The sequence below is a fragment of the Photobacterium sp. HL06 genome, assembly GCF_059552575.1.
Map to the genome: position 1 here is coordinate 2190643 of NZ_CM183915.1, position 114310 is coordinate 2304952.

The following is a 114310-nucleotide window of genomic DNA, read 5'->3' on the forward strand; positions in this document are numbered from 1 at the left end:
TACATGAGTATAAATTTGCGTTGTCTTTATATCCGAGTGCCCGAGCAGTTCTTGAATATTTCTCAAATCTGTGCCGTTTTCTAATAGCCTAGTTGCAAAAGAGTGCCTAAACGTATGGCATCCTGCTTTCTTAATAATATTGGCTTGATGAATCGCTTTCATAACATGCCTTTGTACCATTCTATCTGTTATATGGTGACGCATTGTTTTATCAGAACGAGGATCGACACTGAGCCTAGATGCGGGAAACAGGTACTGCCAACCATAGCCTTTCGCCTGCGTTGGAAACTTCTTGGCAAGAGCATAAGGCATATAGACTTCACCAAATCCATGTTCCAAATCCCGATCATGCTGCATATTAACAATAGCTAGTTGTTGTTTGATAGGAGCATGCAGTGAGCGAGGGAGGAGTGTTTTTCGATCTCGGTTTCCTTTCCCGTTTCTGACGGTGACAGAACTTGTAGTTAGATCAATATCAGCAACACGTAATCGTAGAGTTTCGTTAATCCTTAATCCGCTACCATACATCAGTTGTGCAACAAGTTTTGATGGTAGTGGTAGTTGCTTGATAACGGTAATTGCCTCTTGGTGAGTAAATACCTCTGGTATTTTGGGCCCTTTCTTTGCTCTCTTAAATTTCAAGGATTCAGTGTTTTGCTTCAGGAGCTCTCGGCACAGGAAAACTAACGCATTGAGTGCTGTTTTCTGTGTATTGGGCGAGACATTATGATTATTAACTAAATACTCAAGAAAACGACTGATATCTTTTGATGAAATATCATGACGTGACTGATATCCACAATACTGAATGAAGCGTTTGATCCAGTGTATGTAGGTTTTTTCAGTGGAGTAGGAAAGCCCACGCATTCGTATGAATGAAGTTAGCTCAGCAATAAAGTTACTGTTAATCTCTGAAATATGCTGCGGAATGTCTTTCATGTGCTGGTTATCCATACAGTATTTATAGCTAAGGCTAAACAACAAATTAGCTCTGTTCAATATTATCTCAAATTTGTTCGCTGATTTTTTACTATGAATCACATTGGTATGAAAAGTAGGGGTGTATCAATTGCATACGGAGATGAGTTGATTGGGGGATATGCGATCAAAAGGTGTGTATTTTGGAGTGTGTTTAGTATGGTTATTAAGCTAAGTTACTTAATTTAAAGTGTTTTAATGGCTAAACTTGTCAGCATGGATTGTGACGGAAATATATGAATGAGATTTATGAAATTGTTTCGTTGAATATAATGTTATGCCGCTCTTTTAGTTGGTAACAGCCCTCAGGCTTTATCGCACAGTTACATAATGTCTCAGGCCATTCGTTCACCGCAAGGCTGTCCAGGAAGTGCGGGGAAATGCAGGTTTTTTCGTTCTTTACTGCCTTAGGCATTGGCAATGAACCACCGCATTAAACGTCGTTACTCTACAGGGAATGTATTGTCGTTTCCTTTGCCCATCAGTTTGGTGCAGCAGCCCAAGCAAGTCTGCATCAGGATGTCATGCATGTAGGTTTGGCTCAAAGTCGCTGAAAATCAGTGCTTAGATTGGCTTTTTAAGTTGCTGAAGTTCAGGTACTGCTTGTCGCACTTGGATAGTTGAGCGGCCAAGTAGGGGACGGATTGATGGTTAAGGCAGCATAACAAACCACACCATGTCGACCCGTTACATTCGGCATTTTTGGTATGACTTTGCTGTGGTGTAAACGGTATTCAATTTCGGCACCTGCGTTACGGGCGCATGTGCTCAGCGTTAACTGCTTTTATTTTAGTTTTGAGGGATTAAATGGAATTTATTATTACCGAGAATCCAAGTGGTAAGGATATCGATGATATATACCAAGGTTTAAAGAAGCATAACATCCCATATATAGGTGATATTCCAGAAAATGAAATGGCTTGTTTTACCTATGCTAGTGATGGTTCCAAACTTGGCGGCGTAATTGGACGCACATGGGGTAGTTGGTTACTGATTAAGCACTTGTGGGTGGATGAAGCATTACACAAACAGGGTGTTGGTTCACAGTTACTAACAACATTTGAAAATCATGCAAAGAGCTTGGGCTGTAAGCATTCATTGGTAGACACTTTAAGTTTTCAAGCTCGACCGTTTTACGAAAAGCATGGTTACCAATGTCAAATGACGCTTGATGATTACCCGGTTGAAGGACAGCTACATTTTATGACCAAAGAGCTGAGTTAGATCAAGCAGTTAACAAGGCCATCAAGGTGACGCGTTACACTCGGCAGTTTTGGTTTGAAGTTCTGCTGGCTTGGTGAGTTCTGTGGGGCGCACCTTATGGCTGGCGTTATGGCGCTAGGTGCAAAGACAACGTGGCATTCGGTTTATGGTCGGCGGGTCGTGCTTAGCAGCTACGAAGTCGATCTTCTCAGGCGATATACCTGAACGCTTGTCTTGTAACGCGAACTGGTAGATTGACTGGTTCTGTTCGCAGCACGCTCGATTTTTATTCCGAGCTTGCTACTTCTCCAACGTTCAGCTCATCATCATGTAAATTTTTCCCGTTAACTTCATTGTATGTGGTTATTGCGGCTGTGCTCTGTGACGCTGATTCGCGCTTTGAGAAAAGAGCTGTTCGAGTTCAATTAAACTCTGATTTAGGACGTAATTCAGCAGGTTAACTGGCGTTCACTTTAACTAATTTCCAAAATGGTTATGATATTCGTTCAGAGCCGGACATCCTTAAGCGGTAGAGTGCGTGGCGATTGATGCTGTTGCCTTGAGTGCGCCATAACAAAGGTATCAAGGTGACGCATTACACTCGGCATTTTTGGTATGGAGTTCAGTGGGCTTGGTTGGTTCATCGTGGCGCACCTTATCCCAGGCGTTAAATGCTTCAATTATTTCGTTACGTGAGGGGGAATGCAATGCTACATGATTTCTATATTGATAAAGTTGAATTGGATTTCCAGAGTGAACGAGCGATCCTTTTTTGTACTTTTGAGGACAAAGAAACAAAGAAGACAGTTATATTTGAAGGGTTCCTTGCAGCAAAACTGGATGACATCATGATTGGCAATATCATCTTGGATGTTGAGGAACTTGATGTTGAGTCATTTTTCAAAATAGAAGAAAAATACTTACTTAGTAAATTAAAATGGGGTTGGCCTATGATGACAGCCGTAAACATAGACGATCTGAAATCTCAATTAGTGAGTAACTCTTATAAAGTGTGGACTATATTTGCTACCTGTGGGATGAATGGATATTTAATTGCTAAGTCTTCTCGTATTCTACAATGAGAACGCATTTAACAACACGCCCTGAGGTGGACGGTCAAGTCCCATAGACCACATTTTATTCACCTTATTTCGATGCTAAGTAGCCGATTATTGGTGACTTTTTCTCTGCTAGCATCGTGATGTACTTTGCTTCGTCGTAAAGGGTGTTTTCTTGCCAACATCGGAACAAAATGCGGCCCCATTTGTAAGCCAATGCACGTACCGCAGCATTGTGATGTTTGCCTCGTTCTATCTGTATTTGATAGTACGCTTTGGCCCATGCCGATGAACGGATACTTTGACCAGCCCATTCAACGAATGTCTGCCTGAGGAAGGTTGGGCATTGGAAGCGCCAGCGGACAATGCATGATTTTCCTGACCGTTGGGTCACGGGTGCAACACCGACATGGCAGAGCATTTCGGTGGCATTGGCATATTTATCTTTGTTGGTACCGAGGGCCGCCAATAGCCTTGCTGTGTTAATTTCTCCTGCACCTGGCAGTGACTTGAACAACTTATAATCGGTCATACTGCGTGTGAGTACTTTAATGCGTTGCTCAAACAGTTCGATGGAGGTAAGCAGGTTGCGAAGCTCACCAATCAGTGACGCTAAAAGCAACCGGCAGGGACGAATAACCGCCTGGTCATCAGTGAGTGGCACCAATGACTTTATGGCATCCACACGGTCTTTATTGACTTGCGGATAGCGAGAATTATGGTTTTCAAAAAAGCGGAACAGTACATCACGGCGAGTTGTTTTTGCCTTGGCTGGTTCAGGCCATTTAGTCAGAAAGTCACAGAAAATGATCGTGCCGATATCATCGAATAGCTCAAGTGGTTGAGGGTAATATCGCTTTAATACTGTTCTGATTTTGTTGGTTATTTTCACTCTTTGATTGACTTGCCGGCGTCTAAACTCGACAAGATCAGTCAGCTCTCTGACCTGTGGTGATTCTGGTTTAAGCACATTGAAATGATCGCCATGACGCTGGATTAAATCGAGGATCAATTTTGCATCAGTCGGATCGTCTTTAGCTCCCGATGGTGAGAAAGTATCACGATAGCGTTTTACCTGCTGGGGTGGGATTGGTACCTGGCAGACAAACTTGTATTGGCAGAGCTGGTTAAGCAATCTCACATTGCCACTTTCATAGGCAATGACGAGTGTTTTTTCCTCAAAATGTTGGTGAAGTTGGTGCAGCCAATCATGGATATGTTCAGGCTTAGAGCTGATGACATCATTGATACATTTGTCGCCGTCATAGTAGCAGACATCATGCTTTTTATCGGCCCAATCAAGGCCAATGAGGATGTACGAATCTGTGAGCTGAGAAACTAACATAATCACCTCGAGTTGCTACATTAAAAGTGGTGATGTGCATGCTGACTGACGTGTGAAGGCATTATAGTGTTCAGACTGAAAGTGCCCTGAGTATTCATCGACAGTGAGCAGCTGGCCTGCGCGGAAGGATTGTTATAGTCATCAAGTGACGGGCAATCTTATTCGTCACAGGCCAGTGCATATCCCTTCTTTATATGGTCTACAAGGAAAGGACTGTCCAACTATAATGCAATCAAGGTGATGCGTTACACTCGGCAGTTTTGGTTTGGAGTTCAGTGTGCTTGGCTGGTTCAGAGGGGCACACCTTATCGCAGGCGTTAGCTGCAAAGGAGGATTATGAAGGCTGTTTTCCACAAAACAGATGGTGATTACTTAGAAGCCGAAATTGAAGTTGATGGTTGCATTTTATATGTAATGGATGATTTCGGTGGTGATAGGTATACCCCTGGTGAAATTATAGATATTGAGTTAATAGCAAGCCTTCTCTACGAAGATGAAGAATGGGAATCAATGTTTACTGGTAATCCAGATAAATTGAGGTTTCTAGAGCATCAGAAAGGTTGGTGTTATCGAGCATACGGAGTAATTACAGCAATAGAGCCTGATGTCAAAGTGGATATTGGCATCACCGAGTTAGATGCGCCTATTGAAACGAATGATAAACGGGTCATTGGGGAGAGCATTGCCTTCACAATTACAAGGCTTGATGCGTTCAGCAGCTAACAAGGCCATCAAGTATGACGCTTTACACTCGGCAGTTTTGGTTTGAAGTTCAGTTGGCTTGGTGAGTTCGGTGGGGCGCACCTTATGGCTGGCGTTATGGCGCAAATTGCCTTCATTGGATGTATTCTCGTTGTTTACTACTGTGCGGCGCTGTGCTATTTGATAGTTTGTTTTTGAACTTGTGATTTGTTGGTTGCTTGTTTCTTGGATTTTAATTCATTGGCACTTTGAGAATATTTATGAAGTTATGATGTTAGATTTGGGTAAATACGTCATGGAAATTGAATTGCTAAAAACAGTCGGTCTCGGTATGCCAATAATTTTATTATTAATGGTAATTTATGTATATTCGTTACTTGGTATTGCGAAAATATTTACAGGTTTTGTTAAAGTTATTATTGGTATGATGCTATATGTGGTATTTTCTGTAGTGGTTGCATCCCCCATGATATATCTCATAAGGATTAATCAACCAGCTATACAAGATTCAAATTATACTTTGTTTGCTGTAATGTTGAGCTATTTTTTCATAATGGCACCTGCTATTTATTATCTTATAAAGGTAAAGAAAAAAGAGTTGCAACGTGCTGGTTACTTCCTATCGTTGAAATAATCAGTTTATAGGGTTTGAATACTGGCGCCATAACAACACGCCCTGAGGTGGACGGTCAAGTCCCATAGACCACATTTTATTCACCTTATTTCGATGCTAAGTAGCCGATTATTGGTGACTTTTTCTCTGCTAGCATCGTGATGTACTTTGCTTCGTCGTAAAGGGTGTTTTCTTGCCAACATCGGAACAAAATGCGGCCCCATTTGTAAGCCAATGCACGTACCGCAGCATTGTGATGTTTGCCTCGTTCTATCTGTATTTGATAGTACGCTTTGGCCCATGCCGATGAACGGATACTTTGACCAGCCCATTCAACGAATGTCTGCCTGAGGAAGGTTGGGCATTGGAAGCGCCAGCGGACAATGCATGATTTTCCTGACCGTTGGGTCACGGGTGCAACACCGACATGGCAGAGCATTTCGGTGGCATTGGCATATTTATCTTTGTTGGTACCGAGGGCCGCCAATAGCCTTGCTGTGTTAATTTCTCCTGCACCTGGCAGTGACTTGAACAACTTATAATCGGTCATACTGCGTGTGAGTACTTTAATGCGTTGCTCAAACAGTTCGATGGAGGTAAGCAGGTTGCGAAGCTCACCAATCAGTGACGCTAAAAGCAACCGGCAGGGACGAATAACCGCCTGGTCATCAGTGAGTGGCACCAATGACTTTATGGCATCCACACGGTCTTTATTGACTTGCGGATAGCGAGAATTATGGTTTTCAAAAAAGCGGAACAGTACATCACGGCGAGTTGTTTTTGCCTTGGCTGGTTCAGGCCATTTAGTCAGAAAGTCACAGAAAATGATCGTGCCGATATCATCGAATAGCTCAAGTGGTTGAGGGTAATATCGCTTTAATACTGTTCTGATTTTGTTGGTTATTTTCACTCTTTGATTGACTTGCCGGCGTCTAAACTCGACAAGATCAGTCAGCTCTCTGACCTGTGGTGATTCTGGTTTAAGCACATTGAAATGATCGCCATGACGCTGGATTAAATCGAGGATCAATTTTGCATCAGTCGGATCGTCTTTAGCTCCCGATGGTGAGAAAGTATCACGATAGCGTTTTACCTGCTGGGGTGGGATTGGTACCTGGCAGACAAACTTGTATTGGCAGAGCTGGTTAAGCAATCTCACATTGCCACTTTCATAGGCAATGACGAGTGTTTTTTCCTCAAAATGTTGGTGAAGTTGGTGCAGCCAATCATGGATATGTTCAGGCTTAGAGCTGATGACATCATTGATACATTTGTCGCCGTCATAGTAGCAGACATCATGCTTTTTATCGGCCCAATCAAGGCCAATGAGGATGTACGAATCTGTGAGCTGAGAAACTAACATAATCACCTCGAGTTGCTACATTAAAAGTGGTGATGTGCATGCTGACTGACGTGTGAAGGCATTATAGTGTTCAGACTGAAAGTGCCCTGAGTATTCATCGACAGTGAGCAGCTGGCCTGCGCGGAAGGATTGTTATAGTCATCAAGTGACGGGCAATCTTATTCGTCACAGGCCAGTGCATATCCCTTCTTTATATGGTCTACAAGGAAAGGACTGTCCAACTATAAAGCAATCAAGGTGACCCGTTACACTCGGCGGTTTTGGTTTGAAGTCGGGTGTGCTTTGTTAGTTTAGTGCGGGGCACCTTATTGCAGGCGTTATGGCCCAGGAGCCCAGGCAACGTGGTGATCTTTTGTCACGCTGTCGGACAAGCTTAGCCATGAATAAACCGTCTTATTCAGTCGATATATCTTATTGCTTTGCTGTAAAAAGAACTGTGAATTTTATTGGCATCTGCTGTTGCACGCATGATTAGGATTTTGTGCATGCATTTGTTATTTTATGTATACAGGTTTAAAAGTCATAGCTTAATTATTTTTAATACTCCCATAGCTGATAAAGAATTGTTTTATATCTTCATGGTTTTGATTTTGTGAATTGACTCCTGAAGTTATAAATCAAAATCAGTTCGATATTCAAAGATAGGTTAAGATATTTAGCCGCTAGATAGTTAATTCTATAGGCAGTATAGCGTCCGTAATGGATTGTATTAAAATGATTTATCATAACATTACAAAGTATTTCACTTGGTGTTTTTTGTCAAGTTCGGTGCTCATGTTAATTATATGGATGCACTTTATCGCAGTAGCTATGGCTATAAGTTTAATCTATTGAAAGGATTCAATAATGGGTATATTTGATACTATTTTTGGAAATAAAGAAAAGTTAACAGATGATGAATCTCATTTCATTCGTATAGCATCGGAAAGAATACTATCAGATGTATCCTATGAAAAGTTGTTACATGGTGATGAAATTTTATCAACAAATGGTTTTCAGTCGTATGTATTTGGGATGGGGATGGCTGTAATTCAATCATATGAGACAATGAATGAAAGCAAAGATAAGCGAACTGAAGCTATAGATATCATCTTAAAATCAACGTTATCAGACTCATATTACGATGCTCGTAAGGCACTAATTGACTATAAGTTAATCGATGAAAAAGCATTTACTGATGGATTTAACCATATGGATAAGGTGTTTAGTTGAGCTATGGCCATAACAAAAACATCAAGGTGACGCTTTACACTCGGCATTTTTGGTATGAAGCTGGTGCGCTTGGTGAGTTCAACGTAGCGCACCTTATGTTCGGCGTTACAACCACTAAGGCATTATCCTGCTCAGTGGTTATAAAATTAGTAAAACCGTTTTACGTCGCGGTAAAAATTTTCGTGTGAACCTAAAGCCATGAGTTCTAGAATAACTGTTCCATCCTCATAGCTGTACCCAAGTAGGGTAAGCTGCTTTACCATTTTGAACTTATGAACACGAAGAAATGACAGATCACCTTTTTTCTGTTCACCGAGAAGAGGATCTTCCATCAATGCTTTAATTGCATTATCCAGATCCTTCTTTTGGTTAGCATGCAGCTTTTTAACTGCCTTTTTGAATGTTGGTGTTTGAAGAACTTGTGTAATCTTAGCCAAAGTCGTAACTCTCAAATTTACCAGCATCTTTCTCAGCTTTAGCGATAATTGCTTGCTTAACGAATTCATACGGTAAATCAGGGTTATCTTCCATCATTTCACCGATTTTAGCCCAATGTTCAATTTGTTTTGGGGTGGTTCGGTTGAGTGCTTTAGCCATGATGGCGGCTTTATCAACAAGATCTTGATCTAAACGAACGCTTGAGGTGCTCATAGAATATCTCCTTTCTGTATAGTTAGATTGTAGCAATGCGCTACAGATGAGGCAAGTTGCATCGAGGTTGTAACAAGGCAATCAAGGTGATGCGTTACACTCGGCGGTTTTGGTATGGAGTTCGGTGCGCTTGGCTGGTTCAGTGGGGCACACCTTATTGCGGGCGTTATGGCGCTAACGTGTACAGCAACGTGGAGTTCGCGTTATCAATGTTGGGTCGTGCTTAGCAGCTACGAAGTCGATCATCTCAGGCGATATACCTGAACGCTTGTTGTGTATAACGAACTGGGAGATTGATTGGTTTTGTCCGCAGCACGCTCGATTGTTGTTCCGGGCTAGCTACTTTTCCAAAGTTCTGCTCATCACTTGTTGTTTTGCCAGTTAACTTCATAGTATGCGGTTATTACGCCGTATGCCTGTGACACTGGTTCATGCTTTGAGAAAAGAGCTATTCAAGTTCAATTAACCTCTGTTTTACGATGTAATTCAGCATGTTAAATGGTATTCACTTTAACTATTTTCCAAAATGGTTATCATCTTCGTTCAAGAGCAGGACATCCTGAAGCGGTAGCGTGCATGATGATTGGATCGGATGCCTTGAGTGCGCCATAACAAAGGTATCAAGGTGACGCGTTACACTCGGCATTTTTGGTATGGAGTTCAGTGGGCTTGGTGGGTTCATCGTAGCGCACCTTATCCCAGGCGTTACCCGACTTGGTTGAGTTCTTTTTGTGTACTTAACTCCGCAGTCGCTGTGTGTTGGTCAATTCCAGGTAAATTCGTATGCAGTAAGAGTCGTTCCTCGGTCATAGCGGCTTCTTGTTTTTAAACGTCTCAACGACTTGCGTGATTGTTTGCTGATAACCGCGCCAACTTCTGTATTTGGTTTTAACCATGGTTCGGCTGTGGCGGTTGTGACTAGGTGTTTAAAATGTTCTTAAACTTCTCAGCTATTGTCGCGCCATCATCGAGGAATGCCGCTTTCAATATTGTGGTCGGTTCGTTGGTAGGGAAGTGGTTATATTTTGGTGGTTGCCGAAAGAAATATAATTGTGGGCGTTGTTCGCGGCTTGAGTTTGGGCAGCCTTTTAATCAATATTGGCGAGCGATTCTGGTTCATCTTTTCTAGGTAAACCATAGTGCTAACTTTATCGTAGCCGCTATTTTGTGGGTAAACGCGCAGTAATTTTCGTGGTTATAGTTTTGAATTTGTCAGCCTTGAGTGGGGTGTTTGTCGCGCTTAATCAGCGCAGTTTTTAATTGCACTTCATCATGGCAGGCAAGCTGCTTAACCCAAGTCAAACGGCCGGGTAACAAGGGCATTAAGGTGACGCTTAACGCTCGGCGGTTTTGGTTTGAAGTGTATTTGGTTTTGTAAGTTCAGCGTTGGCGCACCTTATGCCAAGGCGTTATATTTTTAATGAGGTTTTATGGCACGACTTGAAAAGCTAGACTTCGGTATTATCGAGTCAATTTGTAAAATTTTGGGTGAAACCTCAAACGGGTTCACTGGTTCAGAAATTGGTAAGCTTTTATACGAGGCTGGAATCGATGATATTGACCCTACGAACACAAAATGGAGGCGGCTTAATTCTGCAATTGCTAACAGGCAAGAGCAAGACGGTTGCGCCAATAATGTCATTTACTTTATACAAATAGCCATGACCCCAGCGCGCCACTTCGAGCATCTTGAGTGGTTTAATGATACACGTTATAAGCTTAATCAAGTATTGAGTTTTGCTGGTTATATTTTAGGTGACAATGGCAAAGTTTCTCACACGTCAAAAGCTTCGACAATTAGCGAAGCAGCAGCTCGTGCTAGTAAACTAAAAGAACACCTAGTGTCTCGGAATGTTCATCCTGATGTCCTCTATTACTGTAGAGAAGAATTACTAGTAGATAATTATTTTCATGCTGTGTTTGAAGCTACAAAAAGCGTAGCAGATAAAATTCGAAATAAAACTGGCTTAACATCTGATGGTGCCAATTTAGTGAATGAAGCCTTTTCATTCAAAAGTGTTCCTCATCTAGCCTTAAATACTCTTCAAACCGAAAGTGAAAAGAGTGAACAAAAAGGTTTTATCAACCTGCTAGTTGGTTTGTTTGGGACATTCCGTAATACAACAGCCCATGCGCCTAAAGTCACGTGGAAGATCGATGAACTTGATGCACTAGATATCTTATCAATGGTCTCACTAGTTCATAGGCGATTGGACAAAGCTACTGAAGCAAGAAAGCTCTACGAAAACAAAATATAACAAAGCAATCAAGGTGATGCGTTACACTCGGCGGTTTTGGTATGAAGTTCGGTGTGTTTTGTTGGTTCAACGTGGCACACCTTATTGCAGGCGTTATGCCGCTCTTTTAAGTTGGTAACAGCCCTCAGGCTTTATCGCACAGTTACATAATGTCTCCGGCCATTCGTTTGCCGTAAGGCTGTCCAGTTAGTTCGGGGAAATGCAGGTTGATGTGTTTTTTGCTGCCTTTGGCATAGGCAATGAACCACCGCATTAAACGTCGTTACTCTGTAGTGAATGGGCTGCCGTTTCCTTTGCCCATCAGTTTGGTACAGCAGCCCAAGCAAGTCTTCATCAGGATGTTATGCAAGTTGGTCTGGCTCAACGTCGCTGATGGTCAATCGTAAAATTGACTCTTAAAGTTGCTGTAGTTCTTATACTTCTGATCGCACTTGGATAGTTGAGCGGCCAAGTAGGGGCGGATTTATATTTTAGGCAGCATAACAAACCACACCATGTCGACCCGTTACATTCGGCATTTTTGGTATGACTTTGCATTGGTGTAACGGTATTCAATTTCGGCATCTGCGTTACGGGCGCATGTGCTCAGCGTTAGTTGCCAACCGACTACAATCAGTCGGCTGGGAATTTTTGCTTCTGGTGAAGGACTCGCATTACACGAATGATTGAACCTTCAACCCAGTAGGACACGATCATTGAGATCTCTGGAATAATGAGTAATCTCCCGCGAATTCCATCGCGCTGAACACCCATCAACGGTTGCTCTAACAAGTTCTCTACTTTTGCTTCAATGATTTCGTCAGTTTTTTCAGCTGCTTCAGGATTAAAATCATAAAGAAACTCAAAGATCTTCTCGCGATCATTTAGAGATTCTTCTTCCCATAAAATCATTGTTGGCCTCGGTTACGAATCTTCGCTTTACGCTCGGCCATTCGTGCTTTTGCCGAGTCATTATCAATAAATGAAGCTTTTCCTGAGTCAAATTTCTCAAATGCTAGGTTTACTTGTTCAGTTAGCCAAGCGTCATGAGATAATGCTTTACGTTGTTGTTCTGCCATTTGTTCTGTAAGTTCGCGACAAGCATCGCTTAGTGTACGACCTTGGCTTTCAGCCATTTGCTGGGCTAAACGTTTTATTTCGTCATCAACACGAAATTGAATTCTTGTATCCATGAGTAGCTCCTAATTTTGCGTGTGTACAAATGTTAGCACTGGCGTTGAGGAAGGGCAACTAACAAAAACATCAAGGTGACGCGTTACACTCGGCGGTTTTGGTATGGAGTTCGGTGCGCTTGGTAGGTTAGTCGTGGCGCACCTTATGTTCGGCGTTATGCCGCTCTTTTAGTTGGTAACAGCCCTCAGGCTTTATCGCACAGTTACATAATGTCTCAGGCCATTCGTTCACCGCAAGGCTGTCCAGGAAGTGCGGGGAAATGCAGGTTTTTTCGTTCTTTACTGCCTTAGGCATTGGCAATGAACCACCGCATTAAACGTCGTTACTCTACAGGGAATGTATTGTCGTTTCCTTTGCCCATCAGTTTGGTGCAGCAGCCCAAGCAAGTCTGCATCAGGATGTCATGCATGTAGGTTTGGCTCAAAGTCGCTGAAAATCAGTGCTTAGATTGGCTTTTTAAGTTGCTGAAGTTCAGGTACTGCTTGTCGCACTTGGATAGTTGAGCGGCCAAGTAGGGGACGGATTGATGGTTAAGGCAGCATAACAAACCACACCATGTCGACCCGTTACATTCGGCATTTTTGGTATGACTTTGCTGTGGTGTAAACGGTATTCAATTTCGGCACCTGCGTTACGGGCGCATGTGCTCAGCGTTATGCACCTTAGAGCCAAGTTCTTCAATGGTAGAAGGTTCATCGTTCAATACCACGATTTCTCTGGCTATTCGTTCAGCGAAAGGCTGCCTGAAAGTTAAGAGAACAGCAGGTTGTCGTTTTCTTTGTTGCCTTTTACCCTGGCAATTCAGCAGTGAGTTTTCATTGTTACATTGCTTTGAAAGGGTTATTGCTTGTCTTAACCAATAGTTCGGTGCAGCAGCCAATCCAGTCCGTATCAGGCTGTCATGCAAGTTGGTTTGGCTCAAGTCGTTGAAAGTGAATCGGAATTATCAGAGTATGAATTTGTTGTCTGTATGTCGCAGATTCACAATACGTGGAAAGACTTTCGGCCAAGTATGATCGTATTAATGGATGGAGTTGCATAACAAAGGTATCAAGGTGACGCGTTTGACTCGGCGGTTTTGGTTTGGAGTTCAGCTGATTTGGTGAGTTGGTCGTGGCGCACCTTATCCCAGGCGTTATGCATATAGGGAACAAAATGACATATCACGTAAAAATAGAAAGAATCCCGTATGAAGAACCATATCATTTACAGCTCCTGTGGGATATTTCCAATGGTATGCAGAGTACAAGATTCGAGCTTTATAATAATGCCACCGATCTGCTTCAGATAGCACAAGGTTTAGAGAGCTTTCCTCGTCACTCAAGTGATGTGTTTTTATATGAAATTGGCTCTGAAAGAGAAGAAGATAACTTTGCGCACTATTTTCGATTGAGAGCTTTCATGATAAGTCCTCGTGGGCAAACTGCTCTTCATGTGAGGTTTTGTAATAATTCGCCTTTACCGTATAAACATATCTCAGAGTTTTGTATCCAAGCAGAACCAAGCGATATTAATCGGTTAGGGTGTTTGTTTAAGGAGTTTGCCAAATTACAAAGTGATTTTCTTGCATGGAGTGAAAAAGAGGATTTCATTGGTGACAAATACGAATATGCATAACAAGGCCATCAAGTGTGACGCTTTACACTCGGCAGTTTTGGTTTGAAGTTCAGCTGGCTTGGTGAGTTCATCATGGCGCACCTTATGGCTGGCGTTATGTTTTAAGGAGAGTTATGAGGCATTTTCTGATAGTTTCATTCATAATGTTTTTTGTATCTGCGTGCTCATCAAGACAGGATGAATGTAATACAGTAAATAATTGTGCTGGTAAAGTCGTTAATAGGATTCAGCAAAATTTGATGCTAGAACAAGATTATTATGGCAAGAAAGCGGTTGTTAACCTCTCTTTAGACAATAATTCTAATCTTGAGTATGTTGAAGTAGTAGAAAACAATGGTGGGCCAAATTTCGAGAAAGCAATCATTAAAGCTGTTTCATCTACATTTCCATATGAGCAGCTGTTAAATTTGCCAGAAAGTGAGTACGCCGAATTTAGGGAAATAAAATTAACAATAACTCCCTTGAAGTAATGATGTATGTTTCAACGATGGTTGCTTTGAATGTTGGTGTAACTCAGTAGAAAGAAAACATAACAACACGCCCTGAGGTGGACGGTCAAGTCCCATAGACCACATTTTATTCACCTTATTTCGATGCTAAGTAGCCGATTATTGGTGACTTTTTCTCTGCTAGCATCGTGATGTACTTTGCTTCGTCGTAAAGGGTGTTTTCTTGCCAACATCGGAACAAAATGCGGCCCCATTTGTAAGCCAATGCACGTACCGCAGCATTGTGATGTTTGCCTCGTTCTATCTGTATTTGATAGTACGCTTTGGCCCATGCCGATGAACGGATACTTTGACCAGCCCATTCAACGAATGTCTGCCTGAGGAAGGTTGGGCATTGGAAGCGCCAGCGGACAATGCATGATTTTCCTGACCGTTGGGTCACGGGTGCAACACCGACATGGCAGAGCATTTCGGTGGCATTGGCATATTTATCTTTGTTGGTACCGAGGGCCGCCAATAGCCTTGCTGTGTTAATTTCTCCTGCACCTGGCAGTGACTTGAACAACTTATAATCGGTCATACTGCGTGTGAGTACTTTAATGCGTTGCTCAAACAGTTCGATGGAGGTAAGCAGGTTGCGAAGCTCACCAATCAGTGACGCTAAAAGCAACCGGCAGGGACGAATAACCGCCTGGTCATCAGTGAGTGGCACCAATGACTTTATGGCATCCACACGGTCTTTATTGACTTGCGGATAGCGAGAATTATGGTTTTCAAAAAAGCGGAACAGTACATCACGGCGAGTTGTTTTTGCCTTGGCTGGTTCAGGCCATTTAGTCAGAAAGTCACAGAAAATGATCGTGCCGATATCATCGAATAGCTCAAGTGGTTGAGGGTAATATCGCTTTAATACTGTTCTGATTTTGTTGGTTATTTTCACTCTTTGATTGACTTGCCGGCGTCTAAACTCGACAAGATCAGTCAGCTCTCTGACCTGTGGTGATTCTGGTTTAAGCACATTGAAATGATCGCCATGACGCTGGATTAAATCGAGGATCAATTTTGCATCAGTCGGATCGTCTTTAGCTCCCGATGGTGAGAAAGTATCACGATAGCGTTTTACCTGCTGGGGTGGGATTGGTACCTGGCAGACAAACTTGTATTGGCAGAGCTGGTTAAGCAATCTCACATTGCCACTTTCATAGGCAATGACGAGTGTTTTTTCCTCAAAATGTTGGTGAAGTTGGTGCAGCCAATCATGGATATGTTCAGGCTTAGAGCTGATGACATCATTGATACATTTGTCGCCGTCATAGTAGCAGACATCATGCTTTTTATCGGCCCAATCAAGGCCAATGAGGATGTACGAATCTGTGAGCTGAGAAACTAACATAATCACCTCGAGTTGCTACATTAAAAGTGGTGATGTGCATGCTGACTGACGTGTGAAGGCATTATAGTGTTCAGACTGAAAGTGCCCTGAGTATTCATCGACAGTGAGCAGCTGGCCTGCGCGGAAGGATTGTTATAGTCATCAAGTGACGGGCAATCTTATTCGTCACAGGCCAGTGCATATCCCTTCTTTATATGGTCTACAAGGAAAGGACTGTCCAACTATAATGCAATCAAGGTGATGCGTTTTACTCGGCGGTTTTGGTATAGAATTCGGTGCGCTTTGTTGGTTCAACGTGGCACACCTTATTGCGGGCGTTATGTGCTAAGGAACAATAATGATCGAAAATACAGTGAGATATATTTACTCGCTTCTTCTAGAACAGAAGTATGTTGAACTAGCACAATTTACTGGTGGTGTTCATTTTAGCGCAAATGAGATACAGGAAATCATAACTGAATATGGCTATCGGCCAGTATCATATCCAGATACTATTCCACTAGATGTTATTGAAATTGAAGGATGTTTACCAAAAGAGTGGAGTGTAGTCGCTCCAATTTTTACTATTGAAGAAGGTCTGTCAGATTTAAGTATCGAACTTACTTTAACTGAAAGTGAATCAGGTCTCTGCAAGGCTGAACTTGATAATATACGAGTTAGATAGAATCTCGCACATAACAAAGGCATCAAGGTGACTTGTTACACTCGGCAGTTTTGGTTTGGAGTTTGGTGTACTTGGTTAGTTGGTCGTGGCGCACCTTATGCCCGGCGTTAGAATGCATTTGGAGGCAGTCGTCATGGCATTAGATATTCACAGCGGATGGGATGTTGCCCATCATCATATTCATGAAGGTCTCATCCATCTGGGACAAGCTTACAAGCATAACCGCTACGTTTCACAAAAATATAAGAACTATAAAAATAATCATCATTGGAATGAATGTTTAGGTTCTTCAATGGAAGTTAGACAACACTTTATAAATGAAAATAAATTAAGCATTAAAGCTGCAATACTATTTCAAGCTGGTATTGAGGCATGGATATGTTGGGCGTATACAAAAGACCAATTCTCTGGTTTAAAAATACCTAGGCAGTTTAATAAAAAATGGGAAACAGCATTTTCTCATCTTGGAAGTGATTATGATTTTTCTGATTATGCTGACTTCTACAAAACAGTTAGAAACCCAATTGTTCATCCATCAACTCAAGCTGATGTTGAAAAAGTGGCAAGTGTATGGTGTAAGCCAGTTTATGACGGGATGAAATCTGGTTGGTCAGCTATGGCTGCTTTAAGTGCTTTATTGGGGCTGCCATTCGATCGGGATTCTTGGGGAATAATGTGTGAAATAAATGGTGTGCTTGATTCTGAATGTTTTAGCAAACTGAGCGATCTCCAGTCTTTAGAAAGGACCATGTTACATAGGCATCTTTCAGGTGCAAGAGGTGAGCTCGGGGGTGAGTGAAATGCATTCTAACAAAAGTATCAAGGTGACGCGTTACACTCGGCATTTTTGGTATGGAGTTCAGTGGATTTGGTGAGTTCACCGTGGCGCACCTTATCCTAGGCGTTAGGGCTCCGTATGGTGAAAAAATTAGCGTTATTTAAATAACTTAGGTAAGAGATTTAATGAGTGAATTTTTATCGAAAGATACCGCTTCATTGGTCAATGGTATTGCAAATTTAGCGTTGATAGGAAGTTTGATTGTAGGTGCAGCCTCGACTGCTCTTATTGTTTGGACTGGAAATATTAAGGAATCATACTTAGTTCAGGAGGTTTCAGAAGCAAATTTGACAGCAGAGATGGCGAAAGAAAATGCAGCAGTAGCAAATAATGAATCTATAAGAAATAAAGAAAAAGTTGAACAACTCAAAATCGAAGCGACTAATGCAAAAAATGAACTTGCCAAAACACAAGTTCGCCTGGCTAAAATGCAAGAAATTCGTCGTGTACCTCAAACTACAGTTGAGAAAATATGTCATTTTTTAGAGTCAAGTACTCTGGTTAACGATAACAAATTAAACTTACGTGTTGCCTCAGTTGCTGATGCTGAATCACAAATGTATGCAATGGATTTTTTGAGTCTTTTAAAAGCATGTAATGTTAATGTTTATCCAACGCCAAATGGTAATTTGCCAAACAAAATTGTTCAAGTTGAGCCAAGTAAATATGGTTTAATGTTTGCGGTCAAAAATATAGAAAACTCAAATCCTTTTATTTCCTTTCATACATTTCTTGATTCTGTAGGGATAAAAAGTGAGCTATATATTGATGAGTCGTTAAGAAATGGAGCCGCAGAGCTACATGTTTTAAAGAAACCAAGTAGTTAGAGCCCTAACAAGGCAATCAAGGTGATGCGTTATACTCGGCGGTTTTGGTGCGGAGTTCGGTGTGCTTTGTTGGTTCGGTGGGGCACACCTTATTGCAGGCGTTAGGCCCCAGTTTAAATTCAGTAGGTAGTAATGGATAGAAATAAAATACAGAAATATATTAATAATTACCGTCGACAACTGACACGCTATCTGCGTCCGGGATTTGGTCTATTGTGCAACGTGTACCCTGCTAAAAACGGTGCGATCTTAGAGTTCGTCATTGGAAATGAGTTGGTTAACGATGATATATACCACCCTGAACGCAAGAGTGTTGGAGATGCTTTAGGTCAAATTGAGCAAAGAGCATTTGGTGGTAATTTAAGTGGGTTTACCTTTAGTGGAACCAACACTATTTTAGAAAATAACCGGTTAATTTACATTAAAGACTCAACTTCTAAAGAGTGGGGTGATGCAGCAGTCAAAAAAGATGTTAACGCGGTCTTACCTAATTCCTCAGGGAGGAAATAGGTATGAAGTTTGGTGGAGTTGAGGGAACACCTGAAGAAATAAAGAACCACTTTGAAAATAATGGGTTAAACCCACTCGATTTTTTCGAGAAGCCTGAAGATAAACTTTCAAAGGTTTGGGTGGTTGTTCCTAGTGTGATTTTTGTACTCTGTTTTGGAGCATTAAACTTTGTACACGAAATTAGTGATAAATCGAAGTCATTTATCTTCCTCACTGGCCTGTGCGCTTGTGTTTGGACTGCTGTAAGTGTCCATATTCGTTTTAAGAGTGGCTGGGGAGCAGGTTCTATCATATTTATAGGTTTGTTGGTTATGTTGGTTGCTCTAGGGATCTTACAGCCAGCGCAGTTGCTAGATTACATTAAAGCGGCGAAGTAGTGGCCTAACAACACGCCCTGAGGTGGACGGTCAAGTCCCATAGACCACATTTTATTCACCTTATTTCGATGCTAAGTAGCCGATTATTGGTGACTTTTTCTCTGCTAGCATCGTGATGTACTTTGCTTCGTCGTAAAGGGTGTTTTCTTGCCAACATCGGAACAAAATGCGGCCCCATTTGTAAGCCAATGCACGTACCGCAGCATTGTGATGTTTGCCTCGTTCTATCTGTATTTGATAGTACGCTTTGGCCCATGCCGATGAACGGATACTTTGACCAGCCCATTCAACGAATGTCTGCCTGAGGAAGGTTGGGCATTGGAAGCGCCAGCGGACAATGCATGATTTTCCTGACCGTTGGGTCACGGGTGCAACACCGACATGGCAGAGCATTTCGGTGGCATTGGCATATTTATCTTTGTTGGTACCGAGGGCCGCCAATAGCCTTGCTGTGTTAATTTCTCCTGCACCTGGCAGTGACTTGAACAACTTATAATCGGTCATACTGCGTGTGAGTACTTTAATGCGTTGCTCAAACAGTTCGATGGAGGTAAGCAGGTTGCGAAGCTCACCAATCAGTGACGCTAAAAGCAACCGGCAGGGACGAATAACCGCCTGGTCATCAGTGAGTGGCACCAATGACTTTATGGCATCCACACGGTCTTTATTGACTTGCGGATAGCGAGAATTATGGTTTTCAAAAAAGCGGAACAGTACATCACGGCGAGTTGTTTTTGCCTTGGCTGGTTCAGGCCATTTAGTCAGAAAGTCACAGAAAATGATCGTGCCGATATCATCGAATAGCTCAAGTGGTTGAGGGTAATATCGCTTTAATACTGTTCTGATTTTGTTGGTTATTTTCACTCTTTGATTGACTTGCCGGCGTCTAAACTCGACAAGATCAGTCAGCTCTCTGACCTGTGGTGATTCTGGTTTAAGCACATTGAAATGATCGCCATGACGCTGGATTAAATCGAGGATCAATTTTGCATCAGTCGGATCGTCTTTAGCTCCCGATGGTGAGAAAGTATCACGATAGCGTTTTACCTGCTGGGGTGGGATTGGTACCTGGCAGACAAACTTGTATTGGCAGAGCTGGTTAAGCAATCTCACATTGCCACTTTCATAGGCAATGACGAGTGTTTTTTCCTCAAAATGTTGGTGAAGTTGGTGCAGCCAATCATGGATATGTTCAGGCTTAGAGCTGATGACATCATTGATACATTTGTCGCCGTCATAGTAGCAGACATCATGCTTTTTATCGGCCCAATCAAGGCCAATGAGGATGTACGAATCTGTGAGCTGAGAAACTAACATAATCACCTCGAGTTGCTACATTAAAAGTGGTGATGTGCATGCTGACTGACGTGTGAAGGCATTATAGTGTTCAGACTGAAAGTGCCCTGAGTATTCATCGACAGTGAGCAGCTGGCCTGCGCGGAAGGATTGTTATAGTCATCAAGTGACGGGCAATCTTATTCGTCACAGGCCAGTGCATATCCCTTCTTTATATGGTCTACAAGGAAAGGACTGTCCAACTATAAAGGCATCAAGGTGACGCTTTACACTCGGCAGTTTTGGTTTGAAGTGTAATTGGTTTTGTAAGTACAGCGTTGGCGCACCTTATGCCAAGCGTTAAGCGGCTTTTATGAGTTCGGAGATAACAATGAGTGAAGCTAATAATTTTTTAAGTACCGCACGAGATTGCTCATTGTGGCTGCACAAAGCAAATGCTCTGTTCACGAGCGGGGAGTGTCTATACAAGCAATCAGGTGAACTTCTCATTGAGTTAGGTGAGGTCGCTGATACCCATGATGGACATAATGATAGACTCCAATGTTCATTAGACCTAATGATGTCTGCAAAGCTGTTATATGGGTATGCGCTTGAAACTCTTCTAAAGGGAATTCTTCTTCAAACTAAACCTGAACGTGTCGAATTTGATATTAAAGCTGATGGTATTGGTAATGTGCTTGAGGCCAAAATAACCCAAATTGGTGTGCCAATGAGTAAAGGTCATGATTTAGGAGTACTTGCAAAAGAAGTAGGGCTACTTGAGAGGCTTTCAGATCCAAAACAAGCTAAGCAAACGTTGCAGCATTTGACTGAGTGTGTCCAGTGGCGTTCACGATATCCAGCGCCACAAGACTCAAAGAAAAACCGTGCCTTAACCTCTCAGCAGATGACTGATTATATGCTGTTTAAGTTTCGTGACTTTTATATGCCAATATACAATGAAGCCTTGAACATTCTTGACGAAAGTATCTATTAATCAGCCGCTTAACAAAGGCATCAAGGTGACACGTTACACTCGGCAGTTTTGGTATGAAGTTCAGTGCGCTTGGTAAGTTTGGTGTTGGTGCACCTTATGCCAGGCGTTATATTTTCAAGGAGAGTTATGAAGTATCTTCATTATTATGACGAAAGACTGACGAGGATTCACGATTTCTCATACCTTAAGTTTATTTTCATCATATACGCGTTGATGTGTACATGGTCACGTCTAACTCATGATCTGATGTTGTCACTTTCAACAACAATCGATCATTATGTGGGAAGTGATTTGAGAATCATTTATTCCTATGGTGAATTATGGCAAGAAATTGATTACTTGGGGTTGATAGTAATAGCACCAGTGTTAGAAACTATTCTCTTTCAAGGGATCGTTCAGAATATAACGCGTAAATTTACGAAAGGTATTTTGTTCTCCCTGCTTGTGACGACTACCCTGTTTGCTTTAATTCATATACCCAATAATTTGGCAAATGCAGTTAATGCACTTGGATTAGGTTTTGCTTTTGCAATTACGTATGAATACTTTAGGGTACGAAAGGGACATTGGATTGCAACAGTAGTCACTATAATTTTACACGCATTTTGGAACTCAACTCTTGCATATTCATTCTTTCCAGAAAAGCTGATGAGCTAATGTGAGAAATAAAAATATAACAATGCAATCAAGGTGATGCATTACACTCGGCGGTTTTGGTATGGGGTTCGGTGCGCTTTGTTGGTTCAGTGGGGCACACCTTATTGCGGGCGTTAGGCATCTTGAAAAGCTACTTTTTGATCTGGTCGTGACTGCATCGCTCAAGAACGGGAAATCTCCAGCCAATCGTTCATCGCATGGCTGTCCATAAAATACGGTGAACCGCAGGTTGTTTCGTTCATTGCTGCCTTTGGGCACGTCACTAAAGCATCGCGCTATTCATCGTTACCTCGCAGTGAAAGGCTTGTCGGTGCCTCAGCCAATCAGTCCGGTGATACAGCCTCAAGAAGCATCTCAGTAGGTTGTCATGCAAATATATTTGGTTCAAGATGTTGAAAGTAATCATAAAGAAGTAAGATTTTAGATTGCTGTATCCCACGATTAGTGACAGGATGCGTTGAGAGTTCGTCGGCCAAGTTGGGCTTTCACACGTGGAAATGCCTAACAAAAACATCAAGGTGACGCGTTACACTCGGCGGTTTTGGTATGGAGTTCGGTGCGCTTGGAAGGTTAGTCGTGGCGCACCTTATGTTCGGCGTTATACATTCTCTAGTTGGGGTTTAGATGATTGAGATCGAATTCAGTATTTGGATGGCTACAAAAGAGAAGTGGGTTCATTTAACTAAAATCATCAAATTTCCAGTTGTGCCTCGTGTTGGAGAGTATGTGAAGTTCCAATCCAAATCGTTAGGTGACTACTTTGCTTGGAAAGTAACCGAAGTAACATATAGGGAAAGCGGTACGATAGAGGTTTGGACTGAGTTGCTCGACAATGTTGATAACCGCATGTACTCGTTCGAGGAAGATGCAGAATTGCAAGAGTACCTAACGGCCTATAAATCGGAAGGTTGGGAAGCTCTTCAGGGGGTTAAAGTCAATACACACTGGCTTGGTAAAAATGTATAACAAACGCATCAAACATCGCCCCCTTCGGGGGCTGGACTCGCAAAATACGCTCGCCGTTTATGCGAAACGTTATGGCTCTTAACGATCTGTAGTTATCATGGCTTGGTTCACCAATAGCGGCAGTTTCATCAATATCTTATCAGTCGCAATGCAGTGAAAATCGTTCAGCGATTATTGCGGTTTGCAGTCTGGCGCTGACAAATTTCATTGCCAATTCTGTTTCGAATATCCCGAATTCTCTGGCCGCAATTTGTCATTATGTGATGATGGTTTTTACGCAGGTTGCGGTTAGCTGCTTGGTGGTTACTAGGTTCTTTTTCCTCAGTGGCTTTTGGTTGCTCAAGTCCGAGTGCCGCAACAAAGCATTGGCATCTGGTTGGCGGTTAGTTTCTCGTTTACTAAGTCGCTTTAAGATTTATTACCAATGAAATTCCGATGTTGTTGCCGCTACCTTGCATGATGAAGAGCAAGCCCTCAGAATGCTGGGAGTTAAGCGAAAAAAAGCAAGTAAATCAAAAGGTTTTGCGCCATAACAAGGCAATCAAGGTGATGCGTTACACTCGGCGGTTTTGGTACGGAGTTCGGTGCGCTTTGCTGGCTCAGTGGGGCACACCTTATTGCAGGCGTTATGTTTCCTTTGATTTCTACGTATAACATCTTCGATTTAAGGTATGAGTATAGGGGAGGTATCTTGGGAAGTGGGGTGGATGAAAAGCTAAGTGTATGTGATGAATGCGGTAGTTGTTTTGTACTGTCGAAATCGTCAATGAAGTCGCTATGCCCCGAGTGTGCACATTATTTATACGGATATGACAGCTGCTTACATATTTTTGAAAAAGGGCAATGTTCTATCTGTAAATGGAATGGTGCAACATCTCCATATATAGAGAAACTTAGGGCTTTAGAAAGCAAGCAAAATGAGTAAACATAAAGCGGTGATATGTTTTCTGGAGAGTTGTGTGGAACATTAAAATTAATTGAGGTCTTCTTCACAAATACCGTAGCTATGAAATGATAAATGGCTGAGTCTCTTCTTGATGGGGAGCGTTTTGATTCTTGTTACGAGCTTGAGAACACTGAATAGTAAAGTTGCATGTTGTTCAGGGATAAATATCAGAAGAAGAAAGCTATAAGCACTATAAAATTAGTTTTAATGAAATCGAGAGGTTTGAGCTTGATCAGTAAGTTACACAGCGGAAACATAACAAGGCCATCAAGGTGATGCGTTACACTCGGCGGTTTTGGTATGGAGTTCGGTGGACTTTGCTGATTCGGTGGGGCACACCTTATGGCTGGCGTTATGCCGCTCTTTTAGTTGGTAACAGCCCTCAGGCTTTATCACACAGATACATAATTTCTCCGGCCATTCGCTCATCGCAAGGCTGTCCAGACAGTCCGGGGAAATGCAGGTTGTTTCGTTTTTTGCTGCCTTAGGCTTTGGCAATGAACCACCGCATTAAACGTCGTTACTCTGCAGAAAACGAATTGTCGTTTCCTTTGGTTATCAAAATGGTGTCGCAGCCCAAGCCAGACTTCATCAGGGTGACATGCAAGTTGGTATGGCTCAAAGTCGCTGGAAGTCAGTGCTAAAATTGACTTTCTAAGTTGCTGTAGTTTAAATGATTTTTGTCGCACTGGATAATTGAGCGGCCAAGTAGGGGACGGATTAATGGATAAGGCAGCATAACAAACCACACCATGTCGACCCGTTACACTCGGCATTTTTGGTATGACTTTGCCTTGGTGTAAACGGTATTCAATTTCGGCATCTGCGTTACGGGCGCATGTGCTCAGCGTTACACCTAAAGGAGAGATATGAAACTTCCTCAATTTAAATATCATCCATTTCCATTAAAAACAGGTGCCATAGAAACATCCGAGAATGAATGTGAATGCTGTGGAAAGCAAACTGGATACATTTATACAGGGCCAGTTTACTCTGAAGAAGAACTGGATGATTGTATTTGTCCTTGGTGTATTGCCGATGGTTCTGCAAGCAAAAAATTTGATGCTGAATTTACTGATCCTGATGGTATAGGTGATTATGGTTCATGGGATAGTGTGTCTGAGGATGTTGTTCTTGAGGTTTCTACGAGAACTCCAGGCTTTTGTGGCTGGCAACAAGAACGGTGGTGGACACATTGCCATGACGCAGGTGAGTTTTTAGGTGCTGCCGGAACAAGCCAAGTACTGGAAATTGGTGGTGAGCTTATTGATGCCTTAAAAGCTGACACTCGATTAGAAGGTGCTGAGTGGGACAATTTCTGTTCATCTTTATCACAAGATGGTTCTCCTACAGCATATATATTTCGCTGTACCAAATGTGGAGTATATGGCGGGTATGTCGACTGTGATTAAGGTGTAACAAGGCCATCAAGGTGATGCGTTACACTCGGCATTTTTGGTTTGAAGTGCGGTGCGCTTTGCTAGTTCAGTGGGGCACACCTTATGGCTGGCGTTAGGCATGCTGAAGAGCGATCCTGTTTTTATTGGTTATTTCTTCGCTCAAGAACGGTGCCACAAAGGTCATTCGTCCATCGCAAGGCTGTCCATAAAGTATGGCGAAATCCAGGTTGTGTTTTTCGTTGTTGCCTTTAAATCCGGCAATGAACCATCGCATTATTCAACGTTACAATGAAATGAATGGATTGTTGGTTGCTTTGCCTATCAGTCCGGTGATGCAGCCCTAAAAAACACGTCATCAGGTTGTCATGCAAATGTATTTGGTTCAAAGCGTTGATAGTTCATGGGAAAATAGAATTTCGAGGTTGTTGTGTCCCATGTTTGAAGATGGGGTGCGTTGAGAGTTCACCTCCCAAGTTAGGACAGCGCACATGGAAATGCCTAACAAAGGCATCAAGGTGACTTGTTACACTCGGCAGTTTTGGTATGGAGTTTGGTGCACTTGGTGGGTTAGTCGTGGCGCACCTTATGCCCGGCGTTATGGCGCAAGGGCGAACAGGCAACATGGCGGTCGTTTGCTGTTCAGTGAGTCAAGCTTAGCAGCTACTGAGTCGTTCCTTTTAGGCGATATATCTGAACGCTTTCCGGTATAACGAACTGTGGCATTGATTGGTCTTGTTCGCAGCACGCTTGATTTTACAGCAGCATACGCTGTTGGATACTCCAGAAACTTCATCGAAAGGTAACTATCAATTTTGGCTTTGGGTTATCAAACTTCAATTCTTAGCAATTTTCTCCGTTAACTCTGATTTCTACCTGATAGTAAAGAGCTGTTCTTTCTCAAATTAATCATAAATTTGTTAAACAAATCATAAAGTAACGATTACTATCCTGCATGGATTCGGGTTGTTGCGTATGATATTCAGCTATTAAGCAGGAAACCCTGTAGCGGTAGCGTGCATGATGGCTGGGTAGGGTACTTTAAGCGCGCCATAACAAGGCCATCAAGTGTGACGCATTACACTCGGCAGTTTTGGTTTGAAGTTCAGTTGGCTTGGTGAGTTCTGTGGGGCGCACCTTATGGCTGGCGTTATATTGCTAGAGAACTATCTATGGAACCAATAGAAGCATACTCACTATACATTCTTGGTAAGCTTTCAAGCGAAAAAATAGTTATGTTGGCTAATTCGTGGCTAGAGAAAGGATTGTTTACCGACTCGCTAAATGACCTCTGTTGGGAAGATTCTCCGATCATGGCTGATGTTGGGCCAATGTTCGAGAAGGCTATCGAAGAGTTGAACATCAACAGAATGAGCCGTTTTGAAGCGGCGAATAAACTAATAGAATTAACTCTTACTCGTATCATCAATTCAGAGATTGAGCCTGATGTTGGTGCAACATTTTTGTATTATGACGTGCATCATGAAATAAATGATGAGTATCCTGACAAAGAGTTTATGGGTGATAGCTTGGGGTTGGAGCATGTTTTTTGCTGGCTTAGAGAAATTTGGGATTGCAGAGATGGTTCAATGATTCTTTATCATACAGATTTACCTAGGAATGATGCAGAAGCTAAATTTAACGAGCATTTAATTGAAGAAGCTCAAAAATGGTTGGCAACCGCAATATAACAACACGCCCTGAGGTGGACGGTCAAGTCCCATAGACCACATTTTATTCACCTTATTTCGATGCTAAGTAGCCGATTATTGGTGACTTTTTCTCTGCTAGCATCGTGATGTACTTTGCTTCGTCGTAAAGGGTGTTTTCTTGCCAACATCGGAACAAAATGCGGCCCCATTTGTAAGCCAATGCACGTACCGCAGCATTGTGATGTTTGCCTCGTTCTATCTGTATTTGATAGTACGCTTTGGCCCATGCCGATGAACGGATACTTTGACCAGCCCATTCAACGAATGTCTGCCTGAGGAAGGTTGGGCATTGGAAGCGCCAGCGGACAATGCATGATTTTCCTGACCGTTGGGTCACGGGTGCAACACCGACATGGCAGAGCATTTCGGTGGCATTGGCATATTTATCTTTGTTGGTACCGAGGGCCGCCAATAGCCTTGCTGTGTTAATTTCTCCTGCACCTGGCAGTGACTTGAACAACTTATAATCGGTCATACTGCGTGTGAGTACTTTAATGCGTTGCTCAAACAGTTCGATGGAGGTAAGCAGGTTGCGAAGCTCACCAATCAGTGACGCTAAAAGCAACCGGCAGGGACGAATAACCGCCTGGTCATCAGTGAGTGGCACCAATGACTTTATGGCATCCACACGGTCTTTATTGACTTGCGGATAGCGAGAATTATGGTTTTCAAAAAAGCGGAACAGTACATCACGGCGAGTTGTTTTTGCCTTGGCTGGTTCAGGCCATTTAGTCAGAAAGTCACAGAAAATGATCGTGCCGATATCATCGAATAGCTCAAGTGGTTGAGGGTAATATCGCTTTAATACTGTTCTGATTTTGTTGGTTATTTTCACTCTTTGATTGACTTGCCGGCGTCTAAACTCGACAAGATCAGTCAGCTCTCTGACCTGTGGTGATTCTGGTTTAAGCACATTGAAATGATCGCCATGACGCTGGATTAAATCGAGGATCAATTTTGCATCAGTCGGATCGTCTTTAGCTCCCGATGGTGAGAAAGTATCACGATAGCGTTTTACCTGCTGGGGTGGGATTGGTACCTGGCAGACAAACTTGTATTGGCAGAGCTGGTTAAGCAATCTCACATTGCCACTTTCATAGGCAATGACGAGTGTTTTTTCCTCAAAATGTTGGTGAAGTTGGTGCAGCCAATCATGGATATGTTCAGGCTTAGAGCTGATGACATCATTGATACATTTGTCGCCGTCATAGTAGCAGACATCATGCTTTTTATCGGCCCAATCAAGGCCAATGAGGATGTACGAATCTGTGAGCTGAGAAACTAACATAATCACCTCGAGTTGCTACATTAAAAGTGGTGATGTGCATGCTGACTGACGTGTGAAGGCATTATAGTGTTCAGACTGAAAGTGCCCTGAGTATTCATCGACAGTGAGCAGCTGGCCTGCGCGGAAGGATTGTTATAGTCATCAAGTGACGGGCAATCTTATTCGTCACAGGCCAGTGCATATCCCTTCTTTATATGGTCTACAAGGAAAGGACTGTCCAACTATAAAAACATCAAGGTGACGCGTTACACTCGGCGGTTTTGGTATGAAGTTCGGTGCGCTTTGCTTGTTTAGTGGGGCACACCTTATTGCAGGCGTTACCTGCGCTTAATTTGCTCCTGTGCATGTTCTTGTACAAGTCTAAATATTGAGTTAAACTTGTGCAATAGCGTGTACAACTTAAATTGAGGTTAATTATGCGTATTGTTTCTTTTACTGAAGCAAGGAATGGTCTGAAATCAGTGCTAGATGGTGTCGTTAACGATGCTGATTGCACTGTTATCACTCGCCGAGATTCCGAAGATGCGGTTGTTATGTCAATGGATTATTACAACAGTCTTATGGAAACCGTTCATTTACTTAAATCACCGGCAAATGCTGCTCACTTAAACAAATCAATTGAGCAGTTTAAAGCGGGCAAGGTAACGGAACGAGATATCATCGATGAGTAGAATGTTGGCTTGGACTGATGCAGCTTGGGATGATTACTTGTACTGGCAAAGTCAGGATAAGAAAACTCTCAAGCGCATTAACAAATTAATCGTAGATACAAAACGTTCACCTTTTGAAGGGATTGGTAAACCTGAAGCCCTGAAAGAGAATTTATCTGGCTTCTGGTCTCGACGTATAGACGAATCTAATCGTCTTGTTTATGCCGTTGACGATATTCACATCACCATCATTTCTTGCCGCTATCACTATCAAGCATAATACTCTCGAATCCGCCGCACAGGTAACAACATCAAGGTGACGCTTTACACTCGGCGGTTTTGGTATGGAGTTCGGTGTTCTTTGCTAGTTCAGTGGGGCGCACCTTATGTTCGGCGTTAGGCATGCTGAAGAGCGATCCTGTTTTTATTGGTTATTTCTTCGCTCAAGAACGGTGCCACAAAGGTCATTCGTCCATCGCAAGGCTGTCCATAAAGTATGGCGAAATCCAGGTTGTGTTTTTCGTTGTTGCCTTTAAATCCGGCAATGAACCATCGCATTATTCAACGTTACAATGAAATGAATGGATTGTTGGTTGCTTTGCCTATCAGTCCGGTGATGCAGCCCTAAAAAACACGTCATCAGGTTGTCATGCAAATGTATTTGGTTCAAAGCGTTGATAGTTCATGGGAAAATAGAATTTCGAGGTTGTTGTGTCCCATGTTTGAAGATGGGGTGCGTTGAGAGTTCACCTCCCAAGTTAGGACAGCGCACATGGAAATGCCTAACAAAGGCATCAAGGTGACTTGTTACACTCGGCAGTTTTGGTATGGAGTTTGGTGCACTTGGTGGGTTAGTCGTGGCGCACCTTATGCCCGGCGTTATGGCGCAAGGGCGAACAGGCAACATGGCGGTCGTTTGCTGTTCAGTGAGTCAAGCTTAGCAGCTACTGAGTCGTTCCTTTTAGGCGATATATCTGAACGCTTTCCGGTATAACGAACTGTGGCATTGATTGGTCTTGTTCGCAGCACGCTTGATTTTACAGCAGCATACGCTGTTGGATACTCCAGAAACTTCATCGAAAGGTAACTATCAATTTTGGCTTTGGGTTATCAAACTTCAATTCTTAGCAATTTTCTCCGTTAACTCTGATTTCTACCTGATAGTAAAGAGCTGTTCTTTCTCAAATTAATCATAAATTTGTTAAACAAATCATAAAGTAACGATTACTATCCTGCATGGATTCGGGTTGTTGCGTATGATATTCAGCTATTAAGCAGGAAACCCTGTAGCGGTAGCGTGCATGATGGCTGGGTAGGGTACTTTAAGCGCGCCATAACAAGGCCATCAAGTGTGACGCATTACACTCGGCAGTTTTGGTTTGAAGTTCAGTTGGCTTGGTGAGTTCTGTGGGGCGCACCTTATGGCTGGCGTTATGCACCTAGAGCAAAGTATCTTTGTGCTTGAAAATTCACCGCTTGATACCAAGATGCCTTCAACCATTCGTTTATCGCAAGGCTGCCGTTTGGCATCGTAGATAAGCTAGTTGAAGGTTTCGCTGTTGTCTTTGAGAGCGAACCGTCAGGCTCTCGTTTAACACCCTTTTTGTTCCGTGGTTTCAGGAATTGGCGATCCCTCTAGCTTTCAGCTTCAGCGTAGGGCAGCCAATTCAGTTTGGTATCAGGCAGGTAAGAAAGCTTGGTTGGCTCAAAGTCGCTGGAAGTTATCAGAGTACTTAAGGCTCGAGTTCGTTGTTGTTTCAGCGAAAAGACAATACATGCGGACAGGCTTGCGCCCAAGTAGGGATAGTATTCAAGGATGGAGTTGCATAACAAAAGTCACCATGTCGACCCGTTACACTCGGCATTTTTGGTATGACTTGGCTTGGGTGTATACGGTATTCAATTTCGGCACCTGCGTTACGGGCGCATGTGCCTAGGCGTTAGGTTTCAGAGTTGCTACATCATATTCCACTTAAGTGCGAATTGCCTCGAAAAAGTGTAAGTTGGATCTTGGTGCATAATTGTAAGCTGCTAGTGTTCTCTATTTTAAGGAGAACCTTTCGATGGCTTCATGCAAAATAAATTTAGCATCGGTACAAAAAGATATTGATGACAATCTGAAGTTGATGAATTTACCAACAACAAAAACAGTAGCGGGTTCAGCTGCTCTCGCCTGGGCTATGATCGATAGAATTGATAAAGCCATGGCCATCTCTGGAGGTGTTGCTCAACCTATCAAAATGTCGGTTGTTGCGCGTACTGGTACAGTTGGGGCTGGTTTATATGCTTCATTTTGGGCCGGCGCTGTAATAGGTAGCACTGCTAGGGCTATATACAAAAATACTGATTGCACACATAGTCAAGTGATGGCATTTGCAAAAGGCAGTGGTGTGACTGGAAATTGGCTTCAAACAACTTATGCTAGGTACCCGGAGTTACTAAATGGCTGATAAGCTTAAGCTGGTTGCTGTATCAATTCTTGTCGTCGTTATCATCTTATTGTTATCAAATGTATTTGGCAGCAATGCTATTTTTCTAGCAATCATTACGTTATCAATATTTGAAACCTTAAGGCGAATTTATATAAGGCTTAAAAATAGCAAAGATAAACCTTAATAGAACAGACGCTACTGTATTTAATCAGTAGTGTCTGTAATCACACGATAGAAACCTAACAAAAACATCAAGTTGACGCGTTACGCTCGGCGGTTTTGGTATGGAGTCCGGTGCACTTGGTGGGGTAGTCGTGGCGCAACTTATGTTCAGCGTTATGTTTGTTAAGGAATCGGCATGATCAGAAGGATGTTGTTAGTTTTATTGATGGTTATGTCTGGATTCAATTTTTACCTTGATACTTCAAGTACGCATGTAAAGTTTGAAAATTTATATGTATTTGTTGTTATCTCTGTGATTTCTGTTTCACCGGCACTGCTATTTTACTTAGTAGCACAGAAAACACACTTTCAAGTTAAGAGGTTAAATCCTTACAAACTATCAGCTGATCTCATTTTATCAATTAGCTTAGGCTTGTATGCTCTGGTTTTATTCGTATTAGAACGCCCTGAATATTATCAAGGGGCTTCTCATTTATACGTTGTTACATGGCCTGTACTGATTGGGATAATGGCAGTGGTTTTGTATGTTGGTTGTCTCCTTATACAAGCCATTGTAAGACTTTGGGGCAAAAACATAACAACACGCCCTGAGGTGGACGGTCAAGTCCCATAGACCACATTTTATTCACCTTATTTCGATGCTAAGTAGCCGATTATTGGTGACTTTTTCTCTGCTAGCATCGTGATGTACTTTGCTTCGTCGTAAAGGGTGTTTTCTTGCCAACATCGGAACAAAATGCGGCCCCATTTGTAAGCCAATGCACGTACCGCAGCATTGTGATGTTTGCCTCGTTCTATCTGTATTTGATAGTACGCTTTGGCCCATGCCGATGAACGGATACTTTGACCAGCCCATTCAACGAATGTCTGCCTGAGGAAGGTTGGGCATTGGAAGCGCCAGCGGACAATGCATGATTTTCCTGACCGTTGGGTCACGGGTGCAACACCGACATGGCAGAGCATTTCGGTGGCATTGGCATATTTATCTTTGTTGGTACCGAGGGCCGCCAATAGCCTTGCTGTGTTAATTTCTCCTGCACCTGGCAGTGACTTGAACAACTTATAATCGGTCATACTGCGTGTGAGTACTTTAATGCGTTGCTCAAACAGTTCGATGGAGGTAAGCAGGTTGCGAAGCTCACCAATCAGTGACGCTAAAAGCAACCGGCAGGGACGAATAACCGCCTGGTCATCAGTGAGTGGCACCAATGACTTTATGGCATCCACACGGTCTTTATTGACTTGCGGATAGCGAGAATTATGGTTTTCAAAAAAGCGGAACAGTACATCACGGCGAGTTGTTTTTGCCTTGGCTGGTTCAGGCCATTTAGTCAGAAAGTCACAGAAAATGATCGTGCCGATATCATCGAATAGCTCAAGTGGTTGAGGGTAATATCGCTTTAATACTGTTCTGATTTTGTTGGTTATTTTCACTCTTTGATTGACTTGCCGGCGTCTAAACTCGACAAGATCAGTCAGCTCTCTGACCTGTGGTGATTCTGGTTTAAGCACATTGAAATGATCGCCATGACGCTGGATTAAATCGAGGATCAATTTTGCATCAGTCGGATCGTCTTTAGCTCCCGATGGTGAGAAAGTATCACGATAGCGTTTTACCTGCTGGGGTGGGATTGGTACCTGGCAGACAAACTTGTATTGGCAGAGCTGGTTAAGCAATCTCACATTGCCACTTTCATAGGCAATGACGAGTGTTTTTTCCTCAAAATGTTGGTGAAGTTGGTGCAGCCAATCATGGATATGTTCAGGCTTAGAGCTGATGACATCATTGATACATTTGTCGCCGTCATAGTAGCAGACATCATGCTTTTTATCGGCCCAATCAAGGCCAATGAGGATGTACGAATCTGTGAGCTGAGAAACTAACATAATCACCTCGAGTTGCTACATTAAAAGTGGTGATGTGCATGCTGACTGACGTGTGAAGGCATTATAGTGTTCAGACTGAAAGTGCCCTGAGTATTCATCGACAGTGAGCAGCTGGCCTGCGCGGAAGGATTGTTATAGTCATCAAGTGACGGGCAATCTTATTCGTCACAGGCCAGTGCATATCCCTTCTTTATATGGTCTACAAGGAAAGGACTGTCCAACTATAAAAACATCAAGATGACGCGTTTCACTCGGCGGTTTTGGTTTGGAGTTCAGTAGTCTTGGCGAGCGTAGCGTAAGCGCACCTTATACCAAGCGTTATGAATAGTCAGTAGTTCATCAAATTCAAAGAGCTTAAAAGGAAGTTTCATGCTCAGAAAAATACTTGGTTCAATTTCGATATACCAAGGGTTACCCAATAATATCTATTTCATATCTCTTGCTCGTATGATCTTGGGATTAGGAAATTTCATTATTCCTTTTATGGTGCTATTGCTTACTCAAAAGTTGGGTTATTCAGCAACAATAGCAGGCTCATTGGCAATGGGTGTAACAGGCTTATACCTCCTCGGTAATCTTTGTGGAGGTAAACTGGCCGATAGCTTGGGTCACAAACACGTCATGGTTGGCGGAGAACTAATTGGTGCTCTAATTCTTCTATTGTGTGGATTTAATGCTAATGATCCCGTTATTGTTCCGGTCTTATTATTTACTGCGTATTTCTTCTTTGGAGCTGCACTACCTGCAAGTAATGCATTGGTAGCTGACCTATCGACGCCAAAAAATCGGGATGCTGTAATGTCATTGAGTTATTTAGCTTTCAATTTGGGCTCAGCAATAGGTCCTATTTTAGCTGGATATTTATTCTGGGATCATACAGTTTGGATTTTTTGGGGAAATGGTTTTGCAGCGATGGTTGGAATACTAGTCGTGATGTTCTGTGTAAGTTCAAAACACGAAAATTCACCAAGTAATGACTTAGCTCACTCTGAGTTGGAGAAATCTGTTAATGGGTCCGTTTGGTCTGTGTTGAAAGAACGTCCTAGGCTTCTAACTTTCACTTTACTGTGTGCGTTGCTCTGGTTCTCGTTAAATCAAATGACAATGGCCAGTCCTTTATATTTGAATCATATCTTTGGTGCTCATGGCCCAGTCTTGTTTGGTCAACTTATGACGTATGCATGTATATTGGTTGTGATAATCACCCCAATACTCATGAGAATTACTACAAAAAAGACAGAAATAGTGAGCCTTGTGTATGCTGGCATTTTGTTCATAGTCGGGTATTTATTAGTTATGTTAAGTCCGACTGTACCAGTACAGTTTTTTGCGTGGTTTTTCTTGTCTGCAGGTGAAGTGCTTCTTTTAACTAAAGAAGGTGTATATTTGGCCAATCAATCTCCTAGTAGCCATCGGGGCAGGATTCAAGGTGTGTTAACTACGACGAGAAATGTAGTTGTCATGCCTAGTTTTGTGTTGATCGGTTTTTCAATTGACAACTATGGTTATCAGAATACTTGGTTGTTAGTCGTAGTAGTTACTTTATTTTCAGTGCTAGGCTTTCTGAACATGAATCATCATCAGAAAAAAGCTTTACAAGTAATAGAAGTGAGCTAACTCCGCGTGCCACTATTCATAACAAACGACTATGGCGTCAATAGATAATTTCAAACTGTTTTCGCATCCCATAAAACGCCATCTCTTAGCATCGAATTTAAGATGATAACCATCTTCCTGACGCAGGCGATGATGGCAACTTTTTTCGGTTTTCCCTCAGCGAGGAGCCGTTGATAGGTGCTCTTGAATACAGGGTTACATTGCATGGCAGACATCATTGCCATGTATAAAACAGTCCTGACCTGGGCTCGACCACCTTGTATTTTCCTGAGCCCTTTATAGCGACCACTTTCCCTACTCATGGGTGCGACACCGACGAGGGCGGCGGCTTGCTTGTTGGTGATATACCCGAGCTCGGGAAGGTTGCTAATGATAGAAGCGGCGGCAATTTTTCCGATACCGGGCATGCTTAATTATATGGTCCGCCTCACTCTCAAGCCCCTACGCTTGAAGTAGGCACTTTGAAAGAGGTAAACCATATGTCTTCCTTACATATTCTTGGTATAGATCTCGGTAAACACTGCTTCCATCTTGTCGGTCATGATAGTACTGGCAGAGAATTCTTACGTAAAAAGTTCAACCGAAGCCAACTTATTTTATTCCTTTCTAAGCTATGCCCCACAACGATAGCCTTTGAGGCTTGCGGTGGCGCTCACTGGCTCGCGCGTAAGTGTTTAGAGTTTAATCACCAAGTAAAACTGCTCCCACCGCAATACGTAAAGCCTTATGTAAAAGGTAATAAGAATGACTTTATTGATGCTTCGGCCATTGCTGAAGCAGCCTGCCGCCCTTCAATGCGGTTTGTTGCAGTTAAATCTGAAGAGGCCCAAGTCATCGCCTCTATCCATCGGGTACGAGATGGGTATATCAAGGAGCGTACAGCTTGCATGTCTCGTATTGGCGCGATGTTGTTGGAATTTGGGCTGAGCCTGCCTACCGGTCATGCCAAAATGAAATCATTGTTCCAATGGCTGGCAGATCAAAAACAACCTCTTCCAAGCCTTTTCACTCGCGAACTCCAAGAGCTTCACGCGCATTATTCTTACCTGAGTGAACAAATTAAACAGCAGGACAAAAAGCTCAGCCAGTTCATTGAACACAACGAATTAGCACAACTACTTAAAACTGTCCCAGGGATAGGTGACATGACAGCAAGCCTATGTTTGGCTGACATCAGTTCACCGGCTAATTTCACTAATGGACGGGATATGGCTGCCTGGATTGGGCTTGTACCACGACAATACTCGACGGGTGGGAAATCCAAATTGCTAGGTATCAGCAAGCGAGGGAATAAGCGACTCAGGACTTTGTTTATACATGGGGCAAGAGCTGTTTTATCTAAACCGGATAAAACAGGAAAAGCCTTTGGGCAGTGGCTTATTGACTTAAGAGCCAGGAAACCTTTTAACATCGCCGTTGTTGCGTTGGCCAACAAGCTAGCTAGGATAGCCTGGGCGGTCATGTACAACCGCCAGGCTTTTCGTATGACGACGGGATAACCGAATTTGCAATGACGATTATGATGACAAAAACGATCAATCGGCCAGATTAAGAACCTGATACAGAGACAGCATATAAATGCTTTACGCTTTTTAAGGATAATCTGGCGCGGATATCATCGTGGAGCTGGGATGCGGGAGCACCCAAACGTGACTCCGAATACATTAGCGCAAACCAACCCCGTCATCAAAAATTGTAGTTGCAATAACGGGGCGGACCATACATTGTAGTATGTCATTTTTGGCCTGATATTCAGGGCAGCTTTCAATCAGCGCTACAACTTTCTTTTCGGTTTTTTCGATCTGGTTTTTGAATGCTGTCAGGATGGGCTTGATGGTCATAGCCAGTTGTTTGGGCATGATTTGGAGCCGATTTTTTTCCATGGTTTGCATCGAGAGAAGCTGATTTCTTCGACTAACTAGATCCGCCATAAGCCGCATGGATTCAGGCTTTAGCCTGGTTAGTGCCGGTTTTATAGCTTCGGCATAATGGGCAATGAGCTTGGCATCGAGCTTATCCGTTTTAGCCCGCTGGCCGATGGCGCCGGCAAAGCGTTTTACATGAACGGGATTGGCTATCACGTAAGGAATATTAGCGTCGGCACAGGCTATAATGAAGGGCATTTCTAACCGGCCAGTGGCTTCAATCACGACACGTTGCGGCGAGTGCTGCTTAATAGTTTTGATGGCCTGTTTGATGCCTTTATCGTCGTTAGAAACCGAGAAGAAGATATCGAGTGGTCGGATATAAATATCGAGTTGAGATTTTCCGGTATCGACCCCGACGTTAATATTTTGATTCGTTGCAGTATTCATAATAAGCTAACTCTTGCTTGCGTAATGCGGGTTCGAGACCCAGTAGACTATTCGAGTATGGTGCTTGGAGTCCTATGCAGCGTTCACGTTTGTTATCGGTCTCTCGACAGAGGAGCCTTCAATCAATCGAACTGCTGTATAGAAAGCTTTAGTTGCAGCTAAAGCCTGGGTCTCACTTTACCCTGAAGTTGGTTTTATTATCCATACAAACAATCAAGGTGATGCATTACACTCGGCATTTTTGGTTTGAAGTTCAGTGTGCTTGGTTCGTTCAGCGTGGCACACCTTATTGTAGGCGTTATGCGCCAATAATAAATTTGAGGGGTTTATCTCTGAATGTTAACAACAGAAATTGAAACAGAGCGACTAACACTAAGGGCTTTAGCAGAAGGTGATGCAAAAGAATTGTTTGATATATTCTCAGACCATGAGGTCATGAAATATTGGAATACTGAACCTTGGAGTTCTATTGATGAGGCTAGGTCATTTATAGCCAGTAGTACAGAAGCTATGGATAGCAATACAAACATAACACTAGGCATTTACCTAAAGAGTACGGGACAGCTTCTAGGTAAGATAATGTTATTTAACTATCACAAAAAATCAAAACGCGCCGAAATAGGTTTCGGTGTAAGCCGTAAGTTCTGGGGACAAGGTATTGTACTTGAGGCCGGAAATGCACTAGTCGATCACGCATTTAATGTTCTACATTTACGTAGAATTGAAGCTGAGATAGATCCAGATAATATTTCTTCAAGTAAAGCATTGGAGCGATTAGGGTTTGTAAAAGAAGGTTATCTGAGGCAGCGTTGGGAAGTTAATGGCGTTGTATCAGATTCTGCTATTTATGGTTTACTAGCTTAATGTTTGGCAAGCGCATAACAAGGCGCTCAAACTGATCTCAAACACGTGGCACTTTTGCTTCGCAAAGTTTAGGCCACGGCTTTCGGCAGCTTAGCGCAGCGTTATGGCTCTTTCTTGCCTGTAGTCATAATGGTTTAAGCCACCGAAAGTGGCTATTGCATCAATATCTTGTCAGTGTAATGCAGTGAGAGTCGTCCTGTGATTATTGCGGTTTGCGGCCTCGCGTAAACAAAGTTCATTGCCCATTTGGCGAAGTAATTCTCCAAGTTCATTGGCCGCAATTGGTTATCACGTGGTGATGGGTTTTACGCAGGTTGCGGTTAACGGCTTGGTGGGCACAAGGTTCTTTATCTCCTTCGGCTTTTGGTTACCTAAGTCCGAGTGCCGCAACAAAGGTTGGGGGATCTGGTGCGTGTTAGGTTCCGTGTTTACAAAGTCGCTTTCATATTCATTGCCAATGAGCTTTTGTTTTTGCTGCCACGACCTTGCATGATGAAGAGCAAGGCATCAGAATGCTGGGAGTTAAGCGGAAAACACAAGTAAAACAGTAGCTTTGAGCCATACAAAACAATCAAGGTGATGCGTTTTACTCGGCGGTTTTGGTATGGAGTTCGGTGCGCTTGGCTAGTTCAGAGTTGGCACACCTTATTGTGGGCGTTAGGGCTCACGACTCGATAAACAATGAAATAAAGGAGTTAGGCAAGTGGAACCAAGAATTAGCATCATCACTTTGGGTGTATCCGATCTTGAAAAGTCTTATGAATTCTATACATCATTAGGTTTCCCGACATCGCGAAAGCCTGATTCCGGTATCATTTTTTTCAAAACAGGCGGTGTTTGCTTAGCCTTATATCCTTTCGATGAGTTGGCAAAAGATGTATCTCCTGGTTTCAAACCTAATCGCCCTGAGTTTTCAGGAATCACGTTGGCACATAATACAAAAGAGAAATCCGAAGTAGATGCAATCTTACAACTTGCAGAAAAGTCGGGTGGTAAAGTAGAGAAGTCAGCCCAGGACGTTTTCTGGGGAGGTTACAGCGGTTATTTCTCCGATCCAGATGGTTATTTATGGGAAGTGGCTTATGGCGATTGCTGGGAGTTCAACGAAGATGGGAGCTTAGTCATCGATTAAAGCCCTAACAAAGGCATCAAGGGTGACGCGTTACACTCGGCGGTTTTGGTTTGGAGTTCGGTGTGCTTGGTGAGTTCATCGTGGCGCACCTTATGCCCGGCGTTAAGCATTAAAAGGAATCTCTCAAAATGAAGTATTATTCAAATGAGTTTGATGAAGCATTAGATAGTGTTGACCATTATCAGATCTATCCAGAAATGAAACCTTGGGTTGGTTGCGAATATGCTGCGTCTACAATAAAGATTTTAGTTATTGGCGAAAGCCACTATTTGGATGTTGGCAGTACGTATCACCATGACCCTCAAGAATGGTATAGTGGTGTAACAGTATCAGATAAAAAAGATAGTGGATGGATTAAGACTCGAAATATCATTTCAAATGGTATTGAGACCAAATGGAAGTCTAAGTCAAAAACGATATATCGGAACATAGAGAAAGCACTTTTTGAAAGTAATGCAAATTGTTGCGAGCAATCTACGGCATTCAGTACTATAGCATTTCTCAATTACTTTCAGCGTCCTGCAGAACACACGGGTAAGTCAATTAAAGTATCTCAGCTTGATTCAGATGTTAGTAAAAGTGTTGTGGGTCAAGTGGTTAAATCTATCTCACCTGAAATAATCATCTTTACAAGTTCATTGGCGTGGCGTCATGCAAAACGTAGTGATCTGGTAAAAGAATTTGATGAGCAATCTATAAAGTATACACGTACGCCTCATCCAGGGATGCCATGGTGGAACCGAGTTTCTAAAGCTTATGGTAACCGTACTGGTAAACAGCATTTTGTTCATTTTGTAAATGCAGCGGTGAAAACAAATGCTTAACAAAGGCATCAAGGTGACGCGTTACACTCGGCGGTTTTGGTTTGGAGTTTAATGGGCTTGGTGAGTTAGTCGTGGCGCACCTTATGCCCGGCGTTAGGGCTCACGACTCGATAAACAATGAAATAAAGGAGTTAGGCAAGTGGAACCAAGAATTAGCATCATCACTTTGGGTGTATCCGATCTTGAAAAGTCTTATGAATTCTATACATCATTAGGTTTCCCGACATCGCGAAAGCCTGATTCCGGTATCATTTTTTTCAAAACAGGCGGTGTTTGCTTAGCCTTATATCCTTTCGATGAGTTGGCAAAAGATGTATCTCCTGGTTTCAAACCTAATCGCCCTGAGTTTTCAGGAATCACGTTGGCACATAATACAAAAGAGAAATCCGAAGTAGATGCAATCTTACAACTTGCAGAAAAGTCGGGTGGTAAAGTAGAGAAGTCAGCCCAGGACGTTTTCTGGGGAGGTTACAGCGGTTATTTCTCCGATCCAGATGGTTATTTATGGGAAGTGGCTTATGGCGATTGCTGGGAGTTCAACGAAGATGGGAGCTTAGTCATCGATTAAAGCCCTAACAAAGGCATCAAGGGTGACGCGTTACACTCGGCGGTTTTGGTTTGGAGTTCGGTGTGCTTGGTGAGTTCATCGTGGCGCACCTTATGCCCGGCGTTATGCCAATGGAGAAGAAATGAACTATTTAGAACAATTTGAGCAAGCTATTGTTAGCTCTACGGAACTGGGTATATCACCTAAGGTTGGTCAACAGTTTCCAATTAATCGCAACAATGTAGATTTCTTTCGAGACCTTGCTGATAACCAACTGATTCACATGTTGACAGATATCTTTGGACAAGGTGATTGGGGTAATAATTGCATGAATGTTGCTGCTAAATTATTTGAAATTCTCCAGCACTTTAATATTCCATGTGAGTTAACTTATGGAGACGTGCATATAGGTAAAACTCAAGAGTATGATGTTTCAAAATCTGAGTTAATAAACGAATGGGAAAATGTATCTGACAAAAGATCTTTAGCAATTCATGTGTGGGTTACAGTCGGAAAAGACTATATTATTGACCCAACGATTTCTTCTCGCATTCATAAGTATTATGATAAAAATTGCCCTCAAAATCATGTACTGTGGGGAGAGGCTGAGCCTTTGAAAGACCAATTGGGTATAGCTCATATTCCTTTACTAGTTGGTAAAAACTATTTAGAACGAATCGCTGATATTCCTTTAGAGTACAGGTCGTTGGAACAATTGGCCTAACAACACGCCCTGAGGTGGACGGTCAAGTCCCATAGACCACATTTTATTCACCTTATTTCGATGCTAAGTAGCCGATTATTGGTGACTTTTTCTCTGCTAGCATCGTGATGTACTTTGCTTCGTCGTAAAGGGTGTTTTCTTGCCAACATCGGAACAAAATGCGGCCCCATTTGTAAGCCAATGCACGTACCGCAGCATTGTGATGTTTGCCTCGTTCTATCTGTATTTGATAGTACGCTTTGGCCCATGCCGATGAACGGATACTTTGACCAGCCCATTCAACGAATGTCTGCCTGAGGAAGGTTGGGCATTGGAAGCGCCAGCGGACAATGCATGATTTTCCTGACCGTTGGGTCACGGGTGCAACACCGACATGGCAGAGCATTTCGGTGGCATTGGCATATTTATCTTTGTTGGTACCGAGGGCCGCCAATAGCCTTGCTGTGTTAATTTCTCCTGCACCTGGCAGTGACTTGAACAACTTATAATCGGTCATACTGCGTGTGAGTACTTTAATGCGTTGCTCAAACAGTTCGATGGAGGTAAGCAGGTTGCGAAGCTCACCAATCAGTGACGCTAAAAGCAACCGGCAGGGACGAATAACCGCCTGGTCATCAGTGAGTGGCACCAATGACTTTATGGCATCCACACGGTCTTTATTGACTTGCGGATAGCGAGAATTATGGTTTTCAAAAAAGCGGAACAGTACATCACGGCGAGTTGTTTTTGCCTTGGCTGGTTCAGGCCATTTAGTCAGAAAGTCACAGAAAATGATCGTGCCGATATCATCGAATAGCTCAAGTGGTTGAGGGTAATATCGCTTTAATACTGTTCTGATTTTGTTGGTTATTTTCACTCTTTGATTGACTTGCCGGCGTCTAAACTCGACAAGATCAGTCAGCTCTCTGACCTGTGGTGATTCTGGTTTAAGCACATTGAAATGATCGCCATGACGCTGGATTAAATCGAGGATCAATTTTGCATCAGTCGGATCGTCTTTAGCTCCCGATGGTGAGAAAGTATCACGATAGCGTTTTACGTAAGCGTCGAATTAAACCCACATTCCCACATCACTAGATCTCGTTCATAGTTTTCTCAACAACAAAGGAGGAACTATGAACCAACCTGAAAAACGACAATATTGGACGAGCGTCATTGAAAAACAAACAGCAAGCGGACTTTCTATTCCTGCTTTTTGCAAGGTGAACGACCTTAGCTATCCGACTTTTCATTACTGGCTGAAGAAGCTAACAGAACAAAACGACGAATCGCAACACGCGCACACCATTGTGATTAATGATGATATAGGCACTGATACTGTCGCTTTGCATTTCCCTAATGGTATTAAGGCGGAGCTGCCTGCGAACCTAACCCAGACACAAATCAAAACCTGGTTGCAGGTACTGCAATGATCCCCAGCGGCGCTATTTATCTCGTCTCGGGCGTTACAGATATGCGCAAGTCTATCGATGGCCTCTCAATCATTGTCGCTGATGTACTGGAAATGGATCCGCTCAGTGAAGCCTGGTTCATTTTCTGTAATCGTGGTCGTGACAAACTCAAAATCTTATTCTGGGATACCAACGGGTTCTGGCTCTACTATCGTCGCTTGGAAAAGGGGCGATTTAAATGGCCAAAACCGAATTACGCTGGCCATATTCAACTCTCCCGACAGCAACTTAACTGGTTGTTATCAGGCTTAACCATTGAAAACCCCAAGGCACACCAACCGATAATCGGCAAACAAGTGAGGTGATCGTCACTGATCGCCTCATTGCTGTTGAGTGATCTTTTAAAGCTGGCATTCTATCGTCATCAACTGAAATAAGTGTGACGAAAAATGACTGAACTTCCTGATGATGTAGAACAACTGAAAGCCATGTTGCTACAGCTTCAGCAAGAAAAACAAGCGCAGGCTGAAGAAATCATTGAGCTAAAAAGCACCGTTCAACTGCTCACGGAACAACTCAACCTTAGCAAATCCAAACGCTTTGCATCTCAAAGTGAGAAGTACCCCAAAGGCACCTTCAATGAGGCGGAGCAACAAAACAACCCAGCTCCCAAGCACCACAAAAAGGGCAGAAAACCCCTGCCGGATACACTAGAGCGAGAAACGCGCGTTCATACCCTGAATGCACCGCACTGTGACTGTTGCGGTGGTGCTATGCATGAAAGTGGTAGCGAGACTTCAGAAGAGCTGAAAATCATTCCACAGAAAGTCAGTGTGATCAGTCATCAGCGGACAAAATATGCCTGTCGAACATGTGAGAAAACAGCGTTACAAAGCCAGATAATCACCGCGCCTAAACCCGCCAGTATGATACCGAGAAGTATCGCTAGCCCGGAAACCCTGGCCGCAGTGGCAACCGCCAAATATGTGGATGCACTGCCACTCTATCGTCAGGTCGATATTCTTAAACGTGCCGATATCGATATTAGCCGAGGAACACTCGCTAACTGGTGCGTACAGCTCGGTGCCAAAGTGAATGTGTTGGTCGATGCGATGAAACAGCATCTCCTGGATGAATCACTTGTCTGCGCCGACGAAACCACCGTACAGGTACTTGATGAGCCAGATCGAGCAGCGACAAGCAAATCGTATATGTGGGTTTATCGCAGTGGCGAGTTCGCATCAAATCCAGTGGTTATCTATGACTACCAACCGAGTCGAGCTCAAACTTGTCCAAAAGGCTTTCTTGGTGATTACTCTGGCTACTTATTATGTGATGGCTATAAAGCTTACGAAGGGCTAAAGCAAGTCACCTTGGCAGGCTGTATGGCCCATGCCAGACGCAAGTTCACAGATGCCCAAAAGGCACAACCGAAAGGGAAATCAGGGCGTGCTGAAAAAGCCCTAGGGTACATCGGCAAACTGTACGGCGTGGAGAGTCAGAGCAAAACACAGGGCGCAGATAAGCGTCATCAACATAGACAAGAAAAGGCCAAACCGATATTGGCTGAGTTCCATACTTGGCTGAAAGAGAGCCAAGAAAAAGTGCTACCAAAAAGTCTGATAGGCAAAGCCATCAACTACACGCTTAACCAATGGGATAAGCTGACCACTTACCTTGAAGATGGCAATATTAGCATCGACAACAATGTGACAGAGCGAGATATCAGGCCGTTCACCACTGGCCGGAAAAACTGGTTGTTCTCAAAATCAGTTGCTGGCGCAGAGGCGAGTGCGAATTTATATAGCATCGTGATGACATGCAGAGCCAACGACATCAATCCTTACTACTACTTCTTGCAGCTGTTCCGAGTACTGCCAACGAGAGTACCTGGCGCAGACCTATCAGATCTACTGCCGTGGAATGTTGACTTTAGCGAGGCCGAATAAGGCCTCACTGGTTAACTGCGCGCTTACGGATTAAATCGAGGATCAATTTTGCATCAGTCGGATCGTCTTTAGCTCCCGATGGTGAGAAAGTATCACGATAGCGTTTTACCTGCTGGGGTGGGATTGGTACCTGGCAGACAAACTTGTATTGGCAGAGCTGGTTAAGCAATCTCACATTGCCACTTTCATAGGCAATGACGAGTGTTTTTTCCTCAAAATGTTGGTGAAGTTGGTGCAGCCAATCATGGATATGTTCAGGCTTAGAGCTGATGACATCATTGATACATTTGTCGCCGTCATAGTAGCAGACATCATGCTTTTTATCGGCCCAATCAAGGCCAATGAGGATGTACGAATCTGTGAGCTGAGAAACTAACATAATCACCTCGAGTTGCTACATTAAAAGTGGTGATGTGCATGCTGACTGACGTGTGAAGGCATTATAGTGTTCAGACTGAAAGTGCCCTGAGTATTCATCGACAGTGAGCAGCTGGCCTGCGCGGAAGGATTGTTATAGTCATCAAGTGACGGGCAATCTTATTCGTCACAGGCCAGTGCATATCCCTTCTTTATATGGTCTACAAGGAAAGGACTGTCCAACTATAAAACATCAAGGTGACGCGTTACACTCGGCGGTTTTGGTATGAAGTTCGGTGCACTTTGTCAGTTTGGTGGGGCGCACCTTATGTTCGGCGTTAGCTGCAAAAAGCCAAATTAACTTCGTGTGTTTGGTGATGGTTGTAATGGACGCGATGTATGTAGGTAAAAATGAAAATACAGAGTTATGATTTTTCAGATCAAGTTGTTGATTCATTTACCTATGAGTCAAAAAAGAAAATTCTGAGTATAGGCTTTGATGCGTACTGTTATAGAGGCCAATGGATTGAGCAACCATGCAAAGTGATTGTCAGCGAGTGGTCTGCTGCTCAAAGTAGAACCTGTGGTACGAGTAACTTTGAAGATTTGGAAAATAATTTAGGGATACCAAGCTTGTTGCTAAGCGTACAAGAAACTCAGGATTCGCTGCTTATGATAGTTAATACACTTGATGATCGATACATTGAGTTATTGTTTATTGATGCTTCTGTAAGGGTCAATGCAGGAGTGTGACATTTAAGCAGCAGCTAACAAACGACTATGGCGTCAATAGATAATTTCAAACTGTTTTCGCATCCCATAAAACGCCATCTCTTAGCATCGAATTTAAGATGATAACCATCTTCCTGACGCAGGCGATGATGGCAACTTTTTTCGGTTTTCCCTCAGCGAGGAGCCGTTGATAGGTGCTCTTGAATACAGGGTTACATTGCATGGCAGACATCATTGCCATGTATAAAACAGTCCTGACCTGGGCTCGACCACCTTGTATTTTCCTGAGCCCTTTATAGCGACCACTTTCCCTACTCATGGGTGCGACACCGACGAGGGCGGCGGCTTGCTTGTTGGTGATATACCCGAGCTCGGGAAGGTTGCTAATGATAGAAGCGGCGGCAATTTTTCCGATACCGGGCATGCTTTGTAGTATGTCATTTTTGGCCTGATATTCAGGGCAGCTTTCAATCAGCGCTACAACTTTCTTTTCGGTTTTTTCGATCTGGTTTTTGAATGCTGTCAGGATGGGCTTGATGGTCATAGCCAGTTGTTTGGGCATGATTTGGAGCCGATTTTTTTCCATGGTTTGCATCGAGAGAAGCTGATTTCTTCGACTAACTAGATCCGCCATAAGCCGCATGGATTCAGGCTTTAGCCTGGTTAGTGCCGGTTTTATAGCTTCGGCATAATGGGCAATGAGCTTGGCATCGAGCTTATCCGTTTTAGCCCGCTGGCCGATGGCGCCGGCAAAGCGTTTTACATGAACGGGATTGGCTATCACGTAAGGAATATTAGCGTCGGCACAGGCTATAATGAAGGGCATTTCTAACCGGCCAGTGGCTTCAATCACGACACGTTGCGGCGAGTGCTGCTTAATAGTTTTGATGGCCTGTTTGATGCCTTTATCGTCGTTAGAAACCGAGAAGAAGATATCGAGTGGTCGGATATAAATATCGAGTTGAGATTTTCCGGTATCGACCCCGACGTTAATATTTTGATTCGTTGCAGTATTCATAATAAGCTAACTCTTGCTTGCGTAATGCGGGTTCGAGACCCAGTAGACTATTCGAGTATGGTGCTTGGAGTCCTATGCAGCGTTCACGTTTGTTATCGGTCTCTCGACAGAGGAGCCTTCAATCAATCGAACTGCTGTATAGAAAGCTTTAGTTGCAGCTAAAGCCTGGGTCTCACTTTACCCTGAAGTTGGTTTTATTATCCATACAAGCAATCAAGGTGACCCGTTACACTCGGCGGTTTTGGTATGAAGTTGGGTGTGCTTTGTTAGTTCAGTGCGGGGCACCTTATTGCAGGCGTTATGTTCTATTCACTATCTTGACATATTAAAGCTAGCCTCAAGTAACTCAGAGAAATACCTTGATTAACAATTTGGAGATAAACATGGATTGGTTACAAAGCCTGATTAAAGCTTTTTCTGAGCTGAGAGAGCAAGCTTCAGATCAAGTTTTACATACCGCTACCAACTTTAGGCAGCGAACTTTTTCTAAGGCTAGAGTTCGAGCTAAAGCATTTTTAAACTTGTCAGAACGTGATTTTTCATTTTCAGTGGATGCATCAAAACTTGTTTCTTCAACGGTAGCTACGATCAGTCTTGCCAAATTGAAAGAAGGGATCTTGGCTCTTGAGTCTCATATATCAGCTTTGGAAGCCCGTATTTCATATCTCGTCATCTATGCTGCACTTTTGGCATCATCGATTTTACTTTTCAGATTGATTGATATGAAGGACTTTTCAGTAGTAGTAGCAGCTATAGGCATACCATTAGTAGCATGTGACCGTGTATTTCTATCAAACAGAATATACGTACTAAAGGATCTACTAAAGTACCTTGAGGCAGAAGTATCGAAGAGAAACGTTGATTGAAGAACATAACAAAAACATCAAGTTGACGCGTTTTACTCGGCGGTTTTGGTATGAGGTTCGGCGCGTTTGGTGAGTTCAGTGTGGCGCAACTTATGTTCGGCGTTAGCTGTCCTAATTTAATTCTGGAGTAACAATAGCCATGGAAACAATTGGATGTTTACTTAAGAAGTACGCAACGGGAAAAGTGGTGTTGGTATTATTTATATTAACAACCTTGGTATATTTGACAATGCTTCTTTATACCATTCCAGTTGTCGTTTCTTTTGCGCCCGATATGGTGCTCTTTGACTTATCCCCTGGAGGATATTCGCTAGATTACGCGGTTTCATTACTTGAAGCACTAGGCTCTGATGGTAGAGCTGAATATCTGGCAACTCAACTACCATTGGATTTCATATATCCAGGGTTATTTGCTGTCACTTGTTCACTGTTGTTAACTTGGTTATATCAAAAAGTACCTACTGACGTACCTAAAGTTCAGAATCTTTCGATTGTTCCTATATCTGTAGGGCTATTTGACTATAGTGAAAATATTTTAATTATATCAATGATTAAATCATTTCCAGATGTATCAGAAATAGTGGTTATGTTATCAAGTGTATTTACGATATTGAAAAGCGGCTTTACTATTGTTTTCTTTGTTCTTTTTTTGGGAGGTGTAGTTCGATTCTTGATAGCAAAGCACTACGAAGTATGAACAAAATCAGCTTTATCATAATCGGGCCAGCTAACAAACGACTATGGCGTCAATAGATAATTTCAAACTGTTTTCGCATCCCATAAAACGCCATCTCTTAGCATCGAATTTAAGATGATAACCATCTTCCTGACGCAGGCGATGATGGCAACTTTTTTCGGTTTTCCCTCAGCGAGGAGCCGTTGATAGGTGCTCTTGAATACAGGGTTACATTGCATGGCAGACATCATTGCCATGTATAAAACAGTCCTGACCTGGGCTCGACCACCTTGTATTTTCCTGAGCCCTTTATAGCGACCACTTTCCCTACTCATGGGTGCGACACCGACGAGGGCGGCGGCTTGCTTGTTGGTGATATACCCGAGCTCGGGAAGGTTGCTAATGATAGAAGCGGCGGCAATTTTTCCGATACCGGGCATGCTTTGTAGTATGTCATTTTTGGCCTGATATTCAGGGCAGCTTTCAATCAGCGCTACAACTTTCTTTTCGGTTTTTTCGATCTGGTTTTTGAATGCTGTCAGGATGGGCTTGATGGTCATAGCCAGTTGTTTGGGCATGATTTGGAGCCGATTTTTTTCCATGGTTTGCATCGAGAGAAGCTGATTTCTTCGACTAACTAGATCCGCCATAAGCCGCATGGATTCAGGCTTTAGCCTGGTTAGTGCCGGTTTTATAGCTTCGGCATAATGGGCAATGAGCTTGGCATCGAGCTTATCCGTTTTAGCCCGCTGGCCGATGGCGCCGGCAAAGCGTTTTACATGAACGGGATTGGCTATCACGTAAGGAATATTAGCGTCGGCACAGGCTATAATGAAGGGCATTTCTAACCGGCCAGTGGCTTCAATCACGACACGTTGCGGCGAGTGCTGCTTAATAGTTTTGATGGCCTGTTTGATGCCTTTATCGTCGTTAGAAACCGAGAAGAAGATATCGAGTGGTCGGATATAAATATCGAGTTGAGATTTTCCGGTATCGACCCCGACGTTAATATTTTGATTCGTTGCAGTATTCATAATAAGCTAACTCTTGCTTGCGTAATGCGGGTTCGAGACCCAGTAGACTATTCGAGTATGGTGCTTGGAGTCCTATGCAGCGTTCACGTTTGTTATCGGTCTCTCGACAGAGGAGCCTTCAATCAATCGAACTGCTGTATAGAAAGCTTTAGTTGCAGCTAAAGCCTGGGTCTCACTTTACCCTGAAGTTGGTTTTATTATCCATACAAGGCAATCAAGGTGACCCGTTACACTCGGCGGTTTTGGTATGGAGTTCGGTGAGCTTGGTAGGTGAGTCGTGGGGCACCTTATTGCAGGCGTTACAACCACTAAGGCATTCTCCTGCTCAGTGGTTATAAAATTAGTAGAACCGTTTTACGTCGCGGTAAAAATTTTCGTGTGAGCCTAAAGCCATGAGTTCGAGAATAACTGTTCCATCCTCATAGCTGTACCCAAGTAGGGTAAGTTGCTTTACCATTTTGAACTTATGAACACGAAGAAATGACAGATCACCTTTTTTCTGTTCACCGAGAAGAGGATCTTCCATCAATGCTTTAATTGCATTATCCAGATCCTTCTTTTGGTTAGCATGCAGCTTTTTAACTGCCTTTTTGAATGTTGGTGTTTGAAGTACTTGTGTAATCTTAGCCAAAGTCGTAACTCTCTAATTTACCAGCATCTTTCTCAGCTTTAGCTATAATTGCTTGCTTAACGAACTCATACGGTAAATCAGGGTTATCTTCCATCATTTCACCGATCTTAGCCCAATGTTCAATTTGTTTTGGGGTAGTTCGGTTAAGTGCTTTAGCCATGATGGCGGCTTTATCAACAAGATCTTGATCTAAACGAACGCTTGAGGTGCTCATAGAATATCTCCTTTCTGTATAGTTAGATTGTAGCAATGCGCCACAGATGAGGCAAGTTGCATCGAGGTTGTAACAAAGGCATCAAGGTGACGCGTTACACTCGGCAGTTTTGGTATGAAGTGTATTTGGTTTTGTTAGTTCAGCGTTGGCGCACCTTATGCCCGGCGTTATCTGCTGTCTAAATCGGAGGGATTGTGGTAAGAAAAAGTTGGAAATTAGAAGATGCTCAAGCTATTGCTGATGAGTTTCCGTATACGTTTTACAAGCCTTCAAAAGAAGTGATTTTAAAGCTTCGCCCTGAAAATCAGGCTAAGCTAATTTTTGAGTTTGACTCTCAGGATCCGGAAGCCCCAAGGGCCGAAAGAATGTGGGTAGAAATCACTAGCGTAACTGAATATGGCTTTTCTGGTTATTTAGACAATTACCCTGAATATATCCAAGACCTTAAGTACAAAGATCCAGTCAATTTTCAGGCATGCCATATCATCGATACAGACATCGATGACCCAGTTCCGTCAATTACAGACAAGTATATTAAGCGCTGCTTCGTTACAAATAATATTCTCCATGAAGGAAAGCCTGTTGGTTACCTGTACAGGGAGGAACCGGATTATGACGATGATAGTGGTTGGCGAATTACAACTGGCACGGAAACAGATGAGTATATGGATGACCCGAAAAATACCTCATATGTGTCTTTAGGTGCTGTATTACGTGAAGATGATAGTTTTATTGCACTTCTTGAATATAAAGCTGGAGTCGCTTTCGCCAAGGATACAAACGGTAATTTTATCGAACTGGATTAAGCAGATAAAAACATCAAGGTGACGCGTTACACTCGGCGGTTTTGGTTTGGAGTTCGGTGTGCTTTATTGGTTCATCGTAGCGCACCTTATGTTCGGCGTTATGCACCTTAGAGCCAAGTTCTTCAATGGTAGAAGGTTCATCGTTCAATACCACGATTTCTCTGGCTATTCGTTCAGCGAAAGGCTGCCTGAAAGTTAAGAGAACAGCAGGTTGTCGTTTTCTTTGTTGCCTTTTACCCTGGCAATTCAGCAGTGAGTTTTCATTGTTACATTGCTTTGAAAGGGTTATTGCTTGTCTTAACCAATAGTTCGGTGCAGCAGCCAATCCAGTCCGTATCAGGCTGTCATGCAAGTTGGTTTGGCTCAAGTCGTTGAAAGTGAATCGGAATTATCAGAGTATGAATTTGTTGTCTGTATGTCGCAGATTCACAATACGTGGAAAGACTTTCGGCCAAGTATGATCGTATTAATGGATGGAGTTGCATAACAACACGCCCTGAGGTGGACGGTCAAGTCCCATAGACCACATTTTATTCACCTTATTTCGATGCTAAGTAGCCGATTATTGGTGACTTTTTCTCTGCTAGCATCGTGATGTACTTTGCTTCGTCGTAAAGGGTGTTTTCTTGCCAACATCGGAACAAAATGCGGCCCCATTTGTAAGCCAATGCACGTACCGCAGCATTGTGATGTTTGCCTCGTTCTATCTGTATTTGATAGTACGCTTTGGCCCATGCCGATGAACGGATACTTTGACCAGCCCATTCAACGAATGTCTGCCTGAGGAAGGTTGGGCATTGGAAGCGCCAGCGGACAATGCATGATTTTCCTGACCGTTGGGTCACGGGTGCAACACCGACATGGCAGAGCATTTCGGTGGCATTGGCATATTTATCTTTGTTGGTACCGAGGGCCGCCAATAGCCTTGCTGTGTTAATTTCTCCTGCACCTGGCAGTGACTTGAACAACTTATAATCGGTCATACTGCGTGTGAGTACTTTAATGCGTTGCTCAAACAGTTCGATGGAGGTAAGCAGGTTGCGAAGCTCACCAATCAGTGACGCTAAAAGCAACCGGCAGGGACGAATAACCGCCTGGTCATCAGTGAGTGGCACCAATGACTTTATGGCATCCACACGGTCTTTATTGACTTGCGGATAGCGAGAATTATGGTTTTCAAAAAAGCGGAACAGTACATCACGGCGAGTTGTTTTTGCCTTGGCTGGTTCAGGCCATTTAGTCAGAAAGTCACAGAAAATGATCGTGCCGATATCATCGAATAGCTCAAGTGGTTGAGGGTAATATCGCTTTAATACTGTTCTGATTTTGTTGGTTATTTTCACTCTTTGATTGACTTGCCGGCGTCTAAACTCGACAAGATCAGTCAGCTCTCTGACCTGTGGTGATTCTGGTTTAAGCACATTGAAATGATCGCCATGACGCTGGATTAAATCGAGGATCAATTTTGCATCAGTCGGATCGTCTTTAGCTCCCGATGGTGAGAAAGTATCACGATAGCGTTTTACCTGCTGGGGTGGGATTGGTACCTGGCAGACAAACTTGTATTGGCAGAGCTGGTTAAGCAATCTCACATTGCCACTTTCATAGGCAATGACGAGTGTTTTTTCCTCAAAATGTTGGTGAAGTTGGTGCAGCCAATCATGGATATGTTCAGGCTTAGAGCTGATGACATCATTGATACATTTGTCGCCGTCATAGTAGCAGACATCATGCTTTTTATCGGCCCAATCAAGGCCAATGAGGATGTACGAATCTGTGAGCTGAGAAACTAACATAATCACCTCGAGTTGCTACATTAAAAGTGGTGATGTGCATGCTGACTGACGTGTGAAGGCATTATAGTGTTCAGACTGAAAGTGCCCTGAGTATTCATCGACAGTGAGCAGCTGGCCTGCGCGGAAGGATTGTTATAGTCATCAAGTGACGGGCAATCTTATTCGTCACAGGCCAGTGCATATCCCTTCTTTATATGGTCTACAAGGAAAGGACTGTCCAACTATAAAGCCATCAAAACGACCCTCAACGCTCGGCATTCTAGGTATGAATTGGCTTTAGTGTTTGCGGTGGTCAATTAAATATTGTCGTAATGCGTTGCTGGCGTTTTATGGCAAGCGTTATGTGCCAATTAAATATCAGTCAGGCATTTATATATAAATATTAAGGTGATTTATGGGGAATTCTTGCTACCACTATACGAGTCTTGAGGCTCTTTTTAACATTGTAACCAATAAGTCATTACATTTTGGTAGCTTTGGTATGATGAATGATCCCCTTGAAACAAAGATTGACGATGAACTCTTACATCAATTATATGAAGAAGAATTTTGTGAATCAGAGCTTCACTCTAAGTTTTATTTTAAACGTAATAATACTGATGAATTTCAATATAGATCTTTTGGTTTCTCAACATCTAAATTTGGAGATGACTTGAGTAAATGGAGATCCTATACCCAAAAAGGATTGGGTGTTTGTATTGAATTTGATAAAGAAGAATTGGAAAAACAATTATTCAAATTGCTACGACATGATATGTCTGTTTCATATGAATGTGTATACACCAAAGATGAAAAATATGATTTACTCAAAAACTATGTAAAATCCGTAAGAGATAATGGGTGGTATAGAGCAATGAATCAATTTCACCCTGACTTTATGGAACATGCTCATTATAGTTCAAGGTATATTACAGCGCTTCAAGAAATGACTATTCAGATTAAACACAAATCATTTGAAGCTGAGTCCGAAATCCGTTTTTTTATTCTCCAAGATAACTACAATGGAAAAATAAAAATTAAACCTTGTGCAACAGGTCTTACGCGCTATGTTAATGTCCCGATTACTTCTGAATGTATAAAATCTATTAGAACAGGACCTTTAGTTGATAAACGAAATAACTTCATGATTCAAGAGTTGTTTTTATCCGGAATGGGTAAAATAATCAAAGTATCAGAAACTAGCTCACCATATGTGTAAAGGCACATAACAAAGGCATCAAGGTGACGCGTTACACTCGGCGGTTTTGGTATGGAGTTCGGTGTGCTTGGTGAGTTCACCGTGGCGCACCTTATGCCAGGCGTTATAGCGCACTGACTGCTGAAAGCTCAATCCTTTCTAAGTTCATACGGAATTCGGAACGATTCACTCGCTAAGGCAGATGACGCGCAGTATCATATACAGCAAAATAAATCATAGAAGTAGTAAGTTATGTCGTTTCCACCTTGTCCAAATTGTCAATCTGAGTTCGTATATCAAGATCAAAACCACCTAGTGTGCCCAGAATGTGCTCACGAATGGAATCCATCAGAAGTTGACGCTGAAGACATCGTTACGGTTAAAGATGCTAACGGAACATTGCTTTCTGAGGGTGATAAGGTCACCTTAGCTAAGGATCTAAAAGTAAAAGGCAGCTCTCTTGTACTGAAAATTGGTACAAAAGCGGTCATTCGACGAATTGTCGATGGTAAGGATCACCAACTAGACTGCAAAGTTGATGGGGCTGGCGAAATGATGGTGACAGCTCAGTTTGTGAAAAAAGCCTGAGTAACCTTCAACTCTGCGCTATAACAAACGACTATGGCGTCAATAGATAATTTCAAACTGTTTTCGCATCCCATAAAACGCCATCTCTTAGCATCGAATTTAAGATGATAACCATCTTCCTGACGCAGGCGATGATGGCAACTTTTTTCGGTTTTCCCTCAGCGAGGAGCCGTTGATAGGTGCTCTTGAATACAGGGTTACATTGCATGGCAGACATCATTGCCATGTATAAAACAGTCCTGACCTGGGCTCGACCACCTTGTATTTTCCTGAGCCCTTTATAGCGACCACTTTCCCTACTCATGGGTGCGACACCGACGAGGGCGGCGGCTTGCTTGTTGGTGATATACCCGAGCTCGGGAAGGTTGCTAATGATAGAAGCGGCGGCAATTTTTCCGATACCGGGCATGCTTTGTAGTATGTCATTTTTGGCCTGATATTCAGGGCAGCTTTCAATCAGCGCTACAACTTTCTTTTCGGTTTTTTCGATCTGGTTTTTGAATGCTGTCAGGATGGGCTTGATGGTCATAGCCAGTTGTTTGGGCATGATTTGGAGCCGATTTTTTTCCATGGTTTGCATCGAGAGAAGCTGATTTCTTCGACTAACTAGATCCGCCATAAGCCGCATGGATTCAGGCTTTAGCCTGGTTAGTGCCGGTTTTATAGCTTCGGCATAATGGGCAATGAGCTTGGCATCGAGCTTATCCGTTTTAGCCCGCTGGCCGATGGCGCCGGCAAAGCGTTTTACATGAACGGGATTGGCTATCACGTAAGGAATATTAGCGTCGGCACAGGCTATAATGAAGGGCATTTCTAACCGGCCAGTGGCTTCAATCACGACACGTTGCGGCGAGTGCTGCTTAATAGTTTTGATGGCCTGTTTGATGCCTTTATCGTCGTTAGAAACCGAGAAGAAGATATCGAGTGGTCGGATATAAATATCGAGTTGAGATTTTCCGGTATCGACCCCGACGTTAATATTTTGATTCGTTGCAGTATTCATAATAAGCTAACTCTTGCTTGCGTAATGCGGGTTCGAGACCCAGTAGACTATTCGAGTATGGTGCTTGGAGTCCTATGCAGCGTTCACGTTTGTTATCGGTCTCTCGACAGAGGAGCCTTCAATCAATCGAACTGCTGTATAGAAAGCTTTAGTTGCAGCTAAAGCCTGGGTCTCACTTTACCCTGAAGTTGGTTTTATTATCCATACAATGCAATCAAGGTGATGCGTTACACTCGGCGGTTTTGGTACGGAGTTCGGTGTGCTTTGTTAGTTCAGTGGGGCACACCTTATTGCAGGCGTTATGCCGCTCTTTTAGTTGGTAACAGCCCTCAGGCTTTATCGCAAAGTTACATAATGTCTCCGGCCATTCGTTCACCGCAAGGCTGTCCAATTAGTCTGGAGAAATGCAGGTTGTTTCGTTCTTTGCTGCCTTACACATTGGCAATGAACCACTGCATTAAACGCCGTTATTCTGCAGTGAATGTGGTGCCGTTTCCTTTGCCCATCAGTTTGGTGCAGCAGCCCAAGTAAGTCTCCATCAGGATGTCATGCAAGTTGGCCAGGCTCAAAGTTGCTGGAAGTTAGTGTTTAAATTGACTTTCTAAGTTGCTGTAGTTCTGATATTTCTTGCCGCACTTGGATAGTTGAGCGGTCAAGTAGGGGATGGATTTATGGTCAAGGCAGCATAACAAACCACACCATGTCGACCCGTTACATTCGGCATTTTTGGTATGACTTTACTTTGGTGTATACGGTATTCAATTTCAGCATCTGTGTTACGGACGCATGTGCTCAGCGTTAGCCGCAAAAGGCGATCCATCAATCGCCAATGCTAGCTCGTACATCTGCAATTGTTATAAATAGTTTGTTTTCAGCATCTTGAAATGCAGTGAAACCATATTTTTCGTAGAAGTGTTCGGCACCGTCTTTAGCGTCAACGATAACGAGAGGGAAGGCTACAGTTTCACTGGCCATCAGCAATTTTTTAAGTGCATCAATCAGTAACCATTCACCATAGCCATTACCTTTGTATCGTTGGTCAACTGCAAGTCGGGCGATCAAGCCGCCAGAGCTGGCATTTTGATGTTTCTTCTGTAGTTTTGTTGGTAATGATGTTAAATCAATAGGTGTCATGGTTAATGTGTAATAGCCAATGACGTGTTCGGTACAGTTTGCATCTTCAAGCACAAAAGTACGGGTATTGTCTTTCTTGGCCTGTTGACTTGCCATGATTTTTAAATAATTGTTTAGAGCATCAATACCACAATCAAAGCGATGACGGTCGTGTTTAACTTTGTCTAATTGTACCGTCTTCATTATTGCGTTTTGTCCTTGTAACGAGCAGCTGCCTGTTGCAGACGCGCATAAGGTTTAGCTGGTTCATCAAGAGCATCCATGAGCATCATGGCGTCACGTTGGCTTAGCTTAAGTGCTCGTTCACGCTCCATAATCTGTTTCGCTTTTTCAACAGCGGCACTAAGAACAAATGAGTTAATACTAGACATGCCAGCGATAGCAGCGGCTTGTGATAGTAATTCTTGAGTATCAATGTCTACACGGGCAGTGATACGTGGTAATGCAGCGGCCATACAAACCTCCATTTAGTGTCAAAGTGGCACATGAAGAGTATGGCATGGATGTTTGAGTTTGGCAATTGTTGTGTCATTTTGGCACGCGGCTAACAAGGCCATCAAGTTGACGCGTTACACTCGGCAGTTTTGGTATGGAGTTCGGTGCGCTTGGTCGGTTCGCCGTGGCGCAACTTATGGCAGGCGTTTAAACCTACGAATCAGTTCTGCGCATGGCATTTTTGTAGACTTCGCTTCGTTCACGCTTGCCAACAGCAAGAACTGTTACAGTGATGACACCATCGTTCACTTCATACACTAATCGATAGCCAGATTGTCGAAGTTTGATTTTGTACATGTTGTCGGCTCCAGATAATTTTGAAGCCGGTATATGTGGATTTTCTAATCGCTCAATTAGCTTCTTTTTGAATTGTTCGCGAACAGTTGCACCAAGCTTTTTCCATTCTTTTAAGGCGGATTTCTTGAAGTCTAACTTATAGGTCATTGATATCTACCGTGATGCTTGGTTCATCTTGACGTTCTTTCGCAATAGCGAGCAGTTCTAGGTCTTCTAAGCGATCCATCAGCAACTCGTAGGCTTCTGCTGGTACACAGTAGAATGCTGGTTCATTTCTGTTTAATACAGCAACGGGTTCACCATAAGCACTTGATACTACTTTCATTGGGTTAGCTTTAAGCTCTGTAATGCTAGCTGCAACATCTGCAAGGATACGTGCGGTCATCTTAAAGGTCTCTTAATCGGTCTTGTATTAGGTCATTATAGTTTGTCGTGTTGAGTTTTTCTATCAGTAAAATTGCTGATTTCCTTATGTAAAATGCAAGGTTTAACAAGGCAATCAAGGTGATGCGTTACACTCGGCAGTTTTGGTATGAAGTTCGGTGCGCTTTGCTGGTTCTGTGGGGCACACCTTATTGCAGGCGTTAGCTGCAACCAATAAACGGACGTATGTGATAGTCATCCAAAGATATTGTAATTGATATTTTGAGCGGTGCGATTTAGAGCTCAGTTGCTCTCGAAGACAGATATCTTCACACTTCGGTTTGATGTCATCAATGTATTCTGAAGGATATTTGTTCTAGATAGGGATGCAAAATGAGTAAAAGTACATGTCCGGCTATTGTTAACATGACTTTCGATAAAGAAAGTCAAGACGCAATTAATGCAATAAATGAGATGAATCAAACTGTTAAAGAAGGGTGGGTGGCAATTGTTATTGGTCAACTTGCATTGATTTTTGGTGGGTTGGCTGTAAAAACGCAGGGGCCTTCAAATTTTATAGAGAAAAGTTTTGCATTTAAAACTGTATCAAGTGATATAAGCCAAACATCATATAGTATCTACTCAGCAAATTGGGAGTACTTTTTTAAGTCATTGTCATCTTTAGATAGGTATGCAAATAATCAAATAAGCACTATTGCAGGCCTTCAGATGATGAGAAGTAAAATTAGCCCTAAAGAAAGGTTGTTTTGGAAATCTGTACATTATGGGTGCAAAATAAAATGAAGTTTAACTATTTGGTAATTGTTTCGTTTGTTGCAGTGTGCTCTTCATTTAGTTATGCAAGTGTAGATGATAACCTTGGCTTCGGTTCAGCTCTTCTTCAACAAAAGTTCGTTGATTATGAAAGTAAACATTCAGAGTGTATTTCTAAAAGTCAGGCTGAGGTTCTCTCAGAGTCAGTGATAGGTAAATTGAAAAAGTTACCTAGCGTTTCGGCAGAAGGGTTAGGTTATTTGAATCAAAGTGCTATTAGAGAGTGCTCTCAGCCCGAATACGGTGAATTAATGAGAATGCTGTTGGTGCTGGAAGTTTCAAATGCAACTGCTAATAAACCAAATCATATTTCAAAACAAATCCTTACTATGAAGAAACTTATGTTTTCAGTAGTAGACCTAAATGTTGAGAAAAATTATCATGACTTACCAAAGAGTATTAAGCATGAATTACGCTCGATTGAATCGCTAAAACAACCATTTAACCTGATCGATGCTTATGAAAGAGCCTGGAATTAACACCTGAAAACTCCAGCAGCTAACAAACGACTATGGCGTCAATAGATAATTTCAAACTGTTTTCGCATCCCATAAAACGCCATCTCTTAGCATCGAATTTAAGATGATAACCATCTTCCTGACGCAGGCGATGATGGCAACTTTTTTCGGTTTTCCCTCAGCGAGGAGCCGTTGATAGGTGCTCTTGAATACAGGGTTACATTGCATGGCAGACATCATTGCCATGTATAAAACAGTCCTGACCTGGGCTCGACCACCTTGTATTTTCCTGAGCCCTTTATAGCGACCACTTTCCCTACTCATGGGTGCGACACCGACGAGGGCGGCGGCTTGCTTGTTGGTGATATACCCGAGCTCGGGAAGGTTGCTAATGATAGAAGCGGCGGCAATTTTTCCGATACCGGGCATGCTTAATTATATGGTCCGCCTCACTCTCAAGCCCCTACGCTTGAAGTAGGCACTTTGAAAGAGGTAAACCATATGTCTTCCTTACATATTCTTGGTATAGATCTCGGTAAACACTGCTTCCATCTTGTCGGTCATGATAGTACTGGCAGAGAATTCTTACGTAAAAAGTTCAACCGAAGCCAACTTATTTTATTCCTTTCTAAGCTATGCCCCACAACGATAGCCTTTGAGGCTTGCGGTGGCGCTCACTGGCTCGCGCGTAAGTGTTTAGAGTTTAATCACCAAGTAAAACTGCTCCCACCGCAATACGTAAAGCCTTATGTAAAAGGTAATAAGAATGACTTTATTGATGCTTCGGCCATTGCTGAAGCAGCCTGCCGCCCTTCAATGCGGTTTGTTGCAGTTAAATCTGAAGAGGCCCAAGTCATCGCCTCTATCCATCGGGTACGAGATGGGTATATCAAGGAGCGTACAGCTTGCATGTCTCGTATTGGCGCGATGTTGTTGGAATTTGGGCTGAGCCTGCCTACCGGTCATGCCAAAATGAAATCATTGTTCCAATGGCTGGCAGATCAAAAACAACCTCTTCCAAGCCTTTTCACTCGCGAACTCCAAGAGCTTCACGCGCATTATTCTTACCTGAGTGAACAAATTAAACAGCAGGACAAAAAGCTCAGCCAGTTCATTGAACACAACGAATTAGCACAACTACTTAAAACTGTCCCAGGGATAGGTGACATGACAGCAAGCCTATGTTTGGCTGACATCAGTTCACCGGCTAATTTCACTAATGGACGGGATATGGCTGCCTGGATTGGGCTTGTACCACGACAATACTCGACGGGTGGGAAATCCAAATTGCTAGGTATCAGCAAGCGAGGGAATAAGCGACTCAGGACTTTGTTTATACATGGGGCAAGAGCTGTTTTATCTAAACCGGATAAAACAGGAAAAGCCTTTGGGCAGTGGCTTATTGACTTAAGAGCCAGGAAACCTTTTAACATCGCCGTTGTTGCGTTGGCCAACAAGCTAGCTAGGATAGCCTGGGCGGTCATGTACAACCGCCAGGCTTTTCGTATGACGACGGGATAACCGAATTTGCAATGACGATTATGATGACAAAAACGATCAATCGGCCAGATTAAGAACCTGATACAGAGACAGCATATAAATGCTTTACGCTTTTTAAGGATAATCTGGCGCGGATATCATCGTGGAGCTGGGATGCGGGAGCACCCAAACGTGACTCCGAATACATTAGCGCAAACCAACCCCGTCATCAAAAATTGTAGTTGCAATAACGGGGCGGACCATACATCTCGGTATAACGAACTGTGAAATTGATTGGTTTTGTCCGCAGCACGCTCGATTTTGGCTTCGAGGTGGTTTTCGTTAAAACCAATACTGTTATTTCATAAATAGATTCGTCGATCTATATGTCAATTGCGTTACCGCGCCGGGTCGAGACTTAGCTGCTAAATCATCGCAGTTTTCCAGCTCTGTTATGGTGTTGGATGTTTACAATGAAAATGGATGTTGTCGGGCTTAGTCCGCAGCATACTGGATTTATGTTTTGTACTTGCAGCTTTTTATTCTCAAGGTCCGATTAATAAGGGTCAGTAAAGAGCGTTTCTTTCTCCAGTAGCCGCTGATTTTTGTTAATTGGTTCCGGAAGTTATAACCCAATGCCAGCCTGAATTATAAAGATAGGATAGGATGTTCTGTGTTGGAGTAGATGTGTCTGTAGCGCTAGCGTGTCTGTTAAGTAATTGGATTTCTTGAGTTTGTCATACAAGGCAATCAAGAATGACGCATTACACTCGGCATTTTTGGTATGGAGTTCGGTACGCTTGGTTTGTGCAGCGTGGCGCAACGTACCGCAGGAGTTATGTTTTTCGGTAGAGTATCAATTTGCATGCTCTACGCTCAACGCGCTTGTGGGGTTAGCATGTAATCTCAGAGTGCATTATTGATTTAACTCTCTTTAAGTTACGCTCATATTGTGTAAATAAGCGTTAAAAGAATCGATAAGAGCTTGTTGGGTATCACTAATTATTGAATAAGGTAGAATGAATGAAAGTCAAATTAATCTTTATTTTAGCGTGCATATTTATAGTGGTGGGTTGCCAAAGTACAGGTGTGCCAAATTCTAATTATGTTTATGTACCAAAGGCGCTTGATAAAGAGTTTGTATCATATCTTAAAGATATTGATTTTAACAAAGTAAAGACAGGTACTAGTAGTGTTCAAGCTTCATTTGTTGAGGCAGATTCCTATATCCTAGTCACTCAGGTAGCTGAGCCTGGTTTCAGGCTTTCAGGAGGGGCAAGGTATAGTGAAATAGTTGAAAGGTTATGTGAAAAACAGGACGAGTTTTACCGCTTTATTAATGAAAATGGCTTGGGGATAAAATTAGTCATTAAAGACGAGGTTCGTTCACATGTTATTGGTCCTTGGAACTCTGAAATATGCAAAAACACAATGAATTAGGTTTGATAATATAAAGAAGCGATTAAACCTTCCATCTGCGTTACGCAGAATTATGTCTATGTATTCGCAAATTTATACAAAACACAGCTCCACTAAGTCGGCGTTATGTACTTAAGGATTGACAGTGAGTAACCGAATTATTGAGGTTGTTAGCTATGATCCGAAGTGGGCTGAATTGTATGAATTGGAATCAAGAGTAATCAGAAATGTTGTAGGTCAGAATGCTGTAAATATTCACCATATCGGAAGCACTGCTGTAGCTGGTTTAGCGGCTAAACCTATCATTGATATCCTTCTGGAAGTTACTGATTTACAGTCTCTTGATTTACTCTCTTCCGATTTGATTTCATTAGATTATGAATAAAAAGGTAAGTTTGGAATATCAGGATGTCGCTTTTTCCAAAAAGTTGCAACGCTCAAGAAGCAATTAACTGAAATAGCTAAAGCTACAAAGGAGCCTTACCAATTACCTCTTGATGATATTCCAATGCTGCAAGCTTATAGCGCTTTTGATATGGGCTTAGCGAATAAGTTTATACTGCAATAGATTGGCATGCACCATACGGAATGCCTGTTTATGCAATAGCTGATGGCAATATCAGTTATTCACAGTATGAATCTGACTATGCAGGTTTTATTATAATTGACCATCCAGCTGATAATCTATATTCACTGTATGGACACCTTAGCTACAAAATGTGGTCAAAGGGGGGTGGGCCTGTAAAGAAAGGTGAATTGATAGGCTACATCGCAAACACCAATGAGGGCTATCATATCGGGATATCCACACCTTCATTTTTCAATTAGGTTAGGTCAAAAATCAGATTACCCTGAATCGGGAGAGGCTAGGTGGATGGCTGGCTATGTCGAAAAACACCCTATCTACCAGAAATGGATTGAGCCTGCGGAGTTTATTAATATGACAAGTGATTTGACGTCAATGAAATTTGAGAGTTCTTCAGTTTCCCCGCAGTTATAACAAACATTAAGTTGACCTATATCGAAGGTAACTGCCGCGTGAGGATTGGTGTTGATTAAGACTGGCAAAAGTATGTTTCCCCAAGGGGTATATTGCGCTAAATGGAACAAGGTGTTGACGTCAATTCTTTTGCTTCAACAAAGCTGGGTTTAAAACATAAAGAGAACTAACAAACGGCTAAGTTCAGACTGTTGCTTCATCATGCTTGCTCATCACTACCTCTCTTTTCGCGAATTAAATCAATTGTCTATTACAGCTATCGGCGTACACTTTTAGTAACAAGTGATTTTGGGTAGGGAAGTACCATGAGAAGAACATTACGGATGTTACTGGTGCTGTTTGCTTTAGCCGGATGTGTAGAACAAGCCCCGAGAGAAGCTCTAGGTACGCTGGAGCGTGACAGGGTGACGCTAACGGCGACGTCGAGTGAGATTGTTCGTGAACAACCTATCAAAGAAGGCGAATTTGTCACTAAAGGCGATATATTGGTTCAGTTAGATACCAAACAGCAGCTTGCCATCCTAGCGCGAGTTAAAGCCGAAGAAGCCAAGGCGGCGGCATATTTGTTGAAGTTGACTAATGGTGAACGCCCGGAAGATATTGCCGCCGCGCAGGCTAGTGTTGAGCGTGCAGAAGCGACATTGAGAGAGGCCAGCAATACTTACCGGCGTGTTACTAAGCTTGTCACTCAGAAACTTGCTAGCTATTCGGAGCGAGACAAGGCTAGAGCCGAGCGTGATGCCGCTCAGGCTGATCACCAGTCGGCAACTGAAAACCTGGCTAAGCTAACCAGTGGCGAGCGTCCGGAAAATATCACCCAAGCCCAAGCTTCACTAGAAGCTGCTAGAGCGGAGGTCTCCTTGCAGCAACAGATCCTTGAAGATCTGACCGTGGTTGCCACCCGTGACGGCGTGCTCGACAGCTTGCCATATAACGTCGGTGAGCGAGTCTCAATGAGTAGTATTGTCGCTGCGATTCAGGCCGATACCCTGCCTTATGCTCGTGTGTATGTTCCGGAGCCTTATCGAGTGAAATTGAAGGCGGGAGATCAATTAATTGTACACGTCGATGGTATGGCAGAGAGTTATATCGGAACACTTCGTTGGATAGCCACAGAGCCATCGTTTACACCGTATTATGCACTGAATGAACAAGACCGTGCGCGCTTGGTGTACCTGGCAGAAGTTGATATGCCAGAAAAAGCGAAAGATCTTCCAGCGGGTGTGCCCGCACAGGTGGAGATGCCCAATGAGTGAGAATGCGATTGTCGCTAGTCAGCTAACTCGAAAGTTTGGTAGCTTTACAGCCGTTGACGGGCTCGATCTCGTTGTTCCGACTGGCAGTATTTATGGTTTCTTGGGACCGAATGGCTGCGGTAAGTCGACGACGATACGAATGCTAACCGGTTTGTTGAGCCCGACAGCGGGAACCGTTGAAGTGTTGGGGCTAGATATTCCGAAACAGGCTGAAAGATTGCGTTTACGTATTGGGTATATGACCCAAAAGTTCTCGTTGTATGAGGATTTGACAGTAAGGGAAAACTTACAGTTTATTGGTCAGATTTTTGGTTTACCGAGTAAGCCACTGAAGTTGCGTATTAGTGAACAGCTATCGACATATGGGCTTGATCAGCTTGCCAGGCAGCGTGCGGGAAGTATGAGTGGCGGTCAAAGGCAGCGCTTAGGCTTAGCGGCTGCAACTATGCACCACCCAAGCCTATTATTTTTAGACGAACCTACCTCTGCGGTTGATCCTGAAAATCGTCGTGAGTTCTGGGAGCAGTTATTTGATCTGAGTGATCAGGGGACGACTATTTTAGTTACAAGCCATTATATGGATGAAGCAGAACGTTGCCATGGGTTAGCGATCATGGAGTCTGGTGTTGTTCGAGCTGATGGGCCTCCAGAAACCCTGATGCAAACTATGGGAGTAACGGTTGTTGAAGTTCAAGCAGATAACCTTCGCCTGCTGAAAACCGAGTTATTAAAACGATCCGAAATTCGTTCTGCCGCTCAACTGGGTATTCGTTTACGAGTGCTAGTTGATCAACAGGTTACAGAACCAATAGTGTGGCTCAGAGAACAGTTTCCATATCTGGCGCAAGCTGAAATGACACTGGCCCGCCCAAGCCTGGAAGATGTATTTGTAACCTGTACGGGGGAGGGAAGGCAGTGAATAGTCTTTTTCGCATGAGAGCCATTATGGTGAAGGAGTTTCGCCAGCTTTCTCGGGATCGCATTACGTTTGGCATGGTAGTGATGATCCCGTTTATTCAGCTATTGCTATTTGGCTATGCGATCAATACTGATGTTAGAAATATTCCAGTTGCGGTCGTTGATCAAAGCCATTCTGTTGCCGGACGCTTGATCACTGAATCAGTGAAGGCTACGCAGGTTGTCACGGTGACTCAATTTTATCCAACGGCCGCAGAAGCGGAGCAGGCGATCACCAGTGGTACAGTGAGGGCTGCATTGGTATTGCCTTCGGATCTGTCCCAGCGACTCGTACAGCAGCGTACGGTGGGCCAGTGGCTGGTGGATGGTTCCGATACCATGATTAGCGCCGCGTTGCTGCAGCTGCAAAATATGCCGCTGCAGGAATTGATAAACTACCAGCCGCCAGGTGAGCCAACCTTTGATGTGGCACTGTATTTCAATCCTTCAAGACGCTCTGCTGTCAATATTGTACCGGGGTTGCTGGGAGTGATCCTAACAATGACTATGATTTTGTTTACATCGGCAGCCATTGTACGCGAACGCGAACGTGGCAATTTGGAGCTATTAATTACTACGCCGGTTCGTTCACTGGAGTTGATGGTGGCAAAGATCATCCCCTATATCTTTGTCGGACTTATTCAGGTCGGGATTATTCTCGGGCTGGGACATTTTATTTTCGATGTCCCCATTAACGGCGAATTGTCACAGTTGTTACTGGGAACATTATTATTTATTTCAGCCAGCCTGACTCTGGGGTTGGTAATATCGACGATTGCGCAGACCCAGCTCCAGGCGATGCAAATGACGGTGTTTATTTTGCTGCCATCGATTTTGCTCTCAGGTTTTATGTTTCCCTATGAAGCCATGCCTATCGCCGCGCAGTGGATTTCTGAAGTATTGCCTGCGACGCATTTTATGCGAATGATCCGTGGAATTGTGTTGCGGGGAGCCGATCTGATAGATCTGTGGCGTGATGCAGTTTGGATGGTTGGCTTCACCGTGCTTGGCTTATTGGTTGCTTCGATGCGATTTAAGAAAAGCCTGGATTGACTCTGCTATGCGGTTACAGACCTTAAGGTATCGTTCTATCTATATCGAACAAGGGATGATGACCAGCATTCACTCAGGAGATTCACAGTTGAATGGGGGTAAAAATGTGCAGCTCTTGTACTGGCCACCATCATAATCGCATTGTTTTTTGTACCTGTTCATTTTTACGTTAAAATAGGAAGTGAAAAACAGAACAAATAAATTACAAAGGTTCCCCTTTTATGAGCAGTCAAAGGCTAAAAATCCAGTTTCAACGTCTCTATAGTCACTATTCAGGTGAAGATTGTGAGACTAACCTACAGGATATTGCCGAGGTGCTGTTTTGTACTCGCCGTAATGTGCGTATGGTGATCAACAAGATGGTCGATAAAGGCTGGATTGATTGGCAGCCTGCTGTCGGAAGAGGGAAGCAGTCAAAGCTTGTTTTTCATAGTTCTGACAGTGAATTGCAATATATGCATGCCAGAAAGCTGGTAGCAGAAGGCAAGTTGGAACCCGCACTGGAGGCATTGGGAAACAATGCAGACAAGCTAGCACAGCTCATTCAGGAGCAGCTTGGTCATACCACCGCACAGGGTAAACAAATAGTACGTTTGCCGTATTACCGTGCCTTTAGCAACCTTAACCCATTGCGTCCTTTACGACGTTCTGAACAACATCTCGTCAGACAGATATTCAATGGCCTCACTCGAATTAATGAGGAAAAAGAGGAAGTCGAAGGAGATCTGGCCCATCATTGGGAAGCCATTTCACCGCGTCATTGGCGTTTCTATATTCGTCCGGCTGTCAGGTTTCATGATGGCAAGCTGCTCGATAGCCAGGATATCATTGGTACCCTTGAGCAGGTGAGAAAGCACCGTTTGTTCAAGCATATCCAGAAAGTGGACTCACCCTATATCAATACCATTGATATTCACTTGAATAGTGATGACTACCGCCTGCCAGAATTGATGGCTAACCTTCTTGCTGTAATTCAGCCTACTGATGTGGAGCATGATAAGGAAAATGAGCTTTTCCCTATAGGCACAGGTCCATACCGGGTTATCCAAAATGACAAGCAGCGTTTTAAGCTAGAAGCGTTTGATCAGTATTTTGGCTTGAGAGCACTTATTGATGTTGTTGATATCTGGATGCTGTCGGAGGTTGCTTCTTGTTATTTGCAGCCTGCTACAGATAGCAGCCAGGTGAGTGGCGTCAGTGTTTCTACGCGCTTAAAGTTAGACGAAGGCTGTAATTACCTTCTATTTAACCGCACAACAGGGCTGACAAACAACGATGAATGGCTGAGCTATTTTCGGAGTCAGCTAACTCCACTGAATATATTACGTTTGCTAGACACCGATCAGATTGGTGACTTCCGATTAACCAATGCTTATGGCATTTTACCGGGCTGGGTCCACGTTCCGTTAAGTACTGAAGTCATGCCAGTACCGGCTAAGCGTAATGTTACTCTGGCATATCCTCAGCAACACCCTGTATATCCTCATGTCGCGGCGGCTATCAGGAACATTTTGGCAGAAGATGGTCTGAAGCTTAAAGTCTTGGAGTTATCGACGACAGAAATTCTATCGGGTAAGCATGCAGAAAAGATAGATATCTGGCTGGGGGGGATGAGCCTTTCCAATTACCGTGATGATGCAATTTTGTCCTGGTTTTATAACTTCGATCATATTGCCAGGGTGATGCCCAAAAGTGAGTTTGATGAACTGGAACGTGAAGTTACGCGCTGGCGAGCGGATCAGAACAGAGAGTCGCCTTGCCAGGATATTGGGGCCAAGCTTGTTCAGAGCGGACAGATATTGCCTTTATTCCACAATTGGTTGGGCGTTGATAATACTGGCTCTATTCAAGGTATGCAGTCTAACTCGATGGGCTGGTTTGATTTTAAGTCGGTATGGATGAAGCCAGAGCATTAATGCGCAAAGAGTTTGGCCTGTTCTGTGTTTATGGCTTAAGGAGTCGCCTCGGGCTCCCAATCTTGGCTGGTAAACCACTGGCCAATGGGCCGCCATACCACATCGATCATGGATTTATACCAGGGAGCCTTATTAACATTCTCTGCGGCAAGAAGAGGTTGCTCAGTCAGCAGCTCATCATTTAAATACCATTCAACCTTACCGACCTGCTCACCTTTTTCGACCGGCGCTTCAAGATTGTTATTGTAGTAAATCTTGTGTTCAATGCTTTTTCGTTGCCGGCGAGGAACCGTAATTGTACCGCCATCGGCGACTTCAAGCTCTATCGTAGAAGGTGAACCATACCAGACCTTTAGTGGTGAAAGTTCTTTTTTGCTGAACTGAGGGGTAATATCCTGAAAGAATCTGAATCCCCAGGTCAGCAGTTTTTTGCTTTCGGTTCTGCGAACATTAACACTTTCTGTGCCCATCACAACGGCGATTAGCCGCTGGCCATTTTGCTCTGCCGACGAGACTAAACTGTAACCCGCTTTTTTGGTGTAACCTGTTTTTACGCCATCGACGTTTAATGTTGTGTCCCATAAAAGGGCATTACGATTGCCTTGTTTTATTTTTTGGAAGGTAAATGATTTTTCTTTAAAAAAAGGGTAAATCTCAGGTAGATCGTGAATAAGGGCCCGGGTCAGCAGCGCCATATCATAAGCGGTTGTGAATTGCTCTTCAGAGTCAAGGCCATGGGAGTTCGAAAAGTAGCTATCCATCATGCCTAATTTCTCTGCATAACGATTCATCATTTCAATAAAGGCTGGCTGATGGCCTGCAACATGTTCTGCAAGCGCGACAGTGGCGTCATTACCGGATGAAATAATAACGCCTCGGTTAAGATCACTTACAGAAACTTCATCACCGACATTCAGAAACATTTTGGAGGAACCAGGGAACTTTTTCCCCCAGGCATTTTCACTAATGATGACTTTGTCGTCTGGTGCAATATGGCCAGCTTTCAACTCTTGGCCGACAACATAAGTTGTCATAATTTTGGCAAGGCTTGCGGGTGCTAGTTGGGCACGTTCATTCTCACTGGCTATGATCTGACCTGACTGATAGCTCATCAGTACCCATGCATTGGCGGCAATCTCGGGAGGTGTCGGCAATGGTTCTGCTTTAATTAAGAAGGAAAGGCTAGTGGTACAGAAAATAGCCAATAGAAAGAGGTGCTTTTTAATTGTCCTTAACGTCATAGCTCTAAGACCCTCAATAGCTTTTTAACCGCGCTATATTCAGCTTAGTAAAAACTTGCAAAATGTAGGATAAATTTCACTTCACCGAGATAAGACAGGTGATGAAGTCGACATTAAGTGGCTGGCTGTTTCATGAGTTGCGTGGCTAATCTGTTGCTTTGTTATAAATTGAATGATTGTTAAGGGGATGTTGCTGGTTTTAGGTGGGTTGTTGGAGTGCTTCACGTTAATGAACAACGACAGTGTGTAGACTTAGCGATAAGATTATTTCTCAAGGAGCAGAGATACAGGATGAAAGTTCAACAGGTTGTATTTGCTTTTGTTGGATTGTTGGCTTCGACATCGGCAATGGCCGCAGGCTCTGGAGTGGACTTAACCCAATCAACCGTCGGTTATGCTGCATTATTAATTTTTGGTCTAGCTTATTGCTTGGTTATGGGGGAGGAGTATTTACAGCTCCGTAAGTCCAAGCCGGTACTGCTTGCCGCAGGTATTATCTGGTTAATGATTGGTGTCGTCTTTCAACAATTGGGGAAAATTGATGTTGCAAAAAGTGCACTAGAACATAATTTGTTAGAGTACGCTGAATTGTTACTATTCCTGCTAGTGGCAATGACTTATATCAATGCGATGGAGGAGCGGCGGTTATTTGATTCGCTACAATCCTGGATGGTTAGCAAAGGCTTTAACTATAGGACTTTGTTTTGGTTAACCGGTATTCTCTCTTTTTTCATCTCACCGATTGCCGATAACCTGACGACTGCATTATTGATGTGTGCTGTAGTGATGAAAGTGGGAGGGAATAATACCCGTTTTATCAATCTTGCCTGTATTAACATTGTGGTGGCCGCCAATGCAGGGGGCGCGTTCAGTCCATTCGGTGATATTACCACTTTGATGGTTTGGCAGGCTGGGCTGGTATCGTTCATGGAATTTATCGATTTGTTTATTCCATCATTAATTAATTATTTGGTTCCAGCAGTGATAATGTCGTTGTTTGTACCAAAAACTCAACCCAACACTACGGGTGAGTATATTGAACTTAAGCGTGGTGCTCGTCGAATTGTTGGATTATTTATCCTGACGATCTCAACTGCTGTTGCATTTCATGGACTGGTCCACTTCCCACCAGTGATGGGGATGATGATGGGGCTGGGCTATCTGCAGTTTTTTGGCTTTTTCCTCAAAAAAACATTACCTAGTTCGCTGGCGAAGAAAAAAGCGATTGCGATAGCAAACAAAGATGATGCCGCATTGAACCGTCTTGGCTCGGTGGTACCGTTCGATGTATTTAAACGTGTGTCGCATGCCGAGTGGGATACCTTATTGTTTTTCTACGGCGTTGTAATGTGCGTGGGAGGCCTTAGTTTATTGGGTTACCTAGGATTAGTGTCCGACGTTATGTACAACCAGTGGAACCCTGTTTGGGCCAATATCATGGTGGGGATACTTTCTGCCATTGTGGATAATATTCCTGTGATGTTTGCAGTCTTAACCATGCAGCCAGATTTGACGTTAGGAAACTGGTTGCTTGTTACTTTAACGGCAGGAGTCGGAGGAAGTCTTTTATCGATAGGCTCGGCCGCAGGTGTCGCATTGATGGGGGCTGCTCATGGTAAATATACCTTTTTTGGTCACCTTAAATGGATGCCGGTCATCGCTTTAGGTTACGCGGCTAGTATTTTGTGCCACCTATTACTTAACCATCATCTTTTCTAGTAACCCAATGATGTACAGGTGGCGGTAGTGATTTGCCGTCGCCTGTATTTTTCACTCTGTTTGAGGCCCCTCCGCTAGTCGATTGTCTAAGCCATATGGTGAGCGACTTATAATCTACCTCACTCCTCACTCCTCACTCCTCACTCCTCACTTTCCTGCGATCGCTCTTTCCAAAATGAAACTGTGTAGTTTATCACTAATACGATGTAGGCTCGAAGAGAGTTCGGGCTTTTCAAGTCGAGCTATGCCATGTTTAGCGCTATCAAGAGGATACTGATTTTGTTAAATTATTTGCCCTTATTGGGATTTAGTTCATAAAATTTTGAGAAAGAGAAAAATGTCGAAGGGATGGCATATGCAAAAATATGGATGGATTTGTTTTAGCGCTGTTATGCTAAATCCGTTGCAGTCGGTTGTTGCCATGGAAGCAGGAACTGTTTTTAGAATGCCTTCTGTAAAACTAGGGATAGCCAAGAGTGCTGGTAACATCGAGGTGTCGAGTAAGGGAGAGTTTGATGATGTGGCATTCAGCTCGTCCAACGCCGTTACGCCAGTTGTCACACTGATCCAGTCACCGGTTTACTTTTCAGATGAGAGCCGCTGGGGTTACCACACTGAGTTAAATGCGGCTTATTTCAAGCTCGATTATGATGATGATGAGGACCAAGGTTTTCGAGATGGGGAGTTTAAAGGTTATTCCGTGTCTTTTGCCCCTGTATTGTTTTATCAATGGGGAGATAAAAACCTTTGCGGTAATTGTAAAAGCTGGCGTTTCGAGCTAGGGGCTGGTGTCGATTACCTTAACGCTGATGGCGATCTTACTGCTAATAATGGCGACAAAACATCATTTGACAATTCAGGGTTTGGCTTTAACTCTCATTTAGGCGTGGTGATGAATTACAAGCAGTGGGAGCTTGGTTTGCGCTTTGTGGTACCTACACGTATTGATGATGACGATGTGAAAGTAAGGCATGCATTGTCAACATTGAGTTTTGGTTATCGATTTTAATTAATAAGGCGCTATGAGCGCCTTTTTAATATTTTAGATATTTAGCGATGAAATGGCTATTTTGCTAAATAGTTTCTTTTAATACAGCTAAAAACCTGTCGATATCTTCACGGCTGATATCAAGGTGCGTGACTAGGCGCATTGGGTTGCCTGCGCTAATTAAAATCCCGTCTTCTTTTAGTTTCCTAACCAATTGTGACTGATTGATAGTAGGATCAACCTTGGCAAAGAGCATGTTGGTTTGCACATGATCAGGGTTAACGGTAAAACCATCAATGTCAGATAGTTGCTGAGCGAGATATTTAGCGTTGGCGTGATCGTGAGCTAGGCGGTCGACATTTTCTGCCAATGCAATTTTACCGGCTGCGGCAAGAACGCCTGCCTGACGCATGCCGCCCCCAAGTACTTTTCGCCAGCGCCGCGCTTTTTGAATAAAAGTGCTGTTGCCAAGAACGAGAGAGCCAATAGGCGCCCCCAAGCCTTTTGATAAACAGATCGTCATTGAGTCAAAATGTTTGGTAATTTCCGTAATATCAACGTCTAATGCAACAGCGGCGTTATAGACACGAGCGCCGTCAAGATGAAGCTTAAGGTCATGTTGGTTGACGAACTCTCGAGCTTGTTGCAGGTATGAGAGCGGTAATACCTTGCCATTGATGGTATTTTCAATGCTCAATAGTCTAGTACGAGCAAAGTGCGGGTCATCTGGCTTGATGGCTGCCGCTAGTTTTTTAAAGCAAAGGGTTCCGTCTTTTTCGTTTTCGATCGGTTGTGGTTGAATCGAACCAAGTACTGCTGCGCCACCACCTTCAAACTGATAGTTATGGGCTTGTTGGCCACAAAGGTACTCGTCACCACGCTCGCAGTGTGACATCAATGCAAGCAGGTTGGCTTGTGTTCCCGAGCTGCAGAACATCGCTGCCTCAAAACCATGCCGCTTGGCAGACCATTGCTCTAATTCGTTAACTGTCGGGTCATCTCCGTAAACATCATCACCAACTAGAGCGTCGGAGATTGCCTGGCGCATTAATAAAGATGGTTGTGTAACGGTATCAGAGCGAAAATCTATCATTAATTTTTCCTTAATTCTTTTGTTCTGTATCACCATTGAATATCAATAACGTATTTTGCCGAATGAATCCCGTTAAAGTGTCCATGGGGTTATATAGTGTGATCTAAATCAACCTTAGTGGTGAATGATTGTGTTGTTTTTGTGAATCTTTATCGGCGGCTCTGTATCTTGACTAAACTAAAATCAGGTTGGGATCACAATGGAGGCAGAGACTATGTTGGCTGAATATCGGCAGTTTATTCTGCCAGGGCAGAGAGGACTACATGCAGAAGTAACAGTTATTCCAACTGGGGAGTTGGAGGTTAATATTAAGGAGAAAAAAAATAGCCTGAAGGCTGAATTTGACGAGTTATATTTCTATTCTGATGGAAAAGAAACTGAATTGGTATGCCGTGACCAATTGGGTCCAGAATCAGTTCGCTGGCACTTGCATCTAGCCAATGATGATGCAAGAGAGCTGGCAAAGTTGATTGAATCCGCAGAAGAAGAATTTGAAACTTTGATGCGTGATTTGTAGCAAACCGTTCTGTTCGAGCTGTATGTCAGTTAAACCGAACAAAGCCTTGTATAATGCAAGGCTTTGTTTTATCCGCTTTTATGAAAGTAATCTATGTATTATATGAACAAAATGATCATAGCGCTTTGGCAGTGGACGATGTTTTTTACAGATCAGGTACAGCTCTTCGTATACAGCATTTTCTAGTAACGCAACGTGTATTCCCGATTGTTCTGGAAAGCTAGTTACCGCTTTTTCTGGAAGAACGGTATAACCTAACCCTTGTGATACAGGTAATAGTATTTGGCTCAGTTGGTTGATATAGCCAGTTACTTTTAAGTTTTCTATATTCTGAAAATTGGCATCATAGTTAGCCTGAAACACTTGGTGCAGGTAATGTTCACCGTCAGGATGATTGACAAACCCGAGCTGGTTTAATTGCGTGATATTGATCTCTTGGCTTGCGATTTCAGCAGGGACAACCAAGCACAAAGGTTCTATACCAATCGCCTCGAGCTCAAATTCTGCTGAAGAGATTTTTTGCGTAATTATGCCAAGTTCAATTTTATTAGATTGGAGGCTATCGATAATGCGTTTGTTCGGTGCCGCTTCAAGTTTTATTGTTAAATCGGGGTGTGCTTTCTGATGTTGCAAGAAGTGTGGGTAGAGAAACATTGCTAACGAGCCGGAGCAGGCAAGCCGACATTCGCCACGGTGCGGATCGTCAACTTGCAGGTTGTGATATAAAGCCAACTCTTCATCACGGCGGCGGCAGCCATAATGATATAGGGTCTCACCAGCGGGGGTAAGTTCAAAACGTTTGCCAAACCGTTGCAGTAAAGGAGTGCCAACTTGCGTTTCTAATTTCTTGATGTGTTGGCTAACCCCTGGTTGCGTCATAAATAGCTTTTCGGCTGTTTGGGTAAAGTGGCCAACATCAACCAGGGTGATGAAGGTTTGAAGCCATTGAGTATTGATCATGACACGCTTTGATAACAGAGAATTATTAAAACAAGAATATTTGATAATTTTTAATTTTCAAGAAAAATTCCTATCCTAAACGCAGTTATAAAGAACAGCGTTGAAGACGAGAGGAATAAATTATGTCGATGCCTTATCCGCGTACATTTTCACATATCGGTATCTCAGTACCTGATCTTGAAGCGGCCGTGAAATTTTATACTGAGGTACTAGGTTGGTATCTGATTATGGAGCCAACAGAAATCATTGAAGATGATAGCGCAATCGGCGAAATGTGTACGGACGTATTTGGTGCAGGGTGGGAGTCATTCCGCATTGCACACCTATCGACAGGCGATCGTATTGGGGTAGAACTTTTTCAGTTTAAGAATCAGGAAAACCCTGAAGACAACTTTGAATACTGGAAAACGGGTGTATTCCACTTTTGTGTTCAGGATCCTAACGTTGAAGAACTGGCTGAGAAGATTGTTGCCGCCGGCGGTAAGAAGCGTATGAAAGCACCTCGCTATTATTACCCTGGTGAAAAACCTTATCGCATGATCTACATGGAAGACCCGTTTGGCAATATCCTTGAAATTTATAGCCATAGCTATGAACTTCACTACTCTAGCGGCGCTTATAATTAATACCAATCTCAATAAATATCTGGTCGTTTTACATGGTTAAATCCACCAACTACTGCGTTGAAAATTTTGTAATTAGAGCCACTAGTTACTGCAATTTCCACCTTGTATTTGGCAATTTTTCCTCATGAAAAACAGAACATCTACTTATCCAGATTGGTATAAGCTTTGCTAAAGGAAATCTTTAAAACAAAAGCCCTCGTCACGAGGGCTTTTTTACAGGTCTATTTGTCAGGCCAGTACCAAGGCGGCTCGTCGAGCATTCCTTGGCCTTGAATGTTTGTTTGCCCGAGCTCTTTGTCTAGTTCAATGGCATGGCATTGCGAGTGCTGGTTTAGGGCAGCAACAAGCCGGTTGGCGTGTGAGACAACCCACACCTGTGAATTCTCAGAAGCATGAATGATTAGCTTAGCCAATGCTGGCAATAAATCAGGATGGAGGCTGGTTTCAGGTTCGTTTAAAACCATTAAGCTAGGTGGGCGAGGGGTCAGCAAGGCGGCGATCAACAATAAATAACGCAGAGTACCGTCGGAGAGTTCTCCACCTGTGAGTGGACGCAATAAGCCTTCTTGATAAAATTCCAGCGAGAACCGGCCATCTTCATGCTGGACTATGCCAATACTTGCACCGGGAAAGGCGTCATGAATGGCCTTGTCGAGGGCCGCCTTATCACCAATTTCACGTATTGTCTGCAAAGCGGCAGCCAGATCTCTACCATCATGGTGGAGTACAGGGGTGCGTGTTCCCAGTTGCGGCTGCCGAGCTGGTGCCTCTTTGTCAGTACGGAAGTGATCATAGAATCGCCAGCTACGAATAAGCTCACGCATATGGAATACTTCAGGTGCAGCTGCTGGATCAGAGATCTGATCAAACATACTGTTAAAATGGCTGATATGTTGAGAGGCAACTTTCCAGCCTCTATCCTCACGGATTTTTATTAACGGGCCTTGGCGAGAGACCAGTTCACTAGCCGGACGAAAGAAGGGGCCATTCCAAATACTTTCTCGCTTGATTTCAGGATCTAGCTGAAAGGCAGAGCGGGAAGGCTCTGGTAGGCCTAGTGAAATCGAATAACCGAACTCTTCAGTGGAAAAACCGAGGCGAAGCCGTTTGACTTCCTGCCGGACGACACTTTGCACCGGTACATCCCCACGTCGCATTGATGCAGAAAGACTTTCAGGCCCGGCCCAGAAGGTGGAATCGAGCCCGCCTTCAGATGCCAATGAATTCACTACGCCACCTTGTGCTGTTTCAGCTAACAGCCTAAGGGCACGATATAGGTTAGATTTACCACTGCCATTGGCGCCGGTTATGACATTAAGGGGCCCTAGAGGCATGGTAAGCTGAAGGATAGAGCGGTAGTTACTGATTGATAAGGTAGTGATCATTACTAGGCCTGTATAAATAAACAGTGTTGCTTATGTTAGCAGTAAGAATCGCCGAAGAGCAACTTTCTATTATTAACCAAGATAACAGTTTTGTTCATTCTTCATTCATTTTCATTCAGGTAGACTGCAAACCATAGAAATGAAGATGACGATATTGATTGATAGAACAAAGAGGCATGATATGAAGAATTTTGTTGCTGGTGTAATCGCGCTTATTGTTGGTTTCTTTACAGTAACATTGGCAGCGGTTATGGGGCTGTTCATCGGTATTGCCGCACTGATTGCGAGGCCTTTTATCAAAAAGAAAGTTGCTGCTGCCTATGCCGAGGCCGTCAAACAGCAAAGCCAGAGCGATGACCATATGGGTAATGCAACGGTAATTGACGGTGAGTTTGATGATGTTACCGAAAGAGCTGAAACTCGCACCCAGAGCCAAGCACGTCAGTTTAATCAGGTGCCTCAGTCATAATAGAAAGTACCGATGGGGCAGGTAGTAGCCCACGTAACGAATAAAGAAAACGCCAGCGAGAGTACTCGCTGGCGTTTTTGGTTCTGTTCTACAGTTCATTCGTTGCCAGTGTTAGATCCTAAATTTACTGACTTCAGAGTTAAGGTGCTGAGCAATTTCATTGAGCTCTTCAGACAGTTTCTGCGCATCTTGAGCTTCTGTTGAAAGCTGATCCGAGACATCATTGACAGCCTGGGTATTGCGGCTGATTTCGTCTGTTACAGCGCGTTGCTCTTCAGCGGCGCTTGAAATTTGGATGGCCATGTCAGATATGTGCTGAATAGAGCCGGTAATGCGTTCAAGTGCATTAGTCGCATCATTAGCATCCTCAACACTGCTTGTCGCCAATGTCTGGCTCTGCTTCATAGTTTCCACTGCGCTGTGTGTATTACGTTGCAGTGTTTCAATCATACCCTGAATTTCTTCGGTTGAACTATGCGTGCGTTGTGACAGCACGCGGACTTCATCGGCCACAACAGCAAAACCGCGTCCTTGTTCGCCAGCACGAGCTGCTTCGATTGCAGCGTTCAAGGCAAGTAGATTTGTTTGCTCGGCAATACCCTGGATGGTCGATAGGATGGCATTAATGCCTTGGGCGTTATTCTCCAGCTCTTTAATGATATTGGCAGCTTCTTCGACATGGTTTGCAAGGTGGGTGATAGACTGTTGGTTACGGCTAATAACTTCTTTACCTTCATTGCAGTTATCATGAGAAACGGTGGCAGCGCCGGCTGTTTGCTCAGCATGGCTGGCAACTTCTTGAGCCGTGGCTGACATTTCATGAATGGCGGTTGCGATTTGTGATATTTCATTTACCTGCAGGTTTAATGCCTCACTGGTTTGCTGTGCCAGATCATGACTATCTTTAGCCTGCTGAGATAAGTGCTCTGAAGAGCCGGAAATACCTGTAATAGAGACGTGCAATTTTTCGATGAAGGCATTTACATGTTTGCCCAAGCGACCAATTTCGTCATCTTGATCAAACTTAAGGCGACGGGTCAAATCACCGTTACCGTGTGACAAATCGGCCATAGCTTCTGACAGGGTATCAAGTGGTTTCAGCGCGCGAGTGATCAGGAATGTAGCCACACCTAGCACCAGAATCAGCTGAACAACGGCACTGATAATGGCATCAACTAGTGCTTCATCCACGTGTGCATAAGCTTCAGTCTTATCTAGCACCAAAGAGAAGTACCAGTTTGTGCCTGGGATTTGCTGGACACTCACCAAACTTTCTACCCCTGCGATATCTAACGTGACAAGGTCACGTCCTGATGCCACTTTTTTGATCAGGTTGGAGTTGAAAGCAGCGTTCATCTCTGTGGTAGGTTTTAGTGTTAGAGATTGGTTGGGATGGGCGATAATCGTACCATCACCAGTAAAAAGGGTCGCGAAAACACCAGCTTGGTTAACCGCGAGGATATCTTTGACGAGTGCATCAATAGAGACATCTCCCGCAATGACACCACTATTCATTGTCGCGTTAAACGGTTCTGCAATCGTGATAACAAGCTTGCCAGAAGAAGCATCAGTATAAGGTGTGGTGACGACCAGTTCATTAGCTGCTGTTGCATCTTTATACCAAGGGCGCTGGCGCGGATCGTAGCCCGCAGGGAAAGTGACTTGTTTGCCTGTGATCATCTGCCCTTGTTCCGTACCCGCATACACTAAATCGAAATTACCTGAAGCGATCGCCTGTGCCAGAGAGGCAGTAGGTTCAGCCTGTTGGTTGAAGCTATCGACGGATGCTTTAACGATTTGTGTTTTGCTTTCAAGCCATTGGCTGATAGCGCTGATATTTGACTGGGTGAGTGAGCTTGCTAATTGTTGGGTTGAACGGTTTGCCTCTTCGGTGAGTCGCTCACTGGTGAGCCATGTTTGCACTGCGGCGATTAAAAGTATTATTCCTGCGAATGTAAGAGAAAGCTTATTTTTTATAGAAAGGTTCAAACTACCGTTCCTCTCGGTTTTTTGGTACTTGTGTACTGCATGTTAAGTGTTGTCCATCTGTCGAAAATGGTCTTCAGCTGTTTTCAGCCATGTTACCGTCTGTTGTTAACAATTCTTTTTATGTTGTCATTTTTTAGCATAGTGTCACATTTTTGACTTTGATTGGCTATAAAAGTATTAGTTGATTGATTCTATATATGTGGTTTGCTCTGTTTTGGGGGCTTTGTTGAACACTTTGTGCGGTTGATTGTTGAACGCTTTGGTGCTGGTGGGGTGTATATTGAACAATTGCTGGGACGCTTTCACATGAGTATGAATAACCCATGGTCAGAGCGAGCTATTACATGGATTGTATTGTGTAGTGAGTGAAAGTTATCAACCCTAGCCTGTTGATAACAGTGTCAATATTTTGATGCTGTTAGGGGTTTTTTAGTTTCGGTAGTGTTGTTTGAGGCATCCGAGGAAATCATTAAGATCTCTGCTGTTGGCGGTAAAGTGGTATCGCCTGTCGGATGCTCGCAGTTCTAAGTGCCCGTTGTCTTGCTTTACCAGTTTAGTAAATACATCAAAGGCCTGTCTGTCGCTGGTTCCTCCTAACATGACTAAACGTGTCACACTGTATTTGTTGCTGTTTTTACGCCAATTTGCAGTGAAGACTTCAACGGGTTGGCCCGAACGATAATAACCAATATTTTCAAACCCCTGGGGGTGGTTAATATCTGCTTTGATTGCGATATAGCGTTGGCGGTGTATGTTGTCGGTGATCATTGCTAGCTGGAGGTTAGTCTCAAACTCCTTCTGCTCATTTTTAACTAAGTGATACAAATCAAGACGGCAGCTTTTTTCATTGAGCTGGGTAGTACTGGTGGGGAGTAATTCTGCCTGTAATGGGAGAGTACAGAAGAGAAGAAATGTTCGGGTAAGCCAACGCGTGAAAGTGGAATAACACATATAACCTAATCCATGTTGAATACTAAGCCAAAGCATAGCGATAGCCTTCGTTTGTATGTGTCTCATTTCATAAACAGATCGCAAAATACTCCGTTATTTGATTAAGGGTTGTAGATTTTTGCTTTAACCATACGTCGGTATTGGCTGGGTGTAATGCTAAATTGTTGATGAAAGCGGGTCGAGAAGTGATAGGCATCTTTATAGCCAACTTGTTCGGCAACATCTTGTACTGACATGCCAAAATCTCGTAGAAGCTGCTGGGCCGCCTCCATTCGTATTTTTTGTAAATACTGGTGCGGTGACTGGCCAACTTGATCCTTGAACTTACGATTAAAACTTCGGAGCGGTAGACCGCAATGGTCAGCTACATTTTGCGCGGTAATCGTATTGGCTATGTTCCGTTTCATCCAATCCTGAGCCAACGCAATCGACTCATCAAACTGAACCTGTCCGCCTATTTGGTAAAACGGCTGTTGGGTTGATTTGGAGATTTCGTGCCCAAAATGCGTCTCGATGGTATTGGCTGTTTTCTGGCCAAAGTTCTCGGTAATCAGGTAGAGGATCATCTCTGACTGGGAGTTAATACTACCGGTGCAGAATAATCCGTTGGCAGCTGTGATGGAGGCTTGTCTGTTCAGGGTGATTTTTGGATAGCGGGCCGCAAATTTTTCATAGTAGTACCAGTGAGTAGTAGCCACCTGATTATTCAGTAACCCGGTTTCGGCTAGCCAGGTGACACCGGTGCCGGTGGCTACCAATTGGGCACCTTGCTGGTATTGGTGTTTCAGCCAGGGAATGATCTCGGGAGACTGGCGAATTGAGACCTGTGGGTTTCCCCACATCGGCGGTAAGATGATGACGTCAAAAGTTTGCGGATCGCCAAATGTAATGTCTGGCTGCAGCTTAAGTCCAGCGGGCACCTTCGGCGGCTTTAGCGTAGGGGCAACGAGTTTAATTTCAAAGGGCTTCTCTCGTTGTTGATTACGTGAACGTAGGCTGGCCGCACTGCTTAACATTTCGGCAGCCAGTGAAACACCAGTGATCAATGCTCGGTGATATAGGGCAAATCCGACCTTCATTCACTCATCCTCTTTCATGGTTTGGCCTTAATGCTGGTGATTTTGGCATATATGCTAGGTGAATGAACAGTGTAAATTGATACTCTATGGCCAACTGAATGTATTGATATAGGCTTAGGATGACAAAGTTACCTCTAATTGTCGGTTTTGGCGGAATGAACGCAGCGGGCCGTAGCTCCGGTTTCCATAGCTACAAGCGTATGATCGCCGATGTATTATCTGATGAAGAGATGAAAACCACCTGGCAGGATCTTGCCTACCGTATGGGGCTGACTGACAGCGATGCGTTGGATTCTGAACTTGTCGAAGCCATTAAGGCGGGAACGTTAGTCCGCCGTATAGATTCATTCGATCCTGATAACTTGCTTTACCAATACAAAGCCTCTTTGAGCAGTGAAAGTGAGCAGATCGCTTTTACCCTGCGCAAATCAAAATTACCGAATAAGATCCCTGATAATTGGATGGTAGAAGAGCAGGGTAGCAAAGTGAAGATCACCGTAAATGGTGAACTGGGCGCTTTGCTCGAAGATCGCGTCTCTTTTCCTGTCAGCAGTGGCGGTAATATTCCGGCTGGTTTTGATCCGGGTAAACTATATAACTCTCGTTTCCATCCTCGTGGATTAAAACTGACGGTTTACGGAGCGTCAGATGCATTGAACTCAATGGGTGTTGATTGGGATGAGGTCCTGACTCACATCAAGCCTGATGAAGTCTCGGTCTACGCTGGCAGTGGTTTGTCTCAAGTCGATGATCAGTCTCTGGCCGGTATGCTGGCCGCCCCGCTGACTGGTGGCCGGGTTAGTTCCAAAATGATGGCGTTGTCTCTGGCAGAAATGCCCGCGGATTTCATTAATGGCTATGTGATTAACAGTGTTGGTACAACCGGCACGAATATGGGGGCTTGTGCTACTTTTTTGTATAATCTCCGTCAGGGTATGTATGACATTCAGCATGGTAAGTCCAAAGTAGTGATTGTCGGTAACGCCGAAGCACCAGTTGTTGCCGAAGTCATGGAAGGGTTTCGTGTGATGGGCGCATTAGCGGAAGATGAGCAGCTTAAAGCGCTGGATAACAGTGAAAATGTTGATAATCGCCGTGCCTGTCGACCATTTTCATCGAATGCTGGTTTTACTATGGCTGAATCTGCGCAGTTCGTGGTGTTGATGGATGATGAGCTTGCACTAGAGCTCGGCGCAACGATTTATGGCTCCGTAGCCGATGTATTTGTGAATGCCGATGCCAACAAGAAATCGATTTCGGCACCGGGTGTGGGTAACTATGTCACTGTGGCCAAAGCAACAGCCTTGGCAAAAGCCATTCTGGGCGAAGAAGGGGTCAAGCAGACCTTTGTCCAGGCACACGGAACCGGGACGCCGCAAAACCGTGTAACAGAAAGCCATATCCTCAACGAAGTCGCCAAGACATTTGCGATCGATAATTGGTCAGTGACGGCGATTAAGTCTTATGTCGGCCATTCAATGAGTGCAGCCGCAGGAGATCAGCTCATTGCCTCTTTGGGTGTATGGCAGTATGGCTGGATCCCGGGTATTCAGACCATTGATCATGTTGCTGATGATGTGCACCAGTCAAATCTTAACATTCTGACTGATCATGCCTTTGCCGGTGAGCAAGGGGAAGACTATAAAGCGGTGATCCTAAATGCCAAAGGCTTTGGCGGTAACAACGCAACTGGCCTAGTGTTGTCTCCAGCGCAAACCTTAGCGATGTTAGGTAATAAATACGGTGACAGCGCAATGCTGGCTTATCATAATAAAAATATTGAGGTTCAGCGCATCGCCGCTGAAAATGATCAGGCCGCTTGTATCGGTACTGAAACAATACGCTACCAGTTTGGTGAGCGCGTCATGGACGAAACATCCGTGTCCATGACACAAGAAAGCATGAAGCTGTCGGAATTTGAACAGGCAATTGTGTTACCACAAGTTAATCCGTACGCTGATTACAGCTAACTGAAACCTTATTGAAAGCGTGGGGCCGTTTAATCTTAACGGCCTCACGCTTTTTTATTGAATTGACAATAAAATAATATAATGATGATTATTCCACAGCCAAAAAAGTGGGCTGGCTAGGGAGAGATTAATTGGCAAATATTATGCTGATCGCAAACCTTAATTGCGATCGAGTACTGCAGCTCGATAAGTCATTGACTGTCGGTGGCCGTCACCATTATCAAGATGATGGACGACGCCTTGGCGGGGGCGGTGCCAATACCGGCTTGGGACTGGTGTGGGCAGGGCACAATGTTGCGTTGGTCAGTCAGGTTGGCAAAGATGAGACGGCAGACTGGTTGCTCGCAGAAGCGAGTTTATACGGTTTGAATTGTGGGTTGTTACACCGTAATGATGTGGTGACGCCAGAGCTTCTGCTGATCATGACGCCGGATGGTGAGCGAACCATTATACGCCCACAACGCCCACGTTTTAAATTGGGGACGCCACCTGTTTTTTCTCGTTGGGATGCGCTTTATATCAACTCCTCCGCTGAAGGAAGTGAGGTTTGGGCACGAGCGGCCTTAGAGTCTTCGCTGGTGGTTGCGCAGCTAGCGAAAGACGAACGCTCGCGCCCATGTCATGTGTTAATTACCTCTAAGTCGGATCTGGAAGGTCGAAGTGATTTGCCTGTGTGGCAATATGGTTTGAGTATCGCGGGCAAGGCATTAAGGTATTTCGTTATTACCGACGGGGCGAATGGTGCCCGGGCCTATACGGCAGATGAATCTTTTTATGTGCCAGCTGTTGCATCGAAGGTGGTTGATACGACAGGGGCAGGGGATGCCTTTGCTTCAGGCTTGATTAATAGCTTGGTGAATCAGCGCTCTATCGTTGATGCAATGGCAGAGGGAGCCAAATGGGCTTCATTTGCTGTTGAAACGCAAAGCTCGATTCCTAGCGATGAGCTGAAACAGTATTTGCAGACAGAGGCAGTTCGCGATAGCCAATAATTGGGTTCTAAAAAAGCGCTGATCGGTTCATACCGGTCGGCGCTTTTATCTATCTAGATGATCGTAATTATTTTTTCAGCTTAGTGATCTTTGACTTATTAAGCACAGCACGACGGAGACGGGCACGGCGCTCAGCATCAGACTGATCACTTGGGTTATTGGTACGGCCACTACGATCTTTGAATGCAGATTTCGTGTGCATTTTTTGCAGCAGGGCATCGCGGTTTGCAGGCTCATAGCCAGCTAGCTGAATACGGCGGATACGTTGTCTGATCAGTTTTTCAACCTGAACCAGTGTCAGCTCTTCTTCGCGGCTAACAAATGAAACAGCATGACCTTGCTGACCAGCTCGGCCAGTACGACCAATGCGGTGAACGTAATCTTCGGCCAGGAAAGGCATGTCATAGTTCACTACATGCGGCAGCCCCTGAATATCCAAGCCGCGAGCGGCGACTTCAGTGGCTACCATCACGCGCGCTTTACCTTCCTTGAACTCGTCAAGGGCACGACGACGAGCACTTTGTGCTTTATCACCATGGCATAGTACTGCTTTGATACCATCAAGCTTCAGTTCTTTAACAAGCTCATTAGCCGTTTCTTTGTAGTTAACGAAAACCAGTACCTGCTTCCAGTTTTTCTTGCCAATCAGCTCAGAAAGCAGTTCGCGTTTACGGTCTTCATCAACAGGGTAAACAACGTGTGCAACCGTCTCGGCGGTTGCGTTTTCTGGGCTAACCGAAATACGCTTAGGCTTGCGCAAGATCTCGTTCGATAGCTTATTCATCTGGCTAGAGAAGGTTGCCGAGAATAGCATTGTCTGAGGCTGGGTACGGATATCACCCATAATCATGCGGATATCAGAAATAAAGCCCATGTCCAGCATGCGGTCAGCTTCATCGAAAACCAGAAACTCAAGGTTAGCGAGTGAAACGTTGTTAAGTTCCATGTGCTCAAGCAGTCGGCCTGGAGTAGCTACCAGAATATCGAGACCTTGCTCAAGTTTCTTTTCTTGCGATGCCATCTTGGTACCGCCATAAATGGCAGCCACATTGAGTGAGACATATTTGGTGTAGTCTTCAATATTCTTGGCGATTTGCGCAGCAAGCTCACGGGTCGGTGCCAGGATTAACGCACGAACATTAAAGCGGCTGCGTTGCTTCGGGTTGTCACAGATCTGCTGAATGATAGGCAAAGAAAAGGCAGCAGTTTTGCCAGTACCCGTTTGTGCATTTGCAAGAATATCCTGCCCGCGACGAGCATGTGGAATTGCTTGTTGCTGGATTGGCGTTAATTTCTCGTATCCGCACTCGGTAAGTGCGCGCACAATTTCCGGAGAAAAGCTTTGTGATGAAAATGACATTCTTTGTTCCTAAAGCAGACGGCTGAGCCTGACCAAAAATACGGTCGCCGATTATAGATGAATAATGACTATCTGTGGCGACTAATTTTACGTGTTTGGCTGATATTTGCTCGTATTTTCGTGATTGATTGGCTCATTTAGCCTATTGGGCGTTTTTATATACGGTTGAAACGTCAGATTTTCCCTCTAGTTTGTATAAATAATAGTTTGCTTGTTCAAGGTTTTGTTTGAGCAGTTCGCAAAGGTGGCGTACAACATCATGTTTTGGGGGGTTACCAGTACTCGCGACAGCAGCAATATAAGTGGCCGGTGCCTTGAGTGACATCATATTAAAATCATTAGCGACTTGCCTGATGTTACCGGCGCTAATAGCGAGCTCTTCATAGCAACTTGATTGGTAGAGCCTGGACAGTGACTCATACTCCTTGTTGACCGATGAAATGAAGTTCTGCATTAATCGTTTCGTCTTTTGTTTATTGCCATTGCATTGCTGTAGGAGAACGTCATAACTGATGAGTTCAGCGGTTTTTAAGGTCGAGAGAGGTTGCTCATTAAATCGATGGTAAAATTGACTAAGGGCTTCTTGAAAGCGGGGCTCGAGTATTGGTTTTGGCAGTACGGTATCTGCACCAGCCTCGATGAAATCTTCGCAGGTTTTCTTGAAGACATCTGCGGTACAGGCAAAGATAACGGTTTTTAGTCCAAGCTTCTTACGAATGATCCGGGTGGCTGACAGCCCATCCATATTTGGCATGTGGTTATCCATCAATATCAAATCGAAACTTGTCTTACGGAGAGTGTTAATTGCCTGGTGCCCATCCTTCACTAGTGTAACGCTATATCCTATTCGCTCACAAAAAGACTGCGCTACCAGCGCATTGATTGTGTTGTCTTCTACAACTAAGACGTTGAGCTTGTTTGGAAGTTGACTTGATGCTTCTAAAGCCCGTCTTGATGTTGTCGCCCGCTCTTCACTTTCAATATCAATGATGTCTACTTGCATGGTGAGGGTAAAAGTCGTCCCTTTGCCGATTGCGCTCTCAACGGTAGCACTGCCGTTCATTAGCCCTGTTAGCTGTTTGACGATAGCCAGTCCCAGCCCGGTTCCGCCATAACAGCGAGTTGTGTTTGATTCTGCCTGGGTGAAGGGTTCAAAAATGTGCTTCAAACGTTCCTTTCTGATACCAATCCCCGTATCAGAGATAGTGATGATCAGTAAAGATTCAGAGCACTGTTTGCACTTTTCTGAGGTAATGGTTAATTTGACTCCACCTTTTTGAGTAAACTTCACCGCATTACTCAGAATGTTGTAAATCACCTGTCGAATTCTAGATTTGTCACTGCGAAGCGTTGTATTAGCAGGTAATGTTGTATTGAGCTTAAAGCTCAAATCTTTCTTGTGGCAAATTGGCCCGTAAGTCGCTTCCATGGGATCGAGTAGCTCAGAGAGCTGAAACTTGCTGATTTCTAATTCCAGTTTATTCTGTTCGATTTTTGAAAAATCGAGAATATCATTAAGAAGTGAGAGCAGGTGTTGGCCTGATTCCAGTAAAATATCCAGCTGTTTGTGTTGCTCCGGATGTTGTTCTGACGAGGCCATGATCTGTGCCATACCGAGCATGCCATTTAGGGGGGTGCGTAGTTCATGGCTCATTGTAGCAAGGAACTGTGATTTGGCTTTGTTTGCTGTATTGGCTTGCTGGGTCGCGACTTCAAGTTCTCTTGTCCGAGTTTTAATCTTGTTGTCCAGTAGGTTTCTTTCTTCTTTAAGTGACAGTAGGGATGAATTTAGCTTGGATGACATCTTATTGAATGTTTGGCTTAGGTGGCTGATGTCGTCGCTCCCTTGTTCTGGCAACTTGTCAAAACATACCCCGTCACTATCTGCGACAGTATCCATGGCCATGATACAGGCGGTGAGCCTTTTTTGGATAAAGTACCTGTAGGTAACAAGAAGAGTGAGTGTGATGGATAGCAGGCCAATCAGCAGGGCCAAGATAATGTGACGGCTGATTATGATGCCATTCTCTATTGGGCCGGTTATGTCCGTTTCGACTTCTAAGATGCCACGCAAATCACCGACTTGCCATTGGATACCGGTTGGATCCGAGCTCTGGTTATGACAATCCACACAGGTTTGATTACTGAGCACATCACTAACAGCAACCCGTAGGTATGATTTTCCATCTGAAGAATACTGTTTGAAATAGGTGCTATAGGGGGCTGAGGAGAGTGCCTGCCATGCATCTTGGCTGAATTTATCGAGCTCACGATCTCTGCGATTGGGAAAAGGGTATGGGCTATAGAGCTTAATTTGCGTTCCCTGATCGAGGAGCCGCTGACTGATCTCTTGAACTAAAGAGGCTGGCAAAGGAACAATACCATTGTCACCTTGAAAATTAGCATTAACTTTTAGGTCACTGTGAGCAATGACCTCTGAGAGTACGGTTTTTGAATAAACATCTCGCAGTATTTTAAACTGAGTGACGGTGTGTTCAGAAGAGGCGACAGCTTGACGAACTGTATTGGCTGCAATGATCTGGGGAATATAATAATAAAGAAAGCCGAGAATCATCAGGAAAACAACAATAATGGGAAATAATAGTTTTTGGAAAGTATTCACCAGTACACCTTTCTATGAATGACGTATATATACGGCTTAATTCATATAATTCACAATATAAAGTTAGTTGAATTGTGGTTAATTTGCCTCCAATCATCAGAAATTTGCTTAAATCAAAGACTTTTTTAAGCGGGTATCATATTAATCTTATCAATTGATAATGAGAGTGCTTTTCATTTTCTTGTCGATATTTACAATATACGGGCTTGAGATTGAAGGGATTAAAGAATGAATGTTAGCCGCCGAGAGTTTATAAAGATTTCCTCTGTGCTTGCCAGCACACTTGCCTTACCCGCGTGTACTCTACATTCGGCGACCAGAACAGATGAAGGGTATATCTATGACCTTACTGCTGAGCCAGCAAGCGCTGAATTGGTTAAAGGGTATAAAACGGATGTGTTGGGGTTTAATGGCCAGATCCCTGCACCCACAATACGTTGTCGTCAGGGAGAGAAGGTTACTATCCGTTTTACCAATAGGTTAAATGAACCGACGACGATACATTGGCACGGACTCCGGATCCCCGTTGAAATGGACGGCGTGCCGTTTTTGAGCCAACCACCAATTATGCCTGGGGAAACCTTTGTCTATGAGTTTACTCCGCCGGATGCGGGCACTTTCTGGTATCACCCGCATATGAATAGTGTGGTTCAGCTTGGAATGGGGCTTGTTGGTGCCATCGTGGTTGAAGAAGCTACATCAGTTCGTTTTGATGCGGAAAAATTGCTGGTGCTCAAGCATTGGCACATCGACAATAAAGGTAACTGGAAGAAGTTGATGGTTCCGCGTCTGAGCGCCAGAATGGGTACGCCAGGAGAGTGGGGGACGGTGAATGGTGAACATTTGCCGATTTATGAACTGCCACAACATGCGATGACGCGATTACGTATTGCCAATGTCGATAATACAATTACATACCCGATTGCCGTTGAAGGTGCCGAGGCCTGGATTATCGCGATTGATGGTAATCCTATCTTAAAGCCACGCAAACTTGAACAGCATAAGATAGGGCCGGGAATGCGGGTTGATTTAGCAGTAGAAGCCCCTGCCGCAGGCAAACAGTTTCAGGTTCAGCAGATGAAGGGCAGTATTGCGTTCCCTTTAGCAAGCTTTGTCTCGGTGCCATCTTCCCTGGCAGCTGGCTCAACAATACCTTATTTGCCACTGAATCCTGTTCCGGCCTTGGATTTAGTTAACGCTGAAGTACTGAACTTTGTTTTTGAATGGGAGGGAGCCATTTCACCGACAGATCCGTCAGGTAAGTCAATGCCAAAATTTTGGCTGATGAACAAGCGTGCGTGGGAAGGCATGAGTAAAGATAATATACCAGCACCTCTTGCGACACTTGAACAAGGTAAAACGTATATTTTCAATCTGAAAAATGTGACCCAGTATCATCACCCAATACACTTGCATGGCCATACATTTACTGTGCTGGAAATGAATGGTAAGCCAGTGACCCCGTTTCATACAGATACGGTGTTGCTTGGCAAAAATGGACATGCAAAAGCCGCTTTTGTTGCCGATAATCCTGGCCAGTGGATGTATCATTGTCATGTTATTGAACATATGAAGACTGGGTTGATGGGCTTTATTGAGGTTGTTTAAATGGCGAATTAAATAAGATTAAGGCCACTAACGTGGCCTTAATCTTGCTGGTTCTATTAAGTAATAGAGCGTGAACCAATTTTTACGAAGAAAAGATTATTACATTCAGCACATTTAAATTTCTGGCTTTGTCTGTGAGTGACTGTTTTTTCCAGAAAATTTCTTTTTATACGATAAACGTTTGTGCTTACCTTGCAATATTCGCACATAACAAAACCTCAGCCAATTGAGTGGCGCGAGTGTATAGATAATATGATACTTGTGTCTGTGATGCAGATCTCTTATTTGGTTTGTAGCATGCATTAGTAAGCATAAAAACTGTTAAGTATGATAGGTGTATTCAGCGGTTGGATGTATTTTGCTCAGGCATCAGCTTAGCTAATCGTTTTATCTACAACAACGAAGTTGCCCTGGCTAGGAATCAGTATGTTATTACCCTATGAGTTGTCGTTATCTTACTGCGAATATTGAACTTCTTATCAACAGGCGATGAAAAGAGGGCACATACTGTTATATACTATCTGTTGGACAACTTATCTGCCGATGGGCAGCATTGGACAGATGTGAAGTTGTGATAGTGTATTTTAAGGTAACAGCATGAATTTAAAGCAAGAGCTTCAGCAGATGAATAACCGTTTAGACAAGTTACGTCGTAAACTTGCTGGGGCACAAGAACGTGGTGATAAGGCAATTGCTGGCCAGGCAACACAAGAGATCGAAACGATCACTAAAAAAATTAACAAAACAAAAGCTCACCAGAAGCGTCAAGTTAGCAAACAAGGTACTGATGTTAAGTCATTACCGTTCAACCGTGCGCTGACAAAAGCTGAACAGGCTGATATGGGCAAACTCAAAAAGTCTGTAAAGGGCCTGGTTGTTGTTCATCCAATGACCGCTCTAGGTCGTGAAATGGGCATTAAAGAAGTCACAGGCTTTGCACCTAAAGCGTTTTAATCGCGCAGTTGACCATAAGATCAGTGCCAGTAGTGTCTAGCTATTGGCACTGATTTTTTATAATCGTATTCCCATTATTTGTTTTAGTAAAAGGAAATGTTGAATGAAGCTTGCCGTTCTGGATCAAACATTATTTGACCATCTCTACCGTGATATCCATGAATTCCGTACTACTTTTGATCTGGATATTGAAAGCCCGTCGACGTTGAATGAAAAAATGGACACCCTTCATACTTCATTGGCTGTCGAGGAGCTAACAGAACTGGCTGAAGCGGATTCCTTGGTTGAACAGGCTGATGCGATTGTTGACTCTGTGTATGTGCTTATGGGCCGCCTTGTCCACCTTGGTGACAAGCAAGTGGATGCAAATATTGGTATCAGCTATATCATTGATTTGTTGTTGCAGGTAGCTGAGCGTCTGAATATTGATTTTGTCTCGTGCTGGAATGAAGTTCATTCAAGTAATATGAGTAAAGTTTGTCGCAACGAGCAGGAATACACCGATACAGAATCTCACTATGCGAAGCAGGGTGTAGCAATCGTAGGCAGCCAGAAAGGTGAGTACATTATTGCCAAATGTGCAAAAGATATTGATCTGGAAGGAAAAATTATCCGCCAGGGTAAGGTGTTAAAATCGGTATATTACCGCCCTGCTGATTTGGTGAAGCTTGTTACTCAGTAACTGCTACTGCCTTTGAGATAACCACTTTCTTGTACCAGAAGTTGTATCGCGCTCGTGCAGATGCAACTTCTGCTGTTATACCGATTTCATCGAAAGCCACTGGGTTACCCGTCGCTTGTTCTCTTCTTTTCTTTAGCTCTGCTACTAAAATCCGTACACTAGGTAGTTTATAGATCATTGCCGTAGTGTTTCATGAGTTCTCATATTTCAACTAAACCCCAATCTCTTTATCCAGATTTAGGTCGCCAATTGTTTAGCATGACCTGGCCGATGCTGTTTGGCGTATTGTCACTGATGAGTTTTCAGCTCGTGGACAGTGCGTTTATTGGTCAACTTGGGGTTCTGCCGCTGGCTGCACAGGGTTTTACCTTGCCAATGCAAATGGTGATTATTGGCTTGCAGGTAGGGCTAGGTATTGCAACAACGTCTCTAATCTCAAGAGTGCTCGGTGCCGAAGAGACACTGCGAGCCAAGCAGCTGGGTGGGCTGGTAGTGCTTACAGGCGCTGTGAGTGTATTTCTTATTTGTGTCCTCATTTGGTTATTACGAACGCCAATATTGAGCCTGCTTAGTGCTCCTGCCGATGTCTACCCAGTCATTGATGCATATTGGCCAGTTTGGCTGGCAAGCTCATGGACTGGTGCGATGCTGTATTTTGCCTACAGCTTGTGCCGGGCAAACGGTAATACCATGTTGCCGGGGATCATGATGATGGTGACCAGTGTACTCAATATGCTATTGGATCCGCTGTTTATCTTTTCCTTTGATATGGGATTGGTTGGCGCTGCCTGGGCAACAATTACTGCCTTTGGTGTTGGTTTGCTTGTTGTGTATCCACTTGTGCTCAAGCGTCATTGGATGAGTCTCAATTGGCAAGGCCTCGATGTGTTTGCGTCAATTAAAGAGCTGGTGAATACGATGGCGCCTGCAATGCTGAGCCAATTATTGCCGCCTTTGTCCTCGATGTTGGCGACTAAACTCGTTGCTAGCTTTGGAGCGGCGACCGTCGCAGCATGGGCGTTGGGTTCACGTTTGGAGTTCTTTTCAATTGTGGTCGTTCTGGCCCTGACGATGTCGATGCCGCCGATGGTCGGCAGGATGCTGGGAGCCAGAGACATTACCAAGATTAAGGCTCTGATAAACCTGGCTGTGAAGTTTGTACTGATCTGGCAGTTTGTTATTGCTGGCGTGTTATTTGCCGCTTCACCCGTTTTAAGTCAATTGCTGTCTAGTGAGCAATCGGTGAGTGAAATATTGTCGTTGCATCTGACCTGGGTGCCGCTGAGCCTGGGGCCACTTGGTGTTTGTATGCTGATGGTTTCAATCTGCAATGCCCTTGCGCTACCAATGCGTGCGTTATTGATTTCCGGCTTACGGCTGTTTGTCTGCTTTTTACCTGTTATTTGGTTAGGTGCGCAGATTGCTGGATTGGAGGGCCTATTTATTGGCGCACTGGTCGGTAACACTGCTGCCGGGATCACTGCTTGGGTATTGTATCAGCAGGGAATAAAACGAGTTATAGCCAAGTATGGCGAGTAATATATTAGCTAAACAGTAACCAACGCCCGGTCGATACCGGGCGTATTTATTTGTACAGTTCGTGTAGTTGCTTTATTTACTTGGTATTATCTTGCCCGAACACTATTTGGAAAAGGAATCGGAGCTAATGGGTACGTTCACCATCAATAATAAGACCATGCACTTTTTAGATAAGGGCGAAGGGCCGGTACTCGTTTTTGGCCATAGCTACTTGTGGGATAGTACAATGTGGGCTCCACAGATTGATGTATTGAGCCAGCATTATCGCTGTATCGTGCCGGATCTTTGGAGCCATGGTCAGTCTGAATCCGCACCTGAGAAGACACGTTCATTGCGTGATTACGCCGATGATATTCTTGCATTGATCGATCATTTAAATATCGAGACATTCTCTGTGATTGGTTTGTCGGTAGGTGGAATGTGGGGAGCTGAGTTGGCGCTCAAGGACCCTGCGCGGGTGCAGTCACTGGTCCTGATGGATACCTTCATCGGTTATGAACCCGAAGTTACTCATGCTAAATATTTTGCCATGCTAGATACCATTGCAGAACTGCAGGCCGTACCAGCGCCGATGGTTGATGTGATCACGCCAATGTTCTTTGCACGAAATGCAGCAGAAGAGACACCTGAGCTAGTGACTCAATTTCGTGCACACCTTGCAAGCCTGAAGGGTCAACAAGCAGTGGATGTTACCCGTATTGGCCGTATGGTATTTGGTCGTCGTGATACCTTTGACGATGTGGAAAAGCTGACATTGCCAACCTTAGTTATGGTGGGTGCAGAAGATACGCCGAGACCGCCACTTGAGGCGCAGCTTATGCATGATGCAATTGATGGTAGTAAATACGTCGTCATTCCCGCTGCAGGCCACATCAGCAATTTAGAGCAAGCAGAGTTCGTCACTAATCACTTGGTAGAGTTCTTGGCTGACGCTATCGCGTAACAGTATTGATAGCCAGATAGATAAGAAGGGCGGAAACCTCATTATCAGTTAGAGGGCCGCCCTTTTTTAAACGATAATCTGCTCTGTTGCGGCTAAAAACAAACACTTGGAAGGTTATTACCCGTTGAACAATCAGGCATTCATCACGGGTTGGGTTGTCTGGTGCTTCTGAATAAACTCAATGGAGTGATGGTTGAATTCATCAGGTCGCTCGACATTGCAGACGTGGCCACAGTTATCAAATTCAGTCAGGTAGCTATGCTTATGCTTATCGACCATCTCTTTCACGGGCTTGATGAACATATAGTCATTAGTGCCCATCAGGTATAACGTCGGAATTGAAAGTTCTTTTTCCTTGAAATACTTCATGATCGGGTTAACGTCAGCTGCTAATTTAAACCAACGTTTAAACTCTTTCTGGCATAGCTTTTTGGCGTCGTTAATAAATAGTACGCGGGACTCTTTTTGGTTTTTTTGCGGCATGACAATGTAAGCAAATAATCCATATAGCCACATGTAGGGGATAATATTTTTGCAGAGATTACCGGCCTTAACCAGCACTTGAGATCTTGCGTCTAATCGTGTGACAGCACCGCCTAACACCATGGATTTGACTCGCTCTGGTGCCAGTTCGGCTAAATTTCTAATGATAATGGTACCGAGTGAGATCCCGACAAAATGTGCAGATTGGATCTTAAGGTGATTAAGGACCTGAAGAATATCTGTCGTTACCGTCTTGAAGGTATACGGGTTCTTCATCATGTCTTTGAACATGGTATTGGATTTACCGTGGCCGCGAAGATCAAGAAGAAGCAGGTTGAAGTGTCGCTTATAGGCTTTTATCTGTTTGAACCAGATTGACGAGCTGCCTCCGGCACCATGAACAAACACCACCCAGTCCTTGCTGGAAGGGTGAAGATAAGTTTTATGAAACAACAGCGAATCTGACATCATGACCTCTATATTTGCACTGCAATAATCCTAACAAGTTGCAGCTAAACAGAAGTTTACCATGCCTAGCTAATGAAGAAGACGGGTAACTGTGAGCAGATGTGTCAGATCGGATGACTTGCCAATAAGTCCCCCCGGTGTACGGGGGGCTGTAGATTAGAGAATGGCATCGCGTCGTTACAGTACTTGCAGCCGGTCAACGTCGATTTCAGGGGTGTTGCCGCCTTCATACTCACCGAATAACCTTACTTTGGTGGTGGCATCGATAGCCTGTGGCAGGCGAATATCATCATCGAGTTCAACTTGAATCTCTTTGGTGCCGTCACTGAAGATAAATGTTTCAGCGTTAATTTGTTTGATGAGATGACCTTCTACGACAGCGTTACGCTCAGTCAGCATGCCGGTATCTTCCAATAGTTCAGCGACTGTTACCGTATCAACTGGCCCTGAGTATGAAATGCCTGCGCCTTTGTCGTGATCTCCAGCAAGTGCAAGCGTTGGCGCCATAACAGCGAGTGTGGCGATAGCAATAATAGTTTTTTTAATCATGATTCAGTCTCCTTGTCGTTGATAGTGCTATTAAACAACAGGTGTTCTGAATTAATGATGAGTTGAATATTCAGATTTCGTTCATATTAAGATGGTTATTAGAAATAGCGATAATTAATACCAATCTAAATAAATATCTGGTCATTTTTCCTCATGAAAAACCGACATCTACTTATCCAGATTGGTATATAAGTGCGAAGCCGCCAGTAATGCGAGCACTGTTCATCCAATGAGAAACTGACGGTTTTTTCTAAAAGAAGGATTAATTTACTGTAGTCGCAAGCGGATAAGTAAACAGGGTCAGGTGGATGAAATTGAAGCTGAAGTGGATACCGATCGCCATGCTTAATCGTCCGCTCCAGTAATAGGCAAGGCCATAGAGAACCCCAGCACACCCAGCAACCAAAATGAAAAGTGGACCCCCGGCAAAGTGAGCGAGGCCAAAGAGTACACTGGCTACACCTATTCCAACCCAATGATTGAATCGCTGAGTGAGCAATCTCTGAATATATCCACGGAAAAGTACCTCTTCTGCGACACAGGTAAACAGCAGGTTGTTGAGCATAAACACCCATAACCACTCAGGCAGAGAAAACTCAGGCCTGACAAGGGCCAGCACATTTGCCATTGCAGGTAAGAGAATGAACAATGTCGCCAACACGGCGAGTTTAACCGGCGTGACATTTCGTGGTTTCCCAAGCATTGCGGGTACAAGTAGCAACAAGCCAAAAATAATCATAGGCTTATCAAGGTTCAGATACATAGTAAACGGAATACTATCTGGGCCAGTAGCCACTTTATCCAATATGTGTAGATTGTAGAAACCGGGTACCAAGTGGAGAATTAAGGCAATTGCCCATACGAGTACCACACCATGCACAGCGACCAACCATTTACCCGATAGTTTTTTCGCTAATGAGGCTACCCCTAGCCCAACCAAAACGACCAATGCAGCCACAAGGGTTAGGCGCTCCAGCAGGTAGGCAGAAACTAAGGTCGCTGAGAGCAGGTATGGCCAGTATCTAGTGTTGATGAATAAGCTGGCAACACTGCATGCCAGAAGCAGCCATATGATCCCATCTGGCATTAATAGTGAAATATTGAACATAAGTAATGGCATTATTATAAATTGAGCAGAGATAATAACGATTTAACTTGTTGGTTTCATGTTTCTTTTTAAATAATAAATAAAAGTGATCACATTCATTTTCTTACTGAATTGATTACTATGCCGATGAAGCTGTACCAGTATGGTGTCGCTTAACCATCATTTCGACGATTGAAGATATTCAGAGGCTTTCATTATGAGTTTTGATTGGTAAAGCAGTGTGACTCCCATACAATGGGGCTTATTGTTGATCGTGAAATGGTATGTAAGTGACAGTGGAGAAAGGATTTATAGGTGCTGAGCTTATCCTTGGCGGTGCCAGATCGGGGAAAAGCAGCCTGGCCGAAACCTTAGCTATCGAATCAAGTTTAGATGTGGTTTATGTCGCGACGGCGACAGCGGGTGATGATGAAATGGTGGCTCGAATTGCCCGCCATAAAACGCAGCGACCGCAGCACTGGCAGCTGGTGGAAGAGCCCGTAAATTTGGCTGCTGTCATTCGATCACATAGTAAAGCGGATAGTTGCCTGCTTATCGATTGCCTGACGCTGTGGCTTTCCAACTGTTTATTTGCTCCAGGTGCAACATCGCATTCTTGGCACCAGCAGAAACAAGAGCTGCTTCAGGCTATATCACAAGCAAAAGGTCGTATTATTATGGTCAGTAATGAAGTTGGTCAGGGTATTGTGCCGATGGGAGAGGTTTCACGGCAATTTGTTGATGAAAGTGGCTGGTTGCACCAGGCAATCGCCAAACAGGTTGAGCGGGTCGTTTTTGTGACTGCAGGTCTTCCGCAGGTTTTGAAAGGTCCCGCATTATAAATACAGGTAGAAGGGGGGAACAATGAATCAAACTTCAATCACTCGTATTGATATTTTGCGCCATGGCTTGCCTGAAGGTGATGGATGCTTGCGGGGGCACACAGATTTTCCGATCACGGCGAAAGGATTGGAGCAGATGTCAGTTGCTGTCGATGGGCTGGTTGACGTCGAGCAGGTTCTATCCTCACCGTTGCAGCGTTGCAGTGATTTTGCTAAACAGTTCGCCAGCCAGTTTTCATTGCCTATTGAACAACTTGCAGATTGGAAAGAAATGAATTTTGGCCGCTGGGACGGTCAAAGTCGAGATAGCCTATGGCAAACCGAGAGGGAGCTCTTGAGTGAGTATTGGCAGAACCCTTGGTTGTCGACCCCACATGGTGGCGAGTCTCTACGGGAGTTCGACGGTCGGATCCAGTGTGCCTGGCAAGATGTGCTTAAGAGTTACCAGGGGAAGCGTGTATTGCTTGTCACCCACGCTGGCGTGATGAAGCAGTTGCTACGAATTCTGTTAGACATACCAGAAAATGCCAATTATTTACAACGTGTCGATCTACCTTATGCGGCTCGTTACCGTGTCACAGTTTATCGCGATGAACATGGAGAGCATTGGCCGCAAATTCAATGGCCAGTGCAACAGCAATTTTAGTGAGAAGTAAATGCAATTAACAACTCAGGCACTTATGGTGCAGGGAACCACATCAGATGCAGGCAAGAGTGTGCTTGCGGCTGGGCTGTGTCGGGTATTGGCGAGAAAAGGCATCCAGGTTGCTCCTTTTAAATCGCAGAATATGGCGCTCAATAGTGCTGTCACCAAAGATGGCGGTGAAATAGGCAGGGCGCAGGCTGTTCAGGCTCAGGCCTGCGGTATTGAACCAACGGTTCATATGAATCCGGTATTGTTAAAACCTAATACCGATATCGGTGCACAAGTTATTGTTCAGGGAAAAGCGCTGGCAGACATGGATGCGGTAGGTTTTCACGACTATAAAAAAGTGGTGATGGGGCCTGTCATGGAGTCATTCTGCCTCTTGCAAGATGAATACCAAACGGTGGTTATAGAAGGAGCCGGAAGTCCGGCAGAGATCAACCTGCGCGAGAACGATGTTGCCAATATGGGCTTTGCCGAGCAGGCTGATATACCGGTGATCATTGTAGCTGATATTGACCGTGGCGGGGTATTCGCCCACCTTTACGGGACCTTGGCTTTACTCTCTGAGTCGGAGCAGGCTCGTGTGAAGGGGTTCGTAATAAATCGATTCCGTGGTGATATCAAGCTTCTGGAGTCAGGGCTGGATTGGCTGGAAGAGAAAACGGGCAAGCCGGTATTTGGGGTATTGCCTTACCTGCATGGCTTGATGCTAGAGGCAGAAGATGCGATTAATGTTCAGCAAGTTGAAGCGGCCGAACAGCAGCTTAATGTTGTCGTACCTGTGCTCACCCGTGTAAGTAACCATACGGATTTCGATCCGCTTCGGATGCATCCCCAGGTTAATCTGCAGTTTGTGGGTAAAGGTGAGCCAATGCCACCGGCCGATCTCATCATTATTCCCGGCACCAAGAGTGTCCGCAGTGATCTGGCGTTTTTACGTGAGCAGGGCTGGGATAAACACATTGCCCGACATGTCCGTCTAGGCGGTAAGTTGATGGGAATTTGCGGTGGCTACCAGATGATTGGTGAACACATTGCCGATCCTGATGGCATTGAAGGTGAGGCTGGTGAAAGCCGCGCTCTTGCCTACCTGCAAACCTCAACGGTATTGGCTCCAGACAAACAGTTAAAGCAAACCTCCGGCCAATTACAGCTTCCTGAACAAGAGGCCGTTGCTGTTCGTGGCTATGAGATCCATGCTGGTGTAACACAAGGTGTCAGAGCTGATGCGCCATTACAGCTTATTGATGGCCCGGATGGTCAGCTAGGGGTTGATAACCAGGTATTTGGAACTTACCTGCATGGTATCTTTGAGCAGCAAGAAGCCTGTGATGCGATTCTGTCTTGGGCAGGGTTGGAGGCAACCCAAACACCAGATTTTGATCAGATCCGAGAGCAGGGTATTGACCGAGTTGCTGATACCATTGAACAGCATATGGATCTTGCGAAACTATGGCCTGAGTGGGCTGATAAGTTTGCAAAACCCGAATAGAGTCAATAAGTCACAGAAATAAACGTTAACTTAAGCCCTTGCTAACAACTGCCAGCAAGGGCTTTTTATTATGTCTGAACATTCATTAACGCTGTTTGTGTTTCAGTGTGTACCTTTCTAGCTTACCAAAGAGTAATGACAAGCCAAGGCAGAGGAATAAATAACCAGCACCAACCAATAACCAAATTTCAAAAATCAGGCCGGATGAGTTGGCGATTTCGCTACCGACAAAGGTGAGTTCCTGAATCGAAATCAGAGAGATGATGGATGAATCTTTAACCAGGGAGATAAACTGTCCAGCCAGTGGTGGAACGATACCAGCTAGGGCTTGTGGGAAAATAACGTTGCGAAAACGATCCCAGCGGGACAAGCCGAGAGAATCGGCTGCTTCCCATTGTCCCTTGGCGATGGCATCAATACCAGAGCGGACAATCTCTGCGATATAAGCAGCTGCAATTAACCCGACACAAAGTACCCCGGAGAATAGGTTTTCCCATAATTTGGCTGGGCCAAACAGTAACTGCTGCAGGCCATTAATATCGGTATTTGGATAGCGCAATACACTTTCAAGGCCAAGCGCAGGAACTAATTGGCTGGAAATGAAAAAGTAGAATATAAACACAAACACCAGTGGGGGGATGTTGCGTACGAGCTGGATATAAGCCTGAGATGGTAACCTCAGTAACATCAAGGGTGAGCGGCGGGCCAAACCTAGTATTAACCCCAAGAGGCCAGCAAATAGCATTCCCCAAAGGCTTAGCCGTATTGTCGCAATAAGACCTTGGAAGAAATAGGGCAGATCGCCATTCTTTCCGCTGGAAAAAATAAGCGAGAAGGCCTTATCCCAATTCCATTGATAATGAATACCGGCTGATGAGCGATACCATAGCCAGCCAATGAAGCTGACGATGATTATCACCAGCAACAGATCAAGCCGATTTAAACGGGAAAAAGCCGGGAGGGAGCCTCCCGACATGTGCTGTGTTTTACTCTGAGACAAGCGTTATTGCCCTTCTGCGATTTGATTTTGCCAATCAAGCGTTGTAAACCAGTAGTCATGACGCTCTTTTAGCCAACCATCTTCAGTACGAAGCAAGATCCAATTGTTGAAGAAGTTCAGCAGATCAAACTCGCCATGACGAATCGCGAAGGCTTCCGAGCCTCTGCTCAGACGCTCAGTCAGCGGGATATACAGCTTGTTATTGTATTGGATTGACATCTGTTCTGGCTTTGGTGAAGACGCCAGCACAGCATGGGCATTGCCGTTTAATACTTCCTGGAATGCCTGGGCATCATCGTCAAACTGGCGTAGCTTGGCTTTCGGGAAGTACTTTTTAGCGGTTTGAACAGTGAAGGCGCCGCGTCGTACCGCGAGAGTCACACTACGTTTGTTATAAGCCTCAATGCTTGTCTTACCTGCTGCTTTTTCCGTGTGAGCAGCAAGCTGAACACCTGAATGGGCATAAGGTGAAGTAAACAGCACACTCATATTACGGGCCGGAGTGATCGACATACCACCGATAATGACATCGAATTTGCCCGCGAGCAGAGCAGGGATAATCCCGTCCCAGGCAGTGGGAATGAACTCAACTTTTAGCCCGGCATCTTCTGCCAGTCGACGGGCGACATCGACTTCAAAGCCAACGAGTTCACCTTGTTTATCTCGCATCGCCCAAGGGACGAAAGTCGACAAACCGACACGAAGCGTACCGCGCTCTTTGATTTCTGTGAGGGTACTCTTATCAGCAGCCAGTGCTGATGAGCCTATGAGTAATGTAAATACAGCAAGGCATGCTGCTAACAGACGTTTCATGCTTCCTTTCTCCTAATTGTTGTAATAAGGCATAACAGTGTTGCTAATGAGCCGGTACATCGAGTTTGTGCTCTAGCCAGGCGGCAAAACCCGATAGCACCAGGGTGACGCATAAATATATTCCCGCGACGGTGAACCAGATCTCAAATGGCATGGCAGTATCGGCAACGATATTTCTGCCTTCTGTTGTCAGATCAAAAATCGCCATCACACTGACAATGGATGAGTTTTTGACAAGCGACACGGCCTCGTTGGTTAGCGGTGGCAGAATTCGCCGGATCACTTGTGGCAAAATAACAAACCGATAGTTATCCGTTTGGGAAAGTCCAAGACTTTGACCTGCTTCAAATTGGCCCTTGGCAATACTGTTTAAACCTGCCCGGAAAATCTCAGCGGTATACGCCCCTTGGAATAACGAGAGTGCCAAAACAGCCGTCGTAAAGCGTTCAAGCCCGAGTACCGGGCCAAAAACAAAATACAGCAGATATATTTGAACAAGGAGCGGGGTATTACGTATCAGTTCGATATAACTTCGTGCAAGCCCACGACCGATGATGGAATCAGATATTCTCAGGAGAGCGGTTGTCAGCCCAATGACAAGCGTGAGTACAAGGCTGACGGCTGATATTTTTAGCGTGACGAGTAGCCCTTCAAGTAACTCGGCGGGAAACCACTCACCATCCTCAACAAACCATAAATATTGCGGTATGCGATACCATTGCCAGCGGTAGTTCATGGCCTCGGCACCGCTGTTAAGCAGCCAATAAAGGCCCAAGCCAACTAAAGACACCTGTAGGAAACCAGAAATAACCGGTTGCAGGATCTTTAGCCCATTTGTCGGTAGTGCTGACGGAGGATTCTTTTTCAACATCGCGGCTTAATAACTCAGTATTTGTTCAAGGAACTGCTGGGTGCGTTCATGGCTGGGTGTATCAAACAACTGGGCGGGCGGGGCAATTTCAACAATTTCGCCTTCGTCCATAAACACTACCCGATCAGCAACTTGCCGAGCAAAGCCCATTTCATGGGTCACGCACACCATTGTCATACCTTCATCGGCAAGTTCTTTCATGACATCGAGTACTTCTCTGATCATTTCCGGATCAAGTGCCGAGGTGGGTTCATCAAATAACAGTATATCGGGCTTCATACAAAGCGATCGCGCGATGGCGACGCGCTGTTGCTGTCCACCCGAAAGCTGCGCTGGGTACTTGTCTGCCTGATGGCCAATATGAACGCGCTCTAAGTATTCACGAGCCAGTTTATCGGCTTCTGCTTTGGACATTTTCAGCGCACGCCGGGGGGCAAGGGTGAGGTTTTCTAGTACTGTCATGTGAGGGAAAAGGTTGAAATGCTGGAAAACCATACCAACTTTGCCGCGAATTGCTCTTAAGTGTTTGTTATCAAGTGGGTGGCCTGCAACGAGAAGTTGCCCTGCATTGTATTTTTCAAGGCCGTTGATACAGCGAATGAGTGTGGACTTTCCTGAGCCAGAGGGGCCACAAACAACAAGGCGCTCACCACGCTCAATGGTCAGGTTAATATTCTTGAGGGCATGGAATTCGCCATACCATTTATCGACGTTTCGAAATGAAACGACAGCATCTTCAGGCACCAGGGTGACCTCGGCAATGAATAATTTGTTGTACTTATGTTATTGCTTTTACGAATAATTTTCAAAGTAATACCACTGAAAAGGAGAATAAGGGGGTAAATTAGTATGCTGCTTGGCTCAAAAGCTGGCTGATCGCAGGGTTGCTGAATGGTTGGATTTATGGAGATTTCACAGCATATTTGGTCTAACCAGCCGGTTGCGAGTAAAAAATGTGTAATTAAATTTCAAATAGCGTTTGCACATGAGCGTTTAAGGCGATAAGTTAAAGTCAATGGGATGTGAGATTTACTGTCAACGATCTCTGTACATTATTGTTTACATGTTGACAGGTGATAGTACTACGGGAAGTAAAAAGCATGCATAAAACAGATGACGTACGCATTCGCGAGATTAAAGAACTTTTACCACCAGTTGCTGTATTGGAAAGATTTCCAGCAACTGAAAATGCATCTGAAACCGTTTTTCAGGCACGTCAGTCAATTCATAACATCTTAAATGATGAAGATGACCGTTTGCTTGTCATCGTCGGCCCTTGTTCGATCCATGACACTGAAGCAGCTCTTGAATATGGTAAGAAGCTGAAGTCACTCCGTGAGGAGCTAAAGGGTGAACTGGAAGTTGTAATGCGCGTTTATTTTGAAAAACCGCGTACAACCGTTGGCTGGAAAGGCCTTATTAATGACCCGTACATGGACGGGAGTTTTCAGTTAAATGATGGCCTGCGAATTGGCCGTAAACTATTGCTCGATTTGACAGATATAGGTGTACCTACTGCAGGTGAATTCCTTGATATGATCACGCCGCAGTACATGGGTGATTTAATCAGCTGGGGCGCAATCGGTGCGCGTACAACTGAATCACAAGTACACCGTGAACTGGCTTCTGGTTTGTCTTGCCCGGTCGGTTTTAAAAACGGTACGGACGGTAACATCAAAATTGCAACAGATGCGATTGGCTCATCAAGTGCGCCTCACCACTTCTTATCAGTGACTAAGTATGGCCACTCGGCAATTGTATCCACTGCGGGTAATGAAGACTGCCACATTATTCTTCGTGGTGGTAAAGAGCCAAACTACAGCGCCGAGCATGTCAATAATATTACTGACCAGCTTGATAAAGCAGGCTTGCGCAAGAAAGTGATGATCGATTTCAGCCACGCGAACAGCCTGAAGCAGTTCCAGCGCCAGGTAGTGGTTTCTGAAGATGTTGGCCAGCAGATCGCAGCCGGCAACGATGCAATTTTTGGTGTAATGATCGAAAGTCACCTGGTTGAAGGTCGTCAAGATATCGTTGATGGTAAAGTGGCCACTTATGGCCAAAGTATTACCGATGCATGTATTGGCTGGGAAGATACGGAAAAAGTACTTCGTCAATTAGCCAATGATGTAAGCAAGCGTCGTGTGAAGTAAGAAGTAGTTGAAACAGTCGATTTTGACTGTGAACTTTTAGAAAAAAAGCCTGATTTTTTATCAGGCTTTTTTGTTATTGAGGGGGAGGCTGTCTTGAGATAAGTCTACAAAGTGTCAGTCTATTTTAGGCTAAACAGGGTATTTGAACCATTGTCATTTAGTGGCACAGCCTAACATTCAATTCGGTTACGCCCAGCCTCCTTTGCTTGATACAGTGCTTTATCGGCAGCTTTGATAACATCTTCTGGATCACTTAGCTCATAGTTATCTGCAACACCAATGCTGACAGTGACATTGATAGGTTTGTTTTTCCTTCTTTGTGCTCGTTGTTCAATGCCATTAATATCATCTTCTGGACGTAAGGCGTTATCGCGAACTAATAGTTTATAGCGGGCAATTTTTAGCCGCAGTTCATCAAGGAACTCTATACAGTCGTGAGTTTCTTTACCTTTAAATAGAATTGTAAACTCTTCGCCGCCATAACGGAATACCCTAGCGTTACCGCGGGTTGATAGCATTAAGGATGCAACTAATTTAAGTACATTATCACCGGTATCATGGCCATAGCTATCATTAAATTTTTTAAAGTGATCAATATCCAGCATAGCTATTGTATATAGACGGCCTAAGTGTTTCATTTCGATTTCTAGCGCTCTGCGGCCAGGTATTTTTGTGAGGGGATCATCAAAAGCAAGTTCGTGGCTACAAAAGAATAAGTTTAGGAGTAACAGGCAAGCAGCAAGAAAAAAAAAGCTCGATGAAATATAGTCAAACTGGAAAAGAGAAAAGGTTATTCCTGATAAAAGCAGACAAATAAAAACGGGCTGATCTGAGTTTAAGTTCCGTTTTAGCATTACAATTGCACTGACAGTTGTACTCATAATCACAAAAGCCGCAATCATCATAGGGAGTGGCGAGTTCTCTGCCATCGGATATAAGTAGTTTTCCCATAGCCATGCAATATCAGTATCTTTGAAATGTTCGAGAAGCTTCATGCTGCCGACTATCTGCACAGCAATGAAGCTTAGGTACAGTATCACTACTTTTGAAAAAATTCGGCGTTCGGGAAGAAGTAAAATTAGGAGTAAGTTCAGCGGGAGTAAACTGGCCAGCAAGACGAATTCCAGTCGGTTGCTACCTTCGTCAAGTGGGCTTTGCAAATGGTTTTGAATAATGTAATAGGTACCCAGCATCAAGATGGCCACTATGCCGGTTTTTCCTTGATTAATTGGCTGGCTTAGGGCTGCAGTGAGTATGAGTAATATATAAGGCAATACAATAATCAGATCGTGATTATTAGTGCAAATCGCAACGACCCAATCCATGGCAGTAATAAGTGCAGCGGCTAACATTAATGGGAAACAAAAGCGAACGCCCGCATATCGGAATACTGCAAATGATAACATTGGCATTGAAACAAAACCCATATACTCAAAGTAATTTAAGGATAATCGATGTGACGAAAAAACCAAGTAAGTTAGTTAATTTTCAGTACATAGAGCGGAGGAAGTTGACCGAAAGCCTATGACTAAGAGCTAGTACTGTACTACTTGGCAGGATGTTGTGAATTTGTCTAACAAAAATCACTTCAAAATACATGAGTCAGAGTGATATCAGCATGCCCAGCTCAAGGTAAATGACGGCAGAAATGGTGGTCCCACTTCTACATTATTTGACGCTGTGATGGGGTTGCTGAATCACTTCGAAGGGGGGAATGTTAGGGCTAGTTTGCTGCTTTATTACGTAAAACCACTATGCCTTCTACCTAGCGCCTTGCTCACCAATCCGTCGACCTCGTTGAAACAAACATCTTGAAGCAGCTTGGATATCTCCAACAAAATAATAACACCAAATTAGAATTTTCTTTAATACATATAGTTACCACGCAATAGCGTCCATCACTGTCATAACTGCTTGATATGCATATCATTGCAAAATTAAGATGTAAATATTTGACTAGTGGCTTGTTATTAATGTAATTAATTTGCCGCAAAAAAATGATAGTAGTTACTTTCAATAACAAAAAAGTTCAACTATTACTTAAAGTGTTAGAACAAGGTCACGTTTAGAAAAATGAGAGCGAAGAACTTGTTCTTACATAAAAATTGTTCAAAACATAACTTTAGTTCTTGGCGCTTCAGCCAAGTGAAGATGGAAGGAATCTATGATGTTTAAGTCAATCAATAATGCAATGACTGCTGGTTTTGTCAAACTTCAAACGGCTATTGAAGAATTTAAGAACGATGAACAAGGTGTAACAGCGATTGAATATGCACTGGTTGGCGTTGCTATTGCCACTGCTGTGGCAGCTGTTTTCGGTACTGATGGTGGTGATTTGAATACAGGTTTAACTAATGCAATGAGTACAATTACAGGTAAACTTCCAGCATCTGAATAAAGTAGATACAAAGTTGCAGGTTGAATTTTTAATTCTAACCCTGATTAGCGCACATATCTGCTGGGGTGATATAAAGCATCGGAAAATAAAAAACAGCCAGATATTTTTGTTGCTAATGGCCTGTGTTTATATTCTGGTAATAAAAGATATCAGTTATGTGCCCTTTATTGCCGCCTGTACTGCACTGGCCTTGGGGTTTGTTATTAGTACATTAGGTTATATAGGAGCCGGTGATGTGAAGTTATATGCAGTTTTTTTGCTAGCCATATCACCGGCATATTGGAGCTTTAGCCTAGTAACGATAATAATAATTGGAGGGATACAGGCATGCTGTTACTTGTTGTATGGGGTGATTACAAACAGCTTGCAAGAAGTTAGAGCTAAAGGCATTCCTTATGGTGTTGCTATATCTACAGCCAGTGTTTTTAGTATTTGGATTTCACACTTCTAGGGTAGCGCTATGAGACAAAAGATTATGTTTCTGGTTGCATTTATCTCTATAGCCGTAGGTTTACTAGGGATATCTGAATCGTACTTTGAGCCCAAAGAAACGGTGGCTGAAACTAAAGTTGAAGTTCAGGAAGAGAATAAAATCACGGTTTGGCTCCTGAAAGAAGCGTTGAAAAAGGGAGAGCAGATCACGTTAGCAAATGTATACAAAAAACAGTTGGTTGAAAGTGAAGCTAATAAGGCGGGTATCTACCAGGATGTTGAGCTAAAGATAAAGCCGGGTAATATTGTCAGGCAAGATCTCGCTAAAGACTATTTCCTAATTCAACATAATATAGTTAGCATAAATTCACCAGAATATATCGACCTGATCTTAAAGCAAGGGATGGTACCGTATCCTTTCGAGACCAATATTTCGACCGTATATGGTGGGGTGATAGATGTTGGGGATTACATCGACGTGATTTCGTTGACTTCACTAGAGCAGAATTTTGCAGATACCGATCGGGTTAGTTCATACCGTAGTGTATCGGTGTCTCCATTACTAACAGCTGTGCGTATATTGGCAGTAGAAGATGTCGAAAAAAGTATAGACAAAAACAATGTAACTTTAGTGCTAGAACTTAGCCGCAGTGATATCGCAAAAATGGTTATTGCAAAACGTGTTAGCCAACTTGAGGTACACAAATCAAGTATTGATAGTTTTGGTGGTCGTAGCTTAAGTGTACATAAAGCAGATACTGGAGATGTATTACCTGACTATTTCTCGGTTACTGAGCTTAGGGGAAAAGAGCGTATCGTTAACTAAGGATGGCTGCCAATGATGTTAGGTCAAACAACGATAAGGATTTTTGTTGGGCTGGGTTTGATGCTCTTTACACGTATAGTTTGTTCAGCATCGATCATTAACTTAGGTTTAGATGAAGCGAAGACACTCAGCTTTAATACCAAAATTGAGACTGTCTTTATTTCAAATTCGGAAATGGCAGACTACCAGGTGATTAGCGAAAACAAACTTGTCGTGTTTGGTCGAAAGGTTGGTAATGCATCCCTGATTGTCTTTGGAGAGAATGGTAAAACACTTGCAAACCGTAAATTGGTGATTAATAAAAGTCTCACTCATATCCAGCAATATATCGCGATAAAACACCCTGATGTCGATATATCGATCATGAATCTAGGCGATCAAGTTGTATTGAGCGGTATTGTCTCTTCAGTACAAGAAAAAGAGAGTATCTATTATCTGGTTGGAGAATTGCTTAGCAAGGAATATGAGGATTACAAAATTCACTGGGATCTGGGTTATCAGGAGCTTGAAATTGATTTCATGACGCGCCGCCGCTATAAGGGGTTGGTCAACAATATTGAAGTAGCGAAAACCAAGCAGGTTAATGTCAAACTGTCCATTGCTGAAGTCTCTCATTCCTTTCTTGATGAGCTTGGCTTTAGATGGGGATCAATTATCGGTGATGGAAGCTTTGCAGGAAATGGTCAGTTTGCTGATTTTATTACGGATTTAAGTGCTGATGATATCGCTATGTTTATATCAGCAGTGAATGATGATGAAGTAGGACAAATTCTTGCCGAGCCGAATTTATCAGTGATATCAGGAGAGACTGCAAGCTTTCTGGTAGGGGGGGAATTGCCGATTGTTGTCTATATTGACGATACCTATACTGTTACTTACAAAGAGTTTGGTATTCGATTGGAACTGGCAGCCAAGGTACTTCAGGATGACCAGATTAAGTTGTCGCTGATGCCTGAAGTGAGTGCCATTGATAACCAGTACCGTTCATCAATTCTCGATATACCCGCATTTAAAACACGTCGAGCAAGAACCACAGTTGAATTAGGTGATGGGCAAAGTTTTGTACTTGGTGGCTTGTTAAGTACAGAAGATAGAGAAGCACTTTCTAAGATCCCCTTTATTGGTGATATTCCAGTATTAGGTGCTCTTTTTCGTCATACCCAGACAGAGCGACGTAAAACAGAGTTGATTATTGTCGCGACCGTAAACTTAGTACAGCCCATTCATCCTTCGCAAATTCAGCTACCCAGTATTCAACGCACATCATCATTGTCCAGGTTTTTTAATTTAGACACTTCTGCATCACCGAATACAGAGAAATGGGCTGATGAAATTTTGGCTACTGGGGGGTTTAAAAAATGATCAGAATCATACTTGTAACCTTATTACTAAACCTGATGGCTTGTACCAGCCAATTTCAAGAATACCCGTCATCATCGGTTGATGTGATCCCTATTAAATTTTCTATGCAGATCGATAGCCAAAGTGAGGGGTTTAATACCTCCAAACAGAATGTTAATAGTTTCGTGAAACACCATAATGAACAGCTTCTGGCTCAAGATGTGTTAATAAAATACAGTAATCGTCAGGCAAAAAAATTAGCCGATTATGTGCATGTTTTGCTCTTAAAACAAGGTGTAAATCCATCAAGGATTACAGTAAAGGTTGAGGCTGTTGCTAACGATAAAGATTTTGAAATCTCATATACCGAACACAAGCTTCAAGCCCCTATCTGTACTTATGAGCAAATAGAAAGGTTAGGTGAGCAGCCTGCGAACTGTGCTGTTGAAGGTGCGCGGTGGAAGTCTATGCTACATCCGAACAAAATGCTTTCACAGAGTTAACTTGTTATAGCTTGGAGTCTGGTTATGTTTGATCTCGTTGATATTCTTAATAGTAGCAAGGAAGAAAATGTCCAAGCTGAGAATCATGAATCAGTCATTTTTTTTAAATCGGACTACTGTAAGTCACTGATATGTGAAGCATATAGATACGAGGGGATGAAAGAGCCCGCAGTCGCTAAAAATAATGAAAAGTCAATTATAAAATATATAAACAGCCATGAAACTGAGGTGATTATTATAGAGCTGACAGACAGTGATGATGTCGTTCTAGATACTGAAAGAATCATCCCATACCTACCCAGCCATGCATCCGTTATTGTTATTGGCGATGAAGATGCTATTTCAACAATACGCGCGTTAAAAACTATCGGTGTTTATTACCTGTTTTGGCCAACATCGAAGCAAGAACTCATTGAGTTTATTTATAACGTATATGATAACCGCAAGCGACAAAGTGGCGTGGTTTCGAAACGAAGAGCTAAAAGAATATCAGTCGTTGGCTGCAAAGGTGGGATCGGATGCAGCCTGCTTGCAGCTGAACTAGCTTATGCACTTTCCAATTATAAGCAAGCATCGACAGTATTGGTCGATCACAACTACTGTGGTGGCAACCTGGATATTATGCTGGGTAAAAAAGGCCTAGAGAAACGAACATTGGCACCAGGAACTCTTATCCGGGCTCTGGATTTAACCTCGGCACAGTCGCTGCTTAGCCAAGTGTCCGAGAAAGTGCAGTTGCTTGCCATGGGGATCAATAATGGAATGGAGAACGAAAGTCATGATGAAATAAGGCAGTTTTCTGATTCCGCGATCAGCCTGATTTCCCGAGATGTTAATTTTGTAATTGAAGATGTATCTGCATCCGTTGGCTTTGAACCTAAGCCTGAATGGCTTTGTAGCCAGAGTGATTGCATCATTTTGCTGCTTGAACCTACGGTATCTTCACTGCGAGAGGCGGGCAGGTTCATCAAAGGTATTAACACTGCCATTGAAGCTCAGACTCATCCTGTCCGTTTGATTGTTGTGGTGAATAATAGTCGTGGCATGAAGATTGAAGCTGTTACCAATTCTGAAATTACGCATTATTTAAAACACAAAATTGATATTTATATTCCCTTTGAGCCAATGGGTGAAGATGTGATCTTACAAGGAAAACGCCTGCATGAGAGCAGCTCAAAACTGGCCAAGCCATTAAAGGCCCTGATAGCACTGATACTGGGCGAAAATAGAAAAAAAGAAACGATATTTGAGCGTTTGTTTAGTCGATAAGGCAGGACAAGTTATGCTGGAAGTCAAAGAGGTTTACATTCGGCTGAGAAGTCAAATTTTTGATGCTATTGATGCTGAAGCACTACAGAAGCTAACCAAAGAACAATTGGAGCAGCAGTTGTCTAATGCGGTAGCGCTGTTAGTCGAGAAAGAAAGTCTTCCTATTCCCGCCATACTCAAGAATGATTATGTCAAAAATCTAAGTGATGAATTGATTGGGCTCGGGCCCCTACAGACACTCATGGATGATGAAACGATTTCAGATATTATGGTTAACGGCCCAAATTGTGTCTTTATTGAACGAAGGGGGCTGGTAGAAAAATCGAAGGTGGTATTTATTGATGAACGTCAATTATTAGAAATAGCCAAGCGCATTGCGTCACGTGTTGGACGTCGCGTAGACGAATCACAGCCTATGTGTGATGCACGTTTAAGTGACGGTAGTCGTGTTAATATTGTTGTTCCTCCTATTGCCATTGATGGTACCTCTATATCTATTCGCAAATTCAAAAAGCAAAGTATTGATATTGATGCATTGGTAAATTTCCAATCAATGTCACCGGAAATGGCTCAGCTATTGAAGATAGCGGCGCATTGTCGGATCAATATTTTGATTTCTGGTGGTACAGGTTCAGGAAAAACAACCTTGCTGAATGCCCTTTCGCAATATATATCAGAAAAAGAGCGCATTGTGACTATTGAAGATGCGGCGGAACTCAAGCTACAGCAACCGCATGTGGTCCGTATGGAGACCAGGACAGCAGGGATTGAAAATACCGGGGCGATCGGTCAGCGAGAGTTAGTGATTAACTCACTGCGTATGCGTCCCGATCGCGTGATTGTTGGTGAGTGTCGTGGGCCGGAGGCGTTTGAAATGCTACAGGCAATGAATACTGGTCATGATGGTTCGATGTCAACGTTGCATGCGAATAGCCCACGTGATGCATTAGGGCGCGTGGAAAGCATGGTGATGATGGCGACAGCCAACCTTCCTTTAGAAGCCATTCGGCGCAATATTGTCAGTGCAGTCGATCTTATCGTTCAGATCAGTCGTATGCATGATGGGACCCGCAAGGTTATCAGCATTACTGAAGTTGTTGGTATGGAAGGGCAGAATGTTGTCATGGAAGAGATTTTCCGTTTTCAACCTTTACCGCAACAACAAGATGGTCGTGTCGCTGGTAATTTTATTACTGCAGGTCTAATGCAGCGCTCAGTATTGATGGAAAAGGCGAGATTCTTTGGCTTACATGAGCAGTTGGATTCAGCATTCAGGCGGGAGGCAGTATGATTTATATAGTCCTTATCGTTGTGGGCTTTGTTGTGATGATGCTCCCCAGAATAGATAGAAGGAATCGGCTTGATTTTTTGAATAAGGCAACTAAAACAGTATTTGTCAGTGATCTAAATAGCCGCGATGCGGTTGACATGGCAAGCTTAAAAGAGATAACCCTACTTCAAAGCTTGCGCAGTACGATATCAAATGTTTTTAAGCAGGTTGGCAACTTTGCTTTTATTAAAGTGTTTATATTTTATAGTGTAGTGATTGTTGCAAGTGTTTACATAAACGAAATTTTTCTAAAAGTGTCACCTTTTTTAGCTATCACAGTTAGCCTTATCGCCTCTACTTTTTTTGCAATTTCATGGTTAAGTAACCGACAGAAACAAGAGTTTGAAGCCTCTTTTCCTGATGCATTAAATATTTTGTTGGGTGCCGTTTCTTCGGGTGAAAGCTTGATGCATTCAATTATTTTCGTTGGAAACTCACTTGATACGGTGGTTGGTGCTGAGTTTAAGCGAATGGGGGAAAGGTTACAAATTGGCGAACCACCTGATGAGGTGTTTAGAAAAGCCTCTGAGCGTTTTCCTTACTCGCCATTCATTTTTTTTATAATTACTCTTCGTGCTAATATCAATCGCGGTGGTCAGTTAAAAGATGTGATGCGACGATTAAATCGTTTAATGTTTGATGCTCGAGCAGCAGATAAAAAGAAATATGCAATGACAGCAGAAGCAAGGATGTCTGCAAAAATTGTTGCTTCGATTCCTTTTGTATTCCTCTTTGGGCTTAGTTATTTAAATCCTAGTGACTTTGATTTTGTCATGAACCAACCTGAAGGTAAACCTATTCTTAATTACCTGTTAATTAGTGAATCAATTGGTATATTTATTATTTGGTTTCTAATGAAGGGAGTAAGATGATGGATGAGGCAGTGATGTTTCGACTTTTATTGTTTATAGGGATAGGCTTGGTTTGTTTAAGTTTTTTGATTGGGAGAAATAAAAAAAACCATATCAATTGGCTAAAAGAAAGTGAAGCAGAAGATAGTAATAAATTGTTATGGTTTAATGAGTTGTTATCTGTGCTGAGTACGACATTGTCACACAGATCGAAAGACATAAAGGAGAAGTTTATTCATGCTGGTTATTATGAAGCTAAGCATTATTGGTTATATTTACCAATGAAAATTGTACTTGTTGCTTTAGTATTGTTGGGGTGTTTTGTTTTTTATGATTATCTTGGCCTTGATAGTATGAGCAATAGGGTAATGGTTTCTGCTTTGCTCCTTTCCGCCATCATTCTTATACCTGATATGGTATTGGCGACTAAACGGAAGCTGCTTATTACCAGAACTTCAGGTCGTTTACCCTACTTGTTAGACTTAATGGCAGTTTGTGTTCAAACTGGTATGACGATTGAAGCCACTTTCTCATATCTCTCCATTGAGATGCGAAGTTTTGATAAAGATTTAGCATTTATATTAAAAAAAACCAATGACAGAGCACAGGTGGTTGGATTAGAAAAGGCATTGGATGAACTGCTTCTTCGTGTACCTTCTGATGAAATGCGTAGTTTTGTGTATACCTTAAAGCAAAGTATGAAATACGGAAGCTCCATTTAT

Annotated in this window: 115 protein-coding genes and 4 pseudogenes (2 of these 119 running past the window's edge); 74 read left to right on the top strand and 45 right to left on the bottom strand. The window is 43.6% G+C overall.

Annotated features, from left to right (window positions below; all coding sequences use genetic code 11):
* Positions 1 to 939 carry the 5' portion of an integron integrase gene (locus AC51G0_RS27685; RefSeq protein ID WP_496302783.1) on the bottom strand. Its footprint begins 45 nt before the window's first position, so the window shows 939 of its 984 coding nt (coding positions 1–939); its start codon is at positions 937 to 939; its stop codon lies off the left edge, out of view.
* An 846-nt stretch (positions 940 to 1785) separates the two neighbouring features.
* On the opposite strand from AC51G0_RS27685, the gene AC51G0_RS27690 reads away from it, so the two are divergent.
* Both AC51G0_RS27690 and AC51G0_RS27695 read left to right on the top strand, forming a co-directional pair.
* Positions 1786 to 2202, top strand: coding sequence for a GNAT family N-acetyltransferase (locus tag AC51G0_RS27690; RefSeq protein WP_496302784.1), 417 nt, complete (start codon positions 1786 to 1788; stop codon positions 2200 to 2202).
* Between the two features lie 686 nt (positions 2203 to 2888).
* The gene (locus AC51G0_RS27695; protein ID WP_496302785.1) at positions 2889 to 3263 is read left to right on the top strand and encodes a hypothetical protein; all 375 of its coding nucleotides are present in this window, start codon (positions 2889 to 2891) and stop codon (positions 3261 to 3263) included.
* 64 nt (positions 3264 to 3327) lie between these two features.
* On the opposite strand, the gene AC51G0_RS27700 is transcribed toward AC51G0_RS27695, so the two are convergent.
* A complete protein-coding gene (locus tag AC51G0_RS27700) occupies positions 3328 to 4584 on the bottom strand; it encodes an IS110 family RNA-guided transposase (protein ID WP_496302786.1) in 1257 nt (418 codons plus the stop codon).
* 336 nt (positions 4585 to 4920) lie between these two features.
* Between AC51G0_RS27700 and AC51G0_RS27705 the strand changes: the two genes are divergently transcribed.
* Together AC51G0_RS27705 and AC51G0_RS27710 are read left to right on the top strand one after the other, a co-directional pair.
* Positions 4921 to 5307 (top strand): hypothetical protein, encoded by a 387-nt coding sequence (locus tag AC51G0_RS27705; protein ID WP_496302787.1) that lies wholly within the window; start codon positions 4921 to 4923, stop codon positions 5305 to 5307.
* Positions 5308 to 5581: 274 nt separating this feature from the next.
* Complete coding sequence (locus AC51G0_RS27710) at positions 5582 to 5920, top strand: hypothetical protein (protein ID WP_496302788.1); 339 nt, start codon at positions 5582 to 5584, stop codon at positions 5918 to 5920.
* An 85-nt stretch (positions 5921 to 6005) separates the two neighbouring features.
* On the opposite strand, the gene AC51G0_RS27715 is transcribed toward AC51G0_RS27710, so the two are convergent.
* Positions 6006 to 7262 carry an IS110 family RNA-guided transposase gene (locus tag AC51G0_RS27715; RefSeq protein ID WP_496302786.1) on the bottom strand — a complete coding sequence of 419 codons (1257 nt, stop codon included), beginning with the start codon at positions 7260 to 7262 and terminating at the stop codon, positions 6006 to 6008.
* 846 nt (positions 7263 to 8108) lie between these two features.
* Here AC51G0_RS27715 and AC51G0_RS27720 point away from each other — a divergent pair.
* On the top strand, positions 8109 to 8474 hold the full coding sequence (locus tag AC51G0_RS27720; RefSeq protein ID WP_496302789.1) for a hypothetical protein: 366 nt from the start codon (positions 8109 to 8111) through the stop codon (positions 8472 to 8474).
* A 146-nt stretch (positions 8475 to 8620) separates the two neighbouring features.
* Here the strand turns inward: AC51G0_RS27720 and AC51G0_RS27725 are convergent, their stop codons facing one another.
* Both AC51G0_RS27725 and AC51G0_RS27730 read right to left on the bottom strand, forming a co-directional pair.
* Positions 8621 to 8911 (bottom strand): type II toxin-antitoxin system RelE/ParE family toxin, encoded by a 291-nt coding sequence (locus AC51G0_RS27725; protein ID WP_128786665.1) that lies wholly within the window; start codon positions 8909 to 8911, stop codon positions 8621 to 8623.
* Entirely contained in the window at positions 8904 to 9125 is a 222-nt protein-coding gene (locus tag AC51G0_RS27730; RefSeq protein ID WP_496302790.1) for a TA system antitoxin ParD family protein, read from the bottom strand. Before AC51G0_RS27730 ends, AC51G0_RS27725 begins: the two co-directional genes overlap by 8 nt.
* 1430 nt (positions 9126 to 10555) lie before the next feature.
* On the opposite strand from AC51G0_RS27730, the gene AC51G0_RS27735 reads away from it, so the two are divergent.
* Positions 10556 to 11383, top strand: coding sequence for a TIGR02391 family protein (locus AC51G0_RS27735; protein WP_496302791.1), 828 nt, complete (start codon positions 10556 to 10558; stop codon positions 11381 to 11383).
* Between the two features lie 612 nt (positions 11384 to 11995).
* On the opposite strand, the gene AC51G0_RS27740 is transcribed toward AC51G0_RS27735, so the two are convergent.
* The 3 genes from AC51G0_RS27740 to AC51G0_RS27750 form a co-directional block, all read right to left on the bottom strand.
* Entirely contained in the window at positions 11996 to 12274 is a 279-nt protein-coding gene (locus tag AC51G0_RS27740) for a type II toxin-antitoxin system RelE/ParE family toxin (RefSeq protein ID WP_496302792.1), read from the bottom strand.
* Complete coding sequence (locus AC51G0_RS27745; protein WP_496302793.1) at positions 12271 to 12555, bottom strand: damage-inducible protein J; 285 nt, start codon at positions 12553 to 12555, stop codon at positions 12271 to 12273. The genes AC51G0_RS27740 and AC51G0_RS27745 overlap by 4 nt, the downstream gene beginning before the upstream one ends.
* Before the next feature lie 127 nt (positions 12556 to 12682).
* Positions 12683 to 12850 (bottom strand): hypothetical protein, encoded by a 168-nt coding sequence (locus tag AC51G0_RS27750; RefSeq protein WP_496302794.1) that lies wholly within the window; start codon positions 12848 to 12850, stop codon positions 12683 to 12685.
* 861 nt (positions 12851 to 13711) lie between these two features.
* On the opposite strand from AC51G0_RS27750, the gene AC51G0_RS27755 reads away from it, so the two are divergent.
* Entirely contained in the window at positions 13712 to 14173 is a 462-nt protein-coding gene (locus tag AC51G0_RS27755; protein ID WP_496302795.1) for a hypothetical protein, read from the top strand.
* Positions 14174 to 14412: 239 nt separating this feature from the next.
* Complete coding sequence (locus AC51G0_RS27760) at positions 14413 to 14643, top strand: hypothetical protein (RefSeq protein ID WP_496302796.1); 231 nt, start codon at positions 14413 to 14415, stop codon at positions 14641 to 14643.
* Positions 14644 to 14758: 115 nt separating this feature from the next.
* On the opposite strand, the gene AC51G0_RS27765 is transcribed toward AC51G0_RS27760, so the two are convergent.
* Positions 14759 to 16015: an IS110 family RNA-guided transposase gene (locus tag AC51G0_RS27765; protein ID WP_496302786.1), complete on the bottom strand. Its 1257-nt coding sequence runs from the start codon at positions 16013 to 16015 to the stop codon at positions 14759 to 14761.
* Positions 16016 to 16352: 337 nt separating this feature from the next.
* Between AC51G0_RS27765 and AC51G0_RS27770 the strand changes: the two genes are divergently transcribed.
* From AC51G0_RS27770 to AC51G0_RS27790, 5 genes are all read left to right on the top strand, one after another.
* Positions 16353 to 16679: a DUF7668 domain-containing protein gene (locus AC51G0_RS27770; RefSeq protein WP_496302797.1), complete on the top strand. Its 327-nt coding sequence runs from the start codon at positions 16353 to 16355 to the stop codon at positions 16677 to 16679.
* 133 nt (positions 16680 to 16812) lie between these two features.
* The gene (locus AC51G0_RS27775; protein ID WP_496302798.1) at positions 16813 to 17478 is read left to right on the top strand and encodes a hypothetical protein; all 666 of its coding nucleotides are present in this window, start codon (positions 16813 to 16815) and stop codon (positions 17476 to 17478) included.
* Between the two features lie 164 nt (positions 17479 to 17642).
* Positions 17643 to 18344, top strand: a complete 702-nt coding sequence (locus AC51G0_RS27780) for a hypothetical protein (RefSeq protein WP_496302799.1) — start codon at positions 17643 to 17645, stop codon at positions 18342 to 18344.
* Positions 18345 to 18476: 132 nt separating this feature from the next.
* A complete protein-coding gene (locus AC51G0_RS27785) occupies positions 18477 to 18854 on the top strand; it encodes a hypothetical protein (protein WP_496302800.1) in 378 nt (125 codons plus the stop codon).
* 2 nt (positions 18855 to 18856) lie between these two features.
* Positions 18857 to 19231: a hypothetical protein gene (locus AC51G0_RS27790; RefSeq protein ID WP_496302801.1), complete on the top strand. Its 375-nt coding sequence runs from the start codon at positions 18857 to 18859 to the stop codon at positions 19229 to 19231.
* 60 nt (positions 19232 to 19291) lie between these two features.
* Here the strand turns inward: AC51G0_RS27790 and AC51G0_RS27795 are convergent, their stop codons facing one another.
* Positions 19292 to 20548: an IS110 family RNA-guided transposase gene (locus AC51G0_RS27795; protein WP_496302786.1), complete on the bottom strand. Its 1257-nt coding sequence runs from the start codon at positions 20546 to 20548 to the stop codon at positions 19292 to 19294.
* Positions 20549 to 20897: 349 nt separating this feature from the next.
* Between AC51G0_RS27795 and AC51G0_RS27800 the strand changes: the two genes are divergently transcribed.
* The 5 genes from AC51G0_RS27800 to AC51G0_RS27820 all read left to right on the top strand — a co-directional run bounded on the left by AC51G0_RS27800 (position 20898) and on the right by AC51G0_RS27820 (position 27160).
* The gene (locus tag AC51G0_RS27800; RefSeq protein WP_496302802.1) at positions 20898 to 21503 is read left to right on the top strand and encodes a hypothetical protein; all 606 of its coding nucleotides are present in this window, start codon (positions 20898 to 20900) and stop codon (positions 21501 to 21503) included.
* A 126-nt stretch (positions 21504 to 21629) separates the two neighbouring features.
* A complete protein-coding gene (locus tag AC51G0_RS27805) occupies positions 21630 to 22160 on the top strand; it encodes a CPBP family intramembrane glutamic endopeptidase (RefSeq protein WP_496302803.1) in 531 nt (176 codons plus the stop codon).
* Between the two features lie 624 nt (positions 22161 to 22784).
* Positions 22785 to 23126: a hypothetical protein gene (locus AC51G0_RS27810; RefSeq protein ID WP_496302804.1), complete on the top strand. Its 342-nt coding sequence runs from the start codon at positions 22785 to 22787 to the stop codon at positions 23124 to 23126.
* Between the two features lie 1815 nt (positions 23127 to 24941).
* On the top strand, positions 24942 to 25484 hold the full coding sequence (locus AC51G0_RS27815) for a CbrC family protein (RefSeq protein WP_496302805.1): 543 nt from the start codon (positions 24942 to 24944) through the stop codon (positions 25482 to 25484).
* A gap of 1157 nt (positions 25485 to 26641) precedes the next feature.
* Entirely contained in the window at positions 26642 to 27160 is a 519-nt protein-coding gene (locus tag AC51G0_RS27820; protein ID WP_496302806.1) for a hypothetical protein, read from the top strand.
* Positions 27161 to 27212: 52 nt separating this feature from the next.
* Here the strand turns inward: AC51G0_RS27820 and AC51G0_RS27825 are convergent, their stop codons facing one another.
* Entirely contained in the window at positions 27213 to 28469 is a 1257-nt protein-coding gene (locus AC51G0_RS27825) for an IS110 family RNA-guided transposase (RefSeq protein ID WP_496302786.1), read from the bottom strand.
* A 416-nt stretch (positions 28470 to 28885) separates the two neighbouring features.
* Between AC51G0_RS27825 and AC51G0_RS27830 the strand changes: the two genes are divergently transcribed.
* From AC51G0_RS27830 to AC51G0_RS27850, 5 genes are all read left to right on the top strand, one after another.
* On the top strand, positions 28886 to 29140 hold the full coding sequence (locus AC51G0_RS27830; RefSeq protein WP_303558021.1) for a type II toxin-antitoxin system Phd/YefM family antitoxin: 255 nt from the start codon (positions 28886 to 28888) through the stop codon (positions 29138 to 29140).
* Positions 29133 to 29399 carry a Txe/YoeB family addiction module toxin gene (locus tag AC51G0_RS27835; RefSeq protein WP_160658429.1) on the top strand — a complete coding sequence of 89 codons (267 nt, stop codon included), beginning with the start codon at positions 29133 to 29135 and terminating at the stop codon, positions 29397 to 29399. The genes AC51G0_RS27830 and AC51G0_RS27835 overlap by 8 nt, the downstream gene beginning before the upstream one ends.
* A 1783-nt stretch (positions 29400 to 31182) precedes the next feature.
* Positions 31183 to 31569 (top strand): hypothetical protein, encoded by a 387-nt coding sequence (locus AC51G0_RS27840; protein WP_496302807.1) that lies wholly within the window; start codon positions 31183 to 31185, stop codon positions 31567 to 31569.
* Positions 31562 to 31735: a hypothetical protein gene (locus AC51G0_RS27845; RefSeq protein ID WP_428461001.1), complete on the top strand. Its 174-nt coding sequence runs from the start codon at positions 31562 to 31564 to the stop codon at positions 31733 to 31735. The genes AC51G0_RS27840 and AC51G0_RS27845 overlap by 8 nt, the downstream gene beginning before the upstream one ends.
* A 174-nt stretch (positions 31736 to 31909) precedes the next feature.
* On the top strand, positions 31910 to 32347 hold the full coding sequence (locus AC51G0_RS27850) for a hypothetical protein (protein ID WP_496302808.1): 438 nt from the start codon (positions 31910 to 31912) through the stop codon (positions 32345 to 32347).
* A 17-nt stretch (positions 32348 to 32364) separates the two neighbouring features.
* On the opposite strand, the gene AC51G0_RS27855 is transcribed toward AC51G0_RS27850, so the two are convergent.
* Positions 32365 to 33621, bottom strand: coding sequence for an IS110 family RNA-guided transposase (locus AC51G0_RS27855; protein WP_496302786.1), 1257 nt, complete (start codon positions 33619 to 33621; stop codon positions 32365 to 32367).
* A 369-nt stretch (positions 33622 to 33990) separates the two neighbouring features.
* Between AC51G0_RS27855 and AC51G0_RS27860 the strand changes: the two genes are divergently transcribed.
* Positions 33991 to 35238 carry an MFS transporter gene (locus AC51G0_RS27860; protein ID WP_496302809.1) on the top strand — a complete coding sequence of 416 codons (1248 nt, stop codon included), beginning with the start codon at positions 33991 to 33993 and terminating at the stop codon, positions 35236 to 35238.
* Positions 35239 to 35288: 50 nt separating this feature from the next.
* Here the strand turns inward: AC51G0_RS27860 and AC51G0_RS27865 are convergent.
* A pseudogene (locus tag AC51G0_RS27865) lies at positions 35289 to 35648 on the bottom strand (transposase); the annotation flags it as partial.
* A gap of 69 nt (positions 35649 to 35717) precedes the next feature.
* Between AC51G0_RS27865 and AC51G0_RS27870 the strand changes: the two are divergent.
* A complete protein-coding gene (locus tag AC51G0_RS27870) occupies positions 35718 to 36737 on the top strand; it encodes an IS110 family RNA-guided transposase (protein WP_496299399.1) in 1020 nt (339 codons plus the stop codon).
* A 219-nt stretch (positions 36738 to 36956) separates the two neighbouring features.
* On the opposite strand, the pseudogene AC51G0_RS27875 reads toward AC51G0_RS27870, so the two are convergent.
* Positions 36957 to 37553 (bottom strand): annotated as a pseudogene (locus tag AC51G0_RS27875) (IS110 family transposase); the annotation flags it as partial.
* 336 nt (positions 37554 to 37889) lie between these two features.
* Here AC51G0_RS27875 and AC51G0_RS27880 point away from each other — a divergent pair.
* The 5 genes from AC51G0_RS27880 to AC51G0_RS27900 all read left to right on the top strand — a co-directional run bounded on the left by AC51G0_RS27880 (position 37890) and on the right by AC51G0_RS27900 (position 41644).
* On the top strand, positions 37890 to 38417 hold the full coding sequence (locus AC51G0_RS27880; protein ID WP_496302810.1) for a GNAT family N-acetyltransferase: 528 nt from the start codon (positions 37890 to 37892) through the stop codon (positions 38415 to 38417).
* 703 nt (positions 38418 to 39120) lie between these two features.
* A complete protein-coding gene (locus AC51G0_RS27885; protein WP_496302811.1) occupies positions 39121 to 39549 on the top strand; it encodes a VOC family protein in 429 nt (142 codons plus the stop codon).
* 128 nt (positions 39550 to 39677) lie between these two features.
* Positions 39678 to 40373, top strand: a complete 696-nt coding sequence (locus AC51G0_RS27890) for a hypothetical protein (RefSeq protein WP_496302812.1) — start codon at positions 39678 to 39680, stop codon at positions 40371 to 40373.
* 139 nt (positions 40374 to 40512) lie between these two features.
* Positions 40513 to 40941 carry a VOC family protein gene (locus tag AC51G0_RS27895; protein WP_496302811.1) on the top strand — a complete coding sequence of 143 codons (429 nt, stop codon included), beginning with the start codon at positions 40513 to 40515 and terminating at the stop codon, positions 40939 to 40941.
* 121 nt (positions 40942 to 41062) lie between these two features.
* Positions 41063 to 41644 carry a hypothetical protein gene (locus AC51G0_RS27900; RefSeq protein ID WP_496302813.1) on the top strand — a complete coding sequence of 194 codons (582 nt, stop codon included), beginning with the start codon at positions 41063 to 41065 and terminating at the stop codon, positions 41642 to 41644.
* 52 nt (positions 41645 to 41696) lie between these two features.
* On the opposite strand, the gene AC51G0_RS27905 is transcribed toward AC51G0_RS27900, so the two are convergent.
* Together AC51G0_RS27905 and AC51G0_RS27910 are read right to left on the bottom strand one after the other, a co-directional pair.
* Positions 41697 to 42140 carry a transposase gene (locus AC51G0_RS27905; RefSeq protein WP_496304233.1) on the bottom strand — a complete coding sequence of 148 codons (444 nt, stop codon included), beginning with the start codon at positions 42138 to 42140 and terminating at the stop codon, positions 41697 to 41699.
* A gap of 372 nt (positions 42141 to 42512) precedes the next feature.
* Positions 42513 to 42623: pseudogene (locus tag AC51G0_RS27910) on the bottom strand (hypothetical protein); the annotation flags it as partial.
* Positions 42624 to 42759: 136 nt separating this feature from the next.
* Here AC51G0_RS27910 and tnpA point away from each other — a divergent pair.
* From tnpA to tnpC, 3 genes are all read left to right on the top strand, one after another.
* Complete coding sequence (tnpA, locus tag AC51G0_RS27915; protein ID WP_496301046.1) at positions 42760 to 43056, top strand: IS66 family insertion sequence element accessory protein TnpA; 297 nt, start codon at positions 42760 to 42762, stop codon at positions 43054 to 43056.
* On the top strand, positions 43053 to 43400 hold the full coding sequence (gene tnpB, locus AC51G0_RS27920) for an IS66 family insertion sequence element accessory protein TnpB (RefSeq protein ID WP_128786309.1): 348 nt from the start codon (positions 43053 to 43055) through the stop codon (positions 43398 to 43400). Before tnpA ends, tnpB begins: the two co-directional genes overlap by 4 nt.
* Before the next feature lie 84 nt (positions 43401 to 43484).
* Positions 43485 to 44984, top strand: a complete 1500-nt coding sequence (gene tnpC / locus AC51G0_RS27925; protein WP_496301045.1) for an IS66 family transposase — start codon at positions 43485 to 43487, stop codon at positions 44982 to 44984.
* Positions 44985 to 44988: 4 nt separating this feature from the next.
* Here tnpC and AC51G0_RS27930 read toward each other — a convergent pair whose 3' ends face one another.
* Positions 44989 to 45363: an IS110 family transposase gene (locus AC51G0_RS27930; protein ID WP_496302814.1), complete on the bottom strand. Its 375-nt coding sequence runs from the start codon at positions 45361 to 45363 to the stop codon at positions 44989 to 44991.
* A gap of 389 nt (positions 45364 to 45752) precedes the next feature.
* Here AC51G0_RS27930 and AC51G0_RS27935 point away from each other — a divergent pair, with 389 nt between their 5' ends.
* Entirely contained in the window at positions 45753 to 46094 is a 342-nt protein-coding gene (locus AC51G0_RS27935; RefSeq protein ID WP_496302815.1) for a hypothetical protein, read from the top strand.
* A gap of 46 nt (positions 46095 to 46140) precedes the next feature.
* Here AC51G0_RS27935 and AC51G0_RS27940 read toward each other — a convergent pair whose 3' ends face one another.
* Positions 46141 to 47091, bottom strand: coding sequence for an IS110 family RNA-guided transposase (locus AC51G0_RS27940; RefSeq protein ID WP_496302816.1), 951 nt, complete (start codon positions 47089 to 47091; stop codon positions 46141 to 46143).
* Positions 47092 to 47474: 383 nt separating this feature from the next.
* Between AC51G0_RS27940 and AC51G0_RS27945 the strand changes: the two genes are divergently transcribed.
* Together AC51G0_RS27945 and AC51G0_RS27950 are read left to right on the top strand one after the other, a co-directional pair.
* On the top strand, positions 47475 to 47957 hold the full coding sequence (locus AC51G0_RS27945) for a hypothetical protein (protein ID WP_496302817.1): 483 nt from the start codon (positions 47475 to 47477) through the stop codon (positions 47955 to 47957).
* 139 nt (positions 47958 to 48096) lie between these two features.
* Positions 48097 to 48654 (top strand): hypothetical protein, encoded by a 558-nt coding sequence (locus AC51G0_RS27950; RefSeq protein WP_496302818.1) that lies wholly within the window; start codon positions 48097 to 48099, stop codon positions 48652 to 48654.
* Positions 48655 to 48716: 62 nt separating this feature from the next.
* Here the strand turns inward: AC51G0_RS27950 and AC51G0_RS27955 are convergent, their stop codons facing one another.
* From AC51G0_RS27955 to AC51G0_RS27965, 3 genes are all read right to left on the bottom strand, one after another.
* Positions 48717 to 49667, bottom strand: a complete 951-nt coding sequence (locus tag AC51G0_RS27955) for an IS110 family RNA-guided transposase (protein WP_496302816.1) — start codon at positions 49665 to 49667, stop codon at positions 48717 to 48719.
* A 340-nt stretch (positions 49668 to 50007) separates the two neighbouring features.
* Positions 50008 to 50298 (bottom strand): type II toxin-antitoxin system RelE/ParE family toxin, encoded by a 291-nt coding sequence (locus tag AC51G0_RS27960; RefSeq protein ID WP_128786665.1) that lies wholly within the window; start codon positions 50296 to 50298, stop codon positions 50008 to 50010.
* Entirely contained in the window at positions 50291 to 50512 is a 222-nt protein-coding gene (locus AC51G0_RS27965; RefSeq protein WP_496302819.1) for a TA system antitoxin ParD family protein, read from the bottom strand. Before AC51G0_RS27965 ends, AC51G0_RS27960 begins: the two co-directional genes overlap by 8 nt.
* Positions 50513 to 50706: 194 nt before the next feature.
* On the opposite strand from AC51G0_RS27965, the gene AC51G0_RS27970 reads away from it, so the two are divergent.
* On the top strand, positions 50707 to 51318 hold the full coding sequence (locus AC51G0_RS27970; RefSeq protein ID WP_496302820.1) for an immunity protein Imm33 domain-containing protein: 612 nt from the start codon (positions 50707 to 50709) through the stop codon (positions 51316 to 51318).
* Positions 51319 to 51857: 539 nt separating this feature from the next.
* Here the strand turns inward: AC51G0_RS27970 and AC51G0_RS27975 are convergent.
* Positions 51858 to 53114 carry an IS110 family RNA-guided transposase gene (locus AC51G0_RS27975; RefSeq protein WP_496302786.1) on the bottom strand — a complete coding sequence of 419 codons (1257 nt, stop codon included), beginning with the start codon at positions 53112 to 53114 and terminating at the stop codon, positions 51858 to 51860.
* Between the two features lie 481 nt (positions 53115 to 53595).
* Between AC51G0_RS27975 and AC51G0_RS27980 the strand changes: the two genes are divergently transcribed.
* Together AC51G0_RS27980 and AC51G0_RS27985 are read left to right on the top strand one after the other, a co-directional pair.
* Complete coding sequence (locus tag AC51G0_RS27980; protein WP_496302821.1) at positions 53596 to 54312, top strand: DUF2971 domain-containing protein; 717 nt, start codon at positions 53596 to 53598, stop codon at positions 54310 to 54312.
* A 231-nt stretch (positions 54313 to 54543) separates the two neighbouring features.
* Positions 54544 to 54879, top strand: a complete 336-nt coding sequence (locus tag AC51G0_RS27985) for a zinc ribbon domain-containing protein YjdM (protein WP_496302822.1) — start codon at positions 54544 to 54546, stop codon at positions 54877 to 54879.
* 52 nt (positions 54880 to 54931) lie between these two features.
* Here AC51G0_RS27985 and AC51G0_RS27990 read toward each other — a convergent pair whose 3' ends face one another.
* The 5 genes from AC51G0_RS27990 to AC51G0_RS28010 form a co-directional block, all read right to left on the bottom strand.
* Entirely contained in the window at positions 54932 to 55882 is a 951-nt protein-coding gene (locus tag AC51G0_RS27990) for an IS110 family RNA-guided transposase (RefSeq protein WP_496302816.1), read from the bottom strand.
* A gap of 819 nt (positions 55883 to 56701) precedes the next feature.
* Positions 56702 to 57202: a GNAT family N-acetyltransferase gene (locus AC51G0_RS27995; protein ID WP_496304234.1), complete on the bottom strand. Its 501-nt coding sequence runs from the start codon at positions 57200 to 57202 to the stop codon at positions 56702 to 56704.
* Positions 57199 to 57471, bottom strand: coding sequence for a type II toxin-antitoxin system TacA family antitoxin (locus tag AC51G0_RS28000; RefSeq protein WP_496302823.1), 273 nt, complete (start codon positions 57469 to 57471; stop codon positions 57199 to 57201). The genes AC51G0_RS27995 and AC51G0_RS28000 overlap by 4 nt, the downstream gene beginning before the upstream one ends.
* A 193-nt stretch (positions 57472 to 57664) precedes the next feature.
* On the bottom strand, positions 57665 to 57955 hold the full coding sequence (locus tag AC51G0_RS28005) for a type II toxin-antitoxin system RelE family toxin (protein WP_496302824.1): 291 nt from the start codon (positions 57953 to 57955) through the stop codon (positions 57665 to 57667).
* Positions 57945 to 58193, bottom strand: coding sequence for a type II toxin-antitoxin system Phd/YefM family antitoxin (locus AC51G0_RS28010; protein ID WP_160658692.1), 249 nt, complete (start codon positions 58191 to 58193; stop codon positions 57945 to 57947). Before AC51G0_RS28010 ends, AC51G0_RS28005 begins: the two co-directional genes overlap by 11 nt.
* Before the next feature lie 371 nt (positions 58194 to 58564).
* On the opposite strand from AC51G0_RS28010, the gene AC51G0_RS28015 reads away from it, so the two are divergent.
* Positions 58565 to 58975: a hypothetical protein gene (locus AC51G0_RS28015; protein ID WP_496302825.1), complete on the top strand. Its 411-nt coding sequence runs from the start codon at positions 58565 to 58567 to the stop codon at positions 58973 to 58975.
* On the top strand, positions 58972 to 59484 hold the full coding sequence (locus tag AC51G0_RS28020; protein ID WP_496302826.1) for a hypothetical protein: 513 nt from the start codon (positions 58972 to 58974) through the stop codon (positions 59482 to 59484). Before AC51G0_RS28015 ends, AC51G0_RS28020 begins: the two co-directional genes overlap by 4 nt.
* A gap of 51 nt (positions 59485 to 59535) precedes the next feature.
* On the opposite strand, the pseudogene AC51G0_RS28025 reads toward AC51G0_RS28020, so the two are convergent.
* Positions 59536 to 59895, bottom strand: a pseudogene (locus tag AC51G0_RS28025) (transposase); the annotation flags it as partial.
* 69 nt (positions 59896 to 59964) lie between these two features.
* On the opposite strand from AC51G0_RS28025, the gene AC51G0_RS28030 reads away from it, so the two are divergent.
* From AC51G0_RS28030 to sgrR, 8 genes are all read left to right on the top strand, one after another.
* Positions 59965 to 60984, top strand: a complete 1020-nt coding sequence (locus AC51G0_RS28030) for an IS110 family RNA-guided transposase (RefSeq protein ID WP_496299399.1) — start codon at positions 59965 to 59967, stop codon at positions 60982 to 60984.
* A gap of 981 nt (positions 60985 to 61965) precedes the next feature.
* The gene (locus AC51G0_RS28035; RefSeq protein ID WP_496302827.1) at positions 61966 to 62382 is read left to right on the top strand and encodes a hypothetical protein; all 417 of its coding nucleotides are present in this window, start codon (positions 61966 to 61968) and stop codon (positions 62380 to 62382) included.
* Between the two features lie 124 nt (positions 62383 to 62506).
* Positions 62507 to 62746, top strand: a complete 240-nt coding sequence (locus AC51G0_RS28040; RefSeq protein WP_496302828.1) for a GrpB family protein — start codon at positions 62507 to 62509, stop codon at positions 62744 to 62746.
* A gap of 203 nt (positions 62747 to 62949) precedes the next feature.
* Positions 62950 to 63189, top strand: a complete 240-nt coding sequence (locus AC51G0_RS28045) for a M23 family metallopeptidase (RefSeq protein ID WP_496302829.1) — start codon at positions 62950 to 62952, stop codon at positions 63187 to 63189.
* A 477-nt stretch (positions 63190 to 63666) separates the two neighbouring features.
* Positions 63667 to 64617, top strand: a complete 951-nt coding sequence (locus AC51G0_RS28050; protein WP_496302830.1) for an HlyD family secretion protein — start codon at positions 63667 to 63669, stop codon at positions 64615 to 64617.
* A complete protein-coding gene (locus AC51G0_RS28055) occupies positions 64610 to 65536 on the top strand; it encodes an ABC transporter ATP-binding protein (protein WP_496302831.1) in 927 nt (308 codons plus the stop codon). Before AC51G0_RS28050 ends, AC51G0_RS28055 begins: the two co-directional genes overlap by 8 nt.
* A 14-nt stretch (positions 65537 to 65550) precedes the next feature.
* Positions 65551 to 66627 carry an ABC transporter permease gene (locus AC51G0_RS28060; RefSeq protein ID WP_496304235.1) on the top strand — a complete coding sequence of 359 codons (1077 nt, stop codon included), beginning with the start codon at positions 65551 to 65553 and terminating at the stop codon, positions 66625 to 66627.
* Between the two features lie 221 nt (positions 66628 to 66848).
* On the top strand, positions 66849 to 68543 hold the full coding sequence (gene sgrR, locus AC51G0_RS28065) for an HTH-type transcriptional regulator SgrR (RefSeq protein ID WP_496302832.1): 1695 nt from the start codon (positions 66849 to 66851) through the stop codon (positions 68541 to 68543).
* 35 nt (positions 68544 to 68578) lie between these two features.
* On the opposite strand, the gene AC51G0_RS28070 is transcribed toward sgrR, so the two are convergent.
* Positions 68579 to 69784: a serine hydrolase gene (locus AC51G0_RS28070; protein ID WP_496302833.1), complete on the bottom strand. Its 1206-nt coding sequence runs from the start codon at positions 69782 to 69784 to the stop codon at positions 68579 to 68581.
* 291 nt (positions 69785 to 70075) lie between these two features.
* Between AC51G0_RS28070 and nhaD the strand changes: the two genes are divergently transcribed.
* Positions 70076 to 71503: a sodium:proton antiporter NhaD gene (nhaD, locus tag AC51G0_RS28075; protein ID WP_496302834.1), complete on the top strand. Its 1428-nt coding sequence runs from the start codon at positions 70076 to 70078 to the stop codon at positions 71501 to 71503.
* A gap of 355 nt (positions 71504 to 71858) precedes the next feature.
* Positions 71859 to 72512, top strand: a complete 654-nt coding sequence (locus AC51G0_RS28080) for a hypothetical protein (RefSeq protein ID WP_496302835.1) — start codon at positions 71859 to 71861, stop codon at positions 72510 to 72512.
* Between the two features lie 64 nt (positions 72513 to 72576).
* Here the strand turns inward: AC51G0_RS28080 and ltaE are convergent, their stop codons facing one another.
* A complete protein-coding gene (gene ltaE / locus AC51G0_RS28085) occupies positions 72577 to 73584 on the bottom strand; it encodes a low-specificity L-threonine aldolase (protein ID WP_496302836.1) in 1008 nt (335 codons plus the stop codon).
* 214 nt (positions 73585 to 73798) lie between these two features.
* Between ltaE and AC51G0_RS28090 the strand changes: the two genes are divergently transcribed.
* Positions 73799 to 74101 carry a hypothetical protein gene (locus tag AC51G0_RS28090; RefSeq protein ID WP_496302837.1) on the top strand — a complete coding sequence of 101 codons (303 nt, stop codon included), beginning with the start codon at positions 73799 to 73801 and terminating at the stop codon, positions 74099 to 74101.
* A 78-nt stretch (positions 74102 to 74179) separates the two neighbouring features.
* On the opposite strand, the gene AC51G0_RS28095 is transcribed toward AC51G0_RS28090, so the two are convergent.
* Positions 74180 to 75061 carry a LysR family transcriptional regulator gene (locus AC51G0_RS28095; RefSeq protein WP_496302838.1) on the bottom strand — a complete coding sequence of 294 codons (882 nt, stop codon included), beginning with the start codon at positions 75059 to 75061 and terminating at the stop codon, positions 74180 to 74182.
* 122 nt (positions 75062 to 75183) lie between these two features.
* Between AC51G0_RS28095 and AC51G0_RS28100 the strand changes: the two genes are divergently transcribed.
* Complete coding sequence (locus AC51G0_RS28100) at positions 75184 to 75687, top strand: lactoylglutathione lyase family protein (protein ID WP_496302839.1); 504 nt, start codon at positions 75184 to 75186, stop codon at positions 75685 to 75687.
* 221 nt (positions 75688 to 75908) lie between these two features.
* On the opposite strand, the gene AC51G0_RS28105 is transcribed toward AC51G0_RS28100, so the two are convergent.
* Positions 75909 to 77072 carry an AAA family ATPase gene (locus tag AC51G0_RS28105; protein ID WP_496302840.1) on the bottom strand — a complete coding sequence of 388 codons (1164 nt, stop codon included), beginning with the start codon at positions 77070 to 77072 and terminating at the stop codon, positions 75909 to 75911.
* Positions 77073 to 77253: 181 nt separating this feature from the next.
* Between AC51G0_RS28105 and AC51G0_RS28110 the strand changes: the two genes are divergently transcribed.
* Positions 77254 to 77541 (top strand): FxsA family protein, encoded by a 288-nt coding sequence (locus tag AC51G0_RS28110; protein ID WP_496302841.1) that lies wholly within the window; start codon positions 77254 to 77256, stop codon positions 77539 to 77541.
* A 111-nt stretch (positions 77542 to 77652) separates the two neighbouring features.
* On the opposite strand, the gene AC51G0_RS28115 is transcribed toward AC51G0_RS28110, so the two are convergent.
* From AC51G0_RS28115 to AC51G0_RS28125, 3 genes are all read right to left on the bottom strand, one after another.
* Positions 77653 to 79530 carry a methyl-accepting chemotaxis protein gene (locus AC51G0_RS28115; RefSeq protein WP_496302842.1) on the bottom strand — a complete coding sequence of 626 codons (1878 nt, stop codon included), beginning with the start codon at positions 79528 to 79530 and terminating at the stop codon, positions 77653 to 77655.
* A 429-nt stretch (positions 79531 to 79959) separates the two neighbouring features.
* Positions 79960 to 80481, bottom strand: coding sequence for a hypothetical protein (locus AC51G0_RS28120; protein ID WP_496302843.1), 522 nt, complete (start codon positions 80479 to 80481; stop codon positions 79960 to 79962).
* A 101-nt stretch (positions 80482 to 80582) separates the two neighbouring features.
* Entirely contained in the window at positions 80583 to 81560 is a 978-nt protein-coding gene (locus tag AC51G0_RS28125) for a GlxA family transcriptional regulator (RefSeq protein ID WP_496302844.1), read from the bottom strand.
* A 119-nt stretch (positions 81561 to 81679) separates the two neighbouring features.
* Between AC51G0_RS28125 and AC51G0_RS28130 the strand changes: the two genes are divergently transcribed.
* Both AC51G0_RS28130 and AC51G0_RS28135 read left to right on the top strand, forming a co-directional pair.
* Positions 81680 to 83530, top strand: a complete 1851-nt coding sequence (locus AC51G0_RS28130; protein WP_496302845.1) for a beta-ketoacyl synthase — start codon at positions 81680 to 81682, stop codon at positions 83528 to 83530.
* A 131-nt stretch (positions 83531 to 83661) separates the two neighbouring features.
* A complete protein-coding gene (locus AC51G0_RS28135) occupies positions 83662 to 84522 on the top strand; it encodes a PfkB family carbohydrate kinase (RefSeq protein WP_496302846.1) in 861 nt (286 codons plus the stop codon).
* A 67-nt stretch (positions 84523 to 84589) separates the two neighbouring features.
* Here AC51G0_RS28135 and AC51G0_RS28140 read toward each other — a convergent pair whose 3' ends face one another.
* Positions 84590 to 85882: a DEAD/DEAH box helicase gene (locus AC51G0_RS28140; RefSeq protein ID WP_496302847.1), complete on the bottom strand. Its 1293-nt coding sequence runs from the start codon at positions 85880 to 85882 to the stop codon at positions 84590 to 84592.
* 142 nt (positions 85883 to 86024) lie between these two features.
* Entirely contained in the window at positions 86025 to 88505 is a 2481-nt protein-coding gene (locus AC51G0_RS28145; RefSeq protein ID WP_496302848.1) for an ATP-binding protein, read from the bottom strand.
* A 228-nt stretch (positions 88506 to 88733) separates the two neighbouring features.
* Here AC51G0_RS28145 and AC51G0_RS28150 point away from each other — a divergent pair, with 228 nt between their 5' ends.
* From AC51G0_RS28150 to AC51G0_RS28170, 5 genes are all read left to right on the top strand, one after another.
* Positions 88734 to 90113, top strand: coding sequence for a multicopper oxidase family protein (locus tag AC51G0_RS28150; protein ID WP_496302849.1), 1380 nt, complete (start codon positions 88734 to 88736; stop codon positions 90111 to 90113).
* Positions 90114 to 90710: 597 nt separating this feature from the next.
* Complete coding sequence (locus tag AC51G0_RS28155) at positions 90711 to 91067, top strand: YibL family ribosome-associated protein (RefSeq protein WP_496302850.1); 357 nt, start codon at positions 90711 to 90713, stop codon at positions 91065 to 91067.
* Between the two features lie 103 nt (positions 91068 to 91170).
* A complete protein-coding gene (locus AC51G0_RS28160; RefSeq protein ID WP_496302851.1) occupies positions 91171 to 91749 on the top strand; it encodes a nucleoside triphosphate pyrophosphohydrolase family protein in 579 nt (192 codons plus the stop codon).
* A 192-nt stretch (positions 91750 to 91941) separates the two neighbouring features.
* Positions 91942 to 93288 (top strand): MATE family efflux transporter, encoded by a 1347-nt coding sequence (locus tag AC51G0_RS28165; RefSeq protein ID WP_496302852.1) that lies wholly within the window; start codon positions 91942 to 91944, stop codon positions 93286 to 93288.
* Positions 93289 to 93415: 127 nt separating this feature from the next.
* Positions 93416 to 94231 (top strand): alpha/beta fold hydrolase, encoded by an 816-nt coding sequence (locus AC51G0_RS28170; RefSeq protein ID WP_496302853.1) that lies wholly within the window; start codon positions 93416 to 93418, stop codon positions 94229 to 94231.
* A gap of 132 nt (positions 94232 to 94363) precedes the next feature.
* Here the strand turns inward: AC51G0_RS28170 and AC51G0_RS28175 are convergent, their stop codons facing one another.
* The 3 genes from AC51G0_RS28175 to AC51G0_RS28185 all read right to left on the bottom strand — a co-directional run bounded on the left by AC51G0_RS28175 (position 94364) and on the right by AC51G0_RS28185 (position 96839).
* Positions 94364 to 95182, bottom strand: a complete 819-nt coding sequence (locus AC51G0_RS28175; RefSeq protein ID WP_496304236.1) for an alpha/beta fold hydrolase — start codon at positions 95180 to 95182, stop codon at positions 94364 to 94366.
* Between the two features lie 177 nt (positions 95183 to 95359).
* Complete coding sequence (locus AC51G0_RS28180) at positions 95360 to 95728, bottom strand: YgiW/YdeI family stress tolerance OB fold protein (protein ID WP_496304237.1); 369 nt, start codon at positions 95726 to 95728, stop codon at positions 95360 to 95362.
* A gap of 265 nt (positions 95729 to 95993) precedes the next feature.
* Positions 95994 to 96839, bottom strand: coding sequence for a CPBP family intramembrane glutamic endopeptidase (locus AC51G0_RS28185; RefSeq protein ID WP_496302854.1), 846 nt, complete (start codon positions 96837 to 96839; stop codon positions 95994 to 95996).
* 269 nt (positions 96840 to 97108) lie between these two features.
* Here AC51G0_RS28185 and cobU point away from each other — a divergent pair, with 269 nt between their 5' ends.
* The 3 genes from cobU to AC51G0_RS28200 are packed head-to-tail and all read left to right on the top strand — an operon-like array spanning position 97109 to position 99801.
* A complete protein-coding gene (gene cobU, locus AC51G0_RS28190) occupies positions 97109 to 97660 on the top strand; it encodes a bifunctional adenosylcobinamide kinase/adenosylcobinamide-phosphate guanylyltransferase (RefSeq protein ID WP_496302855.1) in 552 nt (183 codons plus the stop codon).
* Between the two features lie 22 nt (positions 97661 to 97682).
* On the top strand, positions 97683 to 98306 hold the full coding sequence (locus tag AC51G0_RS28195; RefSeq protein WP_496302856.1) for a histidine phosphatase family protein: 624 nt from the start codon (positions 97683 to 97685) through the stop codon (positions 98304 to 98306).
* Positions 98307 to 98316: 10 nt separating this feature from the next.
* Positions 98317 to 99801, top strand: a complete 1485-nt coding sequence (locus tag AC51G0_RS28200; protein ID WP_496302857.1) for a cobyric acid synthase — start codon at positions 98317 to 98319, stop codon at positions 99799 to 99801.
* 85 nt (positions 99802 to 99886) lie between these two features.
* Here AC51G0_RS28200 and AC51G0_RS28205 read toward each other — a convergent pair whose 3' ends face one another.
* From AC51G0_RS28205 to AC51G0_RS28220, 4 genes are read right to left on the bottom strand one after another with little or no spacing between them, the layout of a single operon-like run.
* Entirely contained in the window at positions 99887 to 100777 is an 891-nt protein-coding gene (locus AC51G0_RS28205; protein ID WP_496304238.1) for an amino acid ABC transporter permease, read from the bottom strand.
* A gap of 27 nt (positions 100778 to 100804) precedes the next feature.
* The gene (locus tag AC51G0_RS28210) at positions 100805 to 101614 is read right to left on the bottom strand and encodes a transporter substrate-binding domain-containing protein (RefSeq protein ID WP_496302858.1); all 810 of its coding nucleotides are present in this window, start codon (positions 101612 to 101614) and stop codon (positions 100805 to 100807) included.
* Between the two features lie 43 nt (positions 101615 to 101657).
* Positions 101658 to 102485 carry an amino acid ABC transporter permease gene (locus tag AC51G0_RS28215; RefSeq protein WP_496302859.1) on the bottom strand — a complete coding sequence of 276 codons (828 nt, stop codon included), beginning with the start codon at positions 102483 to 102485 and terminating at the stop codon, positions 101658 to 101660.
* A gap of 6 nt (positions 102486 to 102491) precedes the next feature.
* Positions 102492 to 103232: an amino acid ABC transporter ATP-binding protein gene (locus AC51G0_RS28220; protein WP_496304239.1), complete on the bottom strand. Its 741-nt coding sequence runs from the start codon at positions 103230 to 103232 to the stop codon at positions 102492 to 102494.
* A gap of 353 nt (positions 103233 to 103585) precedes the next feature.
* On the opposite strand from AC51G0_RS28220, the gene aroG reads away from it, so the two are divergent.
* Positions 103586 to 104638, top strand: a complete 1053-nt coding sequence (aroG, locus tag AC51G0_RS28225) for a 3-deoxy-7-phosphoheptulonate synthase AroG (RefSeq protein ID WP_496302860.1) — start codon at positions 103586 to 103588, stop codon at positions 104636 to 104638.
* Positions 104639 to 104808: 170 nt separating this feature from the next.
* On the opposite strand, the gene AC51G0_RS28230 is transcribed toward aroG, so the two are convergent.
* Positions 104809 to 106050, bottom strand: coding sequence for a GGDEF domain-containing protein (locus tag AC51G0_RS28230; RefSeq protein ID WP_496302861.1), 1242 nt, complete (start codon positions 106048 to 106050; stop codon positions 104809 to 104811).
* A 752-nt stretch (positions 106051 to 106802) separates the two neighbouring features.
* Between AC51G0_RS28230 and AC51G0_RS28235 the strand changes: the two genes are divergently transcribed.
* The 9 genes in view from AC51G0_RS28235 to AC51G0_RS28275 are tightly spaced (at most 60 nt apart) and all read left to right on the top strand, a layout consistent with a single transcriptional unit that may run on beyond the window.
* Complete coding sequence (locus AC51G0_RS28235; protein ID WP_496302862.1) at positions 106803 to 107036, top strand: Flp family type IVb pilin; 234 nt, start codon at positions 106803 to 106805, stop codon at positions 107034 to 107036.
* A gap of 13 nt (positions 107037 to 107049) precedes the next feature.
* Positions 107050 to 107487 (top strand): A24 family peptidase, encoded by a 438-nt coding sequence (locus tag AC51G0_RS28240; RefSeq protein ID WP_496302863.1) that lies wholly within the window; start codon positions 107050 to 107052, stop codon positions 107485 to 107487.
* A 9-nt stretch (positions 107488 to 107496) separates the two neighbouring features.
* Positions 107497 to 108294 carry an RcpC/CpaB family pilus assembly protein gene (locus tag AC51G0_RS28245; RefSeq protein WP_496302864.1) on the top strand — a complete coding sequence of 266 codons (798 nt, stop codon included), beginning with the start codon at positions 107497 to 107499 and terminating at the stop codon, positions 108292 to 108294.
* Positions 108295 to 108354: 60 nt separating this feature from the next.
* Positions 108355 to 109656 (top strand): type II and III secretion system protein family protein, encoded by a 1302-nt coding sequence (locus tag AC51G0_RS28250; RefSeq protein ID WP_496304240.1) that lies wholly within the window; start codon positions 108355 to 108357, stop codon positions 109654 to 109656.
* Positions 109653 to 110138, top strand: a complete 486-nt coding sequence (locus AC51G0_RS28255) for a hypothetical protein (protein WP_496302865.1) — start codon at positions 109653 to 109655, stop codon at positions 110136 to 110138. The genes AC51G0_RS28250 and AC51G0_RS28255 overlap by 4 nt, the downstream gene beginning before the upstream one ends.
* Before the next feature lie 24 nt (positions 110139 to 110162).
* Positions 110163 to 111407 (top strand): CpaE/TadZ family protein, encoded by a 1245-nt coding sequence (locus tag AC51G0_RS28260; protein WP_496302866.1) that lies wholly within the window; start codon positions 110163 to 110165, stop codon positions 111405 to 111407.
* A 13-nt stretch (positions 111408 to 111420) separates the two neighbouring features.
* Positions 111421 to 112698 (top strand): TadA family conjugal transfer-associated ATPase, encoded by a 1278-nt coding sequence (locus tag AC51G0_RS28265; RefSeq protein ID WP_496302867.1) that lies wholly within the window; start codon positions 111421 to 111423, stop codon positions 112696 to 112698.
* Complete coding sequence (locus AC51G0_RS28270; protein ID WP_496302868.1) at positions 112695 to 113609, top strand: type II secretion system F family protein; 915 nt, start codon at positions 112695 to 112697, stop codon at positions 113607 to 113609. The genes AC51G0_RS28265 and AC51G0_RS28270 overlap by 4 nt, the downstream gene beginning before the upstream one ends.
* Positions 113606 to 114310 carry the 5' portion of a type II secretion system F family protein gene (locus AC51G0_RS28275; protein WP_496302869.1) on the top strand. 174 nt of this gene lie beyond the right edge of the window, so the window shows 705 of its 879 coding nt (coding positions 1–705); the start codon lies at positions 113606 to 113608; the stop codon falls past the right edge of the window. The genes AC51G0_RS28270 and AC51G0_RS28275 overlap by 4 nt, the downstream gene beginning before the upstream one ends.

Excerpts from the sequence above, each read along its gene's own strand:
- AC51G0_RS27765 (WP_496302786.1), bottom strand. The coding sequence starts at position 16,015 with ATGTTAGTTTCTCAGCTCACAGATTCGTACATCCTCATTGGCCTTGAT.
- AC51G0_RS28005 (WP_496302824.1), bottom strand. The coding sequence starts at position 57,955 with ATGACCTATAAGTTAGACTTCAAGAAATCCGCCTTAAAAGAATGGAAA.
- AC51G0_RS27805 (WP_496302803.1), top strand. The coding sequence starts at position 21,630 with ATGAAGTATCTTCATTATTATGACGAAAGACTGACGAGGATTCACGAT.
- AC51G0_RS27855 (WP_496302786.1), bottom strand. The coding sequence starts at position 33,621 with ATGTTAGTTTCTCAGCTCACAGATTCGTACATCCTCATTGGCCTTGAT.
- AC51G0_RS27780 (WP_496302799.1), top strand. The coding sequence starts at position 17,643 with ATGAGTGAATTTTTATCGAAAGATACCGCTTCATTGGTCAATGGTATT.
- AC51G0_RS28270 (WP_496302868.1), top strand. The coding sequence starts at position 112,695 with ATGATTTATATAGTCCTTATCGTTGTGGGCTTTGTTGTGATGATGCTC.
- AC51G0_RS27980 (WP_496302821.1), top strand. The coding sequence starts at position 53,596 with ATGATGAATGATCCCCTTGAAACAAAGATTGACGATGAACTCTTACAT.
- AC51G0_RS27815 (WP_496302805.1), top strand. The coding sequence starts at position 24,942 with ATGAAACTTCCTCAATTTAAATATCATCCATTTCCATTAAAAACAGGT.
- AC51G0_RS27840 (WP_496302807.1), top strand. The coding sequence starts at position 31,183 with ATGGCTTCATGCAAAATAAATTTAGCATCGGTACAAAAAGATATTGAT.
- tnpA (WP_496301046.1), top strand. The coding sequence starts at position 42,760 with ATGAACCAACCTGAAAAACGACAATATTGGACGAGCGTCATTGAAAAA.
- AC51G0_RS27730 (WP_496302790.1), bottom strand. The coding sequence starts at position 9,125 with ATGAGCACCTCAAGCGTTCGTTTAGATCAAGATCTTGTTGATAAAGCC.
- AC51G0_RS27735 (WP_496302791.1), top strand. The coding sequence starts at position 10,556 with ATGGCACGACTTGAAAAGCTAGACTTCGGTATTATCGAGTCAATTTGT.
- AC51G0_RS28230 (WP_496302861.1), bottom strand. The coding sequence starts at position 106,050 with ATGCCAATGTTATCATTTGCAGTATTCCGATATGCGGGCGTTCGCTTT.
- AC51G0_RS27830 (WP_303558021.1), top strand. The coding sequence starts at position 28,886 with ATGCGTATTGTTTCTTTTACTGAAGCAAGGAATGGTCTGAAATCAGTG.
- AC51G0_RS28070 (WP_496302833.1), bottom strand. The coding sequence starts at position 69,784 with ATGACGTTAAGGACAATTAAAAAGCACCTCTTTCTATTGGCTATTTTC.
- AC51G0_RS27870 (WP_496299399.1), top strand. The coding sequence starts at position 35,718 with ATGTCTTCCTTACATATTCTTGGTATAGATCTCGGTAAACACTGCTTC.
- AC51G0_RS27900 (WP_496302813.1), top strand. The coding sequence starts at position 41,063 with ATGAACTATTTAGAACAATTTGAGCAAGCTATTGTTAGCTCTACGGAA.
- AC51G0_RS27760 (WP_496302796.1), top strand. The coding sequence starts at position 14,413 with ATGCTAGAACAAGATTATTATGGCAAGAAAGCGGTTGTTAACCTCTCT.
- AC51G0_RS28175 (WP_496304236.1), bottom strand. The coding sequence starts at position 95,182 with ATGTCAGATTCGCTGTTGTTTCATAAAACTTATCTTCACCCTTCCAGC.
- AC51G0_RS27795 (WP_496302786.1), bottom strand. The coding sequence starts at position 20,548 with ATGTTAGTTTCTCAGCTCACAGATTCGTACATCCTCATTGGCCTTGAT.
- AC51G0_RS27775 (WP_496302798.1), top strand. The coding sequence starts at position 16,813 with ATGGCATTAGATATTCACAGCGGATGGGATGTTGCCCATCATCATATT.
- AC51G0_RS27975 (WP_496302786.1), bottom strand. The coding sequence starts at position 53,114 with ATGTTAGTTTCTCAGCTCACAGATTCGTACATCCTCATTGGCCTTGAT.
- AC51G0_RS27905 (WP_496304233.1), bottom strand. The coding sequence starts at position 42,140 with ATGACCGATTATAAGTTGTTCAAGTCACTGCCAGGTGCAGGAGAAATT.
- AC51G0_RS28125 (WP_496302844.1), bottom strand. The coding sequence starts at position 81,560 with ATGAAGGTCGGATTTGCCCTATATCACCGAGCATTGATCACTGGTGTT.
- AC51G0_RS28215 (WP_496302859.1), bottom strand. The coding sequence starts at position 102,485 with ATGTTGAAAAAGAATCCTCCGTCAGCACTACCGACAAATGGGCTAAAG.
- AC51G0_RS27985 (WP_496302822.1), top strand. The coding sequence starts at position 54,544 with ATGTCGTTTCCACCTTGTCCAAATTGTCAATCTGAGTTCGTATATCAA.
- AC51G0_RS27820 (WP_496302806.1), top strand. The coding sequence starts at position 26,642 with ATGGAACCAATAGAAGCATACTCACTATACATTCTTGGTAAGCTTTCA.
- tnpC (WP_496301045.1), top strand. The coding sequence starts at position 43,485 with ATGACTGAACTTCCTGATGATGTAGAACAACTGAAAGCCATGTTGCTA.
- AC51G0_RS27790 (WP_496302801.1), top strand. The coding sequence starts at position 18,857 with ATGAAGTTTGGTGGAGTTGAGGGAACACCTGAAGAAATAAAGAACCAC.
- AC51G0_RS28195 (WP_496302856.1), top strand. The coding sequence starts at position 97,683 with ATGAATCAAACTTCAATCACTCGTATTGATATTTTGCGCCATGGCTTG.
- AC51G0_RS27940 (WP_496302816.1), bottom strand. The coding sequence starts at position 47,091 with ATGAATACTGCAACGAATCAAAATATTAACGTCGGGGTCGATACCGGA.
- AC51G0_RS28080 (WP_496302835.1), top strand. The coding sequence starts at position 71,859 with ATGCAAAAATATGGATGGATTTGTTTTAGCGCTGTTATGCTAAATCCG.
- AC51G0_RS28120 (WP_496302843.1), bottom strand. The coding sequence starts at position 80,481 with ATGTGTTATTCCACTTTCACGCGTTGGCTTACCCGAACATTTCTTCTC.
- AC51G0_RS28035 (WP_496302827.1), top strand. The coding sequence starts at position 61,966 with ATGAAAGTCAAATTAATCTTTATTTTAGCGTGCATATTTATAGTGGTG.
- AC51G0_RS27950 (WP_496302818.1), top strand. The coding sequence starts at position 48,097 with ATGGAAACAATTGGATGTTTACTTAAGAAGTACGCAACGGGAAAAGTG.
- AC51G0_RS28265 (WP_496302867.1), top strand. The coding sequence starts at position 111,421 with ATGCTGGAAGTCAAAGAGGTTTACATTCGGCTGAGAAGTCAAATTTTT.
- AC51G0_RS28150 (WP_496302849.1), top strand. The coding sequence starts at position 88,734 with ATGAATGTTAGCCGCCGAGAGTTTATAAAGATTTCCTCTGTGCTTGCC.
- AC51G0_RS28000 (WP_496302823.1), bottom strand. The coding sequence starts at position 57,471 with ATGGCCGCTGCATTACCACGTATCACTGCCCGTGTAGACATTGATACT.
- AC51G0_RS27700 (WP_496302786.1), bottom strand. The coding sequence starts at position 4,584 with ATGTTAGTTTCTCAGCTCACAGATTCGTACATCCTCATTGGCCTTGAT.
- AC51G0_RS27705 (WP_496302787.1), top strand. The coding sequence starts at position 4,921 with ATGAAGGCTGTTTTCCACAAAACAGATGGTGATTACTTAGAAGCCGAA.
- AC51G0_RS28015 (WP_496302825.1), top strand. The coding sequence starts at position 58,565 with ATGAGTAAAAGTACATGTCCGGCTATTGTTAACATGACTTTCGATAAA.
- AC51G0_RS27720 (WP_496302789.1), top strand. The coding sequence starts at position 8,109 with ATGGGTATATTTGATACTATTTTTGGAAATAAAGAAAAGTTAACAGAT.
- AC51G0_RS28200 (WP_496302857.1), top strand. The coding sequence starts at position 98,317 with ATGCAATTAACAACTCAGGCACTTATGGTGCAGGGAACCACATCAGAT.
- AC51G0_RS27715 (WP_496302786.1), bottom strand. The coding sequence starts at position 7,262 with ATGTTAGTTTCTCAGCTCACAGATTCGTACATCCTCATTGGCCTTGAT.
- aroG (WP_496302860.1), top strand. The coding sequence starts at position 103,586 with ATGCATAAAACAGATGACGTACGCATTCGCGAGATTAAAGAACTTTTA.
- AC51G0_RS27755 (WP_496302795.1), top strand. The coding sequence starts at position 13,712 with ATGACATATCACGTAAAAATAGAAAGAATCCCGTATGAAGAACCATAT.
- AC51G0_RS27750 (WP_496302794.1), bottom strand. The coding sequence starts at position 12,850 with ATGCCTAAGGCAGTAAAGAACGAAAAAACCTGCATTTCCCCGCACTTC.
- AC51G0_RS27695 (WP_496302785.1), top strand. The coding sequence starts at position 2,889 with ATGCTACATGATTTCTATATTGATAAAGTTGAATTGGATTTCCAGAGT.
- AC51G0_RS27930 (WP_496302814.1), bottom strand. The coding sequence starts at position 45,363 with ATGTTAGTTTCTCAGCTCACAGATTCGTACATCCTCATTGGCCTTGAT.
- AC51G0_RS28020 (WP_496302826.1), top strand. The coding sequence starts at position 58,972 with ATGAAGTTTAACTATTTGGTAATTGTTTCGTTTGTTGCAGTGTGCTCT.
- AC51G0_RS28245 (WP_496302864.1), top strand. The coding sequence starts at position 107,497 with ATGAGACAAAAGATTATGTTTCTGGTTGCATTTATCTCTATAGCCGTA.
- AC51G0_RS28140 (WP_496302847.1), bottom strand. The coding sequence starts at position 85,882 with ATGTCATTTTCATCACAAAGCTTTTCTCCGGAAATTGTGCGCGCACTT.
- AC51G0_RS27965 (WP_496302819.1), bottom strand. The coding sequence starts at position 50,512 with ATGAGCACCTCAAGCGTTCGTTTAGATCAAGATCTTGTTGATAAAGCC.
- AC51G0_RS28110 (WP_496302841.1), top strand. The coding sequence starts at position 77,254 with ATGAAGAATTTTGTTGCTGGTGTAATCGCGCTTATTGTTGGTTTCTTT.
- AC51G0_RS28160 (WP_496302851.1), top strand. The coding sequence starts at position 91,171 with ATGAAGCTTGCCGTTCTGGATCAAACATTATTTGACCATCTCTACCGT.
- AC51G0_RS28045 (WP_496302829.1), top strand. The coding sequence starts at position 62,950 with ATGCCTGTTTATGCAATAGCTGATGGCAATATCAGTTATTCACAGTAT.
- AC51G0_RS28250 (WP_496304240.1), top strand. The coding sequence starts at position 108,355 with ATGCTCTTTACACGTATAGTTTGTTCAGCATCGATCATTAACTTAGGT.
- AC51G0_RS28105 (WP_496302840.1), bottom strand. The coding sequence starts at position 77,072 with ATGATCACTACCTTATCAATCAGTAACTACCGCTCTATCCTTCAGCTT.
- AC51G0_RS28090 (WP_496302837.1), top strand. The coding sequence starts at position 73,799 with ATGTTGGCTGAATATCGGCAGTTTATTCTGCCAGGGCAGAGAGGACTA.
- ltaE (WP_496302836.1), bottom strand. The coding sequence starts at position 73,584 with ATGATAGATTTTCGCTCTGATACCGTTACACAACCATCTTTATTAATG.
- AC51G0_RS28095 (WP_496302838.1), bottom strand. The coding sequence starts at position 75,061 with ATGATCAATACTCAATGGCTTCAAACCTTCATCACCCTGGTTGATGTT.
- AC51G0_RS27785 (WP_496302800.1), top strand. The coding sequence starts at position 18,477 with ATGGATAGAAATAAAATACAGAAATATATTAATAATTACCGTCGACAA.
- AC51G0_RS28030 (WP_496299399.1), top strand. The coding sequence starts at position 59,965 with ATGTCTTCCTTACATATTCTTGGTATAGATCTCGGTAAACACTGCTTC.
- AC51G0_RS28050 (WP_496302830.1), top strand. The coding sequence starts at position 63,667 with ATGAGAAGAACATTACGGATGTTACTGGTGCTGTTTGCTTTAGCCGGA.
- AC51G0_RS27945 (WP_496302817.1), top strand. The coding sequence starts at position 47,475 with ATGGATTGGTTACAAAGCCTGATTAAAGCTTTTTCTGAGCTGAGAGAG.
- tnpB (WP_128786309.1), top strand. The coding sequence starts at position 43,053 with ATGATCCCCAGCGGCGCTATTTATCTCGTCTCGGGCGTTACAGATATG.
- AC51G0_RS27845 (WP_428461001.1), top strand. The coding sequence starts at position 31,562 with ATGGCTGATAAGCTTAAGCTGGTTGCTGTATCAATTCTTGTCGTCGTT.
- AC51G0_RS27990 (WP_496302816.1), bottom strand. The coding sequence starts at position 55,882 with ATGAATACTGCAACGAATCAAAATATTAACGTCGGGGTCGATACCGGA.
- AC51G0_RS27690 (WP_496302784.1), top strand. The coding sequence starts at position 1,786 with ATGGAATTTATTATTACCGAGAATCCAAGTGGTAAGGATATCGATGAT.
- AC51G0_RS28165 (WP_496302852.1), top strand. The coding sequence starts at position 91,942 with ATGAGTTCTCATATTTCAACTAAACCCCAATCTCTTTATCCAGATTTA.
- nhaD (WP_496302834.1), top strand. The coding sequence starts at position 70,076 with ATGAAAGTTCAACAGGTTGTATTTGCTTTTGTTGGATTGTTGGCTTCG.
- AC51G0_RS28100 (WP_496302839.1), top strand. The coding sequence starts at position 75,184 with ATGTCGATGCCTTATCCGCGTACATTTTCACATATCGGTATCTCAGTA.
- AC51G0_RS27825 (WP_496302786.1), bottom strand. The coding sequence starts at position 28,469 with ATGTTAGTTTCTCAGCTCACAGATTCGTACATCCTCATTGGCCTTGAT.
- AC51G0_RS28205 (WP_496304238.1), bottom strand. The coding sequence starts at position 100,777 with ATGTCGGGAGGCTCCCTCCCGGCTTTTTCCCGTTTAAATCGGCTTGAT.
- AC51G0_RS27745 (WP_496302793.1), bottom strand. The coding sequence starts at position 12,555 with ATGGATACAAGAATTCAATTTCGTGTTGATGACGAAATAAAACGTTTA.
- AC51G0_RS28255 (WP_496302865.1), top strand. The coding sequence starts at position 109,653 with ATGATCAGAATCATACTTGTAACCTTATTACTAAACCTGATGGCTTGT.
- AC51G0_RS28060 (WP_496304235.1), top strand. The coding sequence starts at position 65,551 with ATGAGAGCCATTATGGTGAAGGAGTTTCGCCAGCTTTCTCGGGATCGC.
- AC51G0_RS27740 (WP_496302792.1), bottom strand. The coding sequence starts at position 12,274 with ATGATTTTATGGGAAGAAGAATCTCTAAATGATCGCGAGAAGATCTTT.
- AC51G0_RS27710 (WP_496302788.1), top strand. The coding sequence starts at position 5,582 with ATGGAAATTGAATTGCTAAAAACAGTCGGTCTCGGTATGCCAATAATT.
- AC51G0_RS28210 (WP_496302858.1), bottom strand. The coding sequence starts at position 101,614 with ATGAAACGTCTGTTAGCAGCATGCCTTGCTGTATTTACATTACTCATA.
- AC51G0_RS28170 (WP_496302853.1), top strand. The coding sequence starts at position 93,416 with ATGGGTACGTTCACCATCAATAATAAGACCATGCACTTTTTAGATAAG.
- AC51G0_RS27880 (WP_496302810.1), top strand. The coding sequence starts at position 37,890 with ATGTTAACAACAGAAATTGAAACAGAGCGACTAACACTAAGGGCTTTA.
- AC51G0_RS28130 (WP_496302845.1), top strand. The coding sequence starts at position 81,680 with ATGACAAAGTTACCTCTAATTGTCGGTTTTGGCGGAATGAACGCAGCG.
- AC51G0_RS28260 (WP_496302866.1), top strand. The coding sequence starts at position 110,163 with ATGTTTGATCTCGTTGATATTCTTAATAGTAGCAAGGAAGAAAATGTC.
- AC51G0_RS28185 (WP_496302854.1), bottom strand. The coding sequence starts at position 96,839 with ATGTTCAATATTTCACTATTAATGCCAGATGGGATCATATGGCTGCTT.
- AC51G0_RS28235 (WP_496302862.1), top strand. The coding sequence starts at position 106,803 with ATGATGTTTAAGTCAATCAATAATGCAATGACTGCTGGTTTTGTCAAA.
- AC51G0_RS27890 (WP_496302812.1), top strand. The coding sequence starts at position 39,678 with ATGAAGTATTATTCAAATGAGTTTGATGAAGCATTAGATAGTGTTGAC.
- AC51G0_RS27800 (WP_496302802.1), top strand. The coding sequence starts at position 20,898 with ATGAGTGAAGCTAATAATTTTTTAAGTACCGCACGAGATTGCTCATTG.
- AC51G0_RS27850 (WP_496302808.1), top strand. The coding sequence starts at position 31,910 with ATGATCAGAAGGATGTTGTTAGTTTTATTGATGGTTATGTCTGGATTC.
- AC51G0_RS27955 (WP_496302816.1), bottom strand. The coding sequence starts at position 49,667 with ATGAATACTGCAACGAATCAAAATATTAACGTCGGGGTCGATACCGGA.
- AC51G0_RS27770 (WP_496302797.1), top strand. The coding sequence starts at position 16,353 with ATGATCGAAAATACAGTGAGATATATTTACTCGCTTCTTCTAGAACAG.
- AC51G0_RS27835 (WP_160658429.1), top strand. The coding sequence starts at position 29,133 with ATGAGTAGAATGTTGGCTTGGACTGATGCAGCTTGGGATGATTACTTG.
- AC51G0_RS28155 (WP_496302850.1), top strand. The coding sequence starts at position 90,711 with ATGAATTTAAAGCAAGAGCTTCAGCAGATGAATAACCGTTTAGACAAG.
- AC51G0_RS27935 (WP_496302815.1), top strand. The coding sequence starts at position 45,753 with ATGAAAATACAGAGTTATGATTTTTCAGATCAAGTTGTTGATTCATTT.
- AC51G0_RS28055 (WP_496302831.1), top strand. The coding sequence starts at position 64,610 with ATGAGTGAGAATGCGATTGTCGCTAGTCAGCTAACTCGAAAGTTTGGT.
- AC51G0_RS27810 (WP_496302804.1), top strand. The coding sequence starts at position 22,785 with ATGATTGAGATCGAATTCAGTATTTGGATGGCTACAAAAGAGAAGTGG.
- sgrR (WP_496302832.1), top strand. The coding sequence starts at position 66,849 with ATGAGCAGTCAAAGGCTAAAAATCCAGTTTCAACGTCTCTATAGTCAC.
- AC51G0_RS27860 (WP_496302809.1), top strand. The coding sequence starts at position 33,991 with ATGCTCAGAAAAATACTTGGTTCAATTTCGATATACCAAGGGTTACCC.
- AC51G0_RS28010 (WP_160658692.1), bottom strand. The coding sequence starts at position 58,193 with ATGACCGCACGTATCCTTGCAGATGTTGCAGCTAGCATTACAGAGCTT.